The sequence below is a fragment of the Pontibacter liquoris genome, from assembly GCF_022758235.1.
Lineage (GTDB): Bacteria > Bacteroidota > Bacteroidia > Cytophagales > Hymenobacteraceae > Pontibacter > Pontibacter liquoris.
Window position 1 is genome coordinate 2,937,736 of the sequence record NZ_JALEBG010000001.1, and the last position, 115,343, is coordinate 3,053,078.

Genomic DNA, 115,343 nt, shown 5'->3' on the forward strand with positions numbered 1-115,343 from the left:
ACGTTACCTTCAACACTTTGTAGGCGGCATTCGCATGTATTTCTTTCATCTCCATGGTGTTATAGTTTAGCCATAAAGCCTTATAGCCCTTTATACTAGCGTTACTTTGCCTGTCCCTTTCAGACCATCGATGCGGCGCGCAAAATTGGTGGCCATAATCAGCGCACGGTTCTTTGCTTCATCGGCCATAGGCCCTTCAAAATAAGTATCCACAGTGGTGTTAAAGAGCGAGAGCCAGCGGTTAAAGTGCTCACCGCCTACAGGCATGGTGGCGTGTTTGGCAAAAGGGTTGCCGGTATAGCCTTTCACGCCGAAAAGCGCCGCGTTCCAGAAGGTATACATCTTCTCGAGGTGCGGTTGCCAGTAGGTGTTAAGCCTGAAAAGAAAAATGGGCGCCAGCAGTTCATCATTGCGCACTAACGTATAAAACTCATCTACGAGCACCTTTATATCTTCCAGTCCGGTAATATCGTGTTTGGTTATCATGGCATCAGGGCAAAAATGCATAAAGGACAAATTTATCTTATTTATACTAATCAAAAAACAGACGCAGCTGCTCCAAGCCACATCCGTATACTTTGCCGGCATTTTACACGTTCAACGCGCCTCCGTCCACCTGCTGTTGCAATCTAAGTAAAGGAGTGCTCTTCAGTAAAGGATGTACCAAAGGCTAAACTTACTCCCACATTTGCCAGTTTATTTTACTCCGGCTTACTGCAGCACATGGTGATCTCTTTTTTATGGGCGGCCGTTTCGGTTACCTTCGGGCTGATGTAGGGAATGCCCAGGCCCAGGCCGCGCACGATAAACAGCATGGCCAAAGCCATCCCTCCATAGGGCACTGCTTTGTTAAAGGTATGGCGCAGCTTCAGGCTGATGAATTTGCCGGATAATGACACCAGGAACATGAGCGGAAACGTACCAAGCCCGAAGAGCAGCATGTACAGCATCGCTCCCGTTACGCCCGGCGCGCTGATGGCACCCGAAAGGGCAATGTATACAAAGCCACAGGGCAGCAGGCCATTCAGCAAACCAACCATAGACAGGGCACCGAGCGAGTTCTGCTGAAAAAAATAGCCCAGCTTGTGGCGCACCCAAACCATCAGTTTATCGGTGCCAAATACCTTAGCCGCTTTGCCTTTGGAGGTGGCCGGCAAGACCAGCAACAACAGGATCAACACCCCCGATGTGATAGAGACCGCCTGTTGTAACCCGGCCATTTGCAGCGATTGCCCGAAAGCACCGGCCAGTGCGCCTAGCAAAGTATAGGTGGTGAGTCGCCCCCCATTGTACAGGAGCCGGCCTGCGTAAAAACGCCAGCCGTTGCTCCCGCCAAATGGTAAGGCCATCGCGATGGGGCCGCACATCCCAACACAATGGAAACTGCCTAACAACCCGAATAAGAATCCTGCCCAGATCATGGCTTTATTCTATCACGATTGTTTTTTCTGAGTAATAATTTTCACTGCCGGCGCTATAGTTCAGGCGCACTTTCCAGAGGCCTTTCTGCAGCTTTTCGGTATTGAGCAACTGGCTCCGATCGGCATCCAGCTGTAGGGGCAGTTCAAAATCCAGCTTGTCGTCTGATGGCCGGAAGAAGTTGATCTTGCCGCTGATGTTTTTGCCGGCAAAGCTTTCGGGTAACTGCAGCGTAATAGTTTGCCCGGCAGCATGGTAGTCTATCGCCACGTTGCCTGCAGCATTGGTGCGGCCCACCGTGTCCATATGGTCCTGGTAGGCCAGCTCCTGCTCGTAGTAATTAGTGCTCACCAGGTCCACGTCCTGGCGCATGGCCCGGTACACAAACGAGGCAATATAGCCCATGAACAGCAGCAAGGCCGCTACAATGGCATAAGGCCACCAGGTGAAGCTTTTCTTTGTTTCTTGATTATGTATAGTTGCCATTTTCGTAAGGTGCTAATTTTTTAATGTGTGATGTGGGGCCTCTATGGAGGGGGAATTTCTACTGTTTTTGCTCTTTCAGATTTTCTGATTCTCTACTGCCACAAGTGTTAAGCGCAGCGTCACTTGTGATGTACAATCGGGCAAGTCTCCATACTTGCATGAGCTACTCTTTTATACTTCCGAAAGCCCTGTTTCTTCTATCTTACATCTTGTGTCCTTTTCCGACCTACTTCGCCGGGGCTAGAAACTTGGTATCCTGCGTAGTGATCAGCTCGTCGCCTAAGTATAAACCGATCTCTACTTTGGAGTTCATTCCCTCCAGCTGGTCCTGCGGAATCTCGGCAAAGAACACACCTTCCGCAATTCCCTGCGCCGGCAGTACCAGCTTGTCGCCAATCACTTCGATGGTGCCTTTGTGGTCCATCAAGCGGAGCGTAAGCGGCATATCGTGGTTGGTTTTGTTGATAACAGAGATATTGTAGAGGTTCTTGATCGTGCCCTGCTCCGTTTTCTGGTACAGTTGGCCGGGTGTGCGAAGGATCGTCGCCTCAGCCTGGTCGCGGAGCAGCAGCAGGGTTGTAAGCGCTACCAGCAATACCACCAGCACGGTCGTATAACCCATCACCCGCGAGGTAAAGAACTTCCACTTTTTGCCTTCGGCTATACTTTCTTCGGAGTCGTAACGGATCAGGCCTTCGGACTTGCCGATCATGCGCATGATGTCGTCGCAGGCATCCATGCAGGCCGTGCAGTTAATGCACTCGAGCTGCTGCGCGCCGTTGCGGATGTCGATGCCAGTCGGGCAAACCTGCACGCACTGGTGGCAATCGATGCAGTCGCCTTCGGTGCGCTCCTGCCCTTTGCGCAGCTTGCCGCGCGGCTCGCCACGGCCATAGTCATAAGCCACTACCACCGATTTTTTATCCAGCATAACGCCCTGCATGCGGCCATAGGGGCAAACGATGGTACACACCTGCTCGCGGAAGGACGCAAAGACCCAGTAAAAAGCACCCGTGAATACGGCAATTGTGCCAAGGCCTGCCAGGTGATTCAGCGGATTATCGGTTACGATCGCTTTCAGGGCATCGATGCCGATAACATAGGCTAGAAAGGTATTGGCAATAAGGAAGGAGATGGCGAGGAAAACGATTGTTTTAGCTCCTTTTTTGAGGATCTTCTCGGTGTTCCAGGGCATTTTGTTCAGCGCCTTCTGTTTGGTGTAATCGCCTTCAATGGCATACTCGATGCGGCGGAAGACCATTTCCAGGAAAATGGTTTGTGGGCAGATCCAGCCACAAAAAAGGCGGCCGTATACGACCGTAAACAGGATCACAAACACGGTCATAGCCAGGAAAGCCAGCACCAGTATAAAGAAGTCCTGGGGCCAGAACAGCACGCCAAAGATCACGAACTTGCGCTCCACAATGTTGAGCATCAGCAGCGGCAAGCCGTTTATTTTGATGAACGGCCCGGCAAACAGCAGCGCCAGCAAGCCATAGCTTACCAGTTTGCGGTAATTGTAGAATTTGCCTTTCGGTTTTTTGGGATATACCCAGACGCGCTTGCCCGACTCATCTACTGTAGCGATGTGGTCGCGGAACTCGTCGGTTGGTTTTACTTTTTTATTTGTTACAGTTGCCATGGCAGTGATAATTTGTGCGGATTTTATTCCTGCCTGTTAAAATTTTGAATGACTGAATTTTGAAGGAGTGAATAACAGCGAGGCGTATTCTCCGCCGCTTCACTTTCCTGTTACAAAAATCCGCAAACACCCGCGTTTAAAAGATGACCGAAATCATTAACAAGGTTGATCTATATCAGAATCCTGGCTTTTCGTACGGATTGAGCAGAAATCCTACTTACACAAAAAACCGGCAGGACATTTTATTAAATGCCCTGCCGGTTTTCTTATTAACAACTGAACCTGTGGATATTGAGATCTATTAGTGAAACCCGATCATCACACCACTCCTATTCAGTTATTCAAAATCCAATTATTCAGAATTACTTCTTCTCGCCTTGTGGCTCTTTGGCGTTGGCCGGGTTAGAGCCTTGCAAACTGAGGATGTAGCTGGATACTTCCAGGATCTGGTCTTTGCCGAGCTTGCCCTGCCAGGCCACCATGCCTTTGGCCGGAACCCCGAACTTAACAGTATGGAACACCTCGTTTACATCGCCACCGTGCAACCAGTACTCGTCCGTCAGGTTGGGGCCTACCCCACCCTGTGCTTCCTGGCCGTGGCAGGCGGCGCAGTTCTGGATAAAGGTTTTCTTGCCATTTTCCAGCGCCGTAGCATCGGTCAGCACTTTGTAATCTGTTTTAGCATTTGGGTCGTTGTTGGCTTTGGCCGAGAAGAGTGCCGCCTGCTGCATTTCCTGCGCATACTCCTCTTCCTGCAAAGCGCCGGTGTGGAACACGTGATAGTATAACATGTAGCCAATCGCAAACACAATGGATACATAGAACATGGTCTTCCACCAGGGTGGCAGGTCGTTGTCGTATTCCTGGATGCCGTCGAAATCGTGGTTAGAGTGGATCACGTCTGTGGCTTTGCCAGTAAACAAGGTGGCATCGCCCCGCATCAGGAACAGCACACGGCCCGCAAAGGAAGCGCGGAAATCCTCATCGTATATCGAATCACCCAGCATTGGTACAAACAAGCGGAACAGCACCACCAGCGTGATCACGATCAACAGCAACACGGCCGCAGCCAGCGCGAAAGTCATCAACAAGGCAGGCGGCAGGTCCAGGAAAGCTACTTTTGCCGGCGCCTGTGCTTCGGCGGCAGTCGCATCGGGCGTGGCCGGCGTTGTTTCCGCCACCACTGCAGCCGGGGCCTCGCTCTCCTGCTTCACATAGGCAATCACATTGTCTATGTCGCCGTCCTTCAGCATCGCGCCGAAAGCGGGCATCTGCACTTTGCCATACTTCTCAAACACCTCTTTGGCAGTGGCATCGCCTCCCTTGATCATTTCGGTGGAGTTCTTTACAAACTTCTTGATCCAGGCTTCGTCGCGGCGCTTGTGCACGTCTTTCAGGGCCGGGCCCACCACATCGGTCTGTATACTATGGCATACGGCGCAGTTGGCATCAAACACAGCCTTGCCGGCAATGGCGTCCTGCGCCTGCACCGGGTTGGCGCCTAGCAGGAGCACACCGGCCGCCATGGCCAATGCTCCTTTTTTAAGTGGCATCATCAGGCGATTCATTCGTTGGTTCCTCCTCCGTTTTGCTCATCCTCGCCGGTGCAGGGCACATGGCTCATGGCTTCCACGTGTTTTTTATCCAGCAACGTTACGTATAGCAACAGTCCGATAAAGAACAGGAAAAAGATGCTGAGCGAAATAAGCGGGTAAATGTCGATGCCTGCTATGTTTTGCAATACGTTCTTATACATGGCTTTTTATTTTTTTGAAGCACGTATCCCGTATCATGTATCACGACTTCATTTCTGGTACTTGATTCGTGATACGTGCTTCGTGTGTCCTATTTTATCGTTGTTGCTCTTCTTTCACTTTGATGTCGGTGCCCAGGCGTTGCAGGTAGGCGATCAGGGCTACAATTTCACGCTCCGGTTTCACTTCCAGGCCTTCTTTGTTCAGCTCGGCTGTGATCTGGCGGGCCTGCTTCAGCAACTCCTCGTTGGCTCTGGCCACATAGGCATCGTCGTATGGTACGCCCAATTTCTGCATGACTTTTAGCTTTGGTTCGGTGGTGCTCAAGTCGATATCCTTTTCAAACAACCATGGGTAAGGCGGCATAATAGAGCCTGGCGACATGGAAGAAGGATCCAGCATGTGGTGGTAGTGCCACGAATCCGGGTACTTGCTGCCTATGCGGTGCAGATCCGGACCGGTGCGCTTGGAGCCCCACAGGAACGGGTGATCATACACGAACTCGCCTGCTTTGGAGTACTCGCCGTAACGCTCGGTCTCTGATCGGAACGGACGCACCATCTGGGTGTGGCAGCTCACGCAGCCCTCTTTGATGTACACGTCGCGGCCCTGCAGCTCCAGCGAAGTATAAGGCTTCACGCTGGCAATGGTCGGCACGTTAGATTTGATAACAAAGGTCGGGATAAACTCTACCAGGCCACCGATCAGGATCGCAACCGTTGCCCAGATCGCCATTTGCGTCGGGCGTTTCTCGATCCAGCTGTGCCAGTGGCGGTTACCGGCTTCTTCGATCTTGGCGATCGGAGGAGCTATAGCTGCTTCGTTAGAAAGCAAGGCACCGGATTTGGCAGTTTTGTAGAGGTTGTACACCATCAGGAACACGCCGCTCAGGTACAGCATACCACCCAGGGCACGCATGTAGTACATCGGGATGATCTGCAACACGGTTTCCAGGAAGTTCGGATACTGCAGCATGCCTTCAGCATTAAACTGTTTCCACATCAGGCCTTGTGTAAAGCCGGCCCAGTAGAGCGGGATAGCATAGAACAGGATACCCAGGGTGCCCAGCCAGAAGTGCGCGTTAGCCAGCTTCTTGGAGAACAGGTTGGTGTTATACAAGCGTGGGAACAGCCAGTAGAGCATAGCAAATGTTAGGAAGCCGTTCCAGCCCAGCGCACCTACGTGCACGTGTGCCACGATCCAGTCTGTAAAGTGGCCAATGGCGTTCACATTTTTAAGCGACAGCAGCGGGCCTTCGAAAGTAGCCATACCATAGGCAGTGATCGCCACCACCATAAACTTAAGGATAGGCTCTTCGCGCACTTTGTCCCAGGCACCGCGCAGGGTTAAAAGGCCGTTGATCATACCTCCCCAGCTTGGCGCAAGCAGCATCACCGAGAAAGCCGTACCTAATGATTGTGCCCAGTCAGGCAAAGCTGTATAAAGCAAGTGGTGTGGGCCAGCCCAGATATAAATGAATATCAAAGACCAGAAGTGAATAATGGACAGGCGATATGAGTATACCGGGCGGTTCGCTGCCTTTGGCAGGAAGTAGTACATCAGGCCCAGGAACGGCGTGGTGAGGAAGAACGCAACCGCATTGTGGCCATACCACCATTGTACCAGCGCATCCTGCACACCGGCATAGCCAGAGTAGCTTTTCATAAAGGATACCGGCAACTCATAAGAGTTTACAATGTGCAGCACCGCAACGGTTAAGAACGTGGCAATGTAGAACCAGATGGCTACGTACAGGTGACGCTCCCGGCGTTTGGCAATGGTACCGAACATGTTCCAGCCAAATACGACCCAGGTAAGCGTAATGGCAATATCAATCGGCCACTCCAGCTCGGCGTATTCTTTGGTGGTGGTAAAGCCCAGCGGCAGGGTGATCACGGCGGCTAAAATAACGAGCTGCCATCCCCAGAAGTGTATTTTACTGAGCTTGTCGCTGAACATGCGGGCCTTGCAGAGGCGCTGCAGCGAATAGTAAACGCCCATAAAAATGGCGTTACCAACAAAGGCAAAAATTACGGCATTGGTGTGCAGCGGGCGGACACGACCGAAGGTGGTGTATTCGGTGCCCATGTTAACGGCTGGGTTGGCCAGCTGGAACGCGATCAGCACCCCGATCATCATACCGGCTACGCCCCAGAATACCGTGGCTATGCCAAAATTCCGGACGATCTTGTTATCATAAAAGAATGTCTCGGTGGCCCTGTTGCCCCCGCCGTGGGGCACATTGCGTTCGGGCGCGTTTTGTAAGACTTCTGTTACACTAGTTGACATGTGCGGTGTCCTCCATTTGTTAAGATGATGTATGTATTAGTTGGTGATAATTGTGTTTTCTAACACTGCAAAATTCTAAAAGTGGGCCGTCAGAAAAGATGACGCCCGTCATGTTTGGGAATGATTGATGTCAGGATCAGGATTTACAGGATGAAAGGATTGGCAGGATTTTCAATGAAATAATAAAGCCTGGTAGTGGGCACCAGCGAGGTCATTGCAGCCATACTTACTGGCGCAACCCATTAGTGTCGTATGAGTTGGATCGAAGTATAAGTGATGTCTCCAGACTCCCGTTCGCCGACCCTTATACTTCCGTCCCTTTCAAAATCCACTTCCGCAAGTATAAATACCTGCCAGCATGCGCAAGCACAAGTGATGCTGCGCTGAACACCTGTGTTTTTTTTGAGACAGTATACATCCTGTGCATCCTTCAATCTTGTAAATCCTGATTCTGACAAAGACACTGAGAGGTATGAAAACGGCCTTACTTCTTTGGTTCAGCCTGTTTCTTTCCGCTGCTCTCATTATCGAAAAGCATGCGCACGGCCGGTGTGTAATCGTCGTCGAACTGGCCGGACTTTACCGCCCATAAAAAGGCGCCCAGAAAACAGCCAGCCACTGTTACACTGAAACCGATAAGCAGAAAAATGATAGACATGGCATTTTTTAATTAAGAATTACGAATTACGAAAGGCGCTTGCCCCAAAGACCTCCCGGTGGGCGCACGCTCTCGTTTGTGTCTGAAGCAGGATTTGCACGATTATCGGATTAGCAGGATTTTCAATAACGTTGGTAAATCACGCCTGACACAGGCTGTTGCCAGCTTGTAATTCCTACTTATTTTTAATCCTGTAAATCTTAGAATCCGGTAAATCCTGATTCAGACAATTATTTTACAGCCCTGCCCGCTTTGCTGCTATTCTCACGGAGAGCGTCGCAAACAAAATCACGCTAAGCGAACTGATGGGCATAAGGATGGCCGACACGATGGGTGAGAACAGCCCCATCACAGCAAAGGTCAGGCCCACGGCATTGTACACCAGCGACACGGCGAAACTCCCCAGGATGATGTTCATACTTTTTTTGGAGAAGCGGATAAACCGGCTTAGCTTATCAAAAGCACTGGCATCGAGTATGGCATCGCAGGAAGGCGAGAAGTTGGTGATGCTGTTGGTTAGGGCAATGCCCACATCGCTCTGGCGCAGCGCACCGGCGTCGTTCAGGCCGTCGCCCACCATCAGCACATGGCGGTTCGCGTCTTTGAGCTGCTGTATGTAGGCCAGCTTCTGCATCGGCGACTGGCTAAAGTTGAGTTCGGCCTCCGGCCCGAGCAGCTCCTGCAGGCGGGCTGCCTCATGGTCGTTATCGCCCGAAAGCACAGCAAGCTGCTTATCGTTCAGTTCGTGCAGGATCTGCTTCAGGCCGCTGCGGTACACGTTAAAAAAGGTATAAAAGCCCAGCAGCACGCCATCCACCGACACATACACGGTGGTTTTCAGCGCTTCTTTCGCAGCCGGAACGCCCAGGTAAGCCGCAGAACCAACCCGCACCAGGCGGCCGTTCACTTCGCCAACCAAGCCCTTGCCGGTAAGCTCCCGGAAGTGCTGTACTTCCTTCACCTCGCCGGCCATACTTTGGAAAATGCGCTGGCTAAGCGGGTGCGTGGAGTGGCGCAACACCGATTTTATACTTTGTGCCTGCTCCGGCAGCAGCGCCTTTCCTGTGTAAACCAGCTCTGCTGCAGTAGGTTCTGTCAGTGTGCCGGTCTTGTCGAAAACCACGGTATCGATCTTAGCCAGCGTTTCGACTACAGCCGTATTTTTGAGGTAAAACTTATTCTTTCCGAAAATGCGGAGCGTATTGCCGTGCACAAACGGCGTGGAAAGCGACAGCGCGCAGGGGCAAGCAATAATCAGCACCGAAATAAATGCTTTCATGGCTATATCGGTATCGCGGGGCACCCAGTAAATGAGGGCACCGGCGGCTACCAGAAACGTGGCAAGTATAAACCATTTCGCGGCCACGTTGGCGTACGTGTCTATTCCCTGCGATTCGTTTTTAGAGAAAACAGCGTTGTTCCAGAGCTGTGTCAGGTAGCCCTGCGAAACTTCCTTCACCACTTCCAGCTCAATGCTTTCGCCCACCTGCCGGCCACCGGCATAGATCACCTCGCCCGTTACTTTCTCTACCGGCTCCGACTCACCGGACACAAAACTGTAGTCGATCATGGCCTGGCCGCGCAGCAGGATGGCATCTGCCGGTATAAGCTCCTGGTTGCGGATGCGGATGCGGTCGCCCACCTGCAGGTTGCGTACTGCCACCGATTCTTCCTGGCCCTGCTCCTTTAGCACGGTAATGGAAACCGGGAAATAAGAAGTATAATCACGGTCGAAGGAAAGCGTGTCGTAGGTTTTCTGCTGGAAATATTTGCCGATCAGCATAAAGAATACCAGGCCGGTAAACGAATCGAGGTAGCCGACTCCCTGCTTAAAAACGATCTGGTACACACTAACCAGAAACAGGGCTGCCAGCCCCAGCGAAATAGGCATATCGATGTTCACGACGCGCTGCCGGATGCCCTGCCAAGCCGTTGTAAAGAAGCCACGGGCACTGAAAAGCAGCACCGGCACCGAAAGCAGCAGACTCAGGTAGCCAAAGAACTGGCCATACGTTTGCTGGATGCCTTCGCCGGCCAGGTAATCCGGGAAAGCCAGCAACATCACGTTGCCGAAGCAAAAACCGGCTATACCCAGTTTATAGATAACCCCGCGGTTTGGCTTGGTAGCTTTTTTGCCTTCGGTATCGGCCAGCGTAATGGCCGGCTCGTAGCCGATGCGGGCCAGCAGCTGCACCACCTCACGGAGCGTGGTTTGCTGGTGCAGGTAGGTGATGGAAACCTCTTTGCGCAGGAAGTTAACAGTAGAGGCTGAAACACCCGGGTTGAGCTTGAACAGGTTTTCGAGCAGCCAGATACAGGAGCTGCAGTGCATCTGCGGCACATATAAAGTAAGCTTGCAGATGCTGTCGTTGCGGAAGCTGATGAGCTGCGTCGTTACGCCGGCATCGTCCAGGTAAGCAAAGCGCGACTCGGCAACAGGCTGCTTGCCCGTAATGCCCGGGGTCTGCTCCAGGTTATAGTAGGTGCAGAGGTTGTTTTCCTCCAGCAGTTCATACACGGTTTTGCAGCCGTCGCAGCAGAAGACTTTGTCGTGCGCTTCGATTGGGCCATCATTGCAGGTGTCCCCGCAATGGTAGCAATGCTGGATATCGGTTTGGAGTGCGGCTTCCATCTGGATTTTCCTTTTATAGTTCAACTACAAAGGTAGCGGCACGGCAGGGCCGGAAAGATGACAAAAGTCAGTACACGGGGTGATGGTTGTCAGCAGCAACAGGCCTGGCAGGCGCTATCTTTGTAACATCAAATAAAACAAAAGCCCTTACCGGCCATGTAGTTTGATTTAAAGTTAAGTGTTTAGTTTTAGTATAGGTGTAAGCGCTACACCAGGTAGACATAGCGCGAAAAGGCAGGTTACGTTGTAGCCTGCCTTTTCTGATTTTGCTATTTTTAAATGGCTTGCGCAGGATAGGCTCTTAGTTGTGCCAGGTGGAGGTTTATATTTTTGTTTACTGATTGGATGCCTGCAGTTTGTCTGAATCAGGATTCGCAGGATTCAGGGATAAGCAGGATTACACTTTAGCTTACTTACTGTTGTGAAATGTACCGGCTATAATACCCTAACCTAGCCCAAAGCCGTCAACCTATGGGCATTAATGCTGTCATCTCGACGCTAGGAGAGATGACACAATTTGCCTAAGCTAACGCCTGGCTTGTGGCTCATCCAAAGCAGAAAAGTTCACGAACAATGTACGTCTTCTTGATGAGACTGAAGATGGGTTAAATTACAGCCAAATGGTAACTTAAATTTAAGTAGCTTACTTATACATCAAACTTAAAGCATTTAGCTGGCTTTTCGCCTCGCCGGCTGGGCCCTACTTTTCTCCTTGATGAGAAAAGTAGGCAAAAGAATCAAGACAATTTTGAACTCGCTGACGCTCAAACAAAAAATTGTCAAGTACTGCACCTGGCTCAAGTATCCTCTTCGTTGCCTTTGAGGTAAGCTAAAGTATAATCCTGCCTATTCTTTCATCCTGTAAATCCTGATTCAGACAAATACAGGCTACTATCCTGATCAATTATAAGCAAAAACTAAATCTAAATAGCTTTGCTGAATACCTGCTCTCCTGCTTTGGCGTTGTAGCGCAGCTTGCGGTCGAAGACCATGCAGATATTGCGGGTAAACGGTTTGCCGGCTTCGGTGACCTGCAGGCCGGTCGCAGTCAGTTGGATCAGCCCTTCGTCCTGCATCTGGTCCAGTTCTGCCTGGGCCTCTGTTTCTGTGAGCTCCTCCACTCCGCCGGTCAGGTTCAGTTCTCCTTTGCAGGCAATGCTCAGGATGGCCTCTTTGATCAGCAGGTCTTCGGCAGACAGGAAATGACCTTTCAGGATAGCCAGTTCTCCGTCAGCAACAGCGTTCTCGTAGGCCTCAACTTTTTTCTGGTTCTGCATATAGCCATACTTGGCGTCGCTGATGGCCGATGTGCCCAGGCCGATCATCAGGTCCGTCTGGCAGGTGGTGTAGCCCATAAAGTTGCGGTGCAGTTCCTTGTTCTGCAGTGCTTTGTAGAGCATATCGTGTGGCAGCGCAAAGTGGTCCATGCCGATATCCGTATACCCTAACGCTTTAAACTTGGCCAGTCCCAGTTCATAGAGGGCGCGCTTTTCGGCATTATCGGGCAGGTCTTTGTCGGTGTAGCTACGCTGCCCAGGGCTTACCCACGGCACGTGCGCATACGAGTAAAACGCAATGCGGTCCGGCATCAGGCGCGCTACTTTATCAATGGTCTCACCCACACTTTGCAGTGTCTGGTAGGGTAAGCCGTAGATCAGGTCGAAGTTAACAGAATCATAGCCAATCCGGCGGGCTTCCTCGGTGGCGATGCGCACATTTTCGTAAGGTTGGATGCGGTTGATGGTTACCTGCACTTTCAGGTCGAAATCCTGGATGCCGTAGCTTACGCGCCGGAAGCCCAGATCATAGAGGGTCTGCAGGTGCGCGGTAGTAGTATTATTGGGGTGGCCTTCAAAGCTGAATTCTTTTTCGGGGTGCAGCTCAGCGCCTTCATATATTCCTTCCAGCAAGATGCGCAGGTTCTCCGGGCTGAAGAACGTAGGTGTTCCACCGCCCAGGTGCAGCTCCCGGATAACGGGCTTTTCAGGAAACTGCGCCAGGTATAAACGCCATTCGCTCAGCACCGCCTGCAGGTAGCCGCCCTCTACTTTATGGTTTTTAGTGATGCGCTTATTGCAACCGCAGTAGGTGCAAAGCGCCTCGCAAAACGGCAGGTGAATGTAGAGGCTGATGCCTTTTTCTGCATTCGACTCGGCAAAGGTGCGCTTCACCACCTGCATCCATTGGCCGGTAGCGGGCTTTTCGTTGTCCCAGAACGGAACGGTGGGGTAGCTGGTGTAGCGGGGAGCCGGTACATTATACTTCAGGATCAGGTTTTCTTGCTGCGTGTTCATAGCCAAATGCGTTATACTTTTGCGGTACAGACCTCCAGCCGTTTTAGCGAAAAGCGCTGTACCATCGAAGGGCAAAGCTCGGCAGAACGTGCTGCCGCCGAAATGACAATCCGCAACACATTAGGTGACATTTATCAGCAGCCCTTTGCCGGAAGCAGACGTTAAACCTCTTCAACAAGGTATACTTTCATTTGGCTACCTTACCCTTCTGCTATGACTTATCAGGATTGCGGGGCTAAGCTTCAGTAAATTGCCCTATGCTGCTTAGCTTTAAAAGTAAGTATGAGGCGGCTGCAAATACGACTGCTGTGTTTCTGCAGCCGGGCCAAACGTTTTAAGACATCTATACTTAAAGTTGGAGAAAGATGCTGTCAATCCCCGGGAAAGTAATTATATTAAAGAACAAGTATAAAGAATAAAACAGCTTGAAAACAACACCTGAACACGATGCAAAAATCGCAAAAATGACATTTGCATCCGTCTTTCCGCACTATATCACAAAGGTTGAGCGCAAAGGCCGGACAAAAGAAGAATTACACCAGGTAATAGCCTGGCTGACGGGCTTTGATGACAAAAAGCTGCAGGAACTGATTGACAGGAACGTGACCTTCGAAACATTCTTTACACAGGCCAACTTAAACCCCAATGCGCACCTGATTACGGGAGTCATTTGTGGCTATCGGATAGAAGAAATTGAAAATCCGTTAACACAACAAGTAAGATACCTGGACAAATTAGTAGACGAATTGGCGAAAGGGAGGAAGATGGACAAGATTCTGCGTCAAGCGTGAAAGTAAATAATACATGAAGAGGCAGAATAGTGGTTCGAAAACCGCCGCAAGCTATCTGCAAGCCTGCAGTAACGTTTTAAAGTATAAAACCTCATCTTACCAGGTTAACTGTTCTCACTATCTTTTCGGTTTTGAGCAATCAAATTGGCAGATGCTGACATCATTAATATATTAGCTGTAACCTCTCATGATTGCCTCCCAAGTGGGTGTTTAGCTGAGGGAGAACGGGAAGTAGAAGCGTTGCAGTATCGGGTCCCCCCTATCCCTCCTTGTTTAAGGAGGGGAGTTTGGCATAACAATTTTCAAATTATAAGCGCTGTTGCCTTAGCTTCATCTCCCTCCCAACAGTATCCTTTCAGGATGACAAATGCAGGGAAGAAGAGGATGATGCTGGGAAATAAGGATTACAGATTACAGAGAATTTATACTTAAGCAGAAGTATAAACTTCAGCTATCGAACAGATCCCAGTCCTTGGGTTGAGCGCCTTGGTGTGTTGCGGTGCCCGAAGGGCAGCCCGCAGCGCCAGCGAGGAGCAGCTTCACGCCACAGCGCTCAACCAAAGGACGAGCCCCGCGGGCTTGGAGCGCTCCAAAGCTAAAAATGAAACAAAGTAAGTATAAGACTGAGGAATACAGCTAGCTAATAAGTGTATAGGAAAACAGAATTGAATGCAAGGCAGCTGCTATCAAGTATAGCAGCAAGTATAAACCGGAGGAGAAAGGCTATAACCAAGTAAAGCCAAGGTATAAACCATAAATGGCTGCTAGCAAGTATAGCCGGAAGTCTAAAACGTAGCCTCAGACAGCCCCTGCTATAACCCCTGTTACCCTTTATTTTACGGTAAAGCTAACTTGTTTTTGGGTAACGTTGGTGCGCTTATCTGTTGCGTTGATCGATAAGGTATAGGTACCGGGCGCTACGCCGGTGAGTGAAACCAGGGTATCAAATTCCAGCACGCGGTTATCGGTTGCTTTCTGAAAGCGCACCAACGGCGCTTCGCCGGCACCGCCCTCCACCAGAAAACCGATCTCTTTAAAGGCGTCTTTGTCTACGGCTGTGATATTGACGCGCAGCCCCTGCGTAGCCGCTACAACCTGGTTATTGGCCGGGTTGTTTATGGTAATACTGGGGTTCGATCCATCCGGCTTCAGGCTTCCGTTCTCAAACAGATCCTCACACGCTGTAAGCGCCAGGGCACCCACAACAGCCAAAGAGGACAGCATCGTTTTTATGTTCATCATTACAAAGCTAAGGTTATACTTCCTTCTGCCATATCAGCCAACAGGCTACTAAAACAAGCCGGAACATGCTGACGCTAAGGTACAAGGTAAGTTTAATTTTTAATATAATGGACACAAAATAAATACAATCCGGTATACCTTATTTCAGCCAACAAGCCGCACCCGCAAATCGTTTCAGCCTTGTTTAACAAGTGTTTGGCAGCCGAACCAACCAACACAGGTATAAGCCGCCAAAACCAGCTGCTTATAAGTGGTGCAATTCAGGGGCAGCTCTACTTCTTATGTTATGTAACCAACTTAATGCCAGCTTTATACATAACAGGCAAAGCCAGGAGCATTAAAAGCCGGAACTGCCTGTAATATAACTTTAAGGTTTTATAGCCGTAAAAAAACACACTACGGCCTTGGTGCTGTGGTAATTATTGAAATTATTTTTCCATAAAACCTAATAAGCTATGAGAAGCTATGAGAACTCGGGGTATAACCCCTACAATGAAAATACCCGCTCTGAAACAAAGGGCTCGGGACGTAATTATTATTCCAATGATTACGACACTTCCAGCAGAAACCGCAGCAACAGCTTCGGTAGCAACCGTACTGAAGGCTTCGGCTCCGGCCGCGATTCGAGTGCCAACTCCGGCTATGGTGGCTCTAACTACTACGGCGACTCTTCGTATGGCTCCGGCTCTTACGGCGCCAGCTACGGAAGCGGCACAGGATCTACGTATGGCTCCAGCTCCAACTATGGCTCGGGTTACGGATCCGGTTCGGGCTCGTATGGTTCCGGCTCCAGCTACAGCGGCAACTATGGCAATCAAGACCGCTACGGTTCAGGCTATGGCTCATCCGGCAGCCGCTACAGCAACTATGATAACGACAACAGCAGCTGGGACCGCGCCGGCAACAAGATGGAGAATGCCTGGGAGCGCACCAAAGACCGCGTTTCCAATGCCTGGGATAATATGACAAACGATAACGAAAGAGATACTTACAGACGCTCTTCGTACGACCGCGATAACTATGGCTCGGGCTATGGTTCCTCCTCAGGTTATGGCTCTTCAAACTACGGATCAGGCTACGGCTCCTCTTCGTATAACACCGATTACGACCGCAACCGTTACAGCTCTTCCAACCGCTATTCTGACAGCGACCGTGACCGCAATGACCGCGGTTTCTTCGACAGAGCGGGCGATGAGATAAAGTCCTGGTTCGGCGATGATGATGCAGAACGCAGAAGAAGAAGAGATGAGATACGGGACAGGGATTACGACTCTAACCGTTACGGCAGCAGCAGCAATTATTCCGGCAGCAGCTATAGCGGCCCTCCCTACTCTTACGGCTCCTCTTCACGCAGAGACTACGAGTGGTAGAAAACGCCTGCCTGCCGTTTTTAAACGGTAAGCACTCTCGTTTTATACCTTAGAATAGTGGCTGTATCGCCACACAAAAAGCCCCGCTACCTGGTAGCGGGGCTTTTTACATTTTATGCTGCCACTGCCGCCGTCTTTTTATACTTTTGCGCCGGCGTTGCGGCATCTGGGCCGCCGCCTTAATTACTACTTTTTAGACTTATTATGAAGAAGCTCGTAACGGGAGTTTTGTTTGCCCTGATGGCAGGCACCGCCACCGCACAAAGTGTCGGCGTGAAGGGAGGATTGAATTACACCACCTTTAAAGGAGAGGATGCCGGCAAGTATGAATATCGCCCTGCTTACACAGTAGGCGTGCTGGCCCGCCAGGGTGTAAATGAGCTCATCGGCATCCAGACAGAAGTGCTGTATACTTCCAAAGGCGGCAAAATAGAAAACACGCTGGATGGCAACACCATCGAAAGCCGCACCCGCCTCAACTACCTCGATATTCCGGTGCTGCTGAGCGTGCAGCTGAACGGGCTTTTCTTTGAGCTCGGGCCACAGGCGTCGTTTCTGCTCAAGGGCAAGCAGATAAACGAGACAACCACCATCTCAGGCAGCCGCACCACTACCACCAAAACCGAAGTAGACATTACCGACAACCCCTACCCTATCGACTTTGGCTACGCGGCCGGGCTGGGCTACCGCACGGCAAGCGGCCTGGGCATTGGCCTGCGCTACAACGGCGGTATAAAAGACATTGACGATGAAGGCGCACTGGAAGGAAAATCGCGCCGCAACGCCGGCTTCCAGCTTACGCTGAGTTATACGACCGGGTACTAAGCCCACATTCGTCTACCTGTAAAAAAGTCCTGCCCAGATTGGGCAGGACTTTTTTTATTGGCTAAAAGCTGGCGGGATAGTTACTTTGCTGCTTGCTGTTTTGCTTGCTGGTCCACCGTTTTGCCCTGCAGGCTGTAAATGTGGTCGTAGCGCTGAAAGGTTCTCACATCAATGTTAAGGTCACGCAACAGTCCTTCGCGGATATCATACACCAGGCCATGCACCTTTGGGGGCGTTGCCGTTTTCAGGGCATTCTGGATAATGGAGGTCTGGTAGAGGTTGTGCACCTGCTCGATCACATTCAGTTCCACCAGCCGGCGCAACCGTGTTTCCTCATCATAGATGCTCATCACCTCGCGCTCGTGCAGGCGCATCACGTCTTTGATGTTGCGCAGCCAGTTGTCGATCAGGCCGAATTGCTTGTTGCTGGCAGCCGCCGCTACCCCGCCGCAGCCGTAGTGCCCGCATACAATAATATCTTTAACCTTGAGTACTTCCACGGCATACTGCAGCACCGAGAGCAGGTTCATATCGGTATGCACCACCATGTTGGCAATGTTGCGGTGCACAAACATCTCACCCGGACCTGTGCCTGTTATCTCGCCTGCCGGCACGCGGCTGTCGGCACACCCAATAAAGAGGTAGCGCGGCTCCTGGCCCTGCGCCAGGTTGGCAAAATAATTTTCGTCCTCGCTCAGCTTCTGCGCGACCCATTTTTTATTGTTCTCAAAAATTTTCTCCATTTTGTTTTTGATAATTAAGTGCCACCCCCGGCCTCTTCTCCTTAAACCCTGAACGCGCCACTGTTGTTTGGCCGAAAAGATAGTTCAAGTATAAGCAGGCAGGATCAAAGTATAAATAGTTCGTTTGATTTTTCTCTTTTTGCTGTCAGGTTCCGGCTACGGGTTAATGCATTTCCATTACCTGCACTTCCGGCACATTCAGCAATTCTACATTTATGTTGCGCTCGTGGGCTGTCTTCCTGAATTCATGGATGGCCTCCAGCACGTCGTAATCGATAAACTCGGAGCTTTCGCCGTCAATCACCACGTGGCTGTTTGCGGGTAGGTGGTCGAGGGTAAGGATGATGCTGGCCTTGTTCAGAAACGAAACGTGCTCGCTAAGCCTGATTCGGATCTTCTCGCTGTCTACATGCTCTTCCTTGTGGTAAAAGTATGGCGATTTGTAATTGGCTTTCAGGATGTAGATTACCCCCACGGCCAGTCCCACACTGATACCAACCAGCAGGTCTGTGAATAATATGGCCACCACCGTTACTAGGAAAGGTATAAATTGCTCCCAACCCAGCTTAAACTGCCCTTTGTACAGGCTTGGTTTGGTGAGTTTAAAGCCCACGATGAGCAGCACGGCCGCCAGTGCCGAGAGCGGGATCTGATTCATGAAAGCGGCCAGAAACAACACCGACAGCAGCAGGAAAACCCCATGCACAAAAGCGGCTACCCGCGTTTGCCCGCCTGCGGCCACGTTGGTCGAGCTGCGCACGATCACCGCCGTCATAGGCAGGCCACCCAGCAGGCCGCTCACCATGTTGCCGATGCCCTGTGCCTTTAGTTCGCGGTTGGTATTGCTGCGGCGCTTGTGCGGGTCCAGCTTATCCACGGCTTCCACGCTCAGCAAGGTTTCCAGGCTGGCCACAATGGCAATGGTAAAGGCCACCACATACAGGGCAGGATTGGTGATCTGATCGAAGCTCATAAAGCGCAGCTCTTTGCTCAGGTCACCCAGGCCGTCGATTACCGGCAGTTTTACCAGGTGGCTGCTTGCCACGGCAAGCGCCGGCATAAAGTGAACGAACAGCGCATTGATCCCGATAGAGAGCAACACCACCACCAGCGCACCTGGTATCAGCTTAAAGAACTTAAAGCGCTTTAAGGCAGGCTGATCCCAGACCAGCAGCAGCCCCAGCGAGATAACGCCGATCAGCAACGCGCCTAGTTCAATGCTGGCAAAGGCATGGCCGATCTCAGAAAACGTGGTGCGGCCGTCCGGCTGGAAGAACTGCATCTCGCCAAAGAAATCTTCATCGGCACCCAGAAAATGTGGGATCTGTTTCAGGATCAGGATCAGGCCAATGGCAGCCAGCATGCCCCGGATAACGGACGATGGGAAGTATAACCCGATAATGCCGGCCTTAAAAAAGCCCAGCCCCAGTTGAATGACACCCGCCAGCACCACCGCCAGCAGGAAAGCATCAAAGGAGCCCAGCGTTTCGATGCCGTTCAGCACGATCACGGTAAGGCCGGCGGCCGGGCCACTCACGCTAAGCTGGGAGCCGCTGAGCCAGGCTACCACCAGGCCGCCCACAATGCCGGTCACAATGCCCGAGAAGAGCGGCGCCCCGGAGGCCAGCGAGATGCCGAGGCAAAGCGGCAGCGCGACAAAAAAGACCACCAGTCCGGCAGGTATGTCCTTCCCGAGATTGGCCAGATAACCCGGTAAATTTGTATTTTCTTTCATCTGTATTCCGACTAATGCTAGTGTTTGTAAGTATGGCAGGGAGTTGTTGCCTCCGCAGCCTTTCTGTTACAAACTTACCGGGGCCACATTAAGCCGGAATTAAAACCACATTAAAATCCGATTAAAATCAGCGGGCGGGCGGAATAAAGGTATAGGCCTGCGGCAGGGTGATGGTGACTTCGGTCCCTTCGCTTATTTTAGAATCCACGGAAATGGTGCCGCGGTGCAGTTTCAGGATGCGCTCGGCCAGGGGCAGCCCGATCCCGTGTCCGGTGATGTTGCGCACGTTCTCAGCCCTGAAAAAAGGCACGAACACATGCTTCAGGTCTTCGGGCATAATGCCGAGGCCTTTGTCCCGCACCCGCAAGGCTATCTCGTGGCGCGATACTTCCAGCTGGCAACTTATGCTGCGCCGGTCCTGCGGCGAGAATTTCAGGGCGTTTTCCAGCACATTCACTACCGCGATCAGCAGCAGTGCTTCGTTGCCCTTCACCACCAGGCGGTCTTCCTCCTCGGGCACATTGGCAAAGTCGATCTCGATGCGGGCATTGGGCTGGCGTTTTAACGCTTGCTCGCGGGCCATCCATACCAGCTCATCAAAACGGAGGTAATGCTGCTTTATCTTGGAGGCGTCTATACTTGCCTGCGCAATCTGTAGCAGGCCGTTGGAGAGCTCGGTCAACAAGCGGGCATCTTCGAGGATGGATTGCAGCACGCGCCGGTATTCCTGCGGCTCGCGCGGTTTCATCAGGGCCACTTCCAACTCGCCCATCATGGCGGTGAGTGGCGTGCGCAGCTCGTGCGAGGCATTAGACACAAAAGTGCTCTGCATCTCGAAAGCCAGCTCCAGGCGGTCGAGCATCTTGTTAAAAGTCTGGGCCAGGTGCGACACCTCGTCTTTACCCGCGGCATTGCTCAGACGCATGTGCAGGTCCGAGGCGCTGATCTTTTCCACCTCACTCACCACCTTGATGATGGGGCGCATGGCTTGTTTCGAAAAGACCCAGCCGGCCAGCAGCACCACCACCATCGACCCCAGGAAGCCCACCACCAGGATCACTTCCAGGTGCTGCAGTTTCTGCAAACTGTACTCGTCTACGGAAGAAGAAAGCACCACAAAATCACCCTCGTTATCCGGGTAATAGATACCGACCACCTGCCGCACGCCTTCCGAAAAGCGCACTTCTTTTTTCTGCACGATCTCGGCCAGTTGCCTGCGGTCCACCCCCAGGTTGCCTTCGCCTTCCGCCAGGTATAAACGGCCATCCGTGCGGTAAATGCGCACCGCCTCATGCGGCAGCACCTGGTAGTACAACACCTCGTTGTGGTGCCGCTTGGTGGCATCTACCTCGTCGGCTTCTAAAAAGTGATGCGCCATGATGTAGGCGCGGCGCTCGATGCGCTTATAAAAATCATCCTGCCGGTATAGGGAGGTGAAGTAGTAAATCACCAGCGAAAACAGCACCAGGATCAGGGCAAAAATGCTGGCAAACTGCAGGGTTAGCTTCGAGCGGATCGTCATGCTTCCTCCTGTACTTTGAGCACGTACCCCATGCCCACCAAAGTATGGATCAGCCGGGTCTGGTGCCCTTTGTCAATCTTTTTACGCAGGAAGTTGATGTACACGTCTATCACGTTGCTACCCGTATCAAAGGATGTTTCCCATACCTGTTCGGTAATATCCACCCGCGACACCACCCTGTTCTGGTTGCGCAGCAGGAAGTAAAGCAGGGCAAATTCGCGGGCGGTCAGGCTGATGGGGTTGCCGCCGCGGGTGACGGTTTTCTTCACCAGGTCCATTTCCAGATCGGCTATACTTAGTTTTTCGCCATTGCTGCTTTCCGAGCCGCGGCGGGTAAGCGCCCGGATGCGGGCCAGCAGTTCTTTAAACTCGAAAGGCTTGGTCAGGTAGTCGTCGGCGCCGGCATCCAGGCCGGTAATTTTATCATCGGTCGTGCCCAGGGCAGTCAGCATCAGGATGGCAATGCCGGGGTTGTGCCTGCGGATCTCGCGGCACACATCCAGCCCGCTCATATGGGGCAGGATGATGTCGAGCAGCACCAGGTCGTAGTCGTGCTGCAGCGCCAGCTTTACGCCAAACGTGCCATCGTAGGCCTGGTCCACCTCATAGGTCTGTTCCTCCAGCCCTTTTTTGATAAAAGAAGCTACTTTGGGCTCATCCTCAATCAGCAATATTCTCATGCGTGTCTCAATTTGGGCTGCAGGGCAAAGGCTGCTATTTTGCCTTTTTATACTTGCCGGTCGTGTAAATGTACGAAGCAGCGTTAAATTTACTAGCTTACGCTGTTGTTGCCGGCTCCTGGCGGGCATATCCTATGGCTTCAGTATACCGTTTCATCAAATATGGCACACGCACACCACGACCATTCAGACCACCATCACCATCATGCCGGCCAAAACATTAAAGTAGCTTTTTTCCTGAACCTGGGCTTTACGGTCCTGGAGTTGGTTGGCGGCCTGTGGATCAACAGCATGGCGATTTTGTCGGATGCGCTGCACGACCTGGGCGATTCATTGTCGCTGGGGCTAGCCTGGTATTTTGAAAAGTTGGCAAGGCGCGGTCGCGACCAGCATTATACGTTTGGCTACAAGCGCTTTTCGCTGTTGGGAGCTGTGATCAATTCGGTAGTGCTGCTGGTAGGCTCCATTGTGGTGCTGTATAATGCTATTCCGCGCATCTTTCATCCCGAGCCGGTTAATGCCACCGGGATGATGGGCTTTGCGGTGCTGGGTATTGTAGTAAACGGGGCGGCGGTTCTGCGCCTGAAAGGTGGCAGTTCGCTCAATGAGCGCGTGGTGCGGCTGCATTTGCTGGAGGATGTGTTAGGCTGGGTGGCCGTACTGGTGGGCGGTATTATCCTCTACTTTTTTGATTTCCCGGTGATTGACCCTTTGCTCTCGCTGGGCATCACGGGGTATGTGCTCTACAATGTGATCCGGAATCTGCGCCAGAGTATGAAGATATTACTGCAAGGCACTCCCCTACAACTGGACATGGCGCAGGTGCAGGAACAGCTGGAGAAGTTGCCCGGCATCCGCTCGGTGCACGACTTGCATGCCTGGACGCTGGATGGCAGCTACCACATCCTTACCTTGCATGCCGTGGTTGCTGCAGACCTGCCACTGCAGGAAGGAGAAGCGATAAAGCAACAGGTGCGGGCAGCCATGGCTGAGATGGCCATCAGCCATGTAACCATAGAACTGGAAGTACCAGGCCAGGAAGGCAGCCACCAGAGCTGCGGCCCGCTTATTTAGTTTTGATTGAGCAACACTGCCTCGCGCACCAGGTCAGCAAAGTAGCCTTCGTTGATGTCTTCGAGGGTGCGGATCTTAATATGCGGGGTTTGGCCGTTGCGGCTCACCAGGCGGCGGGCCGAATCAGAGAGCTCCTTTCCGCGGAAAAAGCCGAAGTGGATACCACTGCGCGAAGAGGCAAAATAACACACCGGTCCATAGAAAAAATAACAGGCGCTATCCCACCGCACGCATTCTTCCAGGTGGGCGACAGCGCCGTGGATAATACGCCGGACTTCCTGTGCCAATAATCTTTTTTCAGGAGTAAGTTTTTCGAGATAATCGTCGACCTGGTTTGCTGTTGCCTTGCTTCTCATAAAGGTAAAAGCTCTTGTAAAGCGAAAGAACTTTAATGCTCAAATATAAGGAATTTTTAATATTATAACAAAAGGCAACAGCTTCTTTTTCAACTAAATTAACCCCTATTTATACTATTCTCAGCAGGTTAGCACCACGATTCTACGGTGTTGGGAAGAGCAGAAAAGAGGAAGGTGCCGGCAAAACAGTCCCTTGCACCCTATCGCCGTTCCAGCCGCAGGAGCAAGCGCTGTTCCAGCTCATCCAGGGCACAGAAACCCTGCGTTAACAGCTCCGCCCCATGCGCGGTAGCCAGGAAGACACTCGGAAAGCGGTTGCCCCCGATCTGCGCCACATAGTCAAACTCTTCCTCCAACTGCCCCATGATTTCCTCCGACTCGAAGAGGGTGAGAAACAGGTTTTCGGAAATGCCGAACAGGCCCACCAGGCGCACCAGCACAGCTGTGTCTGTCAGATCCAGGCCATCGGCGTAAAATGCAGAGTGCATGGCCCGCAAAACCTCCAAGGTAAGCACCGGGCGCAACAGGCGCACGCAAAGCAGGGCGCGGCAGGCAGGTTCCGTGTTATAAACAAAGTTGGGCTGCAAAAAAAAGCGATAATCGAAGGGTAGTTGCGTGCGCTCCTGCACCCGGTGCCAGCTCAGGGCCAGCTGTTGCTTTTGCTCCGGCAGCAGTGGCTCGGAAGCATGCGCCTGCAGGTTGCCCGGCAGCACCCGCACATTCAGGCGGCCATGCCAGAGGGCCCGCAGCCGGCGCACGACAGGCGTAAATCCGTAACACCAGGCACACATGGGGTTGGTCACATATAGCAGGGTCGGGTTGTCGGGTTGTGGCATCATAAGCAATTGGTTTACCCCTAGTGTACCGCCGGAAAGAGAGAATGGTTGAATTAAACTGCCCCGAAAGTATGGCAGGGCTACCCGAACCTATAAAACAAAACGGCCCTGCTCCGGAAAGAAGCAGGGCCGTTTTTAAAATAAAAAAAGATTTCGTTTTTAGTCAGCCAGATCAGGAGTTAGCGCCGGCTATGAACTGCACCGTTTGCAGGAGCGGTTTGTTGCCTTCAGCGGCCCCCATCGGGCGCACCACAATGTACACATCTTCCGGTTTGCCGCCGGTAGCCTGCAACGGAATAGTGGTGGTTACTTTACTGTCCTTGCTGAACGCTATTTCGCTTTCACCGATCTTTTTACCGTTCGGCTTGCCCAGGTGTACCTCTATTTTGTAGCGGCTCGTGCTGCCATCGCTCAGCGCATTGAGCTGGAGGCTGCTGATGCCGGCCAGGTCGATCTGCTGCACCTGCAGCCATCCTTCTTCTGCCGGGAAAATAGCGTAATGGCCGCCATCTCTTTCTTTGCCGGCAAAGCCTTTGGCTTCGCTGAAGTCGCCGGGCTGCAGCGTACTTCTGCGCAGGTAGATCACTTTTGAATCGGTGAGCGGACGTACGCCAGCCCCACCCTGATCGGTGTAGGTAGCGGCCAGCTTGATCACGGAGTTCTGCTGTTGCTTCGGATCCACTTTCGGCACCACCGCGCCTGTGGCTGGCAGCGATTGTTTTGCTTTTCCGGCATCGTTCAGCGACATAACCCACTGCACGATCTGGCGGGCATCTGCCTGGCTCAGGTTAGGATGCGCCGGCATATTGGCTTCTCCCCATACCCCGCTTCCGCCTTTGATGATCTTGTTGGTCAGGTGGTCCATGGCCTTGGGGTTGTTCTGGTAACGCTTGGCTACCTGGGTATACGCCGGGCCAATGGATTTCTCCGTTATGGCATGGCATGCTTTGCAATCCAGGCTCAGCATCAGGTTCTTGCCCAGGATCTCAGCCGAAACCACCTGATGGCCCATCGAAGCGCCGGCCAGGTCTCTGCCCGTAATATAATCCGTGGATACATACAGGTTTTTCATGTCCACGTTGCCGTCGGCATCTGTTACGCTTACCGCGTATTTTACAGGGCTGTTGCCAAAGTAGAAACTAGGGCTGCCCTGCAGGGCTATGGCCACCTTGGGCTGCTCGTTGCCGGCATACACGGTGGTTACGCTGCTTTCGGCTTCCGCTTTCTCTTCATCCAGCACCTTTACGCTGATGGCGTGGTCGCCGGCTTCTTTAAAAGTATAAGCCAGCGTGGGGGTAGTGGTTTCTTTCGTGGTTTTATCTACCTGCCAGATATAGCGCAGCTTGTCCTTTTCAGGGTCGCTCACGTTTACGTTGGCTGTTACCGTTAAAGGCAATTTGCCGCTGGTCTTGTCCACGGTCAGCTCCGTAATTTTCGGCGGACGGTTTCCGGCCAGGTAATCGATGCGGGAAAGGCCGGAATCATCGTTCTTGGAGAACCAGCCGGAGCCATATTCGAGCACGTAAATTTTGCCATTCGGACCCACTTCCATATCGATCGGACTATGAAGTTTTGTGCCCGGCATAAACGGCTCGATCTTATCCAGGTCGCCGTTTGGTGTCATGGTTACCACTTTTATCCAGTTACGGATCCAGTCGTAGATAAACAGCTTGCCGTTGTAGTAGTCGGCATAGCGCGTCTCTTTCGGAAACATATCGGTATAGTATACCGGGCCCGCCATGGCGTTGCGGCCGCCGGAGCCTAGTTCCGGAAAGTCAGGAGAATCATTGTAAGGATACCAGATAAAAGCCGGCTGCGCGGGCGGAAGCTGCTTAATACCGGTATTGTTGGCCGAGTTGTTTACGGGCCTGGCCGGGTTAATAGCCGCCCCGGACTTACCGGTGCCGTAGTTATACTCGTGGTAAGGATAGTTATTGCCAATTACCAGCGGCCAGCCGAAATAGCCGGCTTTGCGGGCCTGGTTCACCTCATCATAGCCTTTGGGTCCGCGCGTTTCCAGGCTATCTGCAGCGGCATCCGGTCCTACTTCGCCCCAATACAGGAAGCCATTCTTCTGATCTACCGAAATGCGGTACGGGTTGCGGTGGCCCATGGTATAGATCTCGGGACGCGTGTTAGCCGTGCCCTTCGGGAACAGGTTGCCGTCCGGGATATCGTAGGTGCCATCTTCATTTATTTTCAGGCGAAGGATCTTGCCACGCAGGTCGTTGGAGTTAGAGGAGGAACGACGGGCGTCGAACTGCTCGTGGCCCGGGCGATCGTCCAGCGGCGCGTAGCCATGGCTGACATAAGCCTGGTTCTTCTCATCAAAAGGTGTCGAGTTATCGCCGGTAGACAAGTAAAGCATGTTGCCAGGCCCGAAGGTAATGGAGCCGCCGGTATGGCAGCAGATCTGGCGCTGCGAATAGAACTGCAGCATCACCTTTTCGGATGCGTTGTCGAGCTTCCCGTTTTTGAAAACAAACCGCGAAAGGCGGTTCACCGACGTATCGGCCGGGCTGTAGAACATGTAAATGTAGTTGTTCTTTTTAAAGTTCGGGTCGGCGGCCAGGCCTAAAATACCTTCCTCGGCATTCACGCCATCGATGCCTGTTTTATAGTATACATCCAGCGCGCCTACCTGCCTTACGTCTTTCGTCTTATGATCGTAGAGCATCAGCTCGCCGCGGCGCTGCGCCACCAGGATATCCTCATCCGGCAGGATCGTCATTTCGGTGGGCTCAAAAAACTTGCCTACCGATAGCTCCGTCCGTACAAAACGGTTTTCTTCCGGCACCCGCTGCGTTTTCACCTGGCCATAATCGCCTTCCAGGTTATGGCCGATGGCATACTGGATGCCTCCTAAAATATGCTTCAGGTACAAAGGGTCCTGGTAAGACTCATCGGTGTGGCCCAGTGCAGTATAAAATGCGCGGCCGCCGTCGAAGTCGTGGTACCAGGCCATGGGGTGGTTGGCGCCATTGGTGCCGCCCTGGTAGGTACTTTCATCAATCGTGAGCAGCACCTTGTTGTCGGGGTTCAGCTGCTTGAAGTTATACCATTCGTCGGTGCGCTTCCAGGTATCGGGCAGGTGCTCCGTGGCCGGGTTCTTTTTGTCCACCACTTTGATCACAGCCTCCTGGATCTGCGGATGGCCGTTAAAGTAGCCACCTACCAGCCGACCATACCAGCCCCAGTTATACTCAGTATCGGTAGCCGAGTGGATGCCCACAAAGCCGCCGCCCGCCTGAATGTAGCGCTCAAAATCGGCTTCCTGGTAGTTGTTGAGCACCTCGCCGGTGGTGTTCAGAAACACTACGGCGCTGTACTGCTTTAAGGTATCTTCGTTAAAAAAAGCAGGGTTGGTGGTGGTGTCCACCAAAAAGCCATTTTCGGCTCCCAGCTTCAGAAGGGCTGCATTTCCGGCCGGGATGGAGGTATGATGCCAGCCGCTGGTCTTACTGAAAACCAGGATCTTAGGCTTCTCGGAGCGTTTGCTGCTACACGAGCTAAGCAATACAATGCTCATCACCAGCACGGAGAGAAGCTTGTTTACTGCATTCTTATTTATCATGTTGATAAGGGTTTTTTAGGCAATGGTCTATGAAAGCGGGTACTAAGATAAGGCTGTTATAGCAGGTAAAACAAGATCAGCCGGAGACACTTACCGGCAAAAAGTCCGCAACAACGCGGGGACCAGGCATACATCCGGGGCGGAGGGCACCGGCCATACCTGTGAGCGCTATCGGCAGGCGTTCGCTTACATGTTCAAACATCCTCTAAGTTTAAGAAAAATACTTTAATCAGGCAAGTAACCCTGCAGCAAGTGCTCACTTTTACGTGTATATCGCTGAAAAAAACAGCATTCCGGGTATTGGGCAAGGAGCTGAAGCCAGAGCAGCCTGACAGCTGCACGCTTCCAAGTATGATTTATACTTAACGCATTTACCTGCTAATTATTTAAACTTCCGGCTATACTTCCCTACTTTTGCATCCATACGTAACCAATCAACTTTAGCACGCACTTTCATGGCATTGAGCACCTTTAAAAAATTACTGCTGGCAGGCCTTTTCTGCTACCTTCCGTTCCAGTCCATGGCCTGGGGATTGCTGGGGCACCGCATTGTAGGCGAAATTGCAGAGCGCAACCTAAGCCGCAAGGCTGAAAAGCAGGTACGCAAAATTCTGGGCACCGAATCGCTGGCCATCGCTAGTAACTGGGCGGATTTTGTGAAGTCTGACCCGGCCTACGATTACCTCGGACCGTGGCATTATGTTAATTTTGAACAGGGGCTTACCTACGACCAGATGGGCCGCTACCTTGCCCAGGATACAGTGACAGATGCCTATACCAAGCTGACCTTTCTGGTAAAGGAGCTGAAGAACAAGCAGCTGCCCAAAGAAAAACAGCAAATGTACCTGCGCCTGCTTGTGCACCTGGCCGGCGACATACACCAGCCCATGCATACGGGGCACGCCGAAGATCTAGGCGGCAACAAGATCAAGCTTTTCTGGTTTAACCAGCCCACCAACCTGCACCGCCTCTGGGACGAGCAGCTTGTCGAGAGCCAGGAACTCAGCTACACCGAATACAGCACGGCCCTGAACCACACCACCAAAGCCCAGCGCAAAGCCTGGCAGCAGCAGCCGGTCAGCCAGTGGCTCTTCGACTCCTACCAGATCAGCAACAAACTTTACGCCGAGCTGCAGCCCGAACAAAAGCTGAGCTACAAGTATAACTACGACCACCTGGCCACCCTGAACGAGCAATTGCTGAAAGGCGGCGTGCACCTGGCCGGTTTGCTCAACGAGATCTTCGGGTAAGTATAACAAGCCTGTCAGTATAAACGCCTTCCTGCACGTGTAGCAGGAAGGCGTTTTGTTTTTTTGCAATGGTAGAAGAAAAAGGGCGCTACCGAAGCAGCGCCTTTTTTGTACGTGTCTATCCTTATCTTTTTTCGAGCTGGCGTCTGAGTTTTTCTTCCACATTCTTCAGCAGCTCGTACCAGTTATCGCCTTCGTCCTGTGCAAACAAATCATTGCCGGGCACGCCTACGCGCATCCGCACACTTTTCTGATTAGTGGACTGGCTGGCTTCTTCTTTGAAGTATACATCCACTGAATCAATGTTCTTGGTAAAGCGCTTTATCTTGCTGATGGTGTCGCGTACACTTTGCTGGATGCCATCCGAAATAGAAATATCCACGGCCTGCACATCTAATTTTATGCCTTCAAAGTTCTCTGTGTAATTCATAGCTCCTGTATTTAAATCGTATAAGGGTAAAGTTTCATCTTACCGGCCAAAGCAGCGCTGCCGCTTCCTGCTGGTATGGTCATTTTAACGAAAAGCTACCACTTTGGTTAGTCTGGCTTTTGCTGCAGTAGCAGGCCGATATTTCACTATTTCAGGATACCTTGCCGGCGCAGGCCCCAAATTTCCTTCCTGCTGCCCTTACCTAATTTAATGTTCTCTTCGTTTAATACAGCAAGTATAACCTCTAAAGTTGAAGGCTTATGAACACCCTCCCTGTCAACTGGCTTACCGAAGGACTCATTGATTTTGAGTATAAAAAGTACCTGCTGCTGGCTTACCTGCAGGCGGCAAAATCCGAGTTCGGCAAGCAGCGCCTTTACCCCGTTTTCTCTGATCTGATCATGCATTACCGCAACCTGCTGCAGGTAAAGGCGCACAAGCAGCTGGTTTACGAGTCGTTTCCGCAGCGCATCAGCCGGGCCGATTTCGAGAAGCTCGAGCTGGTGTATGAAAAGATCGTGCAGGACGATGAAACCATGCAGCAGCTGGCCGAGATCATTGAGTTTGCCGCGCCGCTTTTTACAAGCACCCTCGAAGAAGGCAAAGAGCTCTACGAGTTTGTGGAGCGCCACCTCGAGCTGAGCCCTGTGGGCATTACGCCCATGTACCGCAACGAAGGCTACCTGTTTCTGGAGGCATTTCCGGGTACCGAAACGCAGGTGTATGTCTACCGCATTACCATGTTCGAAAACACCTATGAAAGATACCGGGGCATCCATACTGAGCTGCTGCAGATCGTGCGCCGTGGCCTGACGCAAACCCACGAAAACCTGAAAGTGCAGCTATTGCGCGAGCGACAGGAGCTGCCCAACCCGGCTACCTTTGTGGCGGTATCTAAAATTCCAGTGCCATTGGAGCAGTCGCTGCTGCCTATTGCCAAGCGCTCGCTGGTGAAGTATGTAACCGGGATGGCGGCGTAGCGCCGGCCCTGGCGGCAAGGGCAAGTATAACAAAGCGGCATAAGAGCTTGTTGTCCGGAAAGCCGGCAGCAGGCGCAACTGCCAAAAATATTATTCCGGTTCGGCCCGGTTCCGTACCTTTGTAACGTATCTATTGATTTATACCATGCAGGTAAACTTAACACGCGTAGACCAGGATTTCCATTTCGAGGCCACCGGAGCAGCTGGCGTAACAATAAACATCGATGGCTCCCCGCAGATCGGCGGCCATGAGGCCGGCGCCCGCCCGATGGAGCTTTTGCTCATGGGCCTGGGCGGCTGCAGCGCCATCGACATCATCCAGATCCTGAAAAAGCAGCGCCAGCAGATCGATTCATTCAACATAAAAGTGGATGCAGCGCGGATGGAGGGTCAGGTGCCTTCCCTGTTCGAGTCCATCCACATCCATTTTATACTAGGAGGGCCGCTGGACGAGGAAAAAGTGCGCAAAGCCATCGACCTCTCGCTCGACAAATATTGCTCCGTAGCCGCCATCCTTTACAAAACGGCCACTATTACGCATTCATTCGAAGTAAATCCGTCCAAGTTGCAGGCCTAAGCCGCGCCGGTTAGCAGAAGTATCCTTGCAAAGCATAAAAGGCGTTCTGACGAACGCCTTTTATACTTGCCGCTATACCTGCCGAAGTAACCACAGCAGCTCCAAAGACCTCGCGGTGTCTCGGAGACCCGCGAGCGTCTGGGCAAGAAGCAACAGCCGACCCACCAGACATTCGCAGGAACCCCCGAAAGACATCGGCGCAGGTGCGCACACTGCGAAGTCTTCGGAGCGGGCTTTTATACCTGTACTTTCCCCAGTGCCTGGGTTATATCCTGGATGATATCATTTATACTTTCCAGGCCAACGGAAATGCGCACCAGCCCAGGCGTGATACCGGTTGCCTGCCGTTCGGCTTCGGTGAGTTTGGAGTGCGTGGTAGAGGCTGGGTGCGTAGCGATGGTGCGGGTGTCGCCCAGGTTGGAGGTGATGCTGACCAGTTGCAGGTGATCGATAAACTGGCGGGCAGCCTCGTAGCCGCCTTTTACCGTGATGGTGATGATGCCGCCGCCCAGCCGCATCTGCTTTTTTGCCAGCGCATACTGCGGAAACGAAGGCAGGAATGGGTAGCGCACTGCTTCCAGCGTAGCGTTTCCTTCCAGGGCCTGCGCCAGCTGCAGGGCGTTCTCACAGTGCTTCTCCACGCGCAAGGTCAGCGTTTCAAGGCTCTTGGATAAGATCCAGGCGTTAAAAGCCGACAGCGCCGGACCGGTATGGCGCGCAAAATAGCGGATCGGGGCAATGAGCTCTTTGCTGCCCACAGCCATGCCGCCCAGCACACGTCCCTGTCCGTCGAAATACTTCGTAGCCGAGTGCACCACCAGGTCGGCGCCGTAGTCGATGGGGGTTTGCAGCACCGGTGTGGCAAAGCAATTATCCACCACCAGGATCAAATTATACTTCTGTTTGAGGGCGCAGAGCCATTCCAGGTCAATGAGTTCGAGACCGGGGTTGGAAGGAGTTTCGATTAGGATGAGCTTGGTAGCCGGCGTGATCAGGCTCTCCCACTCTTCCGGTTTGTTGGCGTCGGCATACGAATGCGTAATGCCCCACTTGGGCAGAATGTTTGTAAGCAGCTGGTGCGTGGAGCCGAACACGGCCCGGCAGGCCAGCACGTGGTCGCCGGACTGGAGCAGAGCTGCCAGGCTGGCAAACACCGCGCCCATTCCCGATGCAAAGGCAAAACCATCCTCGGCATGTTCCAGGTAGCAGACCTTCTCGAGCAACTCGTCTACGTTGGGGTTGGAGTAGCGCGAATAGATGCTACCCTCCTCTTCATCGGCAAAAACAGCACGTGCCTGTTCGGCATCGTCAAACATAAAGCTGGATGTTAAATATAGTGGCACCGAATGCTCGCGGTTCTGGGAGCGTTTGGCCTGAAGCCGGATGGCTTTTGTTTCCTGATCAGACATGGGTTAACAGTTTATTTGTGATAATTAAATGGTGCAAAGCCCCTGTTGCGCAGCGCCTGTCAGGCAGGTAATGCTGTTGTCGTTTCTCCATACTTGTGGCTTTTCAACCGATCGGCAGCTCAGGAGAAGCATTCCGGAAGCTATGCACCGCTAAAGGTAATAGTGCGGGGCCACTGATACAAAGCAAAGTGCCCGGTTTAGTGAAAGACACCTATAAGCAGTTAACCTACCTTTAACTTAAAAGCAGGTACTGCGCTAGCCGAGCAACCAGGAGGCAACGTCGGTATGGTATGAATCAGGGAAAGGTTCTGTCGGTGAAAAATCTGCTTCAGTAGCGGGAACACGGCAGCTTATCTAAAACTTGCCGGATTGTGGCTTGCATCCGCTTATTTTGCCGCAAAGCACTTTCTCTACCTATGAAAAAAATTGTTCAGTTCCTTTTGCTGGCTGTTTTTCCGCTGGCAGCCGCTGCCCAGAACGGGCCGGCACTTAGCGCCCCGGCTGCGCAGCCCACTATCTTTGCACCTGGCATCGTTTCGGCCGGCGGCCACGAGTTTAACGCCACCTTCACCCCGGATGGCAACACCTTATACTTCTCCCGGGCCACCATCAACTGGGCGCACATTACGCTGATGGAAAGCAAAAAAGGCAAAGACGGCACCTGAAGCCAGCCGCAGGTTGCCGGTTTTTCAGGCATCTACCGCGACACCGACCCTGCAATTGCACCGGGCGGAAACCTCTTATACTTTATTTCCGACAGGCCTGTGGCGGGCAAAGCGGCCGGCACGTACAGCATCTGGTTCTGCGAGCGTAGCCAAAACAACAAGGGCTGGGAAGCACCGCAATTGCTGGAAGGACCACAAAACCAGATGGAAGCTGTTTTTTACCCGTCCGCCTCCTCCGATGGCTATCTTTACTTCAGCGCCACCGAAGGCCGCGACTCCGAACTGTACCGCTGCAAAGTAACCGGCAACACGGCCACTTCACCTGAAAAGCTCCCGTTTAACAACAGCCAGTTCCGCGATCTGGACCCGATGGTTGCGCCGGATGGCAGTTTCCTGGTTTTCAGCATCCAGAACCGGGGCGCAACACCTGGGGCAGCACTCTACATAAGTTTTCGGCAGGGGGATGGCTGGAGTGAGCCTCAGGCCCTGGGACCAAACGTAAACGGCGCAGGTGGCGCAGGACAGGCAGGCCTCTCGCCCGATGGTACAGTTTTATACTTTACAAGCCGTGCCCCTGTGCCGCCGGCGCCACGCACGAAACGGGCAAATGCCCGACAGTTGGAACGCGAGCTGCTGAGTTATGAAAATGGCCTGGGCAACATCTACAGCGTCCGTATCAATGACCTCTTACCGTCTCAACTATAATTCTTCCCAGGCGCAGACACGCTGGTGCAGGTAGCCAAAGGCTTGCAGGCATACCGGCTCTTTTGCAGCTAAAGCGCTTCGCCGGCGGGCAAAGTATAGCCACCGACGAAGCGTTTTAATTTGGCGCTGCAAGGTGTGGCATGGCTTTATAACCAAACTTTCCTTATCCACACCGACAAAACAGCCTTTGAGCACGACCAACGGCTTATCGGGTTCCCGTGCCTTTTCATATAGAAAGGAGCCTGATTAGTATAATCTGTTTTAGCAGTTAAAAAATGTGGGTTTACTTTGTTATGTGAAGAAGCACAGACAGACGCAGCTAACGGGCCTTTATACTTGCAGGCCCGGCAAACAAGCCCTGCTCCTACCCTACTCCCAGAAATAAAAATTATGAAAAAAAGTGTACTCCTGGTTTTGCTGGGACTGAGCACCACTGCGGTGCTGGCCCAGACTCCTAACCAACCCCAACAACAGCAAGCCGCGATACCCGGCACCACCGCGCCCAAAGGCAATGGCCGCATCAGCGGCACCGTGCTCGATGCCGACACCAAACAGCCCATCGAGTTTGCCACCGTTGCCCTCATTAACCTGAGCACGGGCAAACCGGTTGACGGCGCCATGGTAGATGACAAAGGCCGTTTTACCATCAACAAAGTGGCTGCCGGCAAGTATAAACTCAATGTATCGTTTCTGGGTTACCAGCTTCAGGCGGTGGAGAACGTAACGGTAAGCACCGACAATGCCGACATCAATGTAGGCACTGTAACGCTTGCCTCCGATACCAAAAAGCTGAGTGAAGTGGTGGTGACCGGCGAAAAGCCCCTGGTGGAAGAGAAGATCGACCGCATGGTATACAACGCCGAGAAAGACATTACGAACGCAGGCGGCAACGCCTCCGATGTGCTTCAGAAAGTGCCTTCGCTTTCGCTGGATACGGATGGCAACGTGCAGCTGCGCGGCTCGGGCAACGTGCGCATTCTCATCAACAACAAGCCGTCGTCCATCATGGCCGGCAATGTGGCTGACGCCCTGAAGCAGATCCCGGCCGACCAGATCAAATCGGTGGAAGTGATCACCAGCCCCTCGGCCAAGTATGACGCCGAAGGCACAGCCGGTATCATCAACATCATCACCAAAAAAGAAGGCCTGCAGGGCGTGAGCGGCTCGGCATCCGTTACAGCCGGTACCCGTTCCAGCAATGGCAATGCCAGCCTGAGCGTGCGCCGCGGCAAATTTGGCATCAATGCCAATATGAGCCAGAACATGTTCTACAACAAGGGCGATATGATCAACACGATCATTGTACCGGACTCGGGCACGGTGAGCCTGCAAAGCGGCGAAACCCAGATAAATGGCACCTTCCGAGGCGGCCAGCTAGGCTTCGATTACGATATCACGCCTAAGAACAGCGTGTCGGGCAGCGTGCGCCTGAACGGGGGCACCTTTAAGATGCAGAACGACCAGCTTTCATCCTTTATCAAAGACGAGGAGCTGAAAAGCAGCTTTCTGAACGATGTGCGCAACCGTAACCAGCGCCAGGGCGTGGACTATAACCTGGACTTTACGCACCAGTTTAAAAAGCCGCAGCAGGAACTGGCCATCCTCTCGCAGTATTCTACCACCGATGCGGATACCCGCAACAACCAGGACCGCTACACCGCGGGCGAAGCGCCTTTTTACCTGCAGCGCAACAACAACGAGGGTGCCAACGACGAGCTGACCTTCCAGGCTGATTACACGCACCCCTTCGAAAATAAGACAACTCTGGAAGTAGGCGCAAAATCCATTTTCCGGGATGTGGCCAGTGATGGCTTCACCAACGAACGCGACGTGCTTACCAATAAGGAAACTGTCAACACTTCCATATTTAAGTATGGCCAGGATGTATACGCCTCGTACCTGACCTATGGCTTTACCTTGAAAAAGCTGGTGAATGTGAAACTGGGCGGCCGCTACGAATACACCGACATTGTGGGCGACCTGAAATCGGATACGCTGCAGTTTACCGATAACTACAGTAATTTTGTGCCGAGCTTGGCTTTCTCGTACACGTACAAGAGCAAACACACGTTCAAGGCCAATTTCACTCAGCGGATCCAGCGCCCATCATTCAACTTCCTGAACCCGTACCTGCAGAAGCAGACCTCCAACACGGCCGTGCAGGGTAACCCGAACCTGGACGCGGAACTGACCAACCTCTATGAGCTGGGCTACAGCACGTACTTTAACACGACCTCGCTGAACGCTACGCTCTACATGCGCCAGACGGACAATGCCATCGAAACCGTAGCCCGCATCGATCAGGATGAGAAGAACGAGCCGATCACGACGCTCACCTTCGACAACATCGCCAAAAACAAGACCTACGGCATGAGCCTGTTCGGCAATACCAAGCCAACTAATGCCTGGACGGTAGGCGGCAGCGCCAACGTTTACTTTGTGGACCTGAAGAGCGCCTATGTGAGCAACAGCGGCTGGATGTATAACATTAACGCCAATTCGTCCTACGACTTTGGCAAAGGGTTTAGTGCGCAGTTTAACGGGGGCTTTAACTCCCGCCGCGTGCAGCTGCTGGGCATGTTCAACTCCTTCTCGTACCACACGCTGGCGTTCAAAAAGGAGCTATTCGATAAAAAAGGCGGCATCAGCGTGGGCCTCGACAACCCGTTCCGGGCCAGCATGCGCATGAAGAACGATGTGATTAACCCGGCCACCGATATCAACAAAACAGCCTACGAGCAGCACATACGCATCAACAACTATAACCGCGGGCTGCGGGTAACACTCGATTATCGCTTCGGCAAAATGGAACAAAGCAAGCCGCGCCGCAAGAAAAGTATCCGCAACGACGATGCCAAGCAGGGCGATGGCAACGCGGCCGGCTAAAGATAAATACTACTACCTACCTATCTACTACTTGTAAAAACACCTCTTCTGTTTCAGAGAGGTGTTTTTCTTTTAGGCTATTTTTAGAAGGTGATGTAGGTTATGAATTGCAGCTCTTTCAGGTTCTTATACTTTGTTGTTGGTGATTTTGAACTTGGCAAAAGAACTGTCGGGAACGGTCGGAGGTATTACAGAAATTAGAAGTAATCTTGCATTATTGGCTTGAACATCTGAGATCAAATCGTAAACTTTCGTAGTAAGTTATAACCTGATTACCCTTGAGAACAATAAAATTCGATAAAACCAGGTGCGGCGTAGAGGTCTTGCTTCGGGTAGGCTTGGGCAAGGAGTTGAAAGAGGCCTACCTGGATACGGAAGTTTACAACACTGACTACTTTGAAATCCTGCTATTCCGGAAAGCGAAAGGCCATTTGGTATTAAACCAACGGAAGATCAGCCTCTCAGATAATATCATCATTTTTATCTCGCCTTTTCAGAAGCGACAATGGCAACTGGACCCGGAGCACCTGGACTTCACGTTCCTGATCTTCCAGGAAGACTTCCTCAACGAATTTTTTGCCGATAAGCTGTTTACCTACCGGCTACTGTACTTCTACCAACTGGATTACCCGCTGCGTATGCAAGTCACCGCCGGGTATATTCAGAAAGCCTGCAGTACACTCACCGAAATCCACGCTGAACTTAGGGAAGCAAACCCAGACAGTGAACATCTGATCCGCTCCCTGCTCTATTATTTACTGCTCAAGCTTAACCGGGATTATGCCCAGCAAAACAACTTGCCACTCGATAAGCCGGAGCACAACTATGCTTACCAGTTCAAGAAGCTGCTGGAGCTGCACATCAAGGAAAAACAGCGGATCAGTGAGTATGCGGAGCTGTTGGGAATCAGCAGGATCACACTTAACAAAGCAGTACAGGCCCAATTCGGCGTAGCGGCCACGCATTTACTAAAGCAACGGCTGCTCTTTGAGATCAAAAATCACCTACTCCATTCTGATTTAACTATAATCGAGATCGCGCACGAACTTCACTTCTCTGAGCCCAACCACCTGATGCGATTCTTTAAAACCCAAACCGGCCAGACCATTACTGCTTTCCTTACCGATTATCAAAATGGTAGCAAGTCAGGGCGCATTGGTAGCTAAGCCCAACAACTGCGCGCCTACCTTTGTATTGCAATCAAGCACTTTAAAATCAATACAATATGGCAACAAGCGCAAGTATACAGTTAATCCGGAATGCAACACTGATCATCCATTATGCCGGTAAGAAGATATTGGTAGACCCCATGCTGATGCCCAAGGATTCTTTTGATCCGTTGGCAGGCAAGGCGAGAAACCCGATGGTGGGTTTACCTGTGTCCATTGAGGAAATTGTAAAGGACGTGGACCTGGTGCTGGTAACGCATACCCATCCCGACCACTTCGACCCGGTGGCAAGTGCCACCCTGAACAAAAGTATAAAGCTGATCAATCAGCCTGCCGATGCGGAATATTTTCAGAAGGAAGGCTTTACCAAGGCCGAAACCATACAGGAAAGCACCATTTGGAACGGCATCACCATCACCAGAACAGGGGGAGCACACGGCAGTGGCGAGATCCTGAAGCAAATGGGCACTGTGTCCGGCTTCGTGCTACAAGCTACGGGGCAGCCTACCATCTACATTGTAGGCGACAGCATCTGGATAGACGAAGTGGCGCAGGCCCTCCAAAAGTATACACCGGATTACATTGTTGTTAACTCCGGCGGTGCAGCTTTCCCTGGTTTTGAAACAACGCCTATTCTGATGGAAGAGGAGCAAACCATGACGTTGCTACAAGAGAGTGGAAAAGCTAAGGTTATAGCCGTGCACATGGAGGCCCTGGACCATTGCCGCACCACCAGAAGCTCGCTGCACCAGAAAGCAGCGGAAGCAGGTATTGCAAAAGATAAACTGGTGATTCCGCAGGATGGTGAAGTGGTAACGCTATAAGCCGAGCCTTCCGTAACCAGGTATTCACACAAAAACGCCACACAGCCTGAACCCTGCGTGGCGTTTCTGCTTTTTTCCCTGCTATACTTTCTTGTATGGCGGGCCCACCTGGAACTAAACCAGACACCTACTGATTAGTAGGCAGTTGCACTAACTAAATGAGCTATGTGCCCCTTCCCTTTAAAGAAATTGCTTTCTGTGATTTGAGGTGCAGCGCTATTCAATTAGCTTGCTGTAATTTTCATTGTAATTGCTCCTCGCGTTCAGAAGTCTTCTCCAGCAGCCATGCCGCAGCTGTTTCTTCATCATCAAATTCCTTGATTTCGAAATCTTTCTGAACTAACCCATGGAATTTAGCAAAGGAGCGCTTCCCATAGATTCCGGGGGCCTGCACATGTGCGTAGTACCGGAGGCCTAAGGCTTTGGCCTGTGGTACCCATTTCTTTACAAGCCAGTTTACAGCTATCTCCCAGGGGCCGATCAATTCGCGGTTGCTATTCAGAAGCCCTGTGCAGGGCGTCTCTCGCAAAATAGCCAGCGTCTGGTTACAGCCCATCATCACCGTTTCCAGCGACTGCAGACCAATCCAGTTAATGTTTATGTACGAGCCTCCGGGCACGCTTCTGGCTTCATAGAAAACGTATCCATTTGCTTTCTTCAGTTCCTTGCTCTCAATAAATGGTCGTTGTTCGTTCATGTCAAACACACTCCTCCTAAAGCTGGTAACCTGTTTAGGGTCGTACGAAGGCCAGGACGGTTTTTAGTTTATACAAAGCTTCTCATCGCTGCAATGGTCTCTTGTGGCGCGCTCAGGTTCGGGCAGTGCCCTGTTGCCTCCAGCACCACCAGCTTGCTTCCCTGTATCTGCTGATGCGTATACTCTCCTACGCATAAAGGCGCAATAGCGTCGTCAGAACACTGCAAAATCAATGTATTAATTTTCACTAACGGCAACTGCTTCCGGTTGTCTGAAAGAAAGGTTAGACGGGCAAAGTCGCGGGCAATTTTTTCGTTGCTCCTACAGAAGCTTCCTGACAGCTCCTGGCCTAGTTCCGGCCTGTCCGGATTGCCCATGATCACGGGGGCCATCGTTTCAGACCAGCCCAGGTAGTCGCCTTCCAGCGCGCCAAGCAAGTTATCAATGTCTTCTCTTTTGAAACCACCCACATACGTACCATCATTGATAAAACAGGGCGAAGGACTGATCAGGACCAGTTTCGAAAATCGTTCCGGCTTCTTGACGGCAGCCAGTACCCCGATCATGGCACTAACCGAATGACCTACAAATATGACATCCTGCAGCTGCAGTTCCTGGCAAATTTCCAAAACATCAGCTGCATACGCCTCCAGCGAAGTATAATGTTCTGAAGTATATGTGGATGTATCTGAATTCCCAAAGCCGATATGATCGAAAAGGATGATCTTGTAATTCTCTTCAAAGGCAGGCGTTATGTAGCGCCACATGTTCTGGTCGCAGCCGTAGCCGTGTGCAAACAGCATTGGCCGATGGCCTTTTCCACTGATGGTGACATGATTTCTTTTAAGGGCGTTCATGGGTTATTCTGTTTTTATGAATGGGTAGCTGGCGTGTATTATTGCTACACTTCCTGTGTGTTACGCTTCCGGAGAATAACTGCGTTAAAAGCCTTTAGATCTGTTCAGCGCCTGGAAATCAGGGCCGGGCATGCTGATCAGGGCAAGCAGCTAGTCGTTCAATGCACAAGTATAAGCACTTGCGCGCCTGTTCGAAAGTTAGTTTGAGTTAGTTAACCGCTGCTGTTTACATAGCTTTAAGCCTTGCGTGCAGCTGCCGCTATTCTTAAAACACGCTGCCAAACGCATTTTCTTTTCTCTTGGTATATGGAAGAACACAGCAATACCCATACTATGATTTTCGGATTAAAGTTTATCCCGCCACCCTTCCGCATAGAACACCTGCTCCGAACAGGCCCCGTATCCGAATCCAATGCTCACAGGTATAAAAGCAGAACAAGCACTGCCTTGGTTTCATTAACGTGCTAAGCCAGGTAAACCAGGTACTAAGAGGTATGGCAAAAGAGGAAAACGTTTAGTAACCCAGGAGAGCTTTATTGGGTCCGGGGAAGGATACCAGTGCACGGTTATACTTCTATAAAGTAAAGATCGAGGGAAGCATCCTGCCAGGATAATCAGTTACGCCATTTTCTGTTTTATAAGATCCAAATTTCAGGCAACTGAGGTCGCAAAAAAGGTCACCTTTGCCCGGGTTGCGATCCATTGGATTGCTCCTGGTAAAGATGACCTTATTTCGAGGCGATTTGCTCTTTCGTAATTAAAGCAGCACGTTAAACTTAACTGCCAGCATTCACCCGTAAAGGGTGCTAACAATCTTGTGCCTTACTTCTTCCATTTCAGGCGTAAGCTGTTGCTCACCACGCTCACGCTACTGAGTGCCATAGCCGCACCAGCAATCATGGGGTTTAAGAGGAAGCCGTTTACCGGGTATAAAATGCCTGCCGCAATCGGAATACCGATCACATTATAAATAAACGCCCAGAAAAGGTTCTGTTTGATCGTGGCAACTGTTTGTTTTGATAAACGGATGGCCTGCGGTATTTTGGTCAGGTCTGACGAGATGATCGTCATTTTAGCGACATCCATGGCGATATCGCTGCCTTTGCCCATGGCTATGCTCACATCAGCGGTGGCCAGCGCGGTGCTGTCGTTGATTCCGTCGCCCACCATCGCAACTGTTTTACCCTGCTTTTGCAGTTCCTTTACAAAATCTGCTTTGTGCTGCGGTAATACTTCTGCTTTGTAGTGTTGCAAACCCGTTTGTTCAGCTATGGCCTTTGCAGTTGCCTCGTTATCTCCTGTGAGCATATACAGCGCAATGCCCGCATCCTGTAGTTGCCTGATGGCTGCCACAGAGCTTTCCTTTATCTTGTCTGAAATAGCCAGCACCGACAGGGCTTTTGTGCTATCGGCAAACCAGATCACCGTTTTGGACAGCCTGCTCCACTCATCTGCCTGCAGTTGCAGTTCCTTGTCTATGGCAACGTTGTTCTCAGCCAGCAACTTTTTGTTCCCCACCAGGTATGTTTCGCCGTTCTGTATAGCTTTAACACCTTTGCCGGTAATACTTTCAAAGTATGAGAACGAAGTAGTTTGTGTTCCTTCCAGGTGCTTGACTACGGCCTCTGCCAGCGGGTGCTCGGACTGCTTTTCAATGCTGAAAAGGATGGGGCTGGCTGCGTCATCATTCCCCAGCCATTTAATGCCGGTTACCTCGGGCTTGCCTTCCGTAATGGTACCGGTTTTGTCCAGCACAATGGCGTTTACTTTTTTTGCCAGTTCCAGGCTTTCGGCATCTTTGATCAAAATGCCGCTTTCGGCACCTTTGCCTACTCCTACCATAATGGCCGTAGGAGTAGCCAGGCCAAGCGCACAAGGGCAAGCAATCACCAGCACCGTAACGGCAGCTAACAGGCCCTGTACCACCCCATTATCTCCGCCTAGGATTAACCATAAGATAAAGGTAAGTATCGCAATGCCCATGACCACCGGCACGAAAATACCTGCAATCTTATCGACAAGTTTCTGAACCGGTGCTTTGCTGCCCTGCGCATCCTGTACCATTTTGATGATATGGGCCAGCATGGTTTCTTTCCCGACTTTAACGGCTTTGAACTGGAAACTGCCTTTCTGGTTTATTGTCCCGGCAAAAACCTTTTCGTTTTCCGTCTTCAGCACCGGAACCGGCTCACCGCTCAGCATACTTTCATCCACATAGGAGTTGCCGGAAGTCACCATGCCGTCCACAGCGATCTTTTCACCGGGCTTCACCAGGATGATATCTCCTGCTGTCACATCTTCTATAGCGACCTGCTTTTCATTGCCGTCAGCTGCTATCACAGTTACCGTTTTCGGCTGTAGGCCCATCAGTTTTTTAATGGCGGAAGAGGTGTTGCCTTTGGCTTTCTCTTCCAGTAATTTACCCAGCAGGATGAACGCAATTACAACCGCTGCCGCCTCAAAATAGACGTGTGCATGCAGGCCTCTTTGGTGCCAGAAACCAGGGTAAAGCATATTGAACACGCTGAACACATAGGCGATACCTGTACTGAGGGCCACCAGCGTATCCATGTTGGCGGAGCGGTGTTTGGCCTGTTTCCAGGCGTTAACGAAAAAGTCTTTGCCCAGCCAAAGCACCACCGGGGTAGAGAAAAACCACATGATCTGGTTGGCATAAGGGATTTTCATGAAGAACATGCCGATGGCTACCACGGGAAGTGACAGCAGCACCGCCAGGATGGTTTTCTTCCTTAACTGCTGGAATTTTTTCTGGTGTATCGCCTCCAGGGTTTCCTGCTGGGTGGACTCATCTTCCACCAACAGGTCGTACCCCACGGATTGTAAAGCCTTTTGCAGCTTGCCGGCATCCGTCATGTTGGGCAAATACTCCACAGCAAGGTTGCCTGTCGCAAAGTTCACGGAAGCAGCAACCACGCCTTCGGTAGCCTTGGCAATGCTTTCCGCACTACTGGCGCAGGAGGCACACGTCATCCCCAATACAGGAAAAGAATTTTTTACGGTAGGAACACCGTAACCCAGATCCTTGATCGCTTTCACCGCATCCGCTACCACTTCGGGATCATTGACCGTTATAGCGGCTCTGTGATTATTCAGCTCCACCCGATGGCTTTCTATGCCTTTCACGTGTGCCAGCCCTTTATCTACGATCAAGGCGCAGTGTTCGCTTTCGACATCTTCCAGCGGAAGATAGATCGTTTCGTTATTATCTGTTGCCATACTAGTTTCAATCTTTAGTATGCAAAGTTACCAACAAGCATTGCGTAGTGTATTACGTTATTCCGGATTTGAGTTGTAAGATTTACACTTTATCCAACGGCTTCCCGTTTCTTGCCCGATGCGCCGCAAGGTTTGTGCGTGAGCACCGTCTCTATTGCATGGGTTGCAAAGGTATAAGGCCCTCATGAATAGGGAGGTGCCATAAAAACAAGGGCATGTGTTGAAGTATAAACCTGCTGGTGTTGCATGAACCGCGCAATTTCCGTTGCTGCCAGCACCACCTGTTGTCAGGCCTGCCTAGTTTCCCGGCTCTCCCCAAGCTGTACTTTATACTTTGTGCCGAAGCAGGTCTTCCGATCGGATCGTTTATTCTACCCGTTCCGTTTCCTTCGACGTTTGTTCTCCCAAAAACTCTACCCAGGCCTTTTTCATACAAGGATAGTGTTTGGAGGCTTCCACCAGGCTCATGAAACTGACCAGGTTATCTTCAAACCTTTTTGCCAGCGTTTGCTCTTTCAGACCGCCTTTCTCATCAAAAGCCTGATGCGCCATGGCCAAAGAAAACATATCCGGGTATACCCGTGTGCCGAGGTGCTCCAGCGGAATTCGTAAAGACCACAGGCCGCGGTTGCCGCCGGCCATGGAAGGCGAAGCAGACATTAACAAAGCGTGGTGTTGATGAAAGGGCTGCGGACGGAAACGGGAAACCCAGTCGATCGTGTTTTTCAGGACACCCGGCATAGAGCCGTTATACTCGGGCGAAGCGATGATAAAAGCATCGTTCGCCAGAATGCGTTTGCGAAACGCTTCGGCACCTTCAGGGTGATAGTTATCCACCTCCAGATCCTGGTTGAACGACGGGCAATCAAACTCGTCCATACTTGCCAAATCGACGGTGCCGCCATTTTTCTGTACAACCTGAGCTGCCAGTTTTGCCAACCTGGTATTGAGTGAATCCTTTCGCAGGGATGCTGAAAAAATAAGAAAGCTTGTTTGTCCCTGTCCGTTATCTCTTTGTTGCTCTTCCATTAGAAATCTTTTAGAATCGTGCTTATTTATGGGGATGTCTTTTTGAGTCCCAAACCCCTCTACCGATTACGTATTATACTTAGCTGATGGCCGTGTAGTAGCTGAAGTTTGGCCGGGCAACAACCTTCTGGAGGCAAAAAGAGGCAACTGGTTCTGTATAGCCTGAGGGCCTCCGTGCCAAACCCCAAGCCGCACTTGAGCCATGGTTTGTGCCCTTTTTACCTTAAACCCCCGGCTACACGCATCCCGTATACCCTTGTTAAAAGCTGTTATACAAAATCACGATCATCCGGGTGTGGGCTTGCGCATGGAACAGAGCTTAAAAGCCGCCACCTGACGCTATACTTAACTACTTCTTATGGTTTTCACAAAGCCTGCGCTCCCCCTTACACCCTTCCTGAAAAAGCAATTTTATACTTCCCGGCTCCTTTTCCTGCTTTGCACCTGCTGGTTGCTGGCCAGTATACCCGCTTCGGTACAGGCCCAGGAACAAACCGCTGACACCGCCGAAAAAGCCCTGGAAGTGCTTCAACCCAACTGGTCCCCTGATTCGCTGGGCAGGCGAAGCCCACGAGGAACGGTAGATGGTTTCCTGGAGGCCGTTGCCGATGAGAACTACCAACGGGCCGCTTTATACCTGCACTTAGACACCACGCTGCAGGAACACCAGGATGGCGCCCGGCTGGCCCGGGGCCTGCAACTCCTGCTGGACCAAGGGGGAAGTATCATTCCGCTTTCTTTCCTGAGCAACGAACCGGAAGGGCGTACAGACGATAACCTGGGGCCAACCCTGGATCGCGTGGGGAAAGGGTCCATTAACGGGGAGTCATTCGATGTTTTTGTAGAGAGAACGGAGGCTGCTGACGGGGCTCCAATCTGGCTTTTTTCCTCCCAAACCATCCAGCGTATTCCGGTACATACAGCAGTAGCCGCAGCGCCCATTGCCAACAAAGTTTTGCCTTCGGTGCTGGAAGAAAACAAGTGGGGCGGCGTACCCGTAGGCCACTGGCTCGGCATGCTGGTGTTAGCCGTGCTGGCGTATGCACTTGCCTGGATCATTACCTGGGCCTTAACCCGTACGATCCGCTATGTCTGGCACAAATCCCGGAAAGACCCGACAGCAGGTATAGTAGAAGCGTTTGCGCTGCCCATACGGCTTTACCTGGCCACGTGGATCCTGGTGGTTACAAGTCAGAAGATCGGTATTTCCATCATCGTGCGGCAACGGTTCAGCGAGCTGACCATCATCGTGGGGCTAGTGGCGTTGCTGCTCCTGCTCTGGCAGCTCGTGGACGTGATCAGCCGTTTCAGTGAGCGGCAACTGGTCCGCCGGGGGAATGTATCGGGGGTATCGGTGGTGCTTTTCCTGCGCCGTGGGGCCAAGGTGGGCCTGATTGTGATCGGGGTGATCTCCATACTTGCCACCCTGGGCGTGGATGTGACAGCCGGCCTTGCGGCGCTGGGCATCGGTGGTATTGCGCTGGCGCTGGGAGCACAGAAAACGGTCGAAAACTTTGTGGGCAGCGTTACCCTGATCGCTGACCAGCCTATCCGCATCGGAGACTACTGCAAGGTGGGGGAAACAAGCGGCACAGTAGAGCAGATCGGCATGCGATCTACGCGCATCCGCACCAACCAACGCACTGTGGTTACGATCCCCAACGGCGATTTCTCTTCACAGCGCATCGAGAACTTCGCGCCGCGCGACCGCTTCTGGTTTAACCCGATCCTCCGGCTGCGCTACGATACAACACCTGCCCAGATCCGTTCGCTTCTGAAAGCCCTGCGTGCCCTCCTGGTGGCACATCCCAAAGTAGACGACAGCACGGCACGGGTGCGCATGATCGAGATCGGGAAAGATTCGTTGAACATCGAATTGTATGCCTATGTCCAGACAACGGATAACAACGAGTACCTGGAAATACAGGAATCGTTGTTTCTGGATATGATGGATGCGGTGGAAGCATGCGGTTCCGGGCTTGCCTTGCCTTCCCAGTCCCTGTACCTGGCGCGCGACAACCCTGCATCAAACGGCCAAGCCCTCGGCAGGGAAAGGCAAGCAGAAACAGGCAACGACTAAGTATAAATGCCGCCTAAACTCCTGCTGTCTGCCGTAGCCGATCGTTCTTTTGAAAGCATGTCTGAGTTCTGCTCTACACGTCAAATAAAAAGAAGGTTTACCGGGTTTTGCTGATGTAGTTATGGTTTGAGATAGGTTTGAAATTCCGAGGAGGTAGCAGCGTGTTTAGATAAAGCTAAAATTTTATCTATAACCAGAGGTGTGATGTTTTAGAAAAACCGCTCCCTTTTCTACCTCCCTCTTCAAATAATGCTCCGGTTCTTTGCAAATGGTATGCACATAAAAAAAGCACTTACCAGATTGTGCTGTGTAAGTGCTTGATTATATGGTGGGCCCACCTGGAATCGAACCAGGCACCTACTGATTATGAGTCAGTTGCTCTAACCGAATGAGCTATAGGCCCGTTCCCGGGAGCGCGAAAGAAAAGCGCGTTCTTTGATTTGGGAGTGCAATTTTACATATTTGCATTCAATATTTCAAACAGAAACACAGAATTTTTCGTGAATTTAGATTCCATAAAAAATATCATCTTCGACCTGGGCGGAGTTATCATCAACATCGATTACAACAAGAGCATACAGGAGCTGCAGAAACTGTGCAAGGCCAATTGCGACATTGCCTTTAGCCAGAAAGAGCAGGCGCACCTGTTCGACCTGTTCGAAACCGGCGACAGCTCACCGGCTGAATTCCGCGACGACCTGCGCAAGGTATATGGCATAGAAGCCTCCGATGCCGAGATTGACGCTGCCTGGAACGCCATGCTGCTCGACATTCCGAAGGAGCGCATCGACCTGCTGCTGGAGCTAGGTAAAAAATACCGGATCTTCTTGCTAAGCAACACCAATGCCATCCACCTGGAGCGCTTTAACCAAATAGTGGCGCACAGCTTCACCATCCCAAGCCTCGATTCGCTTTTCGAACAGGCCTACTACTCGCACCTGATCGGCAAGCGCAAGCCCGATGAGGCAGTGTTTGAAATGATCGTAGCGCAAAACGGGCTAAATAAGCAGGAAACGCTTTTTATTGACGACAGCATCCAGCACATCATCAGTGCCGAAAGCGTAGGGTTGCAAACCCTGCACCTGCAGCCGCCCCTCACCATCAACTCGGTTTTTAAGGATGCGGTTGCATAAGCACTGGCGCACTTACGGCCTGCACCTGCTGCTGTTCTGCCTTACGCTGCTCACCACCACCATTGCCGGGGCAGAATGGCGCTATGGCAAGCTCTTCCTGCTGGATGAGCAGGGTATAAACTGGGGCGGGGCCATGTCCGAATCAGAGTTGCTGACGGGCTTATACTTCTCGTTGCCTTTCCTGGGCGTGCTCACCGTGCATGAGTTCGGGCATTACTTCACCGCCAAATATTACCGTACCCTGGTTACTTTGCCATACTACATTCCGCTGTGGTTTGGCATCACGTCTTCTATCGGCACCATGGGCGCTTTTATCCGCATCAAAAGCCGGATCATCTCGCGGCAGCAGTTCTTCGACATTGGCATTGCCGGGCCGCTGGCCGGCTTTGTGGTCGCTATCCCGCTGCTGTTCTATGCCTTCACGCACTTGCCCCCGCCGGAGTTCGTTTTTTCGGTGCACCCGGAGTACAAGCAGTTCGGGCTCGATTACGCGCAGCATGTATACACCAGCGGCCCGGGCAACTTTGCCTTGGGCAACAACCTGCTGTTCATGTTTTTTGAGCGCTTTGTAGCCAACCCGGCGCTGGTGCCCAACCATTACGAGATCATCCATTACCCGCTGGTATTTGCCGGTTTCCTGGCCCTGTTTTTTACAGCACTCAACCTGCTTCCCATCGGGCAGCTGGACGGCGGCCATGTGCTCTACGGCTTACTGGGCTATGAGAGATTCAACCGCCTCTCGCCTATTTTTTACGCCTGTTTTATACTTTATGCCGGCCTCGGCGTGATCTCGCCGGCCAGTAAGCCGGTCTGGTCAGATGAGCTTTTGGTGTTCCTGGGCCCCTTTGCTTACTGGACTTACTGGAAGCTGCTGCAAAGCAAGCGCTATGGCATGGGCGCGGCCCTGGCCATGTTGGTGCTGCAGTATAGTATGGCCACTATTTTCCCGGAATTAGAGGCCTATATCTGGCTGTGGCCGTTTTATGTGTTATACCTGGTCTTTGTGCTGCAGCCTGCCACGCCCCAGCTCAAGTATAGCCTGTACCTGGCAGGGGTTATTTTAGCGGCGCAGGTCCTGATCGCTTTTGTTTTTCCGGCGGCAGATGGCTACCCAGGCTGGCTGGTGTTTGGCTTATTGCTTTCCAGGGTGATGGGGCTTTTCCATCCCTCCTGCCCCGATGAGCGACCTATTACGCCGGCAAGGCGCATGCTGGGCATCCTGGCTTTTGTGATCTTTATACTTTGTTTTAGTCCCTCCCCTTTTATCATAGAATAGCGCCGCCTCACGACTGGACGAGCATCAACAAAAAAGAGGCAGAAAACTTTTATCGTTTTCTGCCTCTTTGCTTTTATAAGGGAGATGATACCCTTCTCAATTGAATGCTGCGGCTGAGGTCATTCGAAGAATGCCTGAATGCACAAATCACCTGAAATAGGTACACTTTCTGAACCTCGCAGGCTTTTGCTTAGCTATTATACGCCATAATGCCGCCTAACAGGTTGCGCACATTGCTAAAGCCCTGCTGCTGCAAAAACGCTTTCGCGCTGGCAGAGCGGTTGCCCGAACGGCACTGCACAATAACTTCCTGGTTCTTGTAGTCCTCCAAATCATCGAGGCGCTGCGGCAGCGTACCCAGCGGTATGTTCTGCGCACCGGCAATGTTCGACTCCTGGTATTCCCAGTCTTCGCGCACATCGATGATAACGGGCGTTTCCCCCTTGCTAAGGCGTTCCTTTAATTCTTCTACTGTAATATCTGCTGATGCAATCATAGTCCTGTAAGTATAAGTTTCTTGGTTATTATTGATGCTCTGGTAGTAATACGTAAAGTATAAAGGCCCGGTGCCAGTTTACCCAGTTGCAAAGGTTCCTTGTTTCCGGTGTAGGTATGGCGGTATACCTGCCTGCCGGTTACATCGTACACCACCAGGCTTTGGTATTCGCCTTCCAGGTGCACGGTACCGGTACTAGGGTTGGGATATACTTTAAAGCGGGCCGCTTCCAGGTCCTCTTTCACGCCCAGGGCCTCGCCCGTCATTACGGGGCGCAGCATCACGGCTCCTGCCAACACGGTATCCTGCTGCCAGTCGTTAAACCCCGAAAATAGCAGGCGATGGCTGCCGGCATCCGTTTCATTCCGGTCGAAACCCATGTTCACGAACAGGTTACCGGGCTGCGACCAGCCGATGTAAAAGCTACTGCCACTCACCTGGATTGGCTGCGTCAGGGCTACTTCGTAAAACGTGTTGAGCGAATCGCTATACTGTATCCGGAAACTTTGCTGGTGCAACAGGCGGCCGGGCTTCCCGTTAGCGTCATCCCAAAGCTTAAAGGTAAGGCTTGTTTTGCTTAGGTCCTGGGCTACCCTGGGGAAGTATACCCGAAAGGCGCGCACCTGATCGGGGCGGCTCAGGTCGAAGCGCATGGCAACCTGCGTGTTGCCGGTGCCCACAAAGCTAAAGCCCGCTTCGGCTGTTCCGTCGTCGTAGGCAAAGTAATCGGAGAATTCAGTTTTGCGCGCTGTGCTGTCGTTGGCCCGTTGCAATGGGTTCTGCTCCTTCGTCTGCAATATAAGCCCATGCACTAAGGTAAACGGATTTGCTTTCAGGCTGAGATTCTCCATGCGCGGCGTGCCGGCAACAGCATACTGGCGGGCATCGCCCGGCACCAGCCCTTGCGCCCGCAGAAACGTATCCGTTCCTGCCTGGCTTAGCTTCCGGATATAACCGCGCCAGCTGATCGCCCCGGGCAGGCCGCCCAAATTATTAATGGTAGCTTTCACTTCGGGGGCCAGCGCTGCTTCGGGGCGCTCCAGGAACTGCCGGTAGGGCATGGCCGTGTACTGCTGCAACAGCCGGCTTATACTTTGGCTGATGGCAATATCGCGGGTAGTGTTCTGGCCTTTGCGCCGGTTCTTGCCTAGCTCCACGTAGTCTACATTCCAGGTATCGGCCAGGCCGTTGCGCACGCCTACACTGCGAAGCCGGAACTGGAAGGCATTATGAAAGTACTTTGCTTCTTTTATACCTATAAACACCTGGTTAAAGCCCGATGTCTCGCCAATGCCCGGCTGCCGCCAGGCTTGCTGCCAGGTACCGGACGCGTCTTTGAACTCGAGTTGCAGGTATACCAGGTTGCTGGTGGTTTTATCGGGCACGTCGCCCAGGCCACCCGACTGCCAGTAAAAGCTCAGGTAAACCGAGTCGGCAGCCGAGAGGCCGCCCAGCTGTATAGGTTGCGAAGTGAGCGTATCAGAAGGCCCCGCTGCCACCGAACCGGGCGCGTAAGGCTGCCCGTGGGCATTAAGGCCATCAAAAGAAGCGACATTTTTAGTGACCGGTTCTACGGCATAGCGGTTGTTGATGTACACGGCACCGCCGGTCTGCCAGCGGCTTTGGTCGGGCGCTACCGCCGAAGAAGCAAAATCATCGAAGAAAGGCAATGCCAGCGCGGCGGCAGCCTTGCGCAACGGCACGGGCGCTTGTGGCTGGCGCGTTTCCTGCTGCAGCGGCTGCAGCACGGCCTGCGCCCTGGCTCCAGCCCCAGCTAATAGCATACAAAGTATAAGCGCCAGCTTTTTCATGTAGGTGTCTTTGTTGCGGTAGTCCTTTATAGCTTATCGTGTGCGAAGTTAAATCCCTTGCTTAGCAAAACATCGCAACACGGTCAGGCAGGAACGTGCCAAATTAAAAGTAAATAAACGGAATTCCGGGATAAGCTCCTAAATCGCTGTCCCGGGCTGTGCTTCTATAGAACGAAAGCGCCCGCCATTTCTGGCAGGCGCTTTCGTTCTTTTTCCGTATAGGCTTACTCTATCCCCTGCACCGGCTCCTCGCCAGCAACCCACAGATCTACCAGTTCGCCTACCCGTATCTTGGCGTTCACATCAGCAAACGGGCGCTGTTTCACCACGGTGCCTTCCGGCTCTTCGCTGCCCGGCACATAAATAATAGTGCCGATCTGCAGCCCCTGCCCTACCAGCAATACCGAGGCTTCATCTACCGGCATGCCTACTACTTTGGGCACTTCAAACTCGGTGTTGCCCAGGCCATCGCCCACATGCAGGTCTACCACCGAACCTTTGGGGATCAGCTCGCCGGGCTTCACTTCTTTGCCGCTCACAAACTGCTTCAGCACTGCATTCTGTTGCAGGTCCGGCACGTAAGTGATCTTGCCTTTTTTCAGGTCGTAGCTTTTCAGGATCAGCTCGGCATTTTTTACTGAACCATCAATAAGCTTCGGCATCTTGATCATCGGCGGGTTCTTCATGTTCACGCTGATGTAGATCTTGCGGTCTTCCTTTACCTTGGCGCCCGGCGCCGGATCCTGCGTGAGGATGGTAAAGGGCTTCAGGTTAGAGTTAAAGCTCGAATCGTTCACATAGTAGCGCAGGTTCTGGTCTTCCAGCAACGCTTCGGCATCGGGCAACTGCATGCCCGCAATTTTAGGCACCGAAATGCTTTCGCCGTGGTTGGTGGTAGCCGGCAGGTAGAGGTAAAAAAAGCCGAAGATCAGGGCCGTTACCAGCACTGCCATTATCAGCAGATGTTTTATCACATCTAAAAAAGATCTTGCTCTGAACATGGGTGTGTTTTATAAGACAAAAAGCCGTGAAACAAAAGATCATAAACGCTCCTGTATTACTTCCTTGTGCCTTTCTAAATTTTTAACTTTTTAAATCTCTAACTAGCTAACGCAAAACTTACTCCATCACCTTCATGCGATTGCGCTCGATGCCGAACTGCAGAATGCGGTTAATAAACTCGTAAGGTTTATACCCGTTGATAGCCGTCTGGTGGAAAATGCAGGTAGCCGGCGTCATGCCAGGCAGCGAGTTCACCTCGATGATGATGGTCTCTACTTCGTTGTTTTCAAACACCCGTACAAACGCATCGATGCGCGCATAGCCTTCAATGTTGAGGATCTGGGCCACCCGCCGCAGGTCTTCTTTTACCTTGTCGGATATTTTCTGACGCTGCACCGGGTCGGTGGCGTAGCGGGCGGGCGTAATGTTCTGCCCTTCGCCGGCCAGGAACTTCTCTTCCAGCGACAGCACTTCGCCTTCGGCCAGGGCTTCCGATGCTTCAAACACCTCGTAGCTTACCGTGCCATCCGGGGCATACCTGGTCAAAAGGCCGCCTGTTACTTCCAGAAAGTGCTTGGCGCCATTCTTCGAGATCAGCTCCTCCACTAAGAAACCAGCCTTATTCGGGAATTCCTCTTTAAAGCCCAGCGACAAGGTACGGGCACAGGCCGGGTCAAGTTCTTCCATTTCCCGGAAGATCAGCGTGGTAAAAGCCTCGAGTTCTGCGCGGTTCTTGATCTTTTTCACGGCAGAGCTGCAGCCGTCGTCGGCTGGCTTGGCAATGAACGGATAAGCAAAAGCGCGTTCTATACTTTGGAAAAAGGCTTCTTTGTCCTGCTGCCAGTCTTCTTTCAGCGCCATGGCATGCTTTGCTACCGATACGCCATGTCGGGCCAGGATCTCGTTGGTTTCATACTTGTTGATGGTGATCTGCGAGGAGCGGATACCCGAGCCGTTGTACGGAATGTGCAGCTTCTCAAGTTCCAGTTGCATGGCGCCATCTTCTCCGGGGCGGCCGTGCAGGGCAATAAACACGGCATCGACCAGGTTCTGGAGCTGCGCATACGTAATACGCTGCGGCTCCTGCAGGGCATGGCCCGTATACTTTCGCGTAATGCTTTCGGCCTCCTGCATGATTTGGGCCAGCACCGGGTGCGGCTTGCCGCCATGCTCAAAGTGCAGTATCTTTTCCTTGATGTCGTCGGCATTGTCTTTGAGCATGATGTTTACCGGAATGGTATACAGGCGATGCTCTTCGTTGCTACCGGTCAGGAAAATAGGCAGCGGCTCATACTTGACAGACGACGAAAGCTTTTCGTAAATATTACGGCCGCTCTCTACCGATATGTGGCGCTCGGAAGAGTAGCCGCCCATGATCACACCCACGCGCGTCTTGTCATGGCGGTGGGCCTGCTCATCGCGGATGGCATTGTCGAGCTTGTCCAGCAGGCGCGCCAGCTTCACGGTATCTTTCCCCGATTTGAGGCGTTCTGCCACCGAGGTACGGATAATGTAGGTCAGGAACTGCGAAGGGTTCAGGCCGATCTCAGCAGCCTGGTGGAAGAAGAACGACGAGGGCAACATGCCCGAAGTAGTGTTCGGGTCGTTGAGGAAGATCTCGCCGCTTTCTGTAATAAACCCATCCAGACGGGCATACACATTAAAGGCAAAAGCCTTGAAGAGCTTGCTCGTTGCTTGACGTATGCGCTGAATGTCTTCAGCCGGCAGGTTGATCGGCGTGATCTTACGGCTCAGGCCGGGCAGGTACTTGGAGCGGTAATCGAATACTTCGCTGCCTTTCACAATCTCGGTAGGCGGCAAGGCCAGCGCATTGCCATTTTCATCCTGCACCACAATGCACGAAAACTCCTTGCCCTGAATAAAGGCCTCGACCAGTACCTGCTGCTCGTGCTCCACGTTGATGAGCTTGATGGTATCGGTGGCGGAGCTGTTAAATGTATGGTTGATGTGATTGAATAACTCCTCCGGATGATAGATGATGGTGCCGTTTTCCAGCAGCACCGGCATACCGATCCCTTCGCGGATATCCACCAGCTGTTTTATACTTGCCAGTTGCTTCTCCTCACCCAGAGCCAGCCACTGGGCTTTATAAATGGTCTTGGTAAAGAAACTGCGGTCCATGCCTGCCTCAAACGTGGCAAAATCATGCTCCTTTACGATGGAAACGCCAATGGAAGAGCCCTGGTGCGGGGCTTTCAGTACTAGCGGCAACCCCAGATCAGCTACCAGGCTGTCGAACAGCTGCTGGCGGCCAGTCTGCTCCTGCCACTCGTTAAAGGATACGGTGCGGTAATCGGGCGTCGGGAAGCCGTGCTGGCGGAGCATTTCTTTCTGCGCCGCTTTATCGATGCCAATGGCCGAAGGCAGAATGCCCGAGCCGGAGTACGGCATATGGTACCACTCCAGTAGGCCCTGGATGCTGCCATCTTCGCCGTAAGGGCCATGCAGCGCCAGGAAGGCAAAATCAAAATGCTGCCGAAACTCATTGGGCTGCAGGCGTTTGCCAGCCTTGGCAATGATCCTGTCCTGCTCTTCTATACTTAGCTCGCCCAGTGATTCGAGGTAGATCTGCAGGCCGTGCTCCGTTTCGGGCAGCGCCTCCACCGGCGGGTAAAAATCGCGGATTGTGCCTTTGTAAATGTACTGCCAATCGAGCAGTATAAAGTTGCCCAGGCTGTCCACAAACACCGGAACGGCCTCGAACAGGGCTTTGTCTAAGTTATCGTAAACCGTACGGCCCCCTGCAAACGAGATCTCCCGTTCGCGCGAAGGCCCACCGAAAATTATTCCTATTCTCATCCTTACAAAGGTAACAATTTAGAGGGTGAATTTAGGCAGAAAGTTCGAATCTGTCTTTTGGAGAGCAACGAGATTTCGCAATTTATTATTTTGAAGCCAGGCGCAGGGCAAATGCTTTTGGTTGTTTTTCCTTTGCACTGTAAATTACGCATTCGGTTTTCCCGCTGCTATACATGAGTAACAGCAGCTTTCTGCGGTTTGGTTTAGATTGATTTTTTCAGCTAGACTTGGTATCTGCTTTTATGCTTCTTTATACTTATGGTTATACTTGGTAGCGCTTATATTCTCAGTTTTATACTTCCGGCTATACTTATTAGCTAGCTGTATTCCTCAGTCTTATACTTGCCTTGTTTCATCTTATACTTAGGAGCGCTCCAAGCCCGCGAGGGCTCGTCCTTGCGTTTCGCGCTGTGGCGTGAAGCTGCTCCTCGCTGGCGCTGCGGGCTGCCTTTCAGGCACCGCAACACACCAAGGCGCTCAACCCAAGGACTGGGATCTGTTCGATAGCAGCTGTTTATACTTGTGAAACCCCTTGTAGGGACAGGTCGCGACCTGTCCGCGCGATGGCAGCTGCTATGAAAGTATAGCTAAAGTATAAGTATGAACCTTCTCTCTTTGCTTATTTCATTTTTGTCATCCTAAAAGGATCTTGGTGGAAGGGAGGTTAAGCTAAAACAACAACGCTTATACTTACCTGCAGTAATTAAATGCTCCCCTCCTTAGACTAGCGAGATCGCGAGTTCGAAGCTAGCGAGCGTTGCTCTGAGGGGCCAGGGGTGGTTGGACCCAGACCTGCAACGCTTATAATCCAGAAAGAACCAATATCCCAATACCTAAAAGGCCGGTGTAGAATAAAATTCACGTCCTACCTTGCCGGGCATACGTGGCAACTTCAACCATCGTTCCCGGTATTATTTTCCTTTTGCTATATTTGCTTATCCTTGTTAAACAGCAACAAAATCTCGGGAATCACGAAAAACCAGTATCTATACCTGAAACTATAACCAGACCAGATGAGAACCATAGACCAGTATAACTTTGCCGGCAAAAAAGCCTTGGTGCGCGTGGACTTCAATGTGCCGCTCGATGAGCACAACCGCATCACAGACGACACCCGCATCCGGGCCGTAGTGCCTACCATCCGTAAAATTCTGGGCGATGGCGGTGCCGTGATCCTGATGTCGCACCTGGGCCGCCCCAAGAATGGGCCGGAAGAGAAATACTCGCTCAAGCACCTGGTAGACCGCCTGTCGGATGAGTTTGACACTGTTGTGCGCTTTGCACCCGATTGCACCGGCCCCGAAGCGGCCGCCATTGCCAAGGACCTCAAACCCCGCGACATCCTGTTACTGGAGAACCTGCGCTTCCATAAAGAAGAGGAAAAAGGCGATCCGGCCTTTGCCAAAGAACTCGCCAGCCTAGGCGATGTGTACGTGAACGACGCCTTTGGCACCGCTCACCGCGCGCATGCTTCCACTGCTATCATTGCCGACTACTTCCCTCATGATAAAATGATGGGCTATGTGATGCAGGCCGAACTCGAGAATGCCCGACGCGTGCTCGACAACGTGGAGCGCCCTTACACCGCCATTATGGGCGGCGCAAAAATATCGGACAAGATCCTCATCATCGAAAAGCTGATGGACAAGGTGGATTACCTGCTCATTGGCGGTGGCATGTCGTATACCTTTGTGAAAGCCGACGGGGGTAATATCGGCTCCTCGCTGGTGGAAGAAGACAAAGTGGCCCTGGCAGCGCGCCTGATCGCGATGGCCCGTGAAAAGGGCGTGACCCTGATGATCCCGGTAGACTCGGTGATTGCCGATGAGTTTAGCAACGATGCCAACGTGGATATAAAGTTAAGCCACCACATTCCGCCGCTTTGGATGGGACTGGACATTGGCCCCGATGCCCGCGAAACATATGCCGACGTGATCCGCAACTCTAAAACCATCCTGTGGAACGGCCCGATGGGCGTGTTCGAAATGTCGAACTTCTCGGTGGGCACCGAGGCGATTGCCGATGCCGTGGTAGATGCCACCCTGCGGGGCGCCTACTCGCTGATAGGTGGCGGCGACTCTGCTGCGGCCGTAAACCAGCTGGGCTATGCCGACCGCGTGTCCTACGTTTCGACCGGTGGTGGCGCTTTGCTGGAGTATATGGAAGGTAAAACCCTGCCCGGCGTAGCTGCCCTGGAAGAGTAGCCTTATACAATAATCAGTAAAGTATACCTATAAAAAACTCCCCGGCCGCTTCTGTGGCCGGGGACTTTTTACTTATACTTGGTTTCTGAATCAGCCGCTGCTTTTTGTTTATACTTACCCCGGAATATTGGGACTGGCTTCTTTCACCAGCTCGGTCAGCGCGGTTACATGGTCGAGGTAATGCGAAGTATAGGCATCGTTTGCGGCATGTACGTACAGCACGGTTCCTCCTTCCACGGTGTTGATGATCTCCTCATGATGCTCCATCGGAATGGCCGGGCATCCCAGGCTTCGGCCCAAACGACCTGCCTGCTGAATAAATTCGCCGGAAGCATATTCGGCGCCGTGCATCACAATACAACGGTCCAGCGCGTTGGTGTTAAAGCCTTTGTCCTTACCATCGAGGCGCAGCGACAGGCCATGCTTGCCAATATAGGTATCGTTGGTCACATAAAAGCCGATGCTGCTCATATAAGATTCGTTCTGGTTAGAGAAGTGCTCGGCAAAGTTCTCGCCCGAACCGCGCCCGTGAGCGACATACGTGTTAAACAGCACTTCCTTTTTCTCCAGGTCCAGCACCCAGAGCCTTTTCTGCACCGATGATTTTGCAAAATCCACGATCGTGATAATGGGTTTATCGGATGCAGTACCATCCCGGCGCATGTTATAATACCCGGCCAGGGCCTTATCAAACACATCGAAGCGGAGACCCTGCTCCTGTAACCCCATTTGCTGGTAAAGGCTATAGGCTACCTGATCGAACTGCAATACTTTATAGTTGGAGACACGCTCTTTAAGCTCTTTATTACCAGGCCTGGCGGAAGTGGAGGTTAGCGGGGTAACCACTGGCGACAACACAAGCGGGGCGAACAGGGGCAATAACCTCCTGGTCATTTTCCTGCTTCTTCGGCGGCTTACGCTTGGCTTTCTCATATTTGTAAATTTTGGTTGCAACAACTCTATTGTACGTCCAGTAGCCCTCCCGGTTTAAAACAAGCCTCTAATACAATAATTTAAGGTTTGGCGGCATCATTTTTGCCTGATTGGCTGTTATACAAATAAGTCTATTTCCTGAAGCTAATTTGCCCCGATGAACGCTACAAAGAAGTGCTCCTTTATACTTTATGCCCTATTGCTTTTTTTGCTGGCCAACTGCGGTGGCAAGAAAACCCTGCAAGGTGTTTTTCAGAAACAGACACCCTACCAGCGGTATGCCGCCAAACTGAAACAGGCCGACCTGGACAAGACCGCCCTGGGCGAGGCATGGCTGCAAGCCGGCCAAAAAGCCCTGACCGATTCTATCACCATCACCCTGCCGTTTAAAGAAACCGGCTATTTCGCGGCCGATAATCCTAAAGCATTGAGTTACCGTATTGCGGCCCAGCGCGGAGAGCGTATTGTAATAAGCCTGGAGGTGAAAGCCCGCGAAACCATGCAGCTGTTCATCGATCTGTTTGAAGCACCCGGCAGCCCCACCGAAGAGCCGGACCTGGTCGCCTCAGCCGACACGACCGGCATCTTTCTCTCCTACGAGGTAGAAGATGACCTGCCCCATATTGTGCGCGTGCAACCTGAGCTGCTCCGCAGCGGCCAGTATACTATAACCATTCAGGCAGAACCCACGCTGGCCTTCCCGGTACCGGGCAAAACCAGCCGCAACATCGACAGCGTGTGGGGCGACCCGCGGGATGGCGGCGCCCGCAGGCATGAGGGCGTGGATATTTTTGCCAAACGCGGCACCCCCGCCCTCGCGGCCGCTCCGGGCATTGTAACCCGCGTCAGCATTACCCCAATCGGAGGCAAGGTAGTATGGGTATCGGACCTGCACCGGGGCCAGAACCTATACTACGCCCACCTCGACAGCCAACTGGTGCAACCCGGCCAGCGCGTGCAGGTAGGCGACACGCTGGGCCTGATCGGCAATACCGGCAATGCCATTACCACCAAGCCGCACCTGCACTTTGGTATTTACCGTTCCGGCCACGGGGCTACTAACCCCTACCCTTACCTGCGCGAGGAAACAGCCCCGGTGCCGCCAATTAAAGTGGCGGCCAATGTACTGGGCAATTGGGTACGGGTGTCGGCCCAAACGGCCCATGTGCGGCTGCAGCCCTCCACGGGTTCGGCCATTTATCATACCTTGCCCCGCAACACGCCTTTACTCGTAACAGGCGCCACCGCCGATTGGTATAAAGTGCTGCTGCCCAACAACTCAGAAGCCTATATTGCTGCCCGCTTGGTAGAAGCTGTTACCCGCCCGGTAACCTACGTACAATTGCCCGTGGAAACGGCCTTGTTGGAGGCCGCCCACCCGGGTGCCGCCGCCAAAGAAAGTATAGCCGCCGGCAACAAAGTGGCCGTGCTGGGCACCTACAGCCAGTATGAACTGGTGCGCAACGAGGCCGGCGAAGTAGGCTGGATCGATGCGCCAAAGGCTGCCGAAGCCCGCTAACCAAGCTGCTTCAAAGTATAAAATCTACTTTTTGTAACGACACTTGCGCCCGAATGCCGTAAAAGCTCTATTTTATTCAGTATGCGTTTTTCGCTATTCTGATTATCTTTACACCTATTCGCAACCATTAACTACCACCACATTTGAAGCTAGCTGCCATTGACATTGGTTCTAACGCGGTGCGATGCCAGATCTCGAGCGTACTGCACCAGAACGGGAAAGTGATCTTTAAACGCGTCGAATATATCCGCTATGCCATCCGATTGGGTGAGGATGTATTCAGCAACGGCCTGATCTCGGATCGGAAAGCAGATAAATTTGTCAAGCTCCTGCATGCGTTTCAGTTGCTGCTGGAAGTGCACGAAGTGGACCATTGCATGATCTGCGCCACCTCGGCCATGCGCTCTTCCCGCAACGCACCGGAAATTCTGCAGCGGGTGCGCGAGGTGCTGGGCATGGAAATACAGGTGATCGATGGCGTAATGGAGGCAGATCTGATCAACCGCGTGATTGCCAGCTTTCTGGATGAGCGCAATTACCTGCACATTGATGTGGGCGGCGGCAGCACGGAATTCAACATTTATGTGAACCGCGAAAAAAAGGCCTCGCAATCCTTTGAGCAGGGCTCCATCCGGCACATGCAGGGCCGCGACTCCGAGGTACTCTGGAACCGGATGCGCCTGTGGATAGAGGAGAATGCAAAGAAATACCACCTGTCGCGGGCCATTGGTACGGGCGGCAACATCAATAAGATCTTTGAGCTGGCCCACAAAACAACCGGCAAACCTATTTTCCGGAAGCAGATAGAGGAAGTAGCCGGCCGCATTGCGGCCATGAGCATGGAAGAACGGATAAACGAACTGCTGCTAAACCCCGACCGGGCCGATGTGATTCTGCCTGCCGCCGAGATCTACCTTTCGGCCATGAAGTGGGCAAAGCTGGAAAGTATGCTGGTGCCAAACGTAGGCCTGAAAGACGGCATGCTGCACGCGCTTTACGAGCAGCATTATGCGCCTTCGGAGCGGTTCATCATCAGCAGCATCACCTAACCTGTTTTCAGAAGGGAATGAGCTGCTGCGCTGTTTTCGGTTGCCGCTTCGGTAACTGAAATATCCTGTACGTATTCCATTTTCATACTTATACTTCCTGATTTAGACATGAACACAAAAAAACGCATCTTATTTTCCCTCTGCCTGCTGGCCTTGTGGGTGGGCCTGGTATCGCCCGTATTCAGTTTCGCGCCTCAGCCCGGCATTTTCGAGTTAAAAGTATACCACCTGGCAAGCCATGACCAGGAAAGCAGGCTGGACAAATACCTGCAGCAGGCTTACCTGCCGGCCCTGCACCGTGCCGGCATCAGCAAAGTAGGCGTGTTTAAACCCACCGAACAAAAGGACTCGACCGAGCGCCTGGTATATGTGTTTATTCCACTCGCCTCTTCGCAGCAGTTCTTTAAATTAGACCAGCAGCTGGCCAATGACAAGCAATACGCCACCGCCGGAAAGGATTACATCGACGCACCCTATGACAAGCCACTTTACAAGCGCTTCGAGACGATCCTGATCGAGCCATTTTCCGGCATGACGGGCTTCAGCGTTCCTAACCTAAAGGCAGCGCACGGCGAAAGGATCTATGAGCTGCGCAGCTACGAAGGAGCTACCGAAAAACTGCACCTCAACAAGGTGTCGGAGTTTAACAAAGGCGAGATCGACATTTTCAAACGCCTGAACTTTAATGCCGTGTTTTATGGTCGTGTGGTGGCCGGCAGCCTGATGCCCAACCTCATGTATATGACCACATTCGAGAACAAAGCCGAGCGGGAAGCACACTGGAAAGCCTTTAACGACGATCCGGCCTGGAAAAAGCTTAATGCGCTGCCTGAGTATGCGCATAACACTTCGCATGCCGATATCATCCTGCTGCACCCAACCGACTATTCCGATATTTAATTAATCCGCACACAAGAATAAAAAGCCCTGGCCTACCTGATAGACCGGGGCTTTTTTATGTTGTTACAGCTCCTCTATAAGAGCTTCCGATAGGACCTGCAGGCAACTACAGGCTCAGTTTCTGGAGGTAGTTATAGTTGTGCTTGACACTGGCCATCGGTTCGCCGGCGTACTCTTCCTGCTCCACAAAGAAGTATTTCATTTTCGATTTCCCGGCATTCTGCATCAGCTGTTTGATGTTAATGGCGCCTTTGCCGAATTCTGTGCTCTGCAGTTTGGTTTTATCCATGTCTTTGAGGTGCCACAGCGGGAAGCGGCCGGGATACTTGTTGAAGTAATCGATCGGATCGTAGCCCGAGAGCACCACCCAACCCAAGTCCATTTCCATCTTTACCATTTCCGGGTCGGTTTGGGCAAGCAGCACATCGTACAACACCTGGCCGTTCTCCTTTTCAAACTCATACTCGTGGTTGTGGTAGCCAAACAGGATGCCTGCTTTTTTACAGTCCTCGGCAGACTTAGAGAAGATATCGGCGCACCGGGTATAGTTGGACACCGTCTGTCCCTCGGCCGGCAGCGAAGAGCAGATCAAATACTCCTGGCCGGTTTCCGCGGCAGCCGCTACTGTGCGCTCCCAATCCTTGTCCACGGCCACGTGGCCGCTGCGCAGCGTCATGCCCAAATCCTGCGTGATCTTCCTGATCTCTTTTGGCTGCAATCCATAGTATAAGCCTTTTGCGCTCCTGGCCGATTCGAGTTGCTTGTAGCCAATAGCCGCCAGCTGTTTTAAGGTGCCCACCGCATCGGCCAGCATCTCGTTGCGGACCGTGTAGAGCTGAATGCCTACATCCTTTATTTTGGCTGGGCCTTTTGCTGCCTGCGTGGCAAGCGGCGAAAGAAGTGCGCCAAGCGCCAGGCAGCCGGAGCTCCTCAGAAAATCACGTCTTGATGTCATAAAATGTCGTTCGTTTAAAACCTGTTATCGATTTTCAGTTAGTATGCGGACAGCATTACATTGAAATATAAATAAGAACTTTCATTCTGAAATAACCCTGGTAGAAGGGAGGTTAAGCCCATGCAAATTACCCATAAGTTCCTTTCAGGATGACAACATACTTTAAACTAATTCTGTCCTCATACTTTAACTGATTACGCTCCTATACTTAGGATGCTGGCTAAGTATGAGGCACTCTTTTGCAAGCACCGGCAGCCGCGTAGTGAACCGCGCCAGGCACGCACACAACACAAGCCAATCCAATATAGGAAATAGCCTTTTGATTCACAATAGTTTATACTTGGTCTGAGACCGGCTGCAACACAAGCAAGTATAACGTCAGGCTGTAATTTCTTTCCGGATACAAAGACGCTTAGCCAAAACAAAAAAGCGGCAGTCTATACTTAAGTATAGACTGCCGCCTTAACTTTTAACTCTTAACTAAACCTTACACCAGCTCCATGTTGGGCACTTCGCTGTAGGCTTTGTTATAAAATATTTTGTGGATATCGATCACTTCTTCGTTTGCACCGGCCCGCTTTTTCAGGTACGTGCCGTCTTCGCGCATAATGTAGGAGTTCTGGTTATCGAGCAGGTTATAGTATAAAATGTTGATGGCTTCGCGTTTCAACTCTTCATTCACGATCAGGAACAGCGCCTCAATGCGCCGGTCGAAGCTGCGCACCATGCAGTCGGCGCTGCCGCCGTACACCAGCGGATCGCCGCAGTTATGGAAGTAATACAGGCGGGCGTGCTCCAGGTATTCGCCCACAATCGATTTCACGGTGATGTTCTCGCTGAGCTCCTCCCGGCCCGGGCGCAGGCAGCAAATGCCGCGCACGATGAGCCGGATGGGCACGCCTGCTTTCGAGGCCTTGTACAGCTCGTCAATCACTTCCTTGTCCTCGAGCGAGTTGATCTTGATAACGATGCCGCTCTTCAGGCCTTTTTTGGCGTTGCGCCCTTCGTGCCGGATCAACTCGATCAGATCGTGGCGCATGGCTTTGGGCGAGGTCATCAGGTATTTATACTCGTTGGGGCGCGAGTGGCCCGTAATAACGTTAAAGAATTCCGATACATCGTGCGCGTATACTTCGTTGGTGGTCAGCAGGCTCACGTCGGTGTAAGAGCGGGCGGTCTGCTCGTTGTAGTTGCCGCTGCCAATGTGCACGTAACGCGTCACCTTCTCACCTTCCTTGCGGATGATCATGAGCATTTTGGTATGCGTTTTATACTTGCTCAGGCCATAGATCACAAAGCAGCCGGCTTTCTCCAGGCGCTCCCCTTCCTTGATATTGCGCTCCTCATCAAAACGGGCTTTTACCTCAAAAAGTACCGAGACGTGCTTGCCGTTCTCAGCCGCTTTCAGCAGCGCGGCTGTTACCCGGCTCTGGTCGGCCAGGCGGTAAATGGTTTGCTTGATACCCAGCACCGACGGATCTTCGGCAGCACGCTCGAGCAAGTTCACCACCGGCTCCATACTATTATAAGGGTGATGTAGCAGCACGTCGTGCTCTTTCAGGTACTCAAACATATCCACGGTGCCATAGCTGGGCATGCTCAGCGGCGGCACAGAAGCCGGCTGTTTAAAGCACCTGTCCTTAAACTGCCGGTGGTTGATGATCTGCCATAGGCCCCGCAGGTCCAGCTGGCTGTTGATGGTAAACACGTTGGCATTGTCGATCACCCAACGGTCTTTAAGCACCTTCATCATAAACTGCGACGGGTTGCGCTCTACCTCCAGGCGCACCACACGGCCCTTTTTGCGCGTTTTCAGCTTGGCCTTAATCTCCTGCACAAAGTCGGCCTCCAGGTCGTCGGATTCCTCCAGCGTAAAGTCGCCGTTGCGCGTAATGCGGAACAAATTCACCGAGACGATCTCCACGTTGCGGAACAGCTTTTTGATCTTCCAGCGGACGATCTCCTCGATGGGCACGAACACGAGTTTATCCTTGCGGTTGATCTCATAAAAACGGGCCAGGTTCTGGGGAATCTGCACAAACGTGACGCGGTCCTGCGCTTTCTGCTCTTCGGTGGTGCGGGTTACCACGCCAAAGGTGAGCAGCTGGTTCATGAGCAGCGGAAAGCCGTGGTAATTATCGAATACCATGGGCGTGAGCAGCGGGTAAATGGTATTCTTAAAGTATGAATCCACCTTTTTCTGCTCTATTTCGGTCAGCTCGCCTACCTTCAGGATATCAAACCCGCTCTTCTCAAACAATGGCTTGAGTTCGTTGGTATAGGTCAGGTACTGGTCGTTTACAAAGCGGTGCGCATAGTCGAGCAGCTTCTTGCGAAAGGGCAGCTCCCGTAAGCCTGAGTAGTCGAGGCGCTCTTTGCCGTAGTCGATATAATTGTACAAACTGCCCACCCGGATCATAAAGAACTCATCCAGGTTAGACGATGTGATGGCCATAAATTTAAGCCGGTCGAACAGATTTTTACTTGTATCGCGGGCCTGGTCGAGCACCCGGTAATTGAAGCGCAACCAGCTCAGATCACGGCTGATGTACTTACTTTTCTTTATCTGTTCGGAAATCTTGTTGATAAGCATGTTTTCTTGGGTTAACATCCGGCAGGTTCAGGAGCATTGCCGCCCAGCAGACCGCCTGCGTCAAAATATAACTATAATCGAATGTTTAATGGTATGAAATGCTAATTTATTTTTTTTAAAACCTCATTTTTAAACCTTCCGCCAAAAACTATCAGGGCTGCCCGGCTACAAGCCTTTCTTAAAAGGGCAATGGCCACGAAAGGCTTTGTTTCCGTGGGCCCGGCTACACAACTAAATCACAGGCCCTTAGTATAGAAAAACTGTATACCAACCTGCTGCAACCATGGACGCCTCAAACATTCCCGCAGATGAGCATTATACTTTCCCGCCGCTGCCCCTTTTGGGCTGGGAAGCCACCAAGGATACCCTCCACCTCTACCTGCAGGTGGTAGGCAAGATCCGGCTGATGCAAATGCCCCGGCGCAACCATTGGTGGAACATCACGCTGTATGTAACATCGCGCGGCCTTGGTACGGGGCCCATTCCGTATAAGTTTTATACGTTCGAAATCGACTTTGATTTTATAGATCACCAGCTGCTGATCCATACCAGCACCGGCGCTTCCGAAGTGATCATGCTGCAGGACGGGCTTACGGTTTCGGAGTTTTATACTTCAGTGATGAAAGCGCTGGAGGTGTTGGGCATACACGTGGAGATCCTGGCCAAACCCTACGACAACAAAAGCACCATCCCGTTTGCCGAAGATCATACGCACGCCTCTTACGATGCCGAGTGGGTGAACCGCTACTGGCGCGTACTGGTTACAGTAGACCAGGTTTTAAAGGAATTCAGCGGCCGCTATTACGGCAAAACCTGCCCGGTGCACCTCTACTGGCACCACCTGGACCTGACGGTGACCCGCTTCTCCGGCAAAAGCCTGCCGGTTCCTAAGGACGCCAGCGTAGTGGAAAAAGACGCTTACTCGCACGAGGTGATCAGCTTTGGCTTCTGGCCCGGCGACGACCAGGTGCGCTTTCCGGCTTTCTACTCCTATACTTTCCCTTCGCCGCAAGGCCTGGACCTGGAGCCGTTGCACCCGAAGATCGCGCACTGGGTAGATTCGAACGGTAGCCCCATGGCTATTCTGAACTATGAGGAGCTGCGGGAGCTGGAGCATCCGCGCCAGGCCCTGCTCGACTTCCTGGAAAGCGCTTACCAGGCCGGCGCCAGACTAGCCGGCTGGCCTGAAGAAGAACTGAAAGTGCTGCCCCTGGATGAATTGTAGCAGGCAGAATATGTAAATGCCTTCTCTTGGGCTGGTATAAGTATAATATATAATAACTGCAGCTAGCGCGTGGAAGCTCCTTCAAAAAGGTCACCCTAATTCCTGAGCCGTTGTTTAGGGTATCCAGCCGGCACTTTTCAGAAAACCGTACAGTTGCGGATCGTTGGCCGATAAGGGAGGCAGCCACTCGCCTATTCGCTCGCGGTGCCACCAAAGCCCCTGCGGATTGCCCGGCTTTGCAAAAGTATAGCGATATAACACGGCCCGGATATAGCGTGGCGGTTTGCTGGGAAAAGGATTATCAGCAAACAAACTGATAGCACCGGCGTCATTATGCAGGAGCTTCCAGACAAGATTTAACGTCCAGGGATACTCGTTGTGAGACGACATGGCAGCAAACCACATCTGCCAGTCCAGGCGCAACTGATAAGGGGCAACTTGCGGCGGGCGCTTATCAAGCGCAACCGGCAGCCCTTTGTAGGGATAGGCTTTCCAGTGGGCATGATCGTCGGGTGTTTTATCCCTTGTTCCTTCAAATACCACGTTCCAGCGTTCTCTTCCAACTGTTCCGAAAGCGCCATAGGTATTCACCAGGTCCAGCGGATCGTAGGAAGTATTCATGATCTGCCCGGACGACAGTAAATTAACGGCAGGCCGGAAGCTCAGGAGAGCAATCAAAACTGTAACCGCCCAGGCCGTGGTGTGCATGGGGCGCGATACTTCGGCCTGGGCGGCAGCGGCTTCTGCTTTGCGCACAAGCCACCCGGGGAGCAGCCTGGCCCAGAAGCCATCGTCAAAGCAGGTCAGCGCAGGCACAATGGTTAGCCAGTTCAGAAACGACAGGTTCCCGCTCAGAATGATATTGATCTGGAAGATCACAATGACCACGCCCGCGCAATGGCGCGCCAAGCGGGGCCAGAACACGAACCAGGGCGCCACTACTTCAGCCAGGTGGTTGAACCAGACACCGCCTTTTAGAACGGAGTGAGGCAGAAAATGAAACCAACGGCTAAAAGGGCCGGGCATAGGCTGCGTTTCGAAATGATAATAGAGCGCAGTCGCATTACGCCACACGGCATCTCCCCGGAGCTTGATGAGCCCGGCACCAAGCATGACCCGGAAAATGAGCCAGCGGAACAAAACGATGATAGGCCTGGGTGGTTCCCGCTTCGGAAATGGCCGCAGATCGAGCAGAGGGCAAAGAAAGATCGCCAGAAAGCCGGATTCGATCAGCAGGTACTCCCACCCGTAGCCATACCACTCCTGCCCCACATGAACCAACGACATGTAAAGGAACCAGAGCACACCAAGTATAAGCGCATTGGCAAAGCCTGCCACTACTACCAGTGAAAGTATAAAGCCGACCCAGGAAACCGTTAACAAGGCCGTATCGGAATGCCAGAACCAGAAAAGCGAAGGCAGCCGCAGAAAACCGGCCCCATCCGAACCGAACATGGCACTTATCTGCTTAAGGTAAATTGTTACCGGAAGGAGCCCCTGCGCCCCTATTAAAGGAACCACCTGGTTGATGGCCACCAGAAAGGCGACGGCATAGATGACGCCCAGCAGGCGAAGTATAACAAAGCGGGTAAGCCAGTAAGTTGGAGGAGCAGCTGGCACAGGAAAGTCTTCGCGGGCTTCGTTATCCATTTTGCTTTCAACTGATGAAAGATGATCTGCTTCTGTTGCTTTCCTGCCGTTAGCGGCAATGCCACGTATCCGGTTGCCGGGCATGATTTAATCTGCTACACAGCGTCTTTTTGTATACACGAGGGCCTCACCTGTTGTTACACGGACCAACGGACTTGTTTTAGCATGGCGTAATTCCCGGAAGTACTACTATCAATTAGATGACCAACATACCTGTGCGAAGTATAACCGGAGCCTGTATTTGATTGTAATTGCGCCTGGTTCCCTTCTCTTTCAGTTTGTTGCCTGCTTATACCATTCTAAAACAGAAAAGGCTCTAAAACAGAAAAGGCCAGCTGCTATAGCCGGCCTTTTCTGTTTTATACTTGCTTATACTTTACACATCCACACGGGCATACTTGGCATTGCGCTCTATAAAATCGCGGCGCGGGCCTACTTCATCGCCCATCAGCATCGAGAAGAGGTGGTCGGCTTCGGCCGCCGATTCGATGCTTACCTGCTTGAGGCTTCGCACATCCGGGTTCATGGTTGTAGTCCAGAGTTGCTCCGGGTTCATCTCACCCAGACCTTTGTAGCGCTGCACGTTTACGCTGTCTTCTCTGCCTTTGCCCAGTTCGGCAACAGCATCTATCCGGTCCTGTTCGCTCCAGCAATAACGCTCCTCTTTGCCTTTTTTCACCAGGTATAGCGGCGGCAGGGCAATGTAGACATAGCCGTTATCGATCAGTTCTCTCATATAACGGAAGAAGAAGGTCAGGATCAGGGTACGGATGTGCGATCCGTCCACGTCCGCATCCGTCATGATGATGATCTTGTGGTAACGCAGCTTATCCATGTTCAGGGCTTTGTCGTCTTCGGACGTGCCAAAGCTCACCCCAAAGGCCGTGATCATGTTCTTGATCTCTTCGCTTTCGTAAATACGGTGCTCCTGCGCTTTCTCTACGTTCAGGATCTTACCCCGAAGCGGCAGTATAGCCTGGAAGCGGCGGTTACGGCCCTGCTTGGCAGATCCACCAGCCGAGTCCCCTTCCACCAGGTAGATCTCGCAGTTCTCGGGGTTGTTATCCGAGCAGTCAGCCAGTTTACCGGGAAGGCTGGTGCTGGAAAGCACACTCTTGCGCTGCACCATTTCGCGGGCCTTGCGGGCAGCAAAACGGGCCTGTGCGGCCAGTATCACTTTCTGCACGATGATGCGGGCCTCCTTGGGATGTTCCTCCAGGTACTCGTTCAGCATCTCGCCTACGGCTGTATCCACGGCGCCGGAAACCTCGGAGTTACCCAGCTTGGTTTTGGTCTGGCCTTCAAACTGTGGCTCCTGCACTTTCACCGAGATCACCGCGGTGAGGCCTTCACGGAAGTCATCGCCGGCGATCTCTACTTTCACCTTATCCAGCATACCGGATTTATCGGCATACGATTTCAAGGTACGGGTAAGGGCACGGCGGAATCCGGCCACGTGTGTACCACCCTCTATGGTGTTGATGTTGTTAACGTACGAGAAAATGTTCTCAGTGTAGGAGGTGTTATACTGCAGGGCGATCTCCACGGGCACGCCGTTCTTCTCGCTCTCCACGTGGATGGGCTCCGGGATCAGATTCTCCCGGGTTTCATCCAGGTAGGCTACAAACTCCTTCAGGCCACCTTCCGACAGAAAAGACACAAAAAGCGGCTCTCCCTGCTCATTGCGCTCGCGCAGGTCCGTGAGGTTTATACGGATGCCCTTGTTGAGGAACGACAGCTCGCGCAGGCGGCTGGCAATGGTATCAAATTTATACTCGGTGGTGGTAAAGATGGAGGCGTCGGGCAAAAAGCGCACCGTCGTACCGGTCCGGTCTGTTTCGCCGATCTCGCGCACCGGGTATTGGGGCACGCCTATTTTATAAGCTTGCTCATATACCTTTCCGTTGCGGTTTACTGTTACCAGCAGGTCGGTGGAGAGTGCGTTCACGCAGGAAACACCCACGCCGTGCAGACCACCGGATACTTTGTAGGTGTCTTTGTCGAATTTACCGCCGGCATGCAGCACCGTCATCACGACTTCCAGCGCCGAGCGGCCTTCTTTGTGGTGAAAGTCCGTTGGGATGCCACGTCCGTTGTCAGATACCGTAACAGAGTTGTCTTCGTTTACGGTAACAGAAATTTCATCGCAATGGCCGGCCAGGGCTTCGTCAATAGAGTTATCCACTACCTCCCACACCAGGTGGTGCAGGCCTTTGATGCCAATGTCGCCGATGTACATGGCAGGGCGCTTGCGAACTGCCTCTAACCCTTCCAGTACCTGTATGCTATCTGCCGAATAATCGTTTGCTAGTTGTTTTGTTCCTTCTACTTCACTCATGTGTGTTATACTGTAGATTTTAGTAGGTAAAATTACTACTTTTATTTTGTTTATACTATACTTTTAGCCTGCTACTTGTAGTAGTCCAAGGCCTGCTCCGAGCCGATGCTTTCATTAAACCTATAAGCACCTGAATTTTAACAATTTTGCCACCTGATTAGTGCCCTGCGCTAGCAGCAGTTTCTCTATAAAACACAAAAAAGGCACCCGCTATAACAGGTGCCCTTTCCAGGAAATAAAAACAGGAAATGTTGGTCAGAACCTACAGGCGCTGCAGTATTCCGGAGGCGTTTAACCTAACTGTTATTCAAGGCTATATCGGTAGTTTGCTCTAAAGAAGCGCCGGCAGCCAGCCTTATTCCAGGGTAGCCCTCACTTTTACCCGGCTAATCATTTTTCGGTTAAAGTCATAGTATTCGGGGCCATAAGGCATGGTATTATCCAACTCCTCGATGCTTGTTATTTTGTACAAATGTTCTTTGCCGGCCAGGAAACCCAGCTTTGCCCGGGCATTTACCAGCGCCTGTTCGAGCATGTGCTGCTGCACCGCTAGCTTTTTTGCAGGGTCGAGCGCTGCACCCACTACATTGATGGTGAAGGGGAAATTACGACGGAGCAGATCCTGGGTCAGGTGCGCATACAGGGAACTGTCGGCTACCGTGAGGATGTAGGTGATGTTGGTCTGGTACATGTCTTTGCGGATGTGCATGCCTGTCTGGCCGGGCATGTAGTTCACATAAATGCTTTCGTTGGATTTCACCATGTCGGGCACCTTGTTTTGCAGCGAATCGGCCCAGGCTACAAAGGCATGCCGCATCGCCACCGGGCCATTGTACGACAAGTTGAGGCGGTAACCGGCGCCCGGCAGCTGTTGCTCATACTCTCCGATCACCTGCAGGTAATTGTCTCCTGTGTCAGCTGGTTTATTCTTGTTGCAACTACCCAGGCAAAGCAGGGCAGCAAAGGCCAGGGGTATGCGCAGGCGGTTTATCATAGTGGTATAGCATTTACCTATATAGTACTTTACTAACGAGAATCGTGCCACTTCATTTTATGCGGGCGCTTAAATTATCTGCAATCCTTTTGCTTTAAAATAACCTGCTTTTTTTGGAGATTTACTGGCTAAAGTCTGGCTTATGCGTACGGTTCTGCTGCTGCTCGTTTCTAATATCTTCATGACCTTTGCCTGGTATGGGCACCTGCGCTTCCGGGAAGTGGCGCTTTGGAAAGTGATCCTGATCAGCTGGCTCATTGCTTTTTTTGAATACTGTTTTCAGGTGCCGGCCAACCGGATCGGCTACGGCCAGTTCTCGGCCTTTCAGCTTAAAACCATCCAGGAAGTCATCACCCTGTCGGTCTTTATCGGTTTTTCGGTTTTATACCTGCGCGAAGAGCTTAAATGGAATTACATCGTCGGCTTTGTGCTCATCCTGGCTGCCGTTTTCTTCGTGTTTAAAAAGTGGTAAGCGCCTGGCTATTTGCGGTAAAAAACATCTCTTTTCAGCATCCCTTAACACATTCAAAAACAACCTACTACATATCAAAAGCACCTCTTTATGCGCTTTCACTTCCTTGTGGCCCGTATTCGCCAAACCTGATAACCCTCCTACTGCTGCTGCGTTAATTTAACAGAGATGTATCACCAGCAAGAACAGGAGGACAACTATGGCAATGAACTATGAAAATTATGTGAAAGACGCAAAAACGTGGCTCCACCAGCTTTGCACCTACCTGGGCATTGACGATGAACAAAAAGCAGGACGCATTTTCAGGGCCGTTCTGCACGCCATCCGCGACCGCATTCCGACCGGCGAAGCGATCCATTTAGGCGCTCAGCTGCCCATTATCTGGAAAGGCATTTACTACGATGGCTTTACCCTGCACGAGCCCGTGCGCATACGCCACGAAGACGAGTGGCTGGAATTTATTCGCACCAAAGATGCTTTTGCAGAGCAGGCGGACTTTCCCACCCTGGACCACGTGTTTTATGCTTTTCAGGATGTGATGAGTTTCCTGCGCGACCGGCTTTCCGAAGGCCAGTATAACCAGATTACCCAGGCGCTTCCCTCCGACCTAACCGTGCCGGTATAAACCACAACCGTATACTTATACCCTGAGCCCGGCTGTTGCCGGGCTTCTTTATTTCAGCAATATTCAGTTGCTTTCCTTCCTACGACTGATTCCCTTCCTAAATCCCTACCTCACAAGTATAAATCAATTCCAAACCATTGCGCCCGCTGAAACTTGCAGTTGCCAACCTGCGGCCATACCTTTGCAGTATGTGGCGCACCAACGCAAACGGCCTTCCTTTTTTAGTCATCTACCTGATGGTGACATTTCGGTTTTTGGCCCCGGTGGTGCATTACCAGCTCAACTACGACTACATGGCCACCGTGCAGTGCGTAAACCGCGACAAACCCATTGCCATGTGCTTTGGCAAATGCGAGCTTAAAAAAGAGCTGCGCCAGCTGCATGCCGGCACCCGCGACAACAATGCACTGCTACAGCTTGTGCATTCGCTGCAGCTGGTCGAAGCGCTTCCCGCCCTTGCCCTGGCGCTGCAGGCACCAGCGCTACCGCTACGGCAGCCGCTACCCGCCACCAACACCAGCAAGCAGCTTTACGGGTCCCCCTCGCCGCTTTTTCATCCCCCGCAAGTATAAAACACGATCGCTGCGCCTGCACGCCAGGCAAATACCGTTTGTTATACTTACATGATCTTATACTTACAAATGAAAAAGTTATTGCTATGGATTGCCCTGCCCCTTACGCTCCTGGCCGGCTGCCAGAGTGGCCCGACGGAGGAAGAGCAAAAGGCCCAGCTGGAAGAAAGCGTGATGCAGGTGCATGATGCGGCCATGGCCAAAATGAGCGAGATGTACCACCTGCGCAACGGCCTGCGGGCCCTGCGCGATTCGCTGGAGACGCAAAAGGCCGACACAGCTGTGCTGCAACAGTTGCAGCACCACGTGCTGCTCCTTAACAAGGCCGATGAAGCCATGATGGGCTGGATGCACCAATACCATGCGCCTGATAGTATGGCCACCCAACAGGCCATGGAATACCTGACCAGCCAGCAGGAAAAAATAAAGAAAGTGAGTACCACCATGGACAGCACCCTTGCTGCTGCCCGCCAAATTTATACATCGTATGAAAAGAAATAACCTTGCAACCCGGACCCTTTTCCCTGCTTTGGGGCTGGTGGCCACCCTGCTGCTTTCCGGCTGCAGCGCCAACCAGGAGAAAACGCTGCCTATACTTGGGGAACGCCAGGTGGTGGAGCGCCAGGTGAATGGCAAAACCGTCGAAGACACCGTGTACCTGACCATACCGAACTTTGCCTTTGTGGACCAGGACAGCCAGCAGGTAACTAACCAGACTTTCGCTAACAAAATATATGTCACGGATTTTTTCTTTACCACCTGTCCCAGCATCTGCCCGAAAATGAAAACGCAAATGCTGCGCGTTTACGACAAGTTCAAGGACAACCCCAACGTGCTGCTGCTCTCCCATACCATCGACCCGCAACATGATACAGTGGCTGTGCTGAAAGACTTTTCAGAACGGCTGGGCGTAAGCTCGGATAAGTGGCACTTTGTAACCGGCGAAAAAGACAGCATCTATGCCATTGCCGAAAAGTACCTGGTGCCTGTTAAAGAAGAGAAAGGGGCAGAAGGAGGCTTTATACACGGGGGCCATTTTATGCTGATCGATGGCGAGCGCCGCATCCGTGGCGTGTACGATGGCACCGATGCGGCTGCCGTAGACCAGTTGCTCAACGATATTCCGGTATTGCTGAAAGAAGAACAGCATGAGAAAAAGTAGGATGGTAGCGGTGGTGCTGGGTGCAGCAGCCCTCACCACCCTTACCCAGTGTTTTACCGAAAAGCAGAACGAAGGCCTGCGGGTATACCAGGCCAACTGCGCCAGCTGCCACATGGACGATGGCAGTGGCCTGCGCGGCGTTATTCCACCACTGGCTAATTCTGATTACCTGGTCAAGTATCGCAAGCAGCTCCCCTGCCTGGTGCGCCGGGGCCTGAACGGCGAAATAACAGTAAATGGCATCAGTTACAACAAACCAATGCCTGCCAGCCCCAAACTGCGCGACGATGAGATTGCTAACCTGCTTAACTACCTGCAAACCAATTTCGGCAACAAGAACGAGCGCTACACCATGCAGGAAGTGACAGAATACCTGCAGTACTGCCCCCGCCGCTAATGGATTTCCTGCCCGAGCTGCTCTAGCGTATAGCCTGGCCCGGCATTGTACCAACTGCGGATAAGCTGGTAAGAAATGGAAACCTGCGGCGGCAGCAGAAAGGTACCGGTCTGCAGGCCCGCCGCAATTTCATCGCGCGTAAACCAGCGGGCATCTTCCAGCTCAGCATAGTTTACTTTTAGTTCGCGGTTGCTTACCGTGGCCATAAAGCCCACCATAATGGAAGCAGGAAAAGGCCAGGGTTGCGAGGAATGATAGGTTATACTTGCCAGCTGCACGCCGGTCTCCTCCATTGCCTCGCGGGCAACGGCCTGCTCCAGCGTTTCGCCGGGCTCCAGAAAACCCGCCAGCGTAGCATAGCGGCCTTTGGGCCAGCCTGCCTGCCGGCCCAGCAAACAGGCATCCCCTTCCGAGATGAGCATGATCACGGCCGTATCGGTTCTCGGGAAATGCGACCTGCCGCATGCCGGGTTGGTGCATTGGCGCATGTGGCCCGCCTCCATACTTTGAGTTAAGCTGCCGCAATCGGGGCAATAGAGGTGGCGCAGGTTCCAGTGCACCATGGCGCGGGCATGCGCCAGTATGGCGCTATCTTCCGGCGGCAGCTGCAGGGCTACCTCTTTCAAGTCCATAAACAAGTATGGTTCCTGCAGGTAAGCGGCTATTTCCTCAGCCTGTTGCTCAAAACCCAGCACAAAATAAGGTACTTCGCCCTGCAAACCCAGGAACACTTTGGCAAGCGGCTCCAGGGCTTCGGCCTGCTGCCGCGTTAAGGTAACCAGCTGCAGGTTTTCCTGCTGCTGCAAAAGGTGCAGGTTGTCGTGTATAAGTATAAACCGGGCCTGCGGATGCAGCCATAAAAGGTCCTGCCCGGCAGCATCGGTCCGTAGCTCAAAGCGGCGGTCCAGCGGCGAATGCGAAAAGTAGTTCATAAGATGGAACAGGTAATTTGCGCCGGAAATTTAAGGTAAATCTCCGGATTAGCGACAGGTTGGGATGCGTTATGCACAGCAAACATTTCAGCATGTGCCCTGGCTGCAAAGTTGGCCTTGTCAATGTTCCGGGCTTATACATGCCTATACCTGGCACAAGCGGACGCTTGCGCCAGAAATGCTTACTGTACGAGTACCGAGTATGGCCAGAAAAAACAACTGCTTTGTTAGTAGGGCAAACTACCTTCTGCTGCCGGAACTACTTCTTTTTGTAAAGATACAGATCCACTTTGCTTGACAGGAATTTCTCGCTGAGTGTAAAATAGCCTTTGTTGTTGCGCAAAAACGTTACCGCCTCGCCCTGTGGCTCCATCACATACGGGAGCTTCGTATGGCTTTTTGCCAGTGCCTGTTCCAGGGGTTCGTTTGCTGTGCGGGGGTAGTAAAACAGATCCATATACGTTTTCACGATGATCCCCTTCCCGTCTGCCGACAGCGCCGCACTCACCACGCCGCCATACGCCAGCGCGCCTGCCTTTACCGCCGTATTCACCGAGGTGGTGCTATACGGATAAGCTATCTTGTAGATCCGGGCAGGAAAATCCCTTTTCGTGAGCAGGTAGATGTCTTTGCTTTCGGGGTCCACGAGGAATGCTTCTGCGTCGTGTGCGCCATCGGAATACTGAAACGTGATCTTTTCAATCGTCCGGATGGTATCGGTGTCCGCCTTCGGCTCAGGAAATTTGTAGATCGTGTAGGTTTTATATGCCTCGGCATTATCCCCGATATCGGCCAGGTACAGGTCGTTGCCCGAGAGCACCAGGTCTTCCCAGTCGCGGTTGGTAATGCCCTTAAACGGGATGGTTTTGGCTACCTGCCCGTCATGCCCCACCAGGTAGAGCACGGCCGCGTTGCCGCTGTCTTCCTGCACCCACAAAAACCCGGGGTTGGCTTTGCTGTCGGCTATGCCCGAGGCTTCGGAAATAAGTGGTGAAACGGGTCGGATAAGCGGTTGATTCTCGTATGGCTGCATATCGAATGAGGCTTCCTTCTCACTGCAGCCCATCAGTACAGCGCACAAACAGCCTGCCACCATTTTAACTAATCCTGCCAGGTAACGTCCGGTAAATGTCATAAAAGAGTGCTCATACTATGGCTGGCCTGCACAAGGCGCATTCAGCGCAACCATCGTTAAAAATTGGGTTTTGAATTGGATCAAAGATCAACAATAGCATGTGGCGACATCTCCAACCCGCTTGCTATACCTGAACCTTGTGCCGAACAAAATCATGGGCATATCAGTTCGCAAGGCCTTGTGAGGCTTATTTTATTTCTTTTCAACAAGCTCATACATAAGATGTTATACTTTGGTTTATTGCACAAAAAAGCAGCTCCTGCACAGAAAAGTTTTTTCACAATAAACAGAATTGCAAGTAGATTAATCGAAACACCCCTTCCCGGCAGAATACATTTAGTGGCTGCGGCAGTACAGGAACCTACAGAAGTCAGCCGTATACTTGTCTCAAACAACTGATCCATTCAAGTATAACAGCCCATACACAAAATAACTACTGGATACTCCTCTTTGAAGGCCTGCAAATGCGCCGGTTTTATACTTGCATATGGTGGGGCAAACTACTGGCGCGGGTGTAAAGCTTTGAATGCTACGGCTAGAAGCTGTACCTTTGCAGGGTGAAAGTCATCCCTATCCTGTTCGTACTAGTAGTGACACTTCTCTCGGTTTGGCCTTGCTGCCTCTCCGACACCTGCCAGGTGGATAGTATAAAGTCAGGGCAAACGCAACGTGATGAAACTGCAAGCTGCTCGCCATTCTATAGTTGCGCCGCTTGCAGCGGCTTCACGGTACCTGCTCACCCCGAAGCGCCTGCCACGTTTTTCCTTCCTGGCCTTGTGCATGCGGCGGCTTACGAGCAACAGCTGTTTCCAGTGTTTTATGGTTTTTTCTGGCAGCCTCCCAAGCTGAGCTAATGCCCTTTTAAAATCAGAACCCATTATGCGGTGCCCTGCTGTGCCGCAGTTTCACTTATTTTAGCGTTAGTATAACCAGAATGAAAAGATACCTGATTGTGGTATTGCTCCTTGTGCTGAGCAATACCATAGCATTTAGCCAAAATACATTTAAAGTCCTCATCAGAGACAGTAAAACAAATGCGCCCCTGGTTGGGGCCACCGCTGCCGTTTACAACACCGCCATCGGCGCCAGTTCGGGCGCTTCCGGTGAACTCGAGTTGCGCAACATCCCCGATGGCACGCATATCATCCGGTTCGGTTTTGTCGGGTACGAGGACAAGGTGGACACTCTTCGCTTTCCGCTCGCCCAGGACGCACCCCTGGTGATATTATTAGCGCCCGGTGGTGAGGAACTTGAAGAAGTAGTGGTTACTACCACCCGCAGCAGCCGCACGATTGAGAATATCCCCACCCGGGTGGAGGCGATTACACTGGAAGAGCTTGGCGAAAAAGGCAATATGAAACCGGGCGACATCCGCATGCTGCTCAACGAAAGCACAGGCATCCAGACGCAGCAGACCTCTGCCACCAGTGCCAACGCCAATATCCGCATCCAGGGCTTGGATGGCCGCTACACGCAGCTCTTGCAGGATGGATTTCCGCTCTATGCGGGTTTCTCCAGCGGACTGAGCATCATGCAGATTCCACCGCTCAACCTCTACCAGGTAGAAGTGATCAAGGGCAGTTCTTCCACCCTTTATGGCGGCGGTGCCATCGCCGGCCTGGTGAACCTGATCACTAAAAAACCGACGGAAGAAGGCGAGTTGAGACTGATGGCCAATGTTACCAGTGCCAACGGGCTTGACCTGAGCGGTTTTTACGGTAAGAAGTTCGGTCGATTTGGGGTAACTGTTTTTGCATCCAGAAACACCAACCAGGCCTATGACCCTGCCGGCATTGGTTTTTCCGCCATACCGGATCTTGAACGCTACACCGCAAACCCCACGCTCTACTATTACCCAAGCGATCATACGACGGTGTCGTTGGGTGTGAATGCCTCCCGGGAAGAACGCCTGGGCGGTGACATGCGATACATGGACGGCAATGAAGGCGATTTCTATTTTGAACAAAACAACTCAAAGCGTTTGTCCACGCAGTTTAACCTGACGCATCGTCTGTCAGACCATGCGCAGCTATCGGTAAAGAACAGTATCAGCCTTTTTAACAGGGAGATTGCCGTACCATACTATGATTTCAGGGGAAAGCAGACGGCCAGCTTCAGTGAGGTGGCTTACAGCTTAACGAAAGAGCGGTTGGATTGGGTAATAGGCGCTAACCTCTGGACAGACAAGTTCACCGAACAGCATGCCGATGCTGTTGGCGCACGGGATTATGAAAACACCATTATTGGGGCTTTTGCGCAAAACACGTTCACGCCGGTGGCATGGCTGGTGCTGGAGTCTGGCCTGCGGGCCGACTATGTAACGCCTGCACCAGCCAATAAAACAAAAGGCTTGTTTTTGCTGCCCCGGGTTTCGGCGCTGTTCCACATCAGTGATCGCTTTACTTCCCGCATCGGGGGCGGCATGGGCTACAAAACCCCAACCATCTTCACGCAGGAGGCCGAGAACATCACCTTCCGCAACATACTTCCGCTGGACATCAGCCAGACAAAGGCCGAAACGTCTCTCGGTGGCAATGCGGATATCAATTATAACACCCTGATCGGGGAGAACGTCACTTTCAGCCTCAACCACATGTTCTTCTATACCCGGCTCAGCGATCCGCTCGTGCTGACGCTACGCCCCGACAACCTGTATGCCTTCCGGAATGCCAGCGGTTATGTGGATACCAAAGGCGTGGAAACCAATCTCAAACTCGGGTATGCTTGGGCTAAGCTGTTCCTGGGTTATACTTACACCGACGCCAGGCAGCACTATAACGATGCAGTGGCCGACATGCCGCTAACGCCAAAGCACCGCGTGAATACGGTGCTGATGCTGGAAAAGGAAGATAACTTCCGCATCGGGCTGGAAGCCTACTATTTCAGTCGGCAGCGGCTAAGCGATGGCACCCGTGGGCGCGACTACTGGATAAACGGAGTGATGGTGGAGAAAATGTTTGAAAAGTTTTCCCTGTTCATCAACTTCGAGAACATCTTTGACACCCGGCAGAGCAAGTTCGGAAGCATCTACAGCGGCAGTATGCGCAACCCGCAGTTCAGCGAAATTTATGCACCGGTAGACGGGCGCGTGATCAATGGCGGCATAAAACTGAACATCCTCTAACATAGGGGTGTAACATTAGTTCTTAGTGTTGGCCTCCGTGTTGCAGGTAGATTATAGTAGGTTGTAATCTACCTGCAACACGGAGGCCTTCCTTTTTCATTTATAGCCCCCAACACGAAGGCTGCTGAAACTATGTAAATAAGTAAGTATAAAATAAGTCTGATAACGACTAGACAGACTTTCAGATTATTTTTAATATATTACTATATATTAAACTATAATTATACTTAAACAAACTTTTATTCACCATTATGAAGAGAAATCTACTTCTAGTGATTATGCTTCTTTGCACAAACCTTCAATCATTTGGACAAATGAATGGCAAGATCCAGGATCTTATTGAGATAAAGAACAGACCTCTCCTGGTGGTACTACCCGACTCTCGGGATGGTAAAACCGCAACTGAGCTTGATAGAGTTAAAACAACTATTAAAGCTAAAGTCGAAAGCTTATGGACATTGAATCATGATATTACTTATATCAATGCCAGTGAATTAGATGCCCTGAAAAAGAAAAAGAAAAAAGATATTAGCACCCATGCTGTATTGAGATTTCTAACCTGGGAAGTTACTCATATTAAAGAAACACATAACACTACCTGGATTAGCAGCACACTCAATATTGGCCTATTGGAACGGGCAGTAGGCAGCAACTATACTTATATTCATAATTATGATCAGACATATCCGTCTGATGGAGAAATCGTCAGCTCGTTACTTCAGGTACAGAATGTTATAAACAAAAGTATTCGCGATAAGGATGAGATGTCCTACCCCAAAGAATCTAAGGCTAATGCTGATAAACTGAAGAATGTAACTCTGCTTATCGACAATGCCTTGATGAAAAATAGAATCTCGGATGAAGTAATTAAAGAACAATATGGCTTACCTTTTAAGGTGGTAGACAAGCAGGAAATTGAGGATGCCATTATTAATCAGAAACCAGGATACGCCTATATATACATTTTTCCTGCAAGTATAACTAAACCTGAGCTTATGATTCAGGCTGTTCTTGACACAGAAAAGGGTGAAGTTCTTGCGCATTCCTTCCCCCCGCTGTTGAGAGTGGGCTTTGTTTATGGCAGAAGAATCGGCGCTGCTAATCTTAAAGACTATTCGAAATATGTACAAAAGTAATTACCTCAACAGATAAAGCATATTTTACATCACCCCTATAGAAAGCGGAAGCATATATCAACTGCTTCCGCTTTTTTCTTTACTATCAACTCCACTCTGTTATAAAACAAAATTGATACAAGGCTGTCTAAAAGAGATGCGCATAAAAAAAGCACCTACAAGTTTTACCTTATAAGTGCTTTCTTTCTAAGTGATCCCGTTTGGATTCGAACCAAAGACCTACTGCTTAGAAGGCAGTTGCTCTATCCAGCTGAGCTACGAGACCAGCGTTTACCAGTGGCCCTCCTGTGGCAGGTGATCCCGTTTGGACTCAAACGAAAGACCTAATGCTTGGATGGACTTCCTTTAAACAAAAAATTTCGGAATTGCTTCCGAAATTTTTAAGTCGGGGTGGCAGGATTCGAACCTACGACCTCCACATCCCAAATGTGGCGCGATACCGGGCTACGCTACACCCCGAACTGGTAATCTGCTTTAAAAAGCGGTGGCGTTTGAGAGCCGTTGCGTTTTATTGCGTTGCAAAAGTAAGCGAAGATTTTAAAGTATCAAATTAATTTTCAACTTTTTTATTCGCTTGCGGAGAAGGGGGGATTCGAACCCCCGGTACCGTTTCCAGTACGGCAGTTTAGCAAACTGCTGGTTTAAGCCACTCACCCACCTCTCCGGGCTCTTCCTGCTAAAGAGATTGCAAACATACTACATTCCCTTTTAGCGCGCAATAGCCTCTCCTACTTTTTAAGTCCCGAAAGCCTAATTTATTCCCCTCTTGGCCCCTTACCGGCGCTAACTCCTTGATTCTATTCTGGTTTGTAACCCGCCTTTTATTCAAATATTTTCCTGTATTTTTCTCGCTGCCCCCGCTGTCCGGCTGCCGGGTAAAGCTAACCTCCATTAAATCCCTCACGGCAGCAGCAACCTAGCTAAAATCCGCACTCGAAATGGCATACGAAGGAGGGGCTGCCGCCGTACTTTTTTCTGTGTGGTATTCGTTTCCGGAGGCGTTGTGCGTTTGCGTTATACTTGTTAGCCTGCGCCGGGCAGATACCGGAAGTATAGCCGGCTTTTGTATATTTGTTTTTTCGGGAAGAACGCTAAAAAACCGGCGCCTTCTGCTTTTACACCCAAACATGACCTGGTACCAGTCCCTTTCACTGCTCGAGCTCCTTTTCGGCACCCTGTTCTTCGGGTTGTACCTGGGCTACCTGTACCGTGTCTGGCGCGTGGCACGCTTCTTTAAACAGCGGCCGCATGGCATCTGGGTCAAGTTCGTGCTCCGCAACCTTTATGTGGCGCTCCTGCTCATCGCCATGCTGGGCCCCTCGTTCGGGGCCATGAAAAAAGAGATCAAAACCATTGGCAAGGACCTCTACATTGCCGTGGACCTGTCGCGCTCCATGGATGCCACCGATGTGCAACCCTCGCGCCTGGAAAAAGCCAAGCATGAGATCCAGCGCCTCATCAGCCGCTTTAACTCCGACCGCATCGGCCTGATCGTGTTCGGGGATGAGGCCTTTATCCAGAGCCCGCTCACTTATGACCAGAATGCCCTGCAACTCTATACCCAAACGCTGCACACCGGCCTGTTGCCCCGCGCCGGCACCAACTATGCGCCCGTGCTGCAGCTGGCGCTGAATAAACTGGAGCAGCGCACGCCTACGACAGCGGCAGAGCAGAAAGCCCGCGTGCTGGTACTGATCAGTGACGGCGAAAATTTCGGCCCGGATGTGGAACGCCTGGCCGGGCAGCTGCGCGAGCAGAACATCCGCGTGTACACCCTGGGCATCGGCACCACCGAAGGCAGCCGCATACCGGCGGGGCGTGCCTTTAAGAAAGACGAGGAAGGGAAAACCGTGGTAAGTAGCCTGAACCCGGCTCCCCTGGTGCAACTGGCCGACCTGACCGGCGGGCAATATTTTGAAGTGAATAACCGCGTAAGTGAAGTCAGCCGCCTCATCAGCGCCATCAATAATATAGAAGGCGAGCTGCATGAGCGTAAGACCATCGACGTAACGGCTAACAAGTATATTTACCCGCTGGCGCTGGCGCTGTTCTTTATACTGCTGGATGCCCTGATCACCGTTAAGCTTATCCGGATATGAAACTACTGCTTGCTGCTATTTTGCTGGTCAGTTTTCTGAGTGGAGGGCTTCGCACCATTGCCCGCATCAACACCTATGCGCAGGAGGCTGCCCAGGCCTACCGGCAGCAGGATTATACCAGGGCCATAGCTGCCTACGAATACCTTCTCAATGACCTGGACGTACAGGACGATCAGCTGCGCCTGAACCTGGCACACGCTTACTACCAGGCCGGTGCGCCGGAGAAAGCCCAGGAATCGTATCGTTTGCTGGCCGAGCACCCGTCCAGCCACCTGCGCGCCATTGCGCACCTGCAACTGGGCAACATTGCCGCTGGCCGGCACAAGTATAAACAGGCGCTCGCGCGTTACCGCCAGGCCCTGATCGCCGACCCCGATAACGAAAAAGCCCGCTACGATTATGAGCTCCTAAAAAAATACCTGGCTCTGCACCCCGAAAAAGCAACCGAAGACGAGCCGCAGAAACTGCCGCCACCGTCCGGCCAGGGAAGCGACAGCTTGCAGACACCTCCACCCGCCCAGGAAAATCAGGAGCCACAGCCCGGCAGCAAACCCGATGATGCGGGAACCGATGAAAAGGAAATGGATACCCCGCAACCTTCCGGTACGCCTACAGAGCAACAACAACAAGGCGGCGGCAAGGGCAATCAGCTTGAAAGCAATTCTTCCCAGGCTTCTGGCAACAACGGCGACCAGGAAGAGGCAAGCGGCACCGAACCAGGCGATACAAAAGGCCAGACAATGGAGAATGCTACTTTGCCCAACCAGCAAGGGCTTGGCGGCGGCTCCGAAAACATTACCGACCAGGACCAGCGCGCCCAGACACAACGCCGCCGGCTGCAACAGGTAAACATGAGCCCCGAAAAAGCCCGGCTCCTGCTCGACGCCATGCGCAATGCTGAGTTGCAGTACATCCAGCAGCTGCCTAAAAAGTCAGATAAAAAGCCGGACCGCAGCAAACCCGATTGGTAAAAGCTGCCCTGCGCTTCCAGTCGTATATTGAAAGACCGGCTTCCGGAGACAAATTCTTTTTCCGGAGGTATAACCCTAAAAGTCTAACTATGCTAAACCCCGATAACCTACCTGTATACCTGGAAAGCGACACCCGCGTGCGTTTTGAGGACTGTGACCCTTTCGGCCACCTGAACAACGGCCGCTACGTGGATTACTTCCTAAATGCCCGCGAAGACCAGCTGCGCGACAACTACCACCTCGACATTTATGGCCACACCAAAGAAACGGGCAAAGCCTGGGTGGTGGCGTCCACGCAAATTGCATACCTGCAGGAAGCAAAATTTAACGAGATGGTGACGGTCCGTACCTGCTTGCGCTGGTTCACCGCGTTCGATCTGCTGATGGAAGGCATGATGCTGGACAAAGCCACCGGCTCGGTGAAATCAGTGGTATGGATGCGCTTTGTCTACATTGATGCGCGCAAAGGCGAAAAAGCCACGCATTCCCCGGAGCTTACCACCTTGTTTGGCACAGTGGCGGCAGATGGCGAAGGCCGGCCCACGCTTTATTTTGAGGAACGGGTAAAAGAGGTCCGCAAAGCCCAGGTACCCAAAGTATAAGCAGGCAACACCCAGGGCAGGAAGCCCCGGCCTGCTGCGCCTTACTAGTAATCCCCGAAAATAGATACTTATACTTTATAGTTTCGTTTCCGGCATGTGCGCTACTTCCAGTACAAACCCGTTGGGGTCCCGGAAATCGACGGTGTAGTAAGCGGCATCGTAGGCGGGCATGGCTTGCGGTCCGCGGATAATTGTGGCGTTTATACTTTGCAGCCATGCTCCTACCTGCTCCACCACCTGGCGGCTGGTAGCATGAAAACAGATGTGGCGCACGCCCAGGCTGTCGTGCAAGAGCACGGGCGCTTCTTTAAAGTATATCTCGTGTGTGCCGCAGCTATAAGAGGTGCGGTTCAGTGCGTGCCAGCCAATCAGCGGGAAAAGCTTACTGTAAAACGCCAGCGAGGCCTCCAGGTCTTTTACCCAGAACTCCAGGTGGCCGATGCCCGGACCATACGTGTAACTCATCTTTCATAATTTAGGGGAATGGGGCAAAGATACAGCGTGCACTGAGAAGATAAAAGCTCACACATCCGGCAGCGGCCATACTTCAGCTCAGGAGCAGGAGAATACTCCCAGCTTTGCTTATACTTGCAGAACCTATACCAAAGCCATGGAAGCACAAACCCATTACCAATTGCTGGAGCGGCTCTACCACAGCGCCAACATCCAGTCCGTGTACAGCCACAGCCAGATAAGCATCAGCCACGAGCAGGCCGAGATCACGTTGCCCGCCGACCCGAAATTCTTCCACGGCGCCAATGCCCTGCATGGCAGCGTATACTTTAAATTATTGGATGATGCGGCCTACTTTGCTGTGGCCTCGCTGGTACGGGACGTGTTCATTGTCACCTCCTCCTTTCAGCTGAATTTGCTGCGGCCGGTCACAGGAGGCGTACTCAAAGCAGTCGGAACCGTCCGATCGAAAAGCAAGAACCTGTTTGTAGCTGAGGCAACGCTCTATAACGACAAGGGCAAGGAAGTGGCTTTCGGCACCGGCCAGTTTATGCGCACCACGCAGCCCCTCAGCAGCCTTGCAGGCTACAGCGCAGTCCTGGAAGGATAGCGCCTAGACCGGCACTACCTGCTGCACATCCTCCAAAGCTGGCTGCTTCTGTGCCTCCCACTGCTTCCGGGTAACTGCAATGATGGTGAGGATAACCACCGAGCTGATGATAGGCAAAGACCCGATCGGGTTAAGCGGAATGATGGGTAAACTGAAAGCAATGATCACAAAGCTCACTTGTTTTAGTCGATGATACCCGAAATCCTTTCCGCGGAGCATAGACAAGATGCACCGCAGTTGCTGCAGAATTAGCAGCAGAAAGACCACTCCCATCAACATAAGGGAATAAAAACGGAAGCTATACACAAAGCTGCCCTGTAACATCAGTTTTACATTTACATAAGATACGGCAACTAAATGGCCAGCCCAGTTAAAGAGACTCCAGAAGCAGAAAGCCATTACCAGGAACAGCGGCAAACGCTTCACAGCCACTTGCTGTGAACGATAAAGCAGGTGCGCAAACAGCATACCGCTCAGCAATGCGAGCACGATCAAAGCAGAATCTACTATCTGGGTATCAATCATAGTTTCATTGTTTTTTAATGCATATTTATACTACTATAATACAAGATAGTATCCTGATAAAATTTACTTTAAAGAAATATTTAGTAAGCCATAAGCAACTGGGAGTCAATTGATTTATTTCGGATATTGTAAAGCGGTAACACACAACAGGCAAGTATAACCAGGGCCTGAAAAGCAACAGCCGCTGCACCCGGGGGTGCAGCGGCTGTTGCTTTATAGTATAGTAAAGTATAACGGAAGCTATTCCTTCGCTTCGCCGGCTACTTCGGGTTCGGGCTGGGGTTCCACTAGCTCCAGGCCATAGTCCTTTCCTTTTACCACCTGCGGCACGCCCTGCTTCATCCATTGCGGCATGGGCGCTCCTTTCAGGTAATAATCAAAATACTGCGACATGCGCACCGAGAGGTCTTTGCGGTTTTTGCGCTGCACCAGGTTGTGGTCTTCGTTGTTGTAGACCAGCATCCAAACCGGTTTGTTGAGGCGGCGCAGCGCCATAAAATATTCAATGCCCTGGTACCACGGCACCGAGCCGTCAGCGTCGTTGTGCATGATGAGCAGGGGCGTTTCTACCCGGTCGGCAAAGAACAAGGGCGAGTTTTCGATAAACTGCAGCGGCTTGTCCCACAGGGTGCCGCCAATGCGGCTTTGGGTGTGCTCATACTGGAACTGGCGGCTCAGGCCGGTTCCCCAGCGGATGCCGCCATAAGCGCTCGTCATGTTCGATACGGGCGCACCTGCCATAGCCGTTTTAAACAGATTGGTGCGCGTCACCATGTAGGCGATCTGGTAACCGCCCCAGCTCTGGCCCTGCAGCGCCATGTTCTTGTCGTCTACAAACCCTTTGGCTACCAGGCTTTGCACGCCCGGCATGATGCAATCCATGGCGCTCTCGCCCGGGTAGCCGTTTTTGTACACAATATCCGGCACAAACACCAGGTAGCCGTTGCTTACAAAGTATGGGATGTTGATGGTGGAAGCACTTGGCGCCGGCACGCGGTGGTTGTGCATGCCGTCGGAAGAACGCTCGTAGAAGTACACCATCATCGGGTACTTTTTATTCGCATCAAAGTTCTCGGGCTTGTAGAGCAGGCCCTGCAGCGGCACGCCATCCGTCGATTTCCAGTCCACCAGCTCCACCGATCCCCACAAATAATCCTTCATCTGTGGGTTGGCGTCGCTCAGTTTTTGTACGTTGGCAAAGCTTGCATCCGAAGTATACAGGTCGTTATACTCCCGGAACGAGCCTTTGCGGAACGTTACCCGGTCATCGTTCCTGGCCTTGTGCAGGCTGGTATAGGCATGATCCGAGAAAATAAGCTTTTCGGGCTGCGCCTGCTTGCCTGCAAAATCACGGTAATAGCCGTTGGCCTTGGTGGCCAGGTTAAAGGCGCTCAGGTATAAGGTGGCATCTTCGGGTATGAATTTCTCTTCCTCGTCGAGCAGCTCATAGCGCAACCGCAGGTTGTGCGTGCGGCCATACTTGTCGGTCAGGTTTTCGGGGGCTTTTTTGCCACGTGGGTCTAGTTTCCAGATATCATACTTGTCATACACCAGCAGGGCAACGTCTTTGCCTACCCAGCCGGCCAGGCCATATTCGTCGGGGAGCATGGGCATATCGTTTGTTTCGTCGTAAAAAGGCAGCCCAATGCGTTTGGTCAAATTCAGCTTGCTGCCTCCTTTGCTTGCAAGCGCATACCAGCTGCTATCAACCGGCTCATACCAGTATACATATTCGCCTAGTGGCGAGAGGCGCGGCATGCCGCGGGTTTCGCTGAGCACCTGTTTGCGGGTGCCCTTTTTCAGGTCGATCAGGTAAGCGTCTTTGCGGGTAGGGGTTTCGTAGCCGATCGTCTGCTTATACTTCTCGTCGCTTACGCCCAGCGCCACATCGCCTGTCAGGTACGCATCCAGGTATACATCCGGCACTTCGAGCGTAGCCAGTTGCTGCAGGCGTTTGCCTTTCAGGTCGTACATGGCCAGGAAGGAGCGCTTGAGTTCCTTGTCTTTTTGCTTGAGCTGCATAGGCTGAATAAGCGGATCTTTATACGTCCAGATGTCCAGGCTTACTTTGTCCTCCTCCAGCTTGGTGGTATCTTTTTCGTAGCGCGTAGGGCGCGGAAACGTGCCGAAGAACAGGCGTTTGCCATCTTCCGAGAATTTGAGCTCGCCGTTTTCGCTCACCATCCAGTTTTTGGTTATGCCCCGGGAGGCCGTATCAGCCAGCACCAGTTTTTTGCGGTCTTTGCTGTTCCAGTAGTTGAGGTTAAAGTAGCGGATATCGGCTTCCAGGCTATCCATGGTGGCCACATAAGCCAGCTGCCCGCCCGCTTTGTCGGTGCTGATGCCCTTATAGGCTGTCTTGCCCGTATCAATGGGCATCGCTTTCAGGTCGGCGGTATTCACGGCAAACACACCGGCGTTGTGCAGCGAGTCGAGCTTGTCTTTCACAAAGTAGAGCATGTTGCCTTTCTCCGAGAAAATAAAATCGGTTACGCGGCTGAAACGCTGCTCCTGCCCTGTCTGCAAATTGCGCAGCACCAGCTCGGTGCCTTCTGCTTTCTTGTTCTCTCCTTTAACTGGCTTTTTAGCAGCCGCTTTCTCGGGTGTCTTAGCCTTGTCATCCTTTTTTGGTGGCAGGGGTTTTTCCAGTTGGTAAGCTACCCAGTTGGTGCCTTCCTTGGGCAGCTTAAACGATTTTACGCGGGGCACTTTCACCACCTTCATGTCCGGCAGGCTTACAATGGCCAGCGAGTCTTTGGGCAGTTCGTCAGCCTTCTTCTTTTTAAGCTTCAGGGCACGCACCTTCTGGTACTCGGGCTTCACCTGGAAAACGGCAAAGCGGCTATCGGTGGTAAACTCGGCTTTGGTGCCCCGGCTATACTTGGATACGGCGTTGTTGATGTAGTTCCGGATGTATAATTCGCCATCGCCTTCCTGCGGGTTCACGTTGTAGAGCACGTACTTGCCGTTACGGGAGATCTTGTCGCCCTCCACGCCTTTCCAGCTGTCGTATACGTCGTGGGTAAGCGGTTTTTTGGCGTTTTGCTGCTGGGCCTGTGCCTGCCAGAAGGCACTGCACAAAACTGCCGCCAGTAAAAGTCTTTTCATTGGGGGAATGTTGGTGTCAGATACGTTTAAATAGCATACTAGTGCGATGCTAAATATAAGGGAAAATGCGTTAACCTTATGTTACAACATCACTTTAGCCGGCAAAAAGAAAACCGTTACGCAGGTTGCTTCCGCTGAAGTATACCCCGCGGGCCCAGCCGAAGCCGCTATAATGCCAGGCGACCGGCAGAACGTGGCCACTCTTTTAGCTGTTCTCCGTATGGCTTTCTGGCAGCACCGGTGTCTGGCGAAATAAAAGCGCCGGCATCCTGCCCCGGATTTTCAGCCCGTTTCCGGCAGGCCTGATTAGCCTAACGAACGTTTGGTTTTCCGCCCGAAACTTGATACTTTCACACAATAAAATTATTTCCTACAAGATCATGCAAACAAAAGAAGTATATATTATCTCCGCTGTCCGGACGCCGATTGGCAGCTTTGGCGGCGTATTCGCGGGTGTTTCTGCTACACAGCTGGGCGCTGCCGCCATTAAAGGAGCGCTGGAGAAAGCCGGCGTAGACAAAAGCCAGGTGCAGGAAGTGATCATGGGCAACGTGCTGTCGGCCGGCCTGGGCCAGGCGCCTGCCCGCCAGGCAGCCATTGCCGCCGGATTGGGCTATAACGTAGAGTGCACTACCGTGAACAAAGTATGCGCTTCGGGCTCCAAAGCCATTATGTATGCGGCTCAGGCCATTATGTTGGGCCACAAAGATGTGATCGTGGCAGGCGGTATGGAAAGTATGAGCAACGTGCCCTATTACCTCGACAAAGCCCGTTTCGGTGCCAAGCTTGGCCACGGCCAGATGACGGACGGCTTGTTGAAAGACGGCCTGTGGGATGTATACAACGATTTCCATATGGGCAATGCGGCCGAAAACACAGCCAAAGAGCTGAAGATCACCCGCGAAATGCAGGACGAATATGCCATTAACTCATACAAAAAAGTGGCTGCGGCTGCAGAAGCCGGTCAGCTGAAAGATGAGATCGTGCCTGTGAAAGTAGCGCAGCGCGGCAAAGACCCACTTGTGGTAACGGAAGACGAGGAGTATAAAAAAGTTAACTTCGACAAGATCCCGGGCCTGAAAGCGGTATTTGATAAAGCCGGTACCGTAACGGCTGCCAACGCCTCTACCCTGAACGACGGCGCGGCTGCCCTGGTGCTGATGAGCAAAGAGAAAGCCGAAGAGCTGGGCGTAAAACCGATCGCCAAAATCTTGGGCTTTGCCGATGCCGAGCAGGACCCGATCTGGTTCACCACCACACCCGCCCTGGCGATACCGAAGGCTCTTAAAGTTGCCGGCGTGGAAGCCTCTGACGTGGATTTCTACGAGATCAACGAAGCATTCTCAGTTGTATCGATCGCTAATAACCAGAAACTTGGCCTGGAAGGCGGTAACGTGAACGTGTTTGGCGGCGCTGTGTCGCTGGGCCACCCGCTGGGTGCTTCCGGTGCCCGCATTGTAGCCACGCTGTGCAATGTGCTAAATAAAAAAGGCGGCAAAATTGGCGTAACCGGCATCTGCAACGGTGGTGGCGGCGCTTCTGCTATCGTGCTGGAGAAAATGTAAGCTGCCCCGTCGGCATATTATTTGCAGGAAGCCTTACGTTAGCTCGTAAGGCTTCTTTGTTTATCCAGACCTCGCAGTGTGCGCAGCTCCTGCGAGTGTCTGAAATGGAAGTTTGTGATGAAAGGACGTACTGGTTTCAGACAGGAGAAAGTATAGGTTTAGATCTATCCTTGTTGTTAGTAAGACGCTCGCAGGAGCTATTGGCAGCGTACCTGTTCATCCTAAAAATCCTGATTCTGACGTTTTGAATCGTTTGGTAACGTTTGATGTTCTTTAAAAGCTTAGTTTTATACTTGTATAAGTATACATTCTACTGCTGTTTCACCCGTAATTTCAGCTCTTGCTATGCTTTATAAAATAGGAATTGTCGTGCTGGCATTAGGCCTGTTGCCTGTGCTGGCTCTGGCTCAAACCAAAGTAACCACCTACCACGACCAGACCCGTACAGCCGTGAAAGAAGTATACTACATGACGCCCGACTCGGCTATTGTAGGCTACTACAACCGCTACTACCCTACCGGCCAGCGCGAAGCACTGGTAAAATTTGTAGCAGGCAAAAAGGACAGCGTTTACACTGAGTTCTACCCCGATGGCAAGCCCAAACTGCAGGTAACCTATGCTAACGATGTGAAGCAGGGCCCTTACAAAGCCTATCAGCCCAACGGCAATTTGTTGCAGGAAGGCAGTTATGTAAACGACCAGCAAAGCAATGTGTTCAAAACGTTTTATGAGGATGGCACGCTCAAAAAAGAAACGCAGTTTGTGAATGGCTTTCCGGAAGGGCTGGTGCGTGAGTATTACCCTTCGGGTAAGCTCAAATCTGAGATCACCTACAAAGACAGTAAGCAGAACGGCCCGGCCAAAACATACTATGCCAACGGCACCCTGGAAACGGATGCTACCTACCGCAACGGCATGCTGGAAGGATCCTACAAAACCTATTTTGAGAACGGGCAGTTGCAAACGGAGGTAGTGAACAAAGCCGGCGAAAAGGACGGCACTTTCAAGAGCTATTACCCGAGCGGCAAACCCAGCACCGAAGGAAGTTTCCTGGCTGGCAAAATGCACGGCCAGGCCAAATCATACTATGAAAGTGGCCAGCTGCGCAGCGATCTCACCTATAAGAACGGGCAGCCTACCGGCAAATATTTCTACGAAGATGGCAAACTGAAAGAAGAGGTCTCCACGAGCAGTAACGGCGCCGATAGCAAAACGACCTTGTACTATCCTTCCGGCAACGTAGAGGCCGAAGAGCAGCTAAAAGACGAAAAGAAGCACGGCAACTGGAAAACATACTTCGATGCGCCCGGCAAAAAAGTACAGGTTTCGGAGAACTACACAGAGGATAAACTGGCCGGCGACCGGCTGGTGTACTATGATAATGGCCAACCAAAAGAAAAGTATACCTTTGAAAAAGGGAAGATTACGGGCCTGAGTTACGAATACTACCCATCGGGCAAGCTCAAATCGGAAACCAACCACAAAGACGGCCTCAGGTTCGGCCCCTACAAGCAGTATTTTGAAGACGGCAAGGTCGAAGTGCTCGGCCAGTTCCGCAACAACCGCGAAACCGGCACCTGGAAATACCACGATCCGAGCGGGAAAGTAGTGAAGACCCTCCTTTACCGTAACGGCCAGGTAGTGCCAAAGTAAAGTCTTATTGGTTTTGATGTTTCTGGCGCAAGCGTCCGCTAGTGCTTGTTTTCCAAAAGTATAAAGCCTTTGCAGGCACAGCCTGGGTAGCTGTATAAAACCCGCCCAGGTTACAGGTACAAAAAGCCGCCTCTTGCTCTTCCCGCAAAGGCGGCTTTTTAGCTTGCTGCTGGTCCCGATCAGCAGCTATTATCTTCTCTCAAATTCATTTTATACTTTATCTCAAAACGCCTATCTTACTATAAAAATAGAACAGATGGATAGGAGAAACTTTATACGAAACGGATCACTGGCAGGCATTGCGCTGTCAGCTTTTACGCTGGAGGCGTGCAGCCCCGGCACGGCCATAAAAAACACCGAAGAACCCCCTGCGCAGGAAGCTGCGAAAACGCAGGAATTTACCCTGAACGAAACCACCATACGCGAGCTGCAGCAGAAAATGCAAAGTGGCGCGCTCTCTTCCAGCGCTATAACCAAACAATACCTCGACCGCATCGAAGCCATCGACAAAAATGGCCCCAGGCTTAACTCGGTGATCGAGGTAAACCCTGATGCCTTAAGTATAGCCGAGCAAATGGACAAGGAGCGCAAAGCCGGCAAGGTACGCGGGCCCCTGCACGGTATTCCGGTGCTCATCAAAGACAACATCGATACAGCCGATAAAATGCAGACTACCGCTGGCGCACTGGCACTGGCCGGTAATATCGCCTCCGATGATGCTTTTGTAGCAAAACGCCTGCGCGATGCAGGTGCTGTTATACTTGGTAAAACCAACCTCAGCGAGTGGGCCAATTTCCGCTCTACCCGTTCTACATCAGGCTGGAGCAGCCGGGGCGGCCAGACCCGCAACGCCTACGTCCTGGATCGCAGCCCCTGTGGCTCCAGCGCCGGTTCGGGCGTAGCCGTAGCCGCTAACCTCTGCGCCGTAGCCGTGGGCACCGAAACCGATGGCTCTATTGTTTGCCCGTCGGCCGTAAACAGCGTGGTGGGCATTAAGCCGACTGTGGGCCTGGTAAGCCGCTCCGGCATTATTCCGATCTCCGCCACCCAGGACACAGCCGGCCCCATGGCCCGCACCGTAACGGACGCGGCGATCCTGCTGGGCGCGCTAACCGGTACCGACCCCAAAGATGCCGTTACCAAAGAGAGTGCCGGCAAAGCCTACACCGACTATACCCAGTTCCTGGATGCTAACAGTTTGCAGGGAAAGCGCATCGGCGTGGAGAAAACCTTTCTCAAAAGCCACGAAGGCGTAGATGCCCTGCTGCAGAAAGCCCTCGAAACGCTGCGCAGCAAAGGGGCTACCATTGTAGAAGTTGAGGTGGTAGATAAGGTAAACAAGCTGGGCGGTGATGAATTTAAGGTGCTGCAATATGAGTTTAAGGATGGCGTGAACAACTACCTGGCCGGGGCAAATGCCCAGGTGAAAACCTTAAAAGATGTGATTGCCTTTAACAAAGCGCATGAAAAAGAGGCCATGCCATACTTTAAGCAGGAAACCCTGGAAAGCTCTGAGGCGTTGGGCGGCCTGGATTCGAAAGAGTACCGGGAGGCAAAAGAAAAGAACCTGACCACGTCGCGCAAGATCATCAACGAGGTGATGAAGGATAATAAGCTCGATGCCATCTCGGGCCCTACCTACGGCCCTTCCTGGTGCATCGACCTGGTAAACGGCGACTCCTTTACGGGCTACGGCCTGTCCACCCCGGCAGCCATTGCCGGTTACCCGCACATCACCGTTCCGATGGGTGCCGTGCAAGGTTTACCCATTGGTCTGTCGTTTTTCGGGGGCGCCTATTCCGAGCCAAAGCTCATCGGCATGGCTTACGCCTACGAACAGGCCTCGCACAATCGTGTAGCGCCTACTTTTATCAAGTCCACCAATCCGATGTAAGGCAGGATAGCATTTATACTTCAAAGCCCCGGTTCTTAAGAGCTGGGGCTTCTTGTTTACTCCACACCGGTCTGGCTCTAAGACCAGGAGGGAATTAGGCTGTTGGTTCTTTTGGAAGTATAGGCGGTGTTGTTTTAGCTTCATTAGCTTGCTCACAAGATCCTTTCAGGATGACAAAAGGGAAAAATGGCTGTTCCACTAGAGACAAGTATAAGTGATATGATGAAGGAAGAACATCCCCCTACCCCCTTCAAAGGGGGACTTAGTTCAAGTTGCATAGTATAAACAGGAGCTATCGAAAGCTTCCCAGTCCTTGGGTGGGGGTGCAGGGGCCCCCTTTAAAGAGCGCCTCGAGAATTTCCGGTGACAAACGTTAGTGAGGCAGCCCGAGGTACGAGGGCAGGGAATGAAAGCAGCGCGATGCCCGAGGACGAGCCCCGGCGGGCTTGGAGCGCTCCAAAGTATAAGATGAAACAAGGCAAGTATAAAACTTAGGAAGAAAGGCTGCTATCAAGTATAGCCGGAATATCTTACTTAGAGTACAACCGCTAGAAAGTATAGCTAAGCATTGAGAAGTATCAAACAGCAGCTACAGAGTATAGCCAAAAGTATAAAGGAGCACCATTCAGCACCTACCAAGTACAGCAGAAAAGTATAAAGCAACTGACAGAAAGCTCCAAAACGAATCATAAAAACCTAAACATTAACTACATACACCAACTCCCAGACTTCACCTAAAACCATTGCATCAACGCCAGAAACCCATTTCTTCCAACTACACCAACACCCCATACTACAATCTCGGCTGGAAAGCCATTTTATAGGCAAACTTTTATTTTCACACAAATTCACAAACCAATTTATCCACAAAAAACACCCACCAGCTGAATTACTTAACAAATTATCCACTAAACCTACCCCTTCGTTTGATTTTTAATTCCTGATTCTTCAAATTACCTTCGCAACCTAAACACGAGTACCATGACGCAGAACGGACTGAACGAAGGCCTCCGAAACAACTGGAGCCTCGAGGAGATAAAAGCAATATACTATAAACCCGTACTGGAACTGATTGTGGAAGCAGCCAATGTACACAAGCAGTATCAGGCTACCGGCGAGGTACAGGTTTGCACCCTGCTATCGGTAAAAACCGGCGGCTGCCCCGAAGACTGTGCTTACTGCCCGCAGGCAGCCCGCTATAATACCGGCGTGGATGTGCACAAACTCATGAGCCAGGAACAGGTGCTGGCCTCGGCACAGCGTGCGCGGGAAGGCGGCTCTACCCGTTTCTGCATGGGCGCAGCCTGGCGCGAGGTGCGCGACAACCGCGACTTCGACAAGGTGCTGGACATGGTGAAAGGTGTAAATGACCTGGGCCTGGAAGTATGCTGCACGCTGGGCATGGTAAACGAATACCAGGCCGAGCGCCTGAAAGAAGCCGGTTTGTATGCTTACAACCACAACCTGGATACCTCGGAAGAGAACTACGCCAGCATCATTACTACCCGCACCTACGACGACCGTCTGAACACGATCGACAACGTGCGCAAAGCCGGTATTTCGGTATGCTCCGGAGGCATTATCGGTCTGGGCGAAACAGACGAAGACCGCATCGGCATGCTGTATACCTTATCGAACATGGAACAGCACCCAGAGTCGGTGCCGGTAAATGCGCTGGTACCGGTTAAAGGCACGCCCCTAGAGAACCAGCCCCGCGTGTCGGTTTGGGAAATGGTGCGCATGATCGCCACGGCCCGTATCCTGATGCCAAAATCGATGGTGCGCCTGTCGGCGGGCCGCGAGGCGATGGATGTAACCGAGCAGGCCCTTTGCTTTCTGGCCGGAGCCAACTCTATCTTTACCGGCGAAAAGCTGCTGACCACCCCAAATCCGGACTTTGACCAGGACAAGGCCATGTTCCAGCTACTGGGCCTCAAACCAAGAAAATCCTTTAAGGAGGAAACACAAGCAGTTTGCTAGACAGACGAAAGACTGTTTGACATAAGACAAAAGACTTTATACTTTACAGTATTACCACTAATTCCTTTGTCCTTTGTCAAACCATCCTTTATCAAATAAACTGAAGCAAAAACTGGCGGAACGGGCAGCACAGGGCAACCTGCGGCAGCTCAAAATCACCGACGGGCTGGTAGACTTTTGCTCCAACGATTACCTGGGGCTGGCCCGCAGCCAGGCCTTACGGGCCATTCTGCAGGACGAAACGCAACAGTATAGCCATATGCCGCTGGGTGCTACCGGCTCCCGGCTTTTATCGGGCAACCATAGGTTGTTTGAGGAACTGGAAGAAACGATAGCCCACTACCACCACGGCGAAGCAGCCCTGCTGTTCAACTCTGGGTACACGGCAAACGTCGGGCTACTGTCTGCTTTGCCCCAGCGCGGCGATACGGTTTTTTACGATGAGGCCAGCCATGCCTCTATGAAAGACGGGCTGCGCCTGAGCTTTGCAAAAAGCTACTCTTTCGGGCATAACAATGTGGCCGACCTGCGGCAAAAGCTGAAGCGGGCAACAGGGCAGGTATACGTGGTAGTGGAGGCGGTTTATTCGATGAATGGCGACACGGCGCCTTTGCAGGATCTGGCGCAGCTGTGCCAGGAGCAGAATGCCGCTTTAATAGTAGATGAAGCCCATGCGGCCGGCCTTTACGGCCCTAACGGAGAAGGATTAACAGTAAGCTTAGGCTTAGAAGATCAGGTATTTGCACAGGTCATTACCTATGGCAAAGCCATGGGCAGCCATGGCGCCGCTGTGGTGGGGCCAAAGGTGCTGCGCGATTTCCTGATCAACTATAGCCGCGCCTTTATTTATACAACAGCCTTGCCCACGCATGCCCTGCTGGCCCTGAAATGTGCCTACAGGCTGCTACCCAGCCTGCAGCTGGAACGCCGGCAGGTAAAAACGATGGTAGGCCAGCTCTATACGCAACTGAATAATGTGCCGGGCATCCGCTGCGCCCCCGCTGAGAGTGTCATACTTTCGGTGTTTGTGGAGGAAGGCGGCACCGCGAAGCTGAAAGAGCTGGCGGCGCAGGTGCAACAACAAGGTTTTGACGTGCGCCCCGTACTCTCGCCCACTGTGCCGCAAGGCCAGGAGCGGTTGCGGGTGATTGTGCATGCATTTAATACAGCAGAAGAAATTGAAGGCCTCGTGCAGGCCATAGCCAAAGGAACATGAAAAGCTATTTTGTAACAGGCATCGGAACAGACGTAGGCAAAACAGTTGCTGCCGCCATCCTGACCGAAGCCCTTCAGGCCGATTACTGGAAACCTGTGCAGGCAGGCGGTCTTGATTTTACAGATACCGACACTGTTATGAGTCTGGTATCTAACCCTGTGTCCGTATATCACCCAGAAGCCTACCGCCTGAAAATGGCAGCCTCGCCCCACCGCGCCGCTGCTGCAGAAGGCGTGGAGATCGACGTGCACGCCATGCGCCTACCCCAGACCAGCAACAACCTCATTGTGGAAGGAGCCGGTGGCCTGATGGTGCCGCTCAACAAGCGCTTTCTGATGCTGGACCTGGTGCAGCAACTGGGCCTGGAGGTGGTGCTGATCTCCCGCAACTATCTTGGAAGTATAAACCACACCCTGCTCACGGCTGAAGTGCTGCGCTACCGCAAAATTCCCGTAACGGGCATTATCTTTAACGGAGAGGAAAACCCCACCTCCGAAGACTTCATTGTGAAGTATACCGGCCTGCGCCGGCTCCCTTCCATCCGCCAGGAAGCCGACTTCTGCAAAGATACGGTAGCCGAATACGCCCGCCAGTTTGAAGGCTATTTTTAGGATGCAAGACGTTAGACACAAGCTATAAGACAAAACTCTACTTAACGATTTCTTTTAGTGTTAACGAGGCAACGGGGCTGCGCCAGAGATTAGCTTTACGCTAATCAAACGTCTTTTATCTGCTGTCCTGTGTCTTAAATCCTTTACCCATGAGTTTAGCCGAACGCGACCAATGCACCATCTGGCATCCTTACACGCAGATGAAAACTGCCGCGCTTCCTATACCGATCGTACGCGGTGATGGCGCCCTGCTGCTAGCGGAAGACGGGAAAACCTATGTAGATGCGGTAGCCTCGTGGTGGGTGAACCTGCATGGCCACGCACACCCCTACATTGCACAGAAAGTAGCCGAGCAGCTGCAAACCCTGGAGCATGTTATTTTCGCGGGCTTCACGCACCCGGCAGCAGTAACGTTTGCCGAGCGCTTGCTGCAGATCTTACCCCAGGGCCAAAGCCGCATTTTTTATTCGGATAATGGCTCTACGGCGGTAGAAGTAGCCCTGAAAATGGCCATCCAGTACTGGAACAACCTGGGTTCGCCCAAAAAGAAGATCATTGCCTTCCGCGACAGCTACCACGGCGATACGTTTGGCGCTATGGCCGTGAGTGCCCGCAGTGCTTTTACAGCTCCCTTCTGGTCTTACCTCTTCGAGGTGGCGTTTATTGATGTGCCGGTGGCAGGCAGAGAAGAAGAAAGTATAAACCAGCTGCGGAGCATAGCGGAAGCCAATAACGATATAGCCGCTTTCATTTACGAGCCGCTGGTACTAGGTACCGCCGGTATGGTGATCTATAGCCCTGAAGTGCTGGATGAGCTGCTCGGTATCTGCCAGCAGCACGACATTTTAACGATTGCCGACGAAGTGATGACGGGTTTTGGGCGCACCGGCCGCACCTTTGCCTCTGATTACCTGCAGCGCCAGCCCGACATGGTGTGTTTATCCAAAGGCCTGACGGGAGGCACGATGGCGCTGGGCGTTACCTCTGCTTCGGAGAAAGTATACAATGCCTTTCTGCACGACGATAAAAGCAAAACGCTCTTCCACGGGCACAGCTACACGGCAAACCCTGTAGCCTGCGCCGCCGGGCTGGCAAGTATGGACCTGCTCATGCAGGAAGAAACGCAGCAAAATATCCGGCGCATTGGTCAGCGCCACCAGCAGTTTGCCGAAAAGATGCAGGCGTTGACGCATGTAAAAGAAGTGCGCCAAACAGGAACTATACTTGCTGTGGAGTTTGAAGACGGGGGCACCTCCTACTTCAGCGATCTGCGCGACACGCTCTACAGCTACGGCCTGGACCAGGGCGTGCTGCTCCGCCCGCTCGGGAACATCATCTACATCATTCCGCCTTACTGCATCACCGATGCCCAGCTGGAACAGGTATACCAGACGATACGTGGCATGCAGCAGGTAGTGTCCGGTGAAACCCATTACCCGCGCCCGGACCAAACCGTGTTACACGATTAGAAGCGATATGGATACCGCGCTGTCATTTCGACACTAGGAGAAATCTGTTTCTGATACGCATGAATACACGTCAGATCTCTCCTTGCGTCGAGATGACAAAATGTAGCATGGCAATAAATCTTTCTATCATGTAACTGCAACTTCTGCTGAAGCTGCAATGACAGAACTGTAGTAGAAGTATAACCAAACAATTCTCAGATCGCCAATCCATCCTATAGTATAAATTCCGTTCTTAATCCCGTACCTTTGCAGGCGTTTGGAAGCAGCGAAAGCACATATCGTTATTAGGGGCTGCGGCGCCATTTCGCCGCTCGGGCATGATGCCGTTACGACCGCGGCCGCATACGCGGCCGGAATTCCTGCGTTTACAACCATTCAGCACAACGGGCAGCCAACGCCAGTCGCCGCGCTTCCTGCTTCCGCTGAAGCGGAACTTGAAGCCTTACTGGCTACCAACCCTGCCTATAAACAGCTCGACCGCTCGGTGCAGCTGGCTATATATGCCGCCCGCCAGGCTGCTGCGCAAGCCGGCTGGTTACGGGATCATGCCCCAATTTCAGACGATCTGGGGGTGAACGTGGGTTCCTCGCGTGGCGCCACCGGATTATTTGAGCACCATTACAGCGACTTCCGGCAAAGTATAAACGGCAGTCTTTCGTCCGGTGCCTCCCCTACTACTACTTTGGGCAACCTTTCCAGCTGGGTGGCCCATGCCGTGAATGCGGGTGGCGCCCAGATCAGCCATTCCATTACCTGCAGCACCGCGCTCATGGCAATTGCAAACGGGGTGGCCTGGCTCAAAGCAGGTATGGCAGGCCGTTTCCTGGCAGGAGGCACCGAAGCGCCGCTCACCGGTTTTACCGTTGCCCAGATGAAAGCTGTCGGGATCTACTCCAAACGGGCAGGCCAGCCTTACCCGTGCCAGCCGTATGCGCTTGAAAAACAAAACACCTTTGCGCTGGGCGAAGGGGCCGCACTCATTGCGCTGGAACAGACAACCATGCTGAAATCGGGCGATTTTGTAGTAGAAGCAGTTGGGGTAGGCTTTGAGAAGATCGTGAGCAAAACAGGAATTTCGGCAGAAGGCATAAATTTTCAGAAAGCCATGCAGCATGCCCTATGCCAGCTGCCCACGCACGACCAGCAAGTTGATCTCATCATTACCCACACTCCCGGCACCCGCGCCGGCGATAAGGCCGAGCTAGCCGCTATTGCAGCTGTTTTTGGCTCCGACCAGCCCGCCATCACAACCAATAAGTGGCTCATAGGCCATACGTTAGGAGCCTCAGGCGCGCTGAGTATCCAGTATGCCCTGTACGTGCTGCAGCAGCAAGCTTTTGTTCCGATTCCTTACTCCTCCCTTCTACTTCCTGCTTCGGTGCCGGGCCGACCTTACTGCCGGGTGATGGTTAACGCTGCCGGGTTCGGGGGCAATGCCGCCAGCATCATCATTACCAAAATATAACAAAGAAAAGAAACTCCTATACGCTCTTATACCTGCCTGTCAATTATTTACAGTACCTTCTTCCAAATTCTGGAAAAATCCTCCCATAAAGAAAACTACCTGTTTGCGAGCACTTCCTTTTGGCACAGTTCTTTGCCTTGCTTTACACATTAAGTTATACAATATATAATATGGTTTATATAAAAATGCAAGCTTTTAGAAAATCCTGTATGCAACTCTTCTGATGGCATAATGGCATAATTATGTAGCACTATACAGATGAAGTATAAGAATAAGATTATATGTAAGTATAATCTTTTCAATAAGCAGTTTTATTCATCTCGTTAGCGGACTTTATTTTGTTTTTAAGCAGCCATCGTTCTTCGCTCCTCCCTCTTTGCAGGGGATTTGTCTTCTTAATCGCCTTCATCCTGCTGTTACAGCTTCCGGCTATGGCCCAAACGCCCGGCCTCATTTACAAGCCAGCCACTAACGGAGGGAACGCCGTAATGGACCCGAACAAAGACGGGTATGTGTCTAAAACAACGGCAGGCTTCAGCGGGACCAATGACGAAGGAGCCGCTTACAGCGAAATCCCTTACCGGCCATTTCCGGCCATGATGAGCGAGCCTCTAAGCGATTTGAACAGCGGTTCCAGCGGTGGCCACACGGATCTGGCAACCTCGCAGTATACGGGCACTACCGGGTCGCCTATTGCAGCTTACTTTGATGGCACAAACCTGCTCTTCCGCGTACGGATCGGCGGGCAATCTACCGCCTCCAAAGGATACAGCATCCTGATCGACATCAACAATACATTTAATGGCACCGGCGAGAACCCGGGCTTTGAATATGAGGTGCTCTTAGCCAGCAATTTTGATGTACGCGTCATCAAACACACGGTAACAAACAATGTGAATACGCAGCAAACTATCTTCAGTGGCTCCATTGACCAATATTTCCAGAAAGCGATTGCTGCTACTACCGCCGGAGGTGATGCCGACTATTTTTATGATTTTTATGTTCCGCTAACCGCTTTTCAGGGAGGTATTACTTCTGCTACGCCGCTGCGTATGTCCGGCATTACAGTTACTAGCGCGCAAAGCGGCATCAGCGGAACCGTATCGGATGTTGGCGGTGTAAACGACCTTGTTTATAGCAACAACAAGCTGATTATCTGGAAAGATGTGATCAGCACTTTTCCGCCCACAAGTATAAGCCAACTACAAACCGGTGGTTTCAGCACGCTGGTCTCTGCCCCTCCGGTAGTTAGCAGCCCGATCAAGACAGGAAGTATAAGCGGCACCTCGTCCGAGCCTGCCGGCTCCAGTGTGGCTGTTTATAGAAACGGTACCTTGCTTGGCACCACCACGGTATCATCTACAGGCACTTGGACCTATGCAACAAACGTGCTGGTTGCCGGCGACCTGATTACGGCTAAAGTAACTGCGACCGGTAAATCAATCTCCGTGGAATCGAATACGGTAACCGTAACGGCTGCGACCGTAACGTGCTCCGGCACAGCTGCTCCTATCCTAACATCTACCACCAATGGAGGAAAAACACTGACTGGCACTTCCAGCTATAATGGCTCAGTAACTATCAGATTATACATTCCCAATACAACTACGGTGGTGCTGACACAAACTGTAACTGTGTCTGGCGGCACCTTTTCCGTAGACATTACAGGGTTAGCTGCAGGAACTTATGCAGCTACCCAACAGCCAGCGGGCATGTGTGAGTCCCTGAAATCAAATGAATTCTGCTCAAATGGTAATGGTAACACCAGTACCCCATATCAAGCCTATCCCACTATAACCAGCATTACGTATGCTGATGGCACGGTAAACACGACGGCTGGCAACACTGAAATAGCAACAAAACTAACTACCGTCGCCGGTACCGTATCTGCATTAACAACGGGTGCTGTAGTGTATATCTATAAGAACGGCATCCGGCAAACTGCTTTTTCAGCTACGCTAAGTGGCACTACCTGGACAATAAATGTAAGTAGCTTAACCCTAATAGCCGGTGACTTTATTACGGCTAGAATAAGTTCTAGCGGTTCTGATGGAAATACCTCCTGTAGTCTTACCTCCTCTCCATCCGCAATAAAAACGGCTGTTGATTATACTACCACACCCCTTATTACGGGCATGTACTGTGTGGCCACCGGCAGTACAGTAAATAGCGTGAGCGGCACCACCACAGGTTCGTCAGGCGCAAGTATACAGCTTTACAATGCTGCCACTAATACGGCTATCGGAAGTCCCGCTATCATAAACCAGTACAAATCCTGGACTGTCAGTGGTTTATCGCTGGCTATTGGCACCTCCTTTTATGCGAAGGCCACAACAAGTGGGAAACTCCAGAGCCCTGCCTCTGCCTCTGTTACCGTGACTGCTAAAACTACCGGCACAGGTTTAAGTATAACATCTCCGATAGTAGAAGGTGCAACTAGTATGAGTGGCGGCGCACCGGCAGGCGTGCTTGTAAAGGTATATGTGGCCGGCTCATACTTAACCAGCACCACGGCTACTGCTGCCGGTTCCTGGTCTGTTTCTGGCCTGTCCCCTTACGAGCTATTTGCAGGCGCTTCGGTAACTATTACGGCTACATCTGGCACAAACTGCGAGAGCACACCATCTGCAGCCGTTACCGTACAATGCAAGCCCTTCAATACAGCCATCGTCCCTACCTTATCGGCCCCTAAGTACTGCCCGAACACAGCTGCTACGGTCCTGCTGCCAACCTCTGAGGCCGGCGTGATCTACAACCTTTATAATGGGACGGGCACTTCAGGTACCTCCGTGCTGGGTACCGGCAACGCAATCAGCCTTACGTCCGCTGCGCTGACGGTCGATCCAACCACTCTGACGGTAAAAGCGCTGAAAGTGGGCGCCCCCTGCAATCAGCAGATCGGCAGCAACTTAACAACCAGCCTCTACCCGGCGCTGCCAAAAACCTATTCGCTAAGCGCTTCGGTTATGAGCGGATGCCCGCCCCTATCCACAGTGATTACGGTGAAAGCAGCTGAAGCTGGTTATTCCTATCAGTTGTTTAACAAAACATCTAATACGGCAATTGGTACGCTGATCGTACCCACTGCCAATGGAGACCTTAGCTTACCGGCGGTTACCGTTTCTGTTACAACAGATTTTAACGTGATCATTAAAAGAACAGGAGAGCCCTGCGAGGCGCAAAATATCGATCCGACGACAACTAATATTAAAATCACGGTAACGGGAGCAAATGTTGCCGGGGCTGTAACCGCTACAGCCCCTATTATCTGCATAGGTACGGCTACCAATATTAATTTTGAGACCCAGGGAGGGTATACTTATAAAGTGTTCCTGAAAACTAATCTGAACCAACCAATAGGAACTTATGAGGCTCCAGGTAATAGTAATGCGACTAAATCTGTATCCACCGGCAACCTTACTACTGCGGGCACTTATACTTACACCGTCCAGGTAAGCCCCACCACAGCAGCAACATCTACCTGTCCTCCTATCTATATGCTGCAGGAAGCCACTATCAAGGTATCGAGCGGAGCGGATGTTACGTCGAATGCCGGCCCTAACCAAACGGTATGCGGCGCCACGACCACCCTGGCCGGCAACGACCCGGCACCGGGTACAGGCCTGTGGACGATGGTAAGCGGCCCATCTACTGCAACCTTTGGAAGTGCAACCAGTTCTTCCACCAGTGTCTCAGGGTTAGTTTCCGGCACTTACCAGTTTACCTGGACAGTAACCAATGCCTGCAGCGGCAATAAGGCGGCATCTACGGTAACGATCGTGGTTAACTGCCCGGCGCTTTACAATGTAGCGGGCCCGAAGAATTACAATGCCTATTCCAACAATGAGGTCCTGGCAACGGTTACGGACCAGGATGGCGGTGTTACCGCTGCACAACTGGTCTCTGGCAGGATGCCGACAGGCACCACCCTGAACACTATCACCGGGGCTATAAAAGTAGATAATACCAAGGGGCAGCTGCTAATAGGCATTTATACATTCTCGGTTCGCACAACAGATGCCCGGGGATTTACAACCACCAGTCCGGTAACTCTGCGCTTCAACGACCCCAACAGCTCTGTTGTGCCCCTTCCGGTAGAACTGGCCTTCTTTACAGCCATCCGCCAGAACGGGAGCATCATGCTGCAGTGGCTGACCGCTACCGAAAAAGATAATCTGAAGTTTGTAGTGGAGCGTAGCCTGAATGGTACTGATTTTAAAGCAATTGGCGAAGTAGCCGGAAACGGTACCAGCAGCCAGCCTCTTAAGTATAGCTTTGAAGATAAAACCATGCTGCCGCAACAGGTTTATTACCGCCTGAAGCAGGTAGACTATAGCGGAGTGGCCACGCTGAGCAAGATCATTTCGGTTACGACGGCAAAAGTAACTGCTGCCGCACTGAAAGCTTACCCGAACCCGGTTCAGACAAACCTCAATGTACTGATCGCAGCGGAAACGGGCGAGGCAGCAAAAATCCTGCTCCTGGACCTGCGCGGCGTGGTGGTACTGCAAAAGGCAATCAGCCTGGAAAGGGGCCTGAATGAACTGGAACTGCCGCTGGCAAGTTTAAGCAGCGGCGTTTATGTGCTGAAAATGGTGGGAGAGAAAACAGAGCTTTCCGTGAAGGTCATGAAAACAAATTAACAGGGTGTACCCGTCGAACAGGACAGCATCCGGCTGATAAAATCTGGCGCAACCTCTTCAAAAGGCTCCCTGCCTGATTTGGAAGTATGAGCAGGCACCGCAACGGCCCGAATGCCCCTGAAGAGACGGGAATTAAGGTAAATCAGGAGCAACCATCCTGCATCAAAAAAGGCCCGCATAAGCTGCGGGCCTTTTTGATGCAGGAAAATACGGTAATCTTATGGATTACAGCCTAAACTGCGTTACTTTTGTAACCTGATCTGTTATCCTATTTTCTTCTATTAAATGAGAATATTAAAATTCGGCGGCACCTCTGTCGGTTCTGCTGAGCGAATGCAGGCGCTAACGTCGCTTATCCAAAGCGATGCCCCCAGAATTGTAGTGCTTTCGGCTATGTCGGGCACCACCAATGCGCTGGTACAAATTACGGAATCGCTGTACCAGCATAATCACCAGGATGCGAATGCGCAGATTGATGCGCTCCAGTCAAAGTATAAACAGGTGGTGGCGCAGCTTTATACTTCCGCCGAAAAGAAAACACAGGCCAACGAATTGCTCGATCAGCACTTCGATTATATCCGCGCCTTTACGCAGGACCTGTTTACCGAGCACGAAGAGCGGGCCATACTTGCACAGGGAGAACTGCTTTCCACGGCACTTTTCCAGTTCTACCTCGAAGAACAGGGCATAAACTCCGTGTTGCTGCCGGCCCTTAACTTCATGAAGATCGATGAAAACGAAGAGCCCGACACAGCCTATATTGCCCGCAACCTGGCTGCAGAACTGGCCAAGCACCCGCAAACAACGCTTTTCATTACGCAAGGCTATATTTGCCGCAACGCTTTCGGGGAAATTGACAACCTGAAACGTGGCGGTTCGGATTACTCTGCCTCGCTGATCGGCGCTGCTGCCGATGCGGACGAGATACAGATCTGGACCGACATCGACGGGATGCACAACAACGATCCGCGCATTGTAAAGAACACCTATCCTATTGCGGAACTGTCGTTTGACGAGGCGGCGGAGCTGGCATACTTCGGTGCCAAAATCCTACACCCAAGCAGCGTGCTGCCGGCCAAGCAGAAAAATATTCCGGTACGCCTGCTCAATACCATGGAGCCTTCGGCAAAAGGCACAACCATCAGCGCGGAAAGCGAAGGCGGTAAAATAAAAGCCGTTGCGGCAAAAGACGGTATCACGGCCATCAAGATCAAATCAGGCCGTATGCTGCTGGCCTATGGTTTTTTGCGTAGCGTGTTCGAAGTATTCGAGCGCTATAAAACGCCCATTGACATGATCACCACTTCGGAGGTGGCCATCTCGCTGACGATTGACAATGACAAGTTCCTGGACCAGATCGTGGCCGAACTCAAAGCTTTCGGACAGGTAGAGGTCGATCAGAACCAAACCATTATTTGCGTGGTCGGCGATTTTATAGAAGAGCGCAGCGGCTCCAGCTTGGAGATCTTCGAAGCACTTAAAGCGATCCCCTTACGGATGATATCGTATGGCGGCAGCAAAAACAACATCAGTGTGCTCATCAACACCACCCACAAAGTGGAGGCACTGCAACAACTGAACGAGGGTATTTTTGAACGAAACAGAACCCATGCTTAATATCGACCTGGCCGAACTGCAGCAGCACAGTACGCCGCTTTATGTGTATAACCTGCCCCTGCTGCGCCAGACCCTGGACGCGGCGCAGCAAGAAGCCCGCAAGTATAACTACCACGTACATTACGCCCTTAAAGCCAATGCCAATGCCCCCATTCTGGAGGCCATGCGCACCTATGGTTTCGGGGCTGACTGCGTAAGCGGCAATGAGGTAAAGACAGCAATCGCTAGTGGATTTGCTCCGAGTGATGTGGTGTTTGCCGGCGTTGGTAAATCGGATGCAGAGATCAATTATGCCCTGGACCAGGACATTTTCTGTTTCAACTGCGAATCGAAGCAGGAACTGGAGGTGCTCAACGAACTGGCTGCCCTGAAAGGCAAAACGGCACGCGTCGCTCTGCGCATCAATCCCAACGTAAACGCCAACACGCACAAGTATATCACCACCGGCCTGGAGGAGAATAAGTTTGGCATTAACGCCTGGGAACTGGAAAGCGTGCTGGAGCTTCTGGCGCAACTGCCCAACATTGATTTGATCGGCATCCACTTTCACATTGGCTCGCAGATAACGGATCTGAGTGTTTTTAAGAACCTGTGCACCCGCGTGAATGAGTTCCAGCAGTGGTTTGCAGCCCATAAAATAACCCTGCAGCACATTAATGTGGGCGGCGGCCTGGGGGTGGATTACTACCAGCCGGAGCAGCAGCTTATCCCTGATTTTGCTTCCTATTTTAATTTGTTCCACCAGTTTCTGGAACTACGCTCTGGGCAACAGGTGCATTTTGAGCTTGGACGAGCCCTGGTAGCCCAGTGCGGCACCCTTGTATCAAAGGTACTATACATCAAAAAAGGCATGACGACCAACTTTGCCATACTGGATGCCGGTATGACCGAACTGATTCGCCCGGCCCTGTATCAATCGTATCATAAGATCGAGAACCTGAGTAGCCAGCTGCCCGAGGAGCGGTATGATGTGGTGGGCCCTATCTGCGAATCGTCCGACTGCTTTGGCAAAGCCGTTATACTTCCTGAAACCAGCCGGGGCGATCTGATCGCTATCCGCACGGCGGGCGCTTACGGCGAAGTGATGGCCTCTAATTACAACCTGCGCGAAAAGGCCCAGGCACTTTATTTACAGGACCAGCAAGTATAAACGATCAACAAGTATAAACATAAAAACGCCCGGCTTTTTCACGGAAGCCGGGCGTTTTTATGTTTATACTTACCCTTATGCTGCCATTACTCGGCTCTGTTACCAGCAACCAATTGCAGTGGCGTGCTTTTTCCATTGCTGATCGAAACAACAAAGTCCGGTTCGGCCTGGGTTATGCCGGGTTTGCCCTGCAGGTAGTTGGCCAGCTCCAGCGCGTTGCCCTTCGCGTGTTTATCCACTTTCACCAGGTAGGTATTATTCCCAAGCGGCTTTAAGACCTGGGCGTTGTAGGCTTTGGCCAGTTGGTACAGTGCCGGCAAGCCATTTGGAGTCACCGTTACCATAGCTTCGTTGCTGATGCCCAGCAGTTGATTACCATCCTGCAGAAAGTAGGGCGTCACATAAGCGATGCGTGTATCGGCAGCCAGTTCTTTAATTGCCTGTTCCACCTGGCTGCAACTCAGGCCTTCCTGCAGCTGCACCGGTTGCAGACTGGCCGAATTACTATTTACCGCTGCTCCCATACCGGTTACAAAGCCATAATCGGCGAGCACTTGCTGCTGTTGGGCCAGGGGAATTTCACCTGTAAAGGCTACCAGCACCTGCCTAGTATACACGGTGCCCAGGTTCCTGCTTTGCAGGCTATAGGTATGGCAGGCGCCGCCTTCCTGGTGCAATTTGTTCAGCAGGTCAGGATCAAAGCGCACGTTGCGCAACGGGGACGCATTATCGTCTTTGCAGGATGAGAAAGCCACCAAAAAGAGGACCAAGATCAGCAAGGGTAAGTTTTTTGTCATCGCCGTACATTTATATCTCCAATAGATAGTTGTTGTACGTTCTGCAAAAAGGAAGGGCTATGTTTTAGCACCTATTCAAGCTGCTTTCTGAAATTTTTTGATACTTTAATTAGCTTTTACTAAGTAATTTGCTTATTAGCGGTTTTCATCCTTTCAAGTATAATGCAATTTATGGTTTAGCCGTAATTACGCAGCGACCAGTTCTGTTGCAATAGCGGCGCGCAGGAGCTCCTCTTCCGCCAGTTCATCCGGCAGCTGTGCGATAAAGGCTCCCCGGGCTTCTAGCTCCTGCTGGTGCTGCAGCAGATCGCTGCGCAGAATGGTGCCTACCAGCTGCACTACCTGGCTATTCACGCCAAAAGAGGTCACCTCGTGCCAAGGCAGGTTAGGCAGTTCGCCGTTTTGTGCAGCCAGCCGCAGGTACACCCGCAGCGTGGCATCTGCGGCCACAGGTGTAGTAGCAGCCTGTAATTTGGGATACGTATACTTGTAGCCTGCAAGCGCTGCCGACACGTCGGCCCAAACGGCTGAGCCGGTAGGGTGGCTGCCTGCCCCACGCCCCTTCAGGAACTGGCTACCGGCAAAGCGGGCATCCAGCTGCACCCCGTTAAACTCGGCATGCACGTAGTATAGCTCATTGTCCGGGAAAACAAAGGTGGGCAGCACCTGCACTTCCAGCTCGCCGAGGTTGTTTATTTTAGCCGAAGCCACCAGCTTGATGCGGGCGCCCACGGCCTGTGCCAGGGCTACATCCTGCGTACTCACCCGGCTGATGCCAAAGCGCAACACTTTCTGCAGCGGCACCACCACGCCAAACGCATGGGCCGCAATAATGCAGATTTTATGCAGGGCATCGTATCCGCCCACGTCCAAGGTCGGGTCGGTTTCGGCAAAACCCAGCGCCTGCGCCTGGTGCAGCGCTTCCTCATACGACAGGTTCTCGGTATCGAGCTTGTGCAGAATGTAATTAGACGAGCCGTTCAGGATACCGCTTACCTCTTTTAAAGGCTCCGTGCTGTAGTAGGCTTCCAAGGTGCGCAGGATTGGAATGCTTCCGCACACAGCGGCTTCGTAGAGCAACACGCCCTTATACTGCTGCTGCAGCTGTACGAGCTCCGGCAGGTTTTCGGCAATCATTTTTTTGTTAGCAGATACGACGGTCTTCCCTTCCAGCAGGGCTTGCTTCACCAATAAATAGGCTTCTTTGGGATCACTGATGAGCTCGGCCAGCAGATCGATGCTATCATCCTGCAGCAGCTGCTGGGCATCAAACGTGAAAGCAGTTGCCGGCAGAGGGCGCTCCTTTTCTTTGTCCTTCACACAGATATTGGCTATTTCCAGCAGTTGGTTGTGCTGCAGCACATCGTACAAACCCTGGCCCACGCAGCCAAATCCCAGGATGCCTATTTTATGTTTATTGCTCATAGTGTAATAATGCTACTGTTTCTTCTTCTATATAAAACTGACTGATCGCGGCTGTCAGCTGCTCCACCTCCACCAGAAAACCATCGTGGCCATAGTTGGAGGTAAGGAGTGCAAACGCGGAGCCCGGCACCTGTGTATGTAAAAACTGTTGTTCCTCTACCGGAAAAAGCAGGTCGGTATCGACACCCACAAACAGGCAGCGGGCCTTTAGATGCGCCAGCGCTTTCACCACGCCGCCCCTGTTGCGGCCCACGTGGTGCGAGTCCATGGCTTTGGACAGCAACCAGTACGTATAGGCATTAAACCGCTTGGCAAGCTTTTCGCCCTGGTATACCTGGTAAGTTGCCGCCCGGAAATTGTCTGTAATGCTGTTGCCGGGCTCCTGCTGGTTTTCGTGGTAAGTGTTGTAGTGGCGGTACGAAAGCATGGCAATAGCACGTGCCGTTTTCAGGCCTTCTTTGCCGGCATCCTCGCTGTTGCCGTGCCAGCTTGGGTCCTGGCGAATGGCCATGCGCTGGCTTTCGTTAAACGCGATACCCCAGGGCGAGTGGCGGGCATTAGAGGCCACATGCACCAGCCGTTCAAACACATCAGGTTGCTGAATGGCCCACTCCAGTGCCTGCTGCCCTCCCAACGAACCGCCGATCAACGTATGAATTTGCTTTAAACCCAACTCGCCGCGCAGCAGCTCGAAGGCAGCCACTACATCGCGGTTAGTGAAAACCGGAAACGCATGAAAGTAGGGCTTCAGCGTAGCAGGGTTGATGGACAGCGGCCCGGTAGAGCCATAGCATCCGCCCAGGGTATTGGCACAGATAACAAACCACTGCGCCGGGTCATACAACTTGCCCGGGCCAAACAGACCGGCCCACCAGTCTGTAAAGTCGGAGCTGCCGGTCAGGGCATGGCACACCCATACTACGTTGTCGCGGCGGGCATTTAGCTGGCCGTAGGTAGTATAGGCCAGCTGCAAGCCGGGCAGGGTAGCGCCCGACTCCAGCGTGAAGGCCTGTTGGGAATGAAAAACGTGTTGCTCTGGCATTTCTTTCGTTACTGGAGGAGTGCCTCCGGTTGTGCTTCGCGTACTTTGGCGAACGCCTGTTCAAAATCTGCTTTGATATCATCGATATGCTCGATACCTGCCGACACGCGCAGCAGGGTTTGCTCTACGCCGGCATTTAGCTGCTCGGCATCGCTTAACTGCTGGTGGGTGGTAGAGGCCGGGTGGATGATCAGCGTTTTGGCATCGCCTACGTTAGCCAGGTGACTTACCAGTTGCAGGCTGTTCACAAAAGTTTCGGCCTGCTGCTTGTCGCCTTTTAGCTTAAAGGAGAACACCCCGCCAAAGCCCCGCTTCAGGTACTTTTTAGCCAGTTCGTGGTAAGGGCTGCTCACCAGTCCCGGGTAGTTCACCGCTTCTACCTGTTCGTGCTGCTCCAGCCACTGGGCCAGCGCCAGGGCGTTCTGCACGGTTCTGTCCAGGCGCAGCGACAGGGTTTCGAGGCCCTGCAGCAGCAGGAAAGAGTTGAACGGGCTCAGGGCAGGACCAAAATCACGCAGCCCTTCTACCCGCACCCGGATGGCAAAGGCAATGTTGCCGAAGGGACCTTTCTCCCCGAATACTTCCCAGAAGTTGAGCCCGTGATAGCCCTCGCTCGGCTCCGAGAACTGCGGAAATTTGCCGTTGCCCCAGTTAAAGTTACCGCCATCCACAATTACGCCGCCAATGCTGGTACCGTGGCCGCCGATCCACTTGGTGGCTGCCTCCACTACCACGTTGGCCCCGTGCTCCAACGGGCGGAACAGGTAACCGCCAGCGCCAAAGGTATTATCCACCACAAACGGGATGTCATACTTGCGGGCCAGTGCGGCCAGTGCATCAAAATCCGGGATGTTGAAGCGAGGGTTGCCAATGGTCTCCACGTAAAGGGCTTTGGTCTTCTCATCGATCAGTTGCTCGTAGCTTTCCACGGCATCGTCCTTGGCAAACCGGGCCTCAATACCCAGACGCTTGAACGATACCTTGAACTGGTTGAATGAGCCGCCGTACAGGTTACCCGTGGACACGAAATTATCCCCGGCCTCCAGGATATTGGTAAGCGCCAGAAACTGCGCTGCCATGCCCGATGCCACGGCAACGGCTGCCACGCCGCCCTCCAGCGCCGCCACCCGCTTCTCAAACACATCGGTGGTCGGGTTCATGATGCGGGTATAAATGTTGCCAAATTCTTTCAGGGCAAACAGGTTGGCCCCGTGCTCGGCGTTTTTAAAAGCATAGGAGGTTGTCTGGTAGATAGGCACAGCGCGCGACTGTGTGGTGGGATCTATTTCCTGGCCAGCGTGTAGCTGAAGAGTTTCGAAATGCAGAGATTGAGACATGGCTATAGTATATAAAGTAGGAGAAGAAATAAGTTAAAGTATAAAACCGCAGAGATGCGAATACAGAGTAGCCCCTGGCCGCAGACATGAATCTGCCGCGAAAGCGGTGCAGGCTAAAACGATGCTAGATTAACAACAACAGCAACACATAGCCTCCAGGGGCATGCGCATGACTTTAGCGAGAGCAAAAGCGGGAGTTTGCGGCAGTGCGGCTGCCGGCAAATTAAAAATACGTCTGTGCTGTGTTGGCTTGATTCCCTTTTTCATGACAGTATCAATTTATATTCTTCCGAACCTTTCGGAATCAGGAATTAGCACCTTTACTCGGTAGTTAGGTTGCTAGCGCTTCATAGAGCCTGTCTCTCCACGCTTCTTTATAAATCAATATCCGCGAAGGGTATTGACTAGATGTTGCAATATTAAACCGCGCTAAAAGTATTTGCAAGCTTTTTCTGCTCTTTTTTCAAAAATGCCTTTGCAGCGCCGGTTAAGCAATCATACGGCGGGCTCCTGTTTTCGTTACAGGCGCCCCTGCCAGCTCCTGCGCAGCTAAGTAGCGCTGTGGCCATACCCGGCTACAGGCAGCGGCTGCAGCAGCATAACTACAGGCGATTCCGGCTAGTAGTGTCTGCAAAACCCGCCGCAGGCCTGAAGCTGCATCATACTTCTGATAGTATAACATCTCCCTATATTAATACTAAACTTTGCCCCTGCTGCCAAGTATACTTCCGGTATAGTTTAGCAACTATATTCGCAGGCCCCGGCATCGTACGTGAAAGCAGCCAATTAAATTTTTCACCCTCTAAAATATAATTACCTTTGCTTGCTGACAACCTATCACACGTAATGGAGGCCATAAAAGAAACCAACTTCTCCTTCGCCGGCCAGACCGGTTTTTACAAAGGCAAAGTTCGCGATGTATACTATTTCGGAGACAAGCTGGCCATGATCGCCACCGACCGTATCTCCGCTTTTGACGTGGTGCTGCCACGCGCTATTCCTTACAAAGGGCAGGTGCTCAACCAGATTGCCAGTCTCAACCTCAAAGCGACAGCTGACATTGTTCCCAACTGGGTTCTGTCTACCCCGGATCCGAATGCGACCATCGGGTATCGTTGCGAGCCTTTTAAAGTAGAAATGGTGATCCGGGGATACCTGGCAGGCCATGCGTGGCGCGAGTACCAGGCCGGCAAACGCCTCTTGTGCGGGGTAGCCCTGCCCGAGGGATTGCGCGAGAATGACCAGTTGCCTGAGCCCATCATCACCCCCACCACCAAAGCAGACGAAGGCCACGACGAAGACATTTCAAGAAAAGAAATTATTGCCTCAGGCCTTGTATCTGAAGAAGATTATCTTAATTTAGAGCGCTATACCAGAGCGCTTTATGCCCGTGGTACCGCACTGGCCGCAGAACGTGGCCTGCTTTTGGTAGATACCAAGTATGAGTTTGGCAAGTATAACGGCCAGATTTACCTGATCGACGAGATCCACACGCCGGATTCGTCCCGTTACTTTTACAGCCAGGGGTATGCGGAACGGCAGGCACAAGGAGAACCGCAGCGGCAGCTTTCAAAAGAATTTGTGCGCCAGTGGCTCATCGGAAACGGCTTTCAGGGGCAACACGGCCAGGCAGTTCCGGAGATGACAGACGAAGTGGTACGCGGCATTTCGGACCGCTATATTGAGCTGTTTGAGGTTTTTACCGGCCAGCCTTTTGTAAAGGAGGGTTATGAAAACGTGCTTTCTCGAATAGAGCAGCACATTATTGAAAACATTTTTTAGCACTAAAAGTTACCATAATTAAAGTAGATTTTGGTACATTTGCTTTTAAATCCTTATTGGTAGATCTATGAAATACACGATTGATAAGAAAGAAAACTATACAATTATCACGATAGATGAGAAGAAGCTGGATACTTCTATTGCACCTGACCTGAAGTC

General features: G+C 52.1%; 89 protein-coding genes, 4 tRNA genes and 1 riboswitch (2 of these 94 only partly in view). Of the genes, 45 read left to right on the forward strand and 48 right to left on the reverse strand.

Features of this window, described 5'->3' with window-relative positions; translation table 11 throughout:
* From LWL52_RS12185 to hemN, 11 genes are all read right to left on the reverse strand, one after another.
* Positions 1-55 carry the 5' portion of a cupin domain-containing protein gene (locus tag LWL52_RS12185; RefSeq protein ID WP_242920175.1) on the reverse strand. It extends 227 nt beyond the left edge of the window, so 55 of the gene's 282 nt are visible here — the first part of the coding sequence; the start codon lies at positions 53-55; its stop codon lies beyond the left edge, outside the window.
* Positions 56-90: 35 nt separating this feature from the next.
* Positions 91-486: a group III truncated hemoglobin gene (locus LWL52_RS12190; RefSeq protein WP_242920177.1), complete on the reverse strand. Its 396-nt coding sequence runs from the start codon at positions 484-486 to the stop codon at positions 91-93.
* 215 nt (positions 487-701) lie between these two features.
* Positions 702-1,421 (reverse strand): sulfite exporter TauE/SafE family protein, encoded by a 720-nt coding sequence (locus tag LWL52_RS12195; protein WP_242920179.1) that lies wholly within the window; start codon positions 1,419-1,421, stop codon positions 702-704.
* Positions 1,422-1,425: 4 nt separating this feature from the next.
* Entirely contained in the window at positions 1,426-1,905 is a 480-nt protein-coding gene (locus LWL52_RS12200; RefSeq protein WP_242920181.1) for a FixH family protein, read from the reverse strand.
* Between the two features lie 226 nt (positions 1,906-2,131).
* Positions 2,132-3,547, reverse strand: a complete 1,416-nt coding sequence (gene ccoG / locus LWL52_RS12205) for a cytochrome c oxidase accessory protein CcoG (protein ID WP_242920183.1) — start codon at positions 3,545-3,547, stop codon at positions 2,132-2,134.
* Between the two features lie 362 nt (positions 3,548-3,909).
* Positions 3,910-5,103 carry a c-type cytochrome gene (locus LWL52_RS12210; protein ID WP_242920185.1) on the reverse strand — a complete coding sequence of 398 codons (1,194 nt, stop codon included), beginning with the start codon at positions 5,101-5,103 and terminating at the stop codon, positions 3,910-3,912.
* A gap of 8 nt (positions 5,104-5,111) precedes the next feature.
* Positions 5,112-5,303 (reverse strand): hypothetical protein, encoded by a 192-nt coding sequence (locus LWL52_RS12215; protein ID WP_242920187.1) that lies wholly within the window; start codon positions 5,301-5,303, stop codon positions 5,112-5,114.
* Positions 5,304-5,397: 94 nt separating this feature from the next.
* Positions 5,398-7,590 carry a cytochrome-c oxidase, cbb3-type subunit I gene (gene ccoN, locus LWL52_RS12220; protein ID WP_242920189.1) on the reverse strand — a complete coding sequence of 731 codons (2,193 nt, stop codon included), beginning with the start codon at positions 7,588-7,590 and terminating at the stop codon, positions 5,398-5,400.
* Between the two features lie 484 nt (positions 7,591-8,074).
* A complete protein-coding gene (ccoS, locus tag LWL52_RS12225) occupies positions 8,075-8,248 on the reverse strand; it encodes a cbb3-type cytochrome oxidase assembly protein CcoS (RefSeq protein ID WP_242920191.1) in 174 nt (57 codons plus the stop codon).
* A gap of 235 nt (positions 8,249-8,483) precedes the next feature.
* A complete protein-coding gene (locus LWL52_RS12230; RefSeq protein WP_242920193.1) occupies positions 8,484-10,880 on the reverse strand; it encodes a heavy metal translocating P-type ATPase in 2,397 nt (798 codons plus the stop codon).
* Positions 10,881-11,803: 923 nt separating this feature from the next.
* Complete coding sequence (gene hemN / locus LWL52_RS12235; protein WP_242920195.1) at positions 11,804-13,174, reverse strand: oxygen-independent coproporphyrinogen III oxidase; 1,371 nt, start codon at positions 13,172-13,174, stop codon at positions 11,804-11,806.
* A gap of 425 nt (positions 13,175-13,599) precedes the next feature.
* Here hemN and LWL52_RS12240 point away from each other — a divergent pair, with 425 nt between their 5' ends.
* Positions 13,600-13,965 (forward strand): DUF2200 domain-containing protein, encoded by a 366-nt coding sequence (locus tag LWL52_RS12240; protein ID WP_242920197.1) that lies wholly within the window; start codon positions 13,600-13,602, stop codon positions 13,963-13,965.
* Between the two features lie 831 nt (positions 13,966-14,796).
* On the opposite strand, the gene LWL52_RS12245 is transcribed toward LWL52_RS12240, so the two are convergent.
* Positions 14,797-15,207: an Ig-like domain-containing protein gene (locus tag LWL52_RS12245; RefSeq protein WP_242920199.1), complete on the reverse strand. Its 411-nt coding sequence runs from the start codon at positions 15,205-15,207 to the stop codon at positions 14,797-14,799.
* Positions 15,208-15,662: 455 nt separating this feature from the next.
* Between LWL52_RS12245 and LWL52_RS12250 the strand changes: the two genes are divergently transcribed.
* Positions 15,663-16,577: an SWFGD domain-containing protein gene (locus LWL52_RS12250; protein WP_242920201.1), complete on the forward strand. Its 915-nt coding sequence runs from the start codon at positions 15,663-15,665 to the stop codon at positions 16,575-16,577.
* A 204-nt stretch (positions 16,578-16,781) separates the two neighbouring features.
* A complete protein-coding gene (locus tag LWL52_RS12255; protein WP_242920203.1) occupies positions 16,782-17,402 on the forward strand; it encodes a porin family protein in 621 nt (206 codons plus the stop codon).
* An 80-nt stretch (positions 17,403-17,482) separates the two neighbouring features.
* On the opposite strand, the gene LWL52_RS12260 is transcribed toward LWL52_RS12255, so the two are convergent.
* The 4 genes from LWL52_RS12260 to LWL52_RS12275 form a co-directional block, all read right to left on the reverse strand.
* On the reverse strand, positions 17,483-18,145 hold the full coding sequence (locus LWL52_RS12260; RefSeq protein WP_242920205.1) for a carbonic anhydrase: 663 nt from the start codon (positions 18,143-18,145) through the stop codon (positions 17,483-17,485).
* A 163-nt stretch (positions 18,146-18,308) separates the two neighbouring features.
* Positions 18,309-19,880 carry a SulP family inorganic anion transporter gene (locus LWL52_RS12265; protein WP_242920207.1) on the reverse strand — a complete coding sequence of 524 codons (1,572 nt, stop codon included), beginning with the start codon at positions 19,878-19,880 and terminating at the stop codon, positions 18,309-18,311.
* 127 nt (positions 19,881-20,007) lie between these two features.
* The gene (locus LWL52_RS12270) at positions 20,008-21,402 is read right to left on the reverse strand and encodes a HAMP domain-containing sensor histidine kinase (protein ID WP_242920209.1); all 1,395 of its coding nucleotides are present in this window, start codon (positions 21,400-21,402) and stop codon (positions 20,008-20,010) included.
* Positions 21,399-22,082: a response regulator transcription factor gene (locus LWL52_RS12275; RefSeq protein ID WP_242920211.1), complete on the reverse strand. Its 684-nt coding sequence runs from the start codon at positions 22,080-22,082 to the stop codon at positions 21,399-21,401. The genes LWL52_RS12270 and LWL52_RS12275 overlap by 4 nt, the downstream gene beginning before the upstream one ends.
* 162 nt (positions 22,083-22,244) lie before the next feature.
* On the opposite strand from LWL52_RS12275, the gene LWL52_RS12280 reads away from it, so the two are divergent.
* Positions 22,245-23,156: a cation diffusion facilitator family transporter gene (locus tag LWL52_RS12280; RefSeq protein WP_242920212.1), complete on the forward strand. Its 912-nt coding sequence runs from the start codon at positions 22,245-22,247 to the stop codon at positions 23,154-23,156.
* Here LWL52_RS12280 and LWL52_RS12285 read toward each other — a convergent pair.
* The 3 genes from LWL52_RS12285 to LWL52_RS12295 all read right to left on the reverse strand — a co-directional run bounded on the left by LWL52_RS12285 (position 23,153) and on the right by LWL52_RS12295 (position 27,922).
* Positions 23,153-23,512, reverse strand: coding sequence for a DUF1801 domain-containing protein (locus LWL52_RS12285; protein ID WP_242920213.1), 360 nt, complete (start codon positions 23,510-23,512; stop codon positions 23,153-23,155). The two genes, LWL52_RS12280 and LWL52_RS12285, sit on opposite strands and share 4 nt — an antisense overlap.
* A gap of 200 nt (positions 23,513-23,712) precedes the next feature.
* On the reverse strand, positions 23,713-24,351 hold the full coding sequence (locus LWL52_RS12290; protein ID WP_242920214.1) for a DsbA family protein: 639 nt from the start codon (positions 24,349-24,351) through the stop codon (positions 23,713-23,715).
* 169 nt (positions 24,352-24,520) lie between these two features.
* Positions 24,521-27,922: a ThuA domain-containing protein gene (locus LWL52_RS12295; protein WP_242920215.1), complete on the reverse strand. Its 3,402-nt coding sequence runs from the start codon at positions 27,920-27,922 to the stop codon at positions 24,521-24,523.
* Positions 27,923-28,377: 455 nt separating this feature from the next.
* Between LWL52_RS12295 and LWL52_RS12300 the strand changes: the two genes are divergently transcribed.
* On the forward strand, positions 28,378-29,172 hold the full coding sequence (locus LWL52_RS12300) for a S1/P1 nuclease (protein WP_242920216.1): 795 nt from the start codon (positions 28,378-28,380) through the stop codon (positions 29,170-29,172).
* Positions 29,173-29,296: 124 nt separating this feature from the next.
* Here LWL52_RS12300 and hpf read toward each other — a convergent pair whose 3' ends face one another.
* Positions 29,297-29,602 (reverse strand): ribosome hibernation-promoting factor, HPF/YfiA family, encoded by a 306-nt coding sequence (gene hpf / locus LWL52_RS12305; protein WP_242920217.1) that lies wholly within the window; start codon positions 29,600-29,602, stop codon positions 29,297-29,299.
* A gap of 260 nt (positions 29,603-29,862) precedes the next feature.
* Here hpf and LWL52_RS12310 point away from each other — a divergent pair, with 260 nt between their 5' ends.
* Complete coding sequence (locus tag LWL52_RS12310; protein WP_242920218.1) at positions 29,863-30,582, forward strand: hypothetical protein; 720 nt, start codon at positions 29,863-29,865, stop codon at positions 30,580-30,582.
* A 145-nt stretch (positions 30,583-30,727) separates the two neighbouring features.
* Positions 30,728-31,159, forward strand: a complete 432-nt coding sequence (locus LWL52_RS12315; protein ID WP_242920220.1) for an OsmC family protein — start codon at positions 30,728-30,730, stop codon at positions 31,157-31,159.
* Positions 31,160-31,395: 236 nt separating this feature from the next.
* Here the strand turns inward: LWL52_RS12315 and LWL52_RS12320 are convergent, their stop codons facing one another.
* A complete protein-coding gene (locus LWL52_RS12320; protein ID WP_242920222.1) occupies positions 31,396-32,568 on the reverse strand; it encodes a trans-sulfuration enzyme family protein in 1,173 nt (390 codons plus the stop codon).
* A 416-nt stretch (positions 32,569-32,984) separates the two neighbouring features.
* Here LWL52_RS12320 and LWL52_RS12325 point away from each other — a divergent pair, with 416 nt between their 5' ends.
* The 5 genes from LWL52_RS12325 to LWL52_RS12345 all read left to right on the forward strand — a co-directional run bounded on the left by LWL52_RS12325 (position 32,985) and on the right by LWL52_RS12345 (position 38,817).
* The gene (locus LWL52_RS12325) at positions 32,985-33,233 is read left to right on the forward strand and encodes a hypothetical protein (protein ID WP_242920224.1); all 249 of its coding nucleotides are present in this window, start codon (positions 32,985-32,987) and stop codon (positions 33,231-33,233) included.
* A 99-nt stretch (positions 33,234-33,332) separates the two neighbouring features.
* Positions 33,333-33,938, forward strand: coding sequence for a TolB family protein (locus LWL52_RS12330; RefSeq protein WP_242920226.1), 606 nt, complete (start codon positions 33,333-33,335; stop codon positions 33,936-33,938).
* Positions 33,939-34,328: 390 nt separating this feature from the next.
* A complete protein-coding gene (locus tag LWL52_RS12335; protein ID WP_242920227.1) occupies positions 34,329-36,824 on the forward strand; it encodes a TonB-dependent receptor in 2,496 nt (831 codons plus the stop codon).
* Between the two features lie 278 nt (positions 36,825-37,102).
* A complete protein-coding gene (locus tag LWL52_RS12340) occupies positions 37,103-37,990 on the forward strand; it encodes a helix-turn-helix domain-containing protein (protein ID WP_242920228.1) in 888 nt (295 codons plus the stop codon).
* A 59-nt stretch (positions 37,991-38,049) separates the two neighbouring features.
* On the forward strand, positions 38,050-38,817 hold the full coding sequence (locus tag LWL52_RS12345; RefSeq protein WP_242920229.1) for an MBL fold metallo-hydrolase: 768 nt from the start codon (positions 38,050-38,052) through the stop codon (positions 38,815-38,817).
* 241 nt (positions 38,818-39,058) lie between these two features.
* Here the strand turns inward: LWL52_RS12345 and LWL52_RS12350 are convergent, their stop codons facing one another.
* The 4 genes from LWL52_RS12350 to LWL52_RS12365 form a co-directional block, all read right to left on the reverse strand.
* Entirely contained in the window at positions 39,059-39,514 is a 456-nt protein-coding gene (locus LWL52_RS12350; protein ID WP_242920230.1) for a hypothetical protein, read from the reverse strand.
* 68 nt (positions 39,515-39,582) lie between these two features.
* Complete coding sequence (locus LWL52_RS12355; RefSeq protein WP_242920231.1) at positions 39,583-40,371, reverse strand: alpha/beta fold hydrolase; 789 nt, start codon at positions 40,369-40,371, stop codon at positions 39,583-39,585.
* Positions 40,372-41,193: 822 nt separating this feature from the next.
* Positions 41,194-43,608: a heavy metal translocating P-type ATPase gene (locus tag LWL52_RS12360; RefSeq protein ID WP_242920232.1), complete on the reverse strand. Its 2,415-nt coding sequence runs from the start codon at positions 43,606-43,608 to the stop codon at positions 41,194-41,196.
* A 366-nt stretch (positions 43,609-43,974) separates the two neighbouring features.
* Complete coding sequence (locus LWL52_RS12365) at positions 43,975-44,637, reverse strand: NADPH-dependent FMN reductase (RefSeq protein ID WP_255749243.1); 663 nt, start codon at positions 44,635-44,637, stop codon at positions 43,975-43,977.
* A 358-nt stretch (positions 44,638-44,995) separates the two neighbouring features.
* On the opposite strand from LWL52_RS12365, the gene LWL52_RS12370 reads away from it, so the two are divergent.
* The gene (locus LWL52_RS12370; RefSeq protein WP_242920235.1) at positions 44,996-46,717 is read left to right on the forward strand and encodes a mechanosensitive ion channel family protein; all 1,722 of its coding nucleotides are present in this window, start codon (positions 44,996-44,998) and stop codon (positions 46,715-46,717) included.
* Positions 46,718-47,043: 326 nt separating this feature from the next.
* Here the strand turns inward: LWL52_RS12370 and LWL52_RS12375 are convergent.
* Positions 47,044-47,120 (reverse strand) — tRNA-Ile (locus tag LWL52_RS12375).
* A gap of 97 nt (positions 47,121-47,217) precedes the next feature.
* Between LWL52_RS12375 and LWL52_RS12380 the strand changes: the two genes are divergently transcribed.
* On the forward strand, positions 47,218-47,850 hold the full coding sequence (locus tag LWL52_RS12380) for an HAD family hydrolase (protein WP_242920237.1): 633 nt from the start codon (positions 47,218-47,220) through the stop codon (positions 47,848-47,850).
* Positions 47,837-49,126: a site-2 protease family protein gene (locus LWL52_RS12385; RefSeq protein WP_242920239.1), complete on the forward strand. Its 1,290-nt coding sequence runs from the start codon at positions 47,837-47,839 to the stop codon at positions 49,124-49,126. The genes LWL52_RS12380 and LWL52_RS12385 overlap by 14 nt, the downstream gene beginning before the upstream one ends.
* A gap of 190 nt (positions 49,127-49,316) precedes the next feature.
* Here the strand turns inward: LWL52_RS12385 and LWL52_RS12390 are convergent, their stop codons facing one another.
* The 4 genes from LWL52_RS12390 to LWL52_RS12405 all read right to left on the reverse strand — a co-directional run bounded on the left by LWL52_RS12390 (position 49,317) and on the right by LWL52_RS12405 (position 55,255).
* Positions 49,317-49,622, reverse strand: coding sequence for a rhodanese-like domain-containing protein (locus LWL52_RS12390; protein ID WP_242920241.1), 306 nt, complete (start codon positions 49,620-49,622; stop codon positions 49,317-49,319).
* A complete protein-coding gene (locus LWL52_RS12395) occupies positions 49,619-51,433 on the reverse strand; it encodes a T9SS type A sorting domain-containing protein (protein WP_242920244.1) in 1,815 nt (604 codons plus the stop codon). Before LWL52_RS12395 ends, LWL52_RS12390 begins: the two co-directional genes overlap by 4 nt.
* 224 nt (positions 51,434-51,657) lie before the next feature.
* A complete protein-coding gene (locus LWL52_RS12400; RefSeq protein ID WP_242920246.1) occupies positions 51,658-52,434 on the reverse strand; it encodes a PASTA domain-containing protein in 777 nt (258 codons plus the stop codon).
* Positions 52,435-52,552: 118 nt separating this feature from the next.
* Entirely contained in the window at positions 52,553-55,255 is a 2,703-nt protein-coding gene (locus tag LWL52_RS12405; protein ID WP_242920248.1) for a D-alanine--D-alanine ligase family protein, read from the reverse strand.
* Positions 55,256-56,268: 1,013 nt separating this feature from the next.
* Here LWL52_RS12405 and LWL52_RS12410 point away from each other — a divergent pair.
* Positions 56,269-57,459 (forward strand): phosphoglycerate kinase, encoded by a 1,191-nt coding sequence (locus LWL52_RS12410; protein ID WP_242920250.1) that lies wholly within the window; start codon positions 56,269-56,271, stop codon positions 57,457-57,459.
* A gap of 114 nt (positions 57,460-57,573) precedes the next feature.
* On the opposite strand, the gene LWL52_RS12415 is transcribed toward LWL52_RS12410, so the two are convergent.
* Entirely contained in the window at positions 57,574-58,392 is an 819-nt protein-coding gene (locus LWL52_RS12415) for a murein L,D-transpeptidase catalytic domain family protein (protein ID WP_242920252.1), read from the reverse strand.
* Positions 58,393-58,549: 157 nt separating this feature from the next.
* Between LWL52_RS12415 and LWL52_RS12420 the strand changes: the two genes are divergently transcribed.
* The 3 genes from LWL52_RS12420 to LWL52_RS12430 all read left to right on the forward strand — a co-directional run bounded on the left by LWL52_RS12420 (position 58,550) and on the right by LWL52_RS12430 (position 61,860).
* Positions 58,550-59,911 carry a M23 family metallopeptidase gene (locus LWL52_RS12420; protein ID WP_242920254.1) on the forward strand — a complete coding sequence of 454 codons (1,362 nt, stop codon included), beginning with the start codon at positions 58,550-58,552 and terminating at the stop codon, positions 59,909-59,911.
* 143 nt (positions 59,912-60,054) lie between these two features.
* The gene (locus LWL52_RS12425) at positions 60,055-60,960 is read left to right on the forward strand and encodes a Ppx/GppA phosphatase family protein (protein ID WP_242920256.1); all 906 of its coding nucleotides are present in this window, start codon (positions 60,055-60,057) and stop codon (positions 60,958-60,960) included.
* Positions 60,961-61,068: 108 nt separating this feature from the next.
* A complete protein-coding gene (locus LWL52_RS12430; protein WP_242920258.1) occupies positions 61,069-61,860 on the forward strand; it encodes an NIPSNAP family protein in 792 nt (263 codons plus the stop codon).
* A gap of 106 nt (positions 61,861-61,966) precedes the next feature.
* Here the strand turns inward: LWL52_RS12430 and LWL52_RS12435 are convergent, their stop codons facing one another.
* Positions 61,967-62,815 carry a sugar phosphate isomerase/epimerase family protein gene (locus tag LWL52_RS12435; protein WP_242920260.1) on the reverse strand — a complete coding sequence of 283 codons (849 nt, stop codon included), beginning with the start codon at positions 62,813-62,815 and terminating at the stop codon, positions 61,967-61,969.
* A 487-nt stretch (positions 62,816-63,302) separates the two neighbouring features.
* Complete coding sequence (ppk1, locus tag LWL52_RS12440; RefSeq protein WP_242920262.1) at positions 63,303-65,408, reverse strand: polyphosphate kinase 1; 2,106 nt, start codon at positions 65,406-65,408, stop codon at positions 63,303-63,305.
* A gap of 283 nt (positions 65,409-65,691) precedes the next feature.
* Between ppk1 and LWL52_RS12445 the strand changes: the two genes are divergently transcribed.
* Positions 65,692-66,633 carry a DUF5996 family protein gene (locus tag LWL52_RS12445; protein WP_242920263.1) on the forward strand — a complete coding sequence of 314 codons (942 nt, stop codon included), beginning with the start codon at positions 65,692-65,694 and terminating at the stop codon, positions 66,631-66,633.
* A gap of 114 nt (positions 66,634-66,747) precedes the next feature.
* Here the strand turns inward: LWL52_RS12445 and LWL52_RS12450 are convergent, their stop codons facing one another.
* From LWL52_RS12450 to LWL52_RS12460, 3 genes are all read right to left on the reverse strand, one after another.
* Positions 66,748-68,283: a lipase maturation factor family protein gene (locus tag LWL52_RS12450; RefSeq protein ID WP_242920264.1), complete on the reverse strand. Its 1,536-nt coding sequence runs from the start codon at positions 68,281-68,283 to the stop codon at positions 66,748-66,750.
* Positions 68,284-68,659: 376 nt separating this feature from the next.
* Positions 68,660-70,621 (reverse strand): DNA topoisomerase (ATP-hydrolyzing) subunit B, encoded by a 1,962-nt coding sequence (gyrB, locus tag LWL52_RS12455; protein ID WP_242920265.1) that lies wholly within the window; start codon positions 70,619-70,621, stop codon positions 68,660-68,662.
* A 355-nt stretch (positions 70,622-70,976) separates the two neighbouring features.
* Positions 70,977-71,615 carry a hypothetical protein gene (locus LWL52_RS12460; RefSeq protein ID WP_242920266.1) on the reverse strand — a complete coding sequence of 213 codons (639 nt, stop codon included), beginning with the start codon at positions 71,613-71,615 and terminating at the stop codon, positions 70,977-70,979.
* A 142-nt stretch (positions 71,616-71,757) separates the two neighbouring features.
* Here LWL52_RS12460 and LWL52_RS12465 point away from each other — a divergent pair, with 142 nt between their 5' ends.
* The 6 genes from LWL52_RS12465 (at position 71,758) to LWL52_RS12490 (ending at position 74,843) form a co-directional block, all read left to right on the forward strand.
* Positions 71,758-72,087 carry a DMT family protein gene (locus LWL52_RS12465; RefSeq protein WP_242920267.1) on the forward strand — a complete coding sequence of 110 codons (330 nt, stop codon included), beginning with the start codon at positions 71,758-71,760 and terminating at the stop codon, positions 72,085-72,087.
* Positions 72,088-72,286: 199 nt separating this feature from the next.
* The gene (locus tag LWL52_RS12470) at positions 72,287-72,712 is read left to right on the forward strand and encodes a DUF2267 domain-containing protein (RefSeq protein WP_242920268.1); all 426 of its coding nucleotides are present in this window, start codon (positions 72,287-72,289) and stop codon (positions 72,710-72,712) included.
* Positions 72,713-72,900: 188 nt separating this feature from the next.
* A complete protein-coding gene (locus LWL52_RS12475; protein ID WP_242920271.1) occupies positions 72,901-73,284 on the forward strand; it encodes a hypothetical protein in 384 nt (127 codons plus the stop codon).
* Between the two features lie 69 nt (positions 73,285-73,353).
* Positions 73,354-73,785, forward strand: coding sequence for a hypothetical protein (locus LWL52_RS12480; protein WP_242920273.1), 432 nt, complete (start codon positions 73,354-73,356; stop codon positions 73,783-73,785).
* Complete coding sequence (locus LWL52_RS12485) at positions 73,772-74,446, forward strand: SCO family protein (RefSeq protein WP_242920275.1); 675 nt, start codon at positions 73,772-73,774, stop codon at positions 74,444-74,446. The genes LWL52_RS12480 and LWL52_RS12485 overlap by 14 nt, the downstream gene beginning before the upstream one ends.
* Positions 74,433-74,843, forward strand: coding sequence for a c-type cytochrome (locus LWL52_RS12490; RefSeq protein WP_242920277.1), 411 nt, complete (start codon positions 74,433-74,435; stop codon positions 74,841-74,843). The genes LWL52_RS12485 and LWL52_RS12490 overlap by 14 nt, the downstream gene beginning before the upstream one ends.
* On the opposite strand, the gene nudC is transcribed toward LWL52_RS12490, so the two are convergent.
* Entirely contained in the window at positions 74,840-75,775 is a 936-nt protein-coding gene (gene nudC / locus LWL52_RS12495; protein WP_242920279.1) for an NAD(+) diphosphatase, read from the reverse strand. The genes LWL52_RS12490 and nudC overlap by 4 nt on opposite strands.
* A 259-nt stretch (positions 75,776-76,034) precedes the next feature.
* Complete coding sequence (locus LWL52_RS12500; protein WP_242920281.1) at positions 76,035-76,910, reverse strand: hypothetical protein; 876 nt, start codon at positions 76,908-76,910, stop codon at positions 76,035-76,037.
* Positions 76,911-77,844: 934 nt separating this feature from the next.
* On the opposite strand from LWL52_RS12500, the gene LWL52_RS12505 reads away from it, so the two are divergent.
* Positions 77,845-80,034: a TonB-dependent receptor gene (locus LWL52_RS12505; protein ID WP_242920283.1), complete on the forward strand. Its 2,190-nt coding sequence runs from the start codon at positions 77,845-77,847 to the stop codon at positions 80,032-80,034.
* Between the two features lie 251 nt (positions 80,035-80,285).
* Entirely contained in the window at positions 80,286-81,170 is an 885-nt protein-coding gene (locus LWL52_RS12510; protein ID WP_242920285.1) for a hypothetical protein, read from the forward strand.
* A 191-nt stretch (positions 81,171-81,361) separates the two neighbouring features.
* On the opposite strand, the gene LWL52_RS12515 is transcribed toward LWL52_RS12510, so the two are convergent.
* The 3 genes from LWL52_RS12515 to LWL52_RS12525 form a co-directional block, all read right to left on the reverse strand.
* Positions 81,362-81,435, reverse strand: a tRNA-Arg gene (locus tag LWL52_RS12515).
* 120 nt (positions 81,436-81,555) lie between these two features.
* A tRNA-Pro gene (locus tag LWL52_RS12520) sits at positions 81,556-81,629 on the reverse strand.
* Positions 81,630-81,747: 118 nt separating this feature from the next.
* Positions 81,748-81,834 (reverse strand) — tRNA-Ser (locus LWL52_RS12525).
* A 463-nt stretch (positions 81,835-82,297) separates the two neighbouring features.
* Here LWL52_RS12525 and LWL52_RS12530 point away from each other — a divergent pair.
* The 3 genes from LWL52_RS12530 to LWL52_RS12540 all read left to right on the forward strand — a co-directional run bounded on the left by LWL52_RS12530 (position 82,298) and on the right by LWL52_RS12540 (position 84,842).
* Positions 82,298-83,269 (forward strand): VWA domain-containing protein, encoded by a 972-nt coding sequence (locus LWL52_RS12530; RefSeq protein WP_242920287.1) that lies wholly within the window; start codon positions 82,298-82,300, stop codon positions 83,267-83,269.
* Positions 83,266-84,240 (forward strand): tetratricopeptide repeat protein, encoded by a 975-nt coding sequence (locus LWL52_RS12535; protein ID WP_242920289.1) that lies wholly within the window; start codon positions 83,266-83,268, stop codon positions 84,238-84,240. Before LWL52_RS12530 ends, LWL52_RS12535 begins: the two co-directional genes overlap by 4 nt.
* Before the next feature lie 89 nt (positions 84,241-84,329).
* Positions 84,330-84,842 (forward strand): acyl-CoA thioesterase, encoded by a 513-nt coding sequence (locus LWL52_RS12540; protein ID WP_242920291.1) that lies wholly within the window; start codon positions 84,330-84,332, stop codon positions 84,840-84,842.
* A 75-nt stretch (positions 84,843-84,917) separates the two neighbouring features.
* On the opposite strand, the gene LWL52_RS12545 is transcribed toward LWL52_RS12540, so the two are convergent.
* Positions 84,918-85,307 (reverse strand): VOC family protein, encoded by a 390-nt coding sequence (locus LWL52_RS12545; protein ID WP_242920294.1) that lies wholly within the window; start codon positions 85,305-85,307, stop codon positions 84,918-84,920.
* A 145-nt stretch (positions 85,308-85,452) separates the two neighbouring features.
* On the opposite strand from LWL52_RS12545, the gene LWL52_RS12550 reads away from it, so the two are divergent.
* On the forward strand, positions 85,453-85,905 hold the full coding sequence (locus LWL52_RS12550) for a PaaI family thioesterase (RefSeq protein ID WP_242920296.1): 453 nt from the start codon (positions 85,453-85,455) through the stop codon (positions 85,903-85,905).
* Between the two features lie 3 nt (positions 85,906-85,908).
* Here LWL52_RS12550 and LWL52_RS12555 read toward each other — a convergent pair whose 3' ends face one another.
* Positions 85,909-86,430, reverse strand: coding sequence for a hypothetical protein (locus LWL52_RS12555; RefSeq protein ID WP_242920298.1), 522 nt, complete (start codon positions 86,428-86,430; stop codon positions 85,909-85,911).
* A 240-nt stretch (positions 86,431-86,670) separates the two neighbouring features.
* The gene (locus tag LWL52_RS12560) at positions 86,671-89,538 is read right to left on the reverse strand and encodes an alpha/beta hydrolase family protein (protein WP_242920300.1); all 2,868 of its coding nucleotides are present in this window, start codon (positions 89,536-89,538) and stop codon (positions 86,671-86,673) included.
* 380 nt (positions 89,539-89,918) lie between these two features.
* Between LWL52_RS12560 and LWL52_RS12565 the strand changes: the two genes are divergently transcribed.
* The 11 genes from LWL52_RS12565 (at position 89,919) to lysA (ending at position 108,801) form a co-directional block, all read left to right on the forward strand.
* Entirely contained in the window at positions 89,919-91,103 is a 1,185-nt protein-coding gene (locus tag LWL52_RS12565) for an acetyl-CoA C-acyltransferase (protein WP_242920302.1), read from the forward strand.
* A 345-nt stretch (positions 91,104-91,448) separates the two neighbouring features.
* On the forward strand, positions 91,449-92,756 hold the full coding sequence (locus LWL52_RS12570) for a toxin-antitoxin system YwqK family antitoxin (protein ID WP_242920304.1): 1,308 nt from the start codon (positions 91,449-91,451) through the stop codon (positions 92,754-92,756).
* Between the two features lie 256 nt (positions 92,757-93,012).
* On the forward strand, positions 93,013-94,650 hold the full coding sequence (locus LWL52_RS12575) for an amidase (RefSeq protein WP_242920306.1): 1,638 nt from the start codon (positions 93,013-93,015) through the stop codon (positions 94,648-94,650).
* Between the two features lie 981 nt (positions 94,651-95,631).
* On the forward strand, positions 95,632-96,630 hold the full coding sequence (bioB, locus tag LWL52_RS12580; RefSeq protein ID WP_242920308.1) for a biotin synthase BioB: 999 nt from the start codon (positions 95,632-95,634) through the stop codon (positions 96,628-96,630).
* A gap of 73 nt (positions 96,631-96,703) precedes the next feature.
* Positions 96,704-97,846: an aminotransferase class I/II-fold pyridoxal phosphate-dependent enzyme gene (locus LWL52_RS12585; protein WP_242920310.1), complete on the forward strand. Its 1,143-nt coding sequence runs from the start codon at positions 96,704-96,706 to the stop codon at positions 97,844-97,846.
* Positions 97,843-98,457 (forward strand): dethiobiotin synthase, encoded by a 615-nt coding sequence (gene bioD / locus LWL52_RS12590; protein WP_242920313.1) that lies wholly within the window; start codon positions 97,843-97,845, stop codon positions 98,455-98,457. The genes LWL52_RS12585 and bioD overlap by 4 nt, the downstream gene beginning before the upstream one ends.
* 149 nt (positions 98,458-98,606) lie before the next feature.
* A complete protein-coding gene (bioA, locus tag LWL52_RS12595) occupies positions 98,607-99,926 on the forward strand; it encodes an adenosylmethionine--8-amino-7-oxononanoate transaminase (protein ID WP_242920315.1) in 1,320 nt (439 codons plus the stop codon).
* 256 nt (positions 99,927-100,182) lie between these two features.
* Positions 100,183-101,391: a beta-ketoacyl synthase N-terminal-like domain-containing protein gene (locus LWL52_RS12600; RefSeq protein WP_242920317.1), complete on the forward strand. Its 1,209-nt coding sequence runs from the start codon at positions 100,183-100,185 to the stop codon at positions 101,389-101,391.
* A gap of 431 nt (positions 101,392-101,822) precedes the next feature.
* Positions 101,823-106,034 (forward strand): T9SS type A sorting domain-containing protein, encoded by a 4,212-nt coding sequence (locus LWL52_RS12605; RefSeq protein WP_242920319.1) that lies wholly within the window; start codon positions 101,823-101,825, stop codon positions 106,032-106,034.
* Between the two features lie 285 nt (positions 106,035-106,319).
* The gene (locus tag LWL52_RS12610; protein WP_242920321.1) at positions 106,320-107,651 is read left to right on the forward strand and encodes an aspartate kinase; all 1,332 of its coding nucleotides are present in this window, start codon (positions 106,320-106,322) and stop codon (positions 107,649-107,651) included.
* The gene (gene lysA / locus LWL52_RS12615; RefSeq protein WP_242920323.1) at positions 107,644-108,801 is read left to right on the forward strand and encodes a diaminopimelate decarboxylase; all 1,158 of its coding nucleotides are present in this window, start codon (positions 107,644-107,646) and stop codon (positions 108,799-108,801) included. The genes LWL52_RS12610 and lysA overlap by 8 nt, the downstream gene beginning before the upstream one ends.
* A gap of 86 nt (positions 108,802-108,887) precedes the next feature.
* Here the strand turns inward: lysA and LWL52_RS12620 are convergent, their stop codons facing one another.
* The 4 genes from LWL52_RS12620 to LWL52_RS12635 form a co-directional block, all read right to left on the reverse strand.
* The gene (locus tag LWL52_RS12620) at positions 108,888-109,598 is read right to left on the reverse strand and encodes a hypothetical protein (RefSeq protein ID WP_242920325.1); all 711 of its coding nucleotides are present in this window, start codon (positions 109,596-109,598) and stop codon (positions 108,888-108,890) included.
* A gap of 186 nt (positions 109,599-109,784) precedes the next feature.
* Positions 109,785-111,023, reverse strand: a complete 1,239-nt coding sequence (locus LWL52_RS12625; protein ID WP_242920327.1) for a homoserine dehydrogenase — start codon at positions 111,021-111,023, stop codon at positions 109,785-109,787.
* Complete coding sequence (gene metX, locus LWL52_RS12630) at positions 111,013-112,065, reverse strand: homoserine O-acetyltransferase MetX (protein WP_242920329.1); 1,053 nt, start codon at positions 112,063-112,065, stop codon at positions 111,013-111,015. Before metX ends, LWL52_RS12625 begins: the two co-directional genes overlap by 11 nt.
* Positions 112,066-112,073: 8 nt before the next feature.
* Positions 112,074-113,402 (reverse strand): O-acetylhomoserine aminocarboxypropyltransferase/cysteine synthase family protein, encoded by a 1,329-nt coding sequence (locus LWL52_RS12635; protein WP_242920331.1) that lies wholly within the window; start codon positions 113,400-113,402, stop codon positions 112,074-112,076.
* 276 nt (positions 113,403-113,678) lie between these two features.
* Positions 113,679-113,785: riboswitch (SAM riboswitch) on the reverse strand.
* 463 nt (positions 113,786-114,248) lie between these two features.
* Here LWL52_RS12635 and LWL52_RS12640 point away from each other — a divergent pair.
* On the forward strand, positions 114,249-115,184 hold the full coding sequence (locus tag LWL52_RS12640) for a phosphoribosylaminoimidazolesuccinocarboxamide synthase (protein ID WP_242920333.1): 936 nt from the start codon (positions 114,249-114,251) through the stop codon (positions 115,182-115,184).
* Between the two features lie 67 nt (positions 115,185-115,251).
* Positions 115,252-115,343: the start of an STAS domain-containing protein gene (locus tag LWL52_RS12645; RefSeq protein WP_196266546.1), read on the forward strand. It continues 286 nt past the right edge of the window; 92 of the gene's 378 nt are visible here — the first part of the coding sequence; it begins with the start codon at positions 115,252-115,254; its stop codon lies beyond the right edge, outside the window.

Excerpts from the sequence above, each read along its gene's own strand:
- LWL52_RS12435 (WP_242920260.1), bottom strand. The coding sequence starts at position 62,815 with ATGACATCAAGACGTGATTTTCTGAGGAGCTCCGGCTGCCTGGCGCTT.
- LWL52_RS12640 (WP_242920333.1), top strand. The coding sequence starts at position 114,249 with ATGGAGGCCATAAAAGAAACCAACTTCTCCTTCGCCGGCCAGACCGGT.
- LWL52_RS12420 (WP_242920254.1), top strand. The coding sequence starts at position 58,550 with ATGAACGCTACAAAGAAGTGCTCCTTTATACTTTATGCCCTATTGCTT.
- metX (WP_242920329.1), bottom strand. The coding sequence starts at position 112,065 with ATGCCAGAGCAACACGTTTTTCATTCCCAACAGGCCTTCACGCTGGAG.
- LWL52_RS12190 (WP_242920177.1), bottom strand. The coding sequence starts at position 486 with ATGATAACCAAACACGATATTACCGGACTGGAAGATATAAAGGTGCTC.
- LWL52_RS12415 (WP_242920252.1), bottom strand. The coding sequence starts at position 58,392 with ATGAGAAAGCCAAGCGTAAGCCGCCGAAGAAGCAGGAAAATGACCAGG.
- LWL52_RS12335 (WP_242920227.1), top strand. The coding sequence starts at position 34,329 with ATGAAAAAAAGTGTACTCCTGGTTTTGCTGGGACTGAGCACCACTGCG.
- LWL52_RS12290 (WP_242920214.1), bottom strand. The coding sequence starts at position 24,351 with ATGATGCCACAACCCGACAACCCGACCCTGCTATATGTGACCAACCCC.
- LWL52_RS12485 (WP_242920275.1), top strand. The coding sequence starts at position 73,772 with ATGAAAAGAAATAACCTTGCAACCCGGACCCTTTTCCCTGCTTTGGGG.
- LWL52_RS12325 (WP_242920224.1), top strand. The coding sequence starts at position 32,985 with ATGAAAAAAATTGTTCAGTTCCTTTTGCTGGCTGTTTTTCCGCTGGCA.
- LWL52_RS12510 (WP_242920285.1), top strand. The coding sequence starts at position 80,286 with ATGAAGAGAAATCTACTTCTAGTGATTATGCTTCTTTGCACAAACCTT.
- LWL52_RS12210 (WP_242920185.1), bottom strand. The coding sequence starts at position 5,103 with ATGATGCCACTTAAAAAAGGAGCATTGGCCATGGCGGCCGGTGTGCTC.
- LWL52_RS12480 (WP_242920273.1), top strand. The coding sequence starts at position 73,354 with ATGAAAAAGTTATTGCTATGGATTGCCCTGCCCCTTACGCTCCTGGCC.
- LWL52_RS12350 (WP_242920230.1), bottom strand. The coding sequence starts at position 39,514 with ATGAACGAACAACGACCATTTATTGAGAGCAAGGAACTGAAGAAAGCA.
- LWL52_RS12360 (WP_242920232.1), bottom strand. The coding sequence starts at position 43,608 with ATGGCAACAGATAATAACGAAACGATCTATCTTCCGCTGGAAGATGTC.
- nudC (WP_242920279.1), bottom strand. The coding sequence starts at position 75,775 with ATGAACTACTTTTCGCATTCGCCGCTGGACCGCCGCTTTGAGCTACGG.
- ccoG (WP_242920183.1), bottom strand. The coding sequence starts at position 3,547 with ATGGCAACTGTAACAAATAAAAAAGTAAAACCAACCGACGAGTTCCGC.
- LWL52_RS12300 (WP_242920216.1), top strand. The coding sequence starts at position 28,378 with ATGGCATTGAGCACCTTTAAAAAATTACTGCTGGCAGGCCTTTTCTGC.
- LWL52_RS12390 (WP_242920241.1), bottom strand. The coding sequence starts at position 49,622 with ATGATTGCATCAGCAGATATTACAGTAGAAGAATTAAAGGAACGCCTT.
- LWL52_RS12545 (WP_242920294.1), bottom strand. The coding sequence starts at position 85,307 with ATGAGTTACACGTATGGTCCGGGCATCGGCCACCTGGAGTTCTGGGTA.
- ppk1 (WP_242920262.1), bottom strand. The coding sequence starts at position 65,408 with ATGCTTATCAACAAGATTTCCGAACAGATAAAGAAAAGTAAGTACATC.
- LWL52_RS12370 (WP_242920235.1), top strand. The coding sequence starts at position 44,996 with ATGGTTTTCACAAAGCCTGCGCTCCCCCTTACACCCTTCCTGAAAAAG.
- LWL52_RS12610 (WP_242920321.1), top strand. The coding sequence starts at position 106,320 with ATGAGAATATTAAAATTCGGCGGCACCTCTGTCGGTTCTGCTGAGCGA.
- LWL52_RS12430 (WP_242920258.1), top strand. The coding sequence starts at position 61,069 with ATGAACACAAAAAAACGCATCTTATTTTCCCTCTGCCTGCTGGCCTTG.
- LWL52_RS12535 (WP_242920289.1), top strand. The coding sequence starts at position 83,266 with ATGAAACTACTGCTTGCTGCTATTTTGCTGGTCAGTTTTCTGAGTGGA.
- LWL52_RS12320 (WP_242920222.1), bottom strand. The coding sequence starts at position 32,568 with ATGTCTGATCAGGAAACAAAAGCCATCCGGCTTCAGGCCAAACGCTCC.
- LWL52_RS12315 (WP_242920220.1), top strand. The coding sequence starts at position 30,728 with ATGCAGGTAAACTTAACACGCGTAGACCAGGATTTCCATTTCGAGGCC.
- LWL52_RS12530 (WP_242920287.1), top strand. The coding sequence starts at position 82,298 with ATGACCTGGTACCAGTCCCTTTCACTGCTCGAGCTCCTTTTCGGCACC.
- hemN (WP_242920195.1), bottom strand. The coding sequence starts at position 13,174 with ATGAACACGCAGCAAGAAAACCTGATCCTGAAGTATAATGTACCGGCT.
- LWL52_RS12200 (WP_242920181.1), bottom strand. The coding sequence starts at position 1,905 with ATGGCAACTATACATAATCAAGAAACAAAGAAAAGCTTCACCTGGTGG.
- LWL52_RS12475 (WP_242920271.1), top strand. The coding sequence starts at position 72,901 with ATGTGGCGCACCAACGCAAACGGCCTTCCTTTTTTAGTCATCTACCTG.
- LWL52_RS12365 (WP_255749243.1), bottom strand. The coding sequence starts at position 44,637 with ATGGAAGAGCAACAAAGAGATAACGGACAGGGACAAACAAGCTTTCTT.
- LWL52_RS12560 (WP_242920300.1), bottom strand. The coding sequence starts at position 89,538 with ATGAAAAGACTTTTACTGGCGGCAGTTTTGTGCAGTGCCTTCTGGCAG.
- LWL52_RS12345 (WP_242920229.1), top strand. The coding sequence starts at position 38,050 with ATGGCAACAAGCGCAAGTATACAGTTAATCCGGAATGCAACACTGATC.
- bioD (WP_242920313.1), top strand. The coding sequence starts at position 97,843 with ATGAAAAGCTATTTTGTAACAGGCATCGGAACAGACGTAGGCAAAACA.
- LWL52_RS12470 (WP_242920268.1), top strand. The coding sequence starts at position 72,287 with ATGGCAATGAACTATGAAAATTATGTGAAAGACGCAAAAACGTGGCTC.
- LWL52_RS12575 (WP_242920306.1), top strand. The coding sequence starts at position 93,013 with ATGGATAGGAGAAACTTTATACGAAACGGATCACTGGCAGGCATTGCG.
- LWL52_RS12605 (WP_242920319.1), top strand. The coding sequence starts at position 101,823 with ATGGCCCAAACGCCCGGCCTCATTTACAAGCCAGCCACTAACGGAGGG.
- LWL52_RS12450 (WP_242920264.1), bottom strand. The coding sequence starts at position 68,283 with ATGGATAACGAAGCCCGCGAAGACTTTCCTGTGCCAGCTGCTCCTCCA.
- LWL52_RS12550 (WP_242920296.1), top strand. The coding sequence starts at position 85,453 with ATGGAAGCACAAACCCATTACCAATTGCTGGAGCGGCTCTACCACAGC.
- LWL52_RS12465 (WP_242920267.1), top strand. The coding sequence starts at position 71,758 with ATGCGTACGGTTCTGCTGCTGCTCGTTTCTAATATCTTCATGACCTTT.
- LWL52_RS12445 (WP_242920263.1), top strand. The coding sequence starts at position 65,692 with ATGGACGCCTCAAACATTCCCGCAGATGAGCATTATACTTTCCCGCCG.
- LWL52_RS12410 (WP_242920250.1), top strand. The coding sequence starts at position 56,269 with ATGAGAACCATAGACCAGTATAACTTTGCCGGCAAAAAAGCCTTGGTG.
- LWL52_RS12260 (WP_242920205.1), bottom strand. The coding sequence starts at position 18,145 with ATGGAGAAAATTTTTGAGAACAATAAAAAATGGGTCGCGCAGAAGCTG.
- LWL52_RS12245 (WP_242920199.1), bottom strand. The coding sequence starts at position 15,207 with ATGATGAACATAAAAACGATGCTGTCCTCTTTGGCTGTTGTGGGTGCC.
- LWL52_RS12625 (WP_242920327.1), bottom strand. The coding sequence starts at position 111,023 with ATGAGCAATAAACATAAAATAGGCATCCTGGGATTTGGCTGCGTGGGC.
- ccoS (WP_242920191.1), bottom strand. The coding sequence starts at position 8,248 with ATGTCTATCATTTTTCTGCTTATCGGTTTCAGTGTAACAGTGGCTGGC.
- LWL52_RS12620 (WP_242920325.1), bottom strand. The coding sequence starts at position 109,598 with ATGACAAAAAACTTACCCTTGCTGATCTTGGTCCTCTTTTTGGTGGCT.
- LWL52_RS12270 (WP_242920209.1), bottom strand. The coding sequence starts at position 21,402 with ATGACGATCCGCTCGAAGCTAACCCTGCAGTTTGCCAGCATTTTTGCC.
- LWL52_RS12540 (WP_242920291.1), top strand. The coding sequence starts at position 84,330 with ATGCTAAACCCCGATAACCTACCTGTATACCTGGAAAGCGACACCCGC.
- LWL52_RS12295 (WP_242920215.1), bottom strand. The coding sequence starts at position 27,922 with ATGATAAATAAGAATGCAGTAAACAAGCTTCTCTCCGTGCTGGTGATG.
- LWL52_RS12395 (WP_242920244.1), bottom strand. The coding sequence starts at position 51,433 with ATGAAAAAGCTGGCGCTTATACTTTGTATGCTATTAGCTGGGGCTGGA.
- gyrB (WP_242920265.1), bottom strand. The coding sequence starts at position 70,621 with ATGAGTGAAGTAGAAGGAACAAAACAACTAGCAAACGATTATTCGGCA.
- lysA (WP_242920323.1), top strand. The coding sequence starts at position 107,644 with ATGCTTAATATCGACCTGGCCGAACTGCAGCAGCACAGTACGCCGCTT.
- LWL52_RS12565 (WP_242920302.1), top strand. The coding sequence starts at position 89,919 with ATGCAAACAAAAGAAGTATATATTATCTCCGCTGTCCGGACGCCGATT.
- LWL52_RS12195 (WP_242920179.1), bottom strand. The coding sequence starts at position 1,421 with ATGATCTGGGCAGGATTCTTATTCGGGTTGTTAGGCAGTTTCCATTGT.
- bioA (WP_242920315.1), top strand. The coding sequence starts at position 98,607 with ATGAGTTTAGCCGAACGCGACCAATGCACCATCTGGCATCCTTACACG.
- LWL52_RS12500 (WP_242920281.1), bottom strand. The coding sequence starts at position 76,910 with ATGACATTTACCGGACGTTACCTGGCAGGATTAGTTAAAATGGTGGCA.
- LWL52_RS12460 (WP_242920266.1), bottom strand. The coding sequence starts at position 71,615 with ATGATAAACCGCCTGCGCATACCCCTGGCCTTTGCTGCCCTGCTTTGC.
- LWL52_RS12505 (WP_242920283.1), top strand. The coding sequence starts at position 77,845 with ATGAAAAGATACCTGATTGTGGTATTGCTCCTTGTGCTGAGCAATACC.
- LWL52_RS12570 (WP_242920304.1), top strand. The coding sequence starts at position 91,449 with ATGCTTTATAAAATAGGAATTGTCGTGCTGGCATTAGGCCTGTTGCCT.
- LWL52_RS12280 (WP_242920212.1), top strand. The coding sequence starts at position 22,245 with ATGGCACACGCACACCACGACCATTCAGACCACCATCACCATCATGCC.
- LWL52_RS12385 (WP_242920239.1), top strand. The coding sequence starts at position 47,837 with ATGCGGTTGCATAAGCACTGGCGCACTTACGGCCTGCACCTGCTGCTG.
- LWL52_RS12265 (WP_242920207.1), bottom strand. The coding sequence starts at position 19,880 with ATGAAAGAAAATACAAATTTACCGGGTTATCTGGCCAATCTCGGGAAG.
- LWL52_RS12490 (WP_242920277.1), top strand. The coding sequence starts at position 74,433 with ATGAGAAAAAGTAGGATGGTAGCGGTGGTGCTGGGTGCAGCAGCCCTC.
- LWL52_RS12355 (WP_242920231.1), bottom strand. The coding sequence starts at position 40,371 with ATGAACGCCCTTAAAAGAAATCATGTCACCATCAGTGGAAAAGGCCAT.
- LWL52_RS12310 (WP_242920218.1), top strand. The coding sequence starts at position 29,863 with ATGAACACCCTCCCTGTCAACTGGCTTACCGAAGGACTCATTGATTTT.
- LWL52_RS12230 (WP_242920193.1), bottom strand. The coding sequence starts at position 10,880 with ATGGAAGCCGCACTCCAAACCGATATCCAGCATTGCTACCATTGCGGG.
- ccoN (WP_242920189.1), bottom strand. The coding sequence starts at position 7,590 with ATGTCAACTAGTGTAACAGAAGTCTTACAAAACGCGCCCGAACGCAAT.
- bioB (WP_242920308.1), top strand. The coding sequence starts at position 95,632 with ATGACGCAGAACGGACTGAACGAAGGCCTCCGAAACAACTGGAGCCTC.
- LWL52_RS12635 (WP_242920331.1), bottom strand. The coding sequence starts at position 113,402 with ATGTCTCAATCTCTGCATTTCGAAACTCTTCAGCTACACGCTGGCCAG.
- LWL52_RS12215 (WP_242920187.1), bottom strand. The coding sequence starts at position 5,303 with ATGTATAAGAACGTATTGCAAAACATAGCAGGCATCGACATTTACCCG.
- hpf (WP_242920217.1), bottom strand. The coding sequence starts at position 29,602 with ATGAATTACACAGAGAACTTTGAAGGCATAAAATTAGATGTGCAGGCC.
- LWL52_RS12250 (WP_242920201.1), top strand. The coding sequence starts at position 15,663 with ATGAGAAGCTATGAGAACTCGGGGTATAACCCCTACAATGAAAATACC.
- LWL52_RS12255 (WP_242920203.1), top strand. The coding sequence starts at position 16,782 with ATGAAGAAGCTCGTAACGGGAGTTTTGTTTGCCCTGATGGCAGGCACC.
- LWL52_RS12275 (WP_242920211.1), bottom strand. The coding sequence starts at position 22,082 with ATGAGAATATTGCTGATTGAGGATGAGCCCAAAGTAGCTTCTTTTATC.
- LWL52_RS12555 (WP_242920298.1), bottom strand. The coding sequence starts at position 86,430 with ATGATTGATACCCAGATAGTAGATTCTGCTTTGATCGTGCTCGCATTG.
- LWL52_RS12405 (WP_242920248.1), bottom strand. The coding sequence starts at position 55,255 with ATGAGAATAGGAATAATTTTCGGTGGGCCTTCGCGCGAACGGGAGATC.
- LWL52_RS12400 (WP_242920246.1), bottom strand. The coding sequence starts at position 52,434 with ATGTTCAGAGCAAGATCTTTTTTAGATGTGATAAAACATCTGCTGATA.
- LWL52_RS12285 (WP_242920213.1), bottom strand. The coding sequence starts at position 23,512 with ATGAGAAGCAAGGCAACAGCAAACCAGGTCGACGATTATCTCGAAAAA.